Below are 115,343 nucleotides of genomic sequence, written 5' to 3' on the forward strand. Positions count from 1 at the left end.
GCGTTACTCGCTGCTGTCAACACCTCTTTTTCACCGCTTTCGACCGAGAAGATCGAACCGTCCATCAAGCGACAACTGGCTGCTTGACCGACTCCTTCCAGGCTTCGATGACCTGAAGCAGGCCGCTGTCGAAAACCGCGTAACTCGTTGTTTACCAAGGAGTTTTCCGTTTCGACTGCGCCGGAAGTGGGGCGAATTATAGACGTCCAGAATCTGCCGTCAACCCCTAATTCAGGATTTCTATCAGGAGTTTCAAAAACACCGCTTATATATAGACGCGCCCACCCGGAATGCGCAGTATATTGCTCAAACTACAATCCGCTTCTGTTTTCTGCCTTGGACGATGCCCTTTAATGAAAGACCAACCCCGCAGCCCTGCCTCTACCCTCTTCCCGGTTGCCCTGTTGTTGATTGCCATGGCGTCGATCCAGTCCGGCGCGTCCCTGGCCAAGAGCATGTTCCCGGTCGTCGGCGCCCAGGGCACCACGACGTTGCGGTTGATCTTTGCCAGCGTGATCATGCTCCTGTTGCTGCGACCCTGGCGTGCGAAGCTCACCGCCAAATCTCTGCGTACCGTGATCGTCTACGGGATCGCATTGGGTGGAATGAACCTCCTCTTCTATATGTCCCTGCGCACGGTGCCGCTGGGCATCGCGGTTGCCCTGGAGTTCACCGGCCCGCTGGCGGTCGCCATCTATGCTTCGCGCCGCGCGATCGACTTCCTTTGGGTCGCTCTCGCCGCTGCCGGTCTGATGCTGCTCATCCCAACCGGCACAACGACTTCCGGCATCGATCCTCTCGGTGCAGCTTATGCCTTGGGTGCTGGCGTCTGCTGGGCTCTCTACATCCTCTTCGGCCAGAAGGCCGGTGCCGACAATGGTGTGCAGACTGCCGCGCTGGGCGTCATGATCGCGGCATTGTTCGTCACGCCATTCGGTATTGCCCATGCTGGCGCGACGTTGCTGACGTTATCGGTGATCCCTGTGGCGATCGGTGTTGCCCTGCTGTCCACCGCCCTGCCCTATACACTGGAAATGGTTGCCCTCACGCGGATGCCGACCCGTACATTCGGCACGCTCATGAGTATCGAGCCCGCGTTTGGCGCGCTGTCAGGCCTGCTGTTCCTGCAGGAGTTCCTCACATTGTCACAATGGCTGGCCATCCTGTGCATCATTCTGGCGTCCGTGGGCGCTACCTTGACCATGGGCAGTACGGCCAAGCCAGCCATCGCGGCCGACTGACACGGGTTTGACGAAACTCTGGCATTTACCGCTCATTTAGGCCATGTTTAGCCCGCACTTAATTCAAGACATGGACTTTTCAGGACAGGGATAGCAGAGAGGCTTCAGCGAAAGCGAATACTGCCAGACCCGGGCACCAAGATCCGGGACGCGTTAAGGACAGCAATGAAACGAATTTTGATATTGATCGCCGTATTTGCAGTTGCGGGCTGCGCGGCGACATCTGAAACCCACGTCAAACGCGGCAAGAAAGGTCTGCACATCAACTGCTCCGGGCTATCGTCGTCGTGGGACAAGTGTTACACCAGCGCCGCCAACTCCTGCGCGCCCAAGGGTTACAAGGTCATCGCCAAGTCGGGGGACGGCGTTGAAGAGCCCGGTGATTATCCATTCGGTCTCAATCCCGCCGGCTACACCAGTCGCAGCATGATCGTGATCTGCAAATAGATTGATGCCGTCTCTCCACGCGGAACCGACGGCCAACCCCATCACCGGCGGAATTCGGCAGCCCCTGCTGAATTCACAGCCTGCGCGCGCCGGGTGAAACATTGCCCCACCTGCCCCTCCCCTTCTTGACGCCCTTCCAATCCCCGGCATAACGTCCGTTCACTCAACGATCGTTCAGCAAGGGACCTCACCATGAATAACAAGAAGGTCGTATTGGTGGTCGGCGCAGGCGACGCAACCGGCGGCGCAATCGCCAGGCGTTTTGCACAGGAAGGCTTCGTCGCCTGCGTGACCCGGCGCAGTGCCGACAAACTCCAGCCTCTGGTGGACGCCATCAATGGCGCTGGCGGAGAAGCCCACGGCTTTGCCTGCGATGCGCGCAAGGAAGAGGATGTGATTGCGCTGATCGAGCAGATAGAAAGCCAGGTAGGCGCCATCGAAGCATTCGTCTTCAACATCGGCGCCAATGTGCCCTGCAGTATCCTCGAGGAAACCGCGCGCAAGTATTTCAAGATCTGGGAGATGGCCTGTTTCTCCGGTTTCCTCAATGCTCGCGAAGTGGCCAGGCGCATGGTCAAGCGTCAACGGGGCACTATCCTGTTCACCGGGGCGACAGCGGGGCTGCGGGGTGCTGCTGGCTTCGCGGCATTCGCCGGAGCCAAGCAGGGCATCCGGGCATTGGCCCAAAGCATGGCCCGCGAGTTGGGACCGATGAATATTCATGTGGCCCATGTCGTGGTCGATGGCGCCATCGATACTGATTTCATTCGCGAGTCCTTTCCCGAGAAATACGCCACCAAGGATCAGGATGGCATTCTTGATCCCGAACACATTGCCGAGAACTACTGGTTCCTGCACAGCCAGCCCCGGGACGCCTGGACCTTCGAGCTGGATCTTCGACCCTGGAACGAACGCTGGTAAGCCTCCCTACAACAATAAAGAGCACACCGACCATGAGCAAAACCGTGGAGTTCTACTTCGACCTGGGCAGCCCGGCGACCTACCTGGCCTACACCCAGTTGCCGGGCATCTGTGCACAAACCGGCAGCCAGCTGATCTACATCCCGATATTGCTGGGTGGCGTGTTCAAAGCCACCGGCAACGCCTCCCCCGCGACCATCCCGGCCAAAGGCCGATACATGTTCCAGGACCTGGACCGCTATGCCAGGCGCTACGGCGTGACGCTGAAATACAATCCGAACTTCCCCATCAATACCCTCATGCTCATGCGCGCGGTCACCGGCATGCAGTTGCGCCACCCAAACCGCTACCAGGCGTTCATCGATTGCCTGTTTCACGCCCTCTGGGTCGAGGCACGCAGCCTCGATGACCCGGCGACCGTCGCCAGGGTTCTGGCGCAGCACGGTTTTGATCCCGATGAAGTACTGGCCTTGACCACGGATGAAGAGATCAAGGCCGTGCTCAAGGCCAACACCGAACAGGCAGTGGATCGTGGCGTGTTCGGCGCCCCGAGCATGTTCGTCGAGAATCAGCTGTTCTTCGGTCAGGATCGACTCGAATTCGTCCTCGAAGCCTTGCGCTAGATGTCCACGACCAACCGCCCCTGTGCCGCTCCCGAGACGAGCAACTCGTGGGCGGACTCGGCGGTCTCCAGCGTGAACGTGCGAGGGTCCATCAACGGCCTGAGCGAACCCGCCTCGATCAATCGCGTCGCCTCGCGAAGAATCTGCCCGTGATGCTCGCGCCCCACACCCGTGAGCAACGGCAACAGGGTGAACACGCCGGAATAGGTTGCTCCGCGAAACGAGAGCGGCGCCAGGCTGTGTTGCCCCCAGCCAAGGCAGCTCAACACGTGACCGTGGTAAACCCGCACCGCCTTGAATGAGGCATCCAGGACTTCGCCGCCCACCGTGTCGTAAACGATATCGAAGCCCTCCCCGGCGGTATGTTGCGCCACATACTCCTCGACCGGGTTCCTGCGATCGATGAAGGTCGCACCAAACCCTTCGATGATGGCCTGATGCCTCGCAGATCCCGTGGCAAAGACCTCGGCGCCGAATGCACGGGCGATCTGCACGGCAACATGCCCCACGCCGCCCGCCCCGCCGTGAATCAGCACTTTCTGGCCCGCACGCACCCGCGCCCGATCCACCAGCCCTTCCCATGCAGTGATCAGCACCAACGGCAATCCCGCCGCCTCGCGCATACTCAGGTTGTCGGGCTTGGGCGCCAGCAGCCGCGCATCGACCGCCGCAAATTCGGCCAACGAGCCTTGCGTACCGCCAATCCCCGTGGCCATGGCGTAGACTTCATCGCCTGGGCGCCATTCGCTCACGCCCTCCCCGACAGCCTCAACGATACCTGCCAGATCAATGCCCACCGTTGCCGGTAAAGGTTGCCGAGCATGGGCGGCCTGACCGGCACGGATTTTCCCGTCCAGCGGGTTGAGACCACTGGCCTTGATTCGGACCAGCACTTGTCCGGCTTGCGGCGTCGGCCGCAACATCGATACCAGACGCAGTGGTGCGTTAGCCGAATCGATCACTAAAGCGCGCATATCGAGTGAGTCAGTCATTTCGCAAATTCCCATCAGAGGTGGCTGTGGGATAGATCTTCTTCCTGCTGACTCATGCTGATAAGACGCTGGATAGCTATAGTAATCATGCCCATTTGGCATAAATGAGAATCTCCGTGGACAAACTCAATGCAATGGCGATCTTCGTCCGGGTCGTCGAGCGTGGCAGCTTCTCGGCGGTTGCCCGAGAGCTGAAAACCACCCAGCCAACCATCAGCAAAGTGCTGCGGGCCCTGGAATCCGAACTGGGTGGCAAGCTGATTGCCCGCAGCACCCGTCGGCTGTCCCTGACCGACGAAGGTCAGCGCTACTACGACGAGTGCAGAAACATCCTCGCCGCGGTCGAGGCCGCCGAACTGAGTTTCCAGTCAGGCCGGGAAAGCGTCGCGGGTCACCTGCGCATCGGCTCCTCAGTCAGTTTCGGGCGCTTGCAGATTGCCCCGCGCCTGGCAGCCTTTCTCGAACGCCATCCCGAACTCGATATCGACCTGCAATTGAGTGATCAGAACCAGGACCTGATCAGTGAAGGCCTGGATGTCACGTTCAGGATCGGCGAACTGAACGACAGTGGCTTGATCGCCCGGCATGTCGGCACCACTCATCGCGTGACCGTCGCGGCACCCGACTACCTGCGTCGACGGGGCCACCCGCAATCGCCGCAAGCGCTGAAAGAGCACAACTGCCTGCCGTTCAACCTGTTGAACAGTCATGACCTGTGGGTGTACGAAAACGATGGCCAACGACACGAAGTGCGGATCAACGGCAACGCACAGAGCAACAATTCGGAGGCGATTCGAGAGATGGTACTGGGCGGGCTGGGGATTGCACTGTCACCCGTATGGCTGTTCAGCGAAGACCTGAAAGCGGGGCGAGTCACGGCGATTCTGCCCGACTACGTTGCCCAGTCGCTGCCCATACACGCGGTGTCCCCGGCGAATCGTCGCCAATCCGCCCGGGTCAAAGCCTTTGTCGACTACATGAGCCAGGCGCTGCAGGCAGCGCCTGAACTCAAGCAGATCAGATAGCGACCGTGCGAGTGTTCAACCACTCCAGTGCCGCGCCATCCAGCAGAGGGCTCAAGCGCTCGCGCACTTCGGCGTGGTAGGCGTTGAACCATTGCTTTTCCTCGGTCGTCAGCAGCGACGGCGCCAGGCAACGGGTGTCGATCGGGCAAAGGGTCAGGGTTTCGAACTTGAGGAATTCACCGAACTCGCTCTTGCCCGCTTCGCGGTTCAAGGCCAGGTTCTCGATGCGCACGCCCCAGCGACCCGGACGGTAGGTCCCCGGTTCGATGGAGGTGATCATGCCCGGCTGCATCGCCGTCTGCGGCGCTGCCACGGCCTGGTAGGCAATCACTTGCGGCCCTTCGTGAACGTTGAGGAAATAACCGACGCCGTGGCCGGTGCCGTGACCGTAATCGACGTTTTCCGCCCAGATCGGCGCGCGCGCAATGGCGTCCAGCAGCGGCGAGAGGATGCCCCGGGGGAATTGCGCACGGGACAGCGCGATCACGCCTTTCAATACGCGGGTGCAATCGCGCTTTTGCTCCTCGGTTGGGGTGCCGACCGGCACCATCCGCGTGATGTCCGTGGTGCCACCCAGGTATTGGCCACCGGAATCGATCAGCAACAGGCCGTCACCTTCGATCACCGCGTGTTCTTCTTCGGTGGCGTGGTAGTGCGGCATGGCGCCATTGGCGTTGAACGCGGCAATGGTGTTGAAGCTCAGCGACACGTAATCCGGACGGCGCGCCCGCGCAGCGGTCAGGTGTTCATCGATGGTCAGTTCGGTGATGCGCTCGCGGCCCCAGGCCGATTCCAGCCAGGCAAAGAATTCGCACAGTGCCGCGCCGTCCTGTTCCATGGCTCGCCGGATGTGTTCGGCATCGGCCAGGCTTTTCTGCGATTTGGCCAGGGTGGTCGGGTTCAGGCCCTCGACCAGCTTCACACCGGTATTCAGGTTATCCAGCAGCCCTGCCGTCACGCGCGCCGGATCCACCTGCAGGCTGGCGCCGCTCGGCACGGCGCGCAAGGCGGCGGCCACTTCGCTGTAGTCGCGCAACGTGATGCCATCCTGCTCGAGCACCGCGCGCAGCTCGGCGGTGACTTTGCTCAAGGCCACGAACAGCGTCGCCTGTTGCTGGCTGATCAGTGCAAAGGACACGAACACCGGGTTGAACGAGACGTCACCACCGCGCAGGTTGAACAGCCAGGCGATGTCGTCGAGGGTGGCGATGAAATGCCAATCGGCGCCACGCTCTTTTAATGTGTCACGCAGGCTGGCCAGTTTTTCACCACGGCTGACGGTCGCCTGGGGCGGCAAGTGCTGGTAGATCGGTTCGTTCGGCAGCGCCGGGCGATCGCTCCAGACCTGGTCCAGCAGATCGATGTCGGTGCGCAGGCGTGCGCCGCGCTCTTCGAGCTTGCTGCCCAGGGTCCGCGCTGAAGCCACGGCCATGACCGCGCCATCCACCGCTACCACGCCACCTTCAGGGGTTTGCTCGGCCAGCCAGTCCAGCGGGCTCGGTTGACCCGGTTGCAGCTTGACCAGTTCGATGCCGCTGCCCTTGAGTTCCTTGGTCGCCTGTTCCCAGTAACGACTGTCGGCCCAGACGCCGGCGAAATCCGCCGTCACGATCAGGGTGCCGACCGAGCCATGAAAGCCCGACAACCACTGCCGTCCCTGCCAGTAACCGGGCAGGTATTCCGAGAGGTGCGGGTCCGCCGACGGCACCAGCAGGGCATGAATGCCCTCCCGGCTCATCAGCTCGCGGGTGTGCGCCAGGCGCTCGGGCACCGATCCGTTGATCGAAGGCTGCGTACTCATCATGTCTCCTGCTAACCACTCATCATTATTGTCGAGTGCCGATCGACGTCGGCACTTCAAGGTCACATCGCCCAGAATGCCGGAGCACTGGCGCAATTGCTTTTAATCAGTTGTACCGCCTGGTCGATGTCCTGCTCGGTGGTGAAACGACCCAGGCTCAAGCGCACGGTGCGACTCGCCGAACGGGCATCATGCCCCAGGGCCAGCAGCACGTGGGAAGGCGTATTGCTCGCGGAATTGCAGGCCGAGGTCGCGGAGAACGCGATGGAGGTGCTCAACGCCGCCGGATTGAACTCGCCTTCGCCGAACGTCAGGCTCAGGGTATGGGGAATGCGCTGGCTCGGACAGCCGTTGAGGCGAACCCCGGGCAGGCTCAGCAGCGAATCGAGCAAGCGCTCGCGCAGCCGCACGATGGTGGCTTTTTCCTCGTCGAACACCTGGGCCGCCAGTGCGAACGCCGCACCCATGGCGGCAATCTGATGGGTCGCCAGCGTGCCGGAGCGCAAGCCGCCTTCATGACCGCCACCGTGAATCTGCGCCTGCACATGTTGCCGCGCGCGAGGCCCGACATAGAGTGCGCCGATGCCCTTGGGGCCATAGAGCTTGTGCGCCGAGAAGGACATCAGGTCCACCGGCAACCGCGCCAGGTCGATGTTGACCTTGCCCGCGCCCTGCGCCGCATCGACATGGAACAGACTGTCACGGGCACGCACCACTTCACCAATGGCGGCGATGTCGTTGACCGTGCCCAGTTCGTTGTTGACCAGCATCAACGACACCAGAAAGGTGTCCTCGCGCATCGCTTCGCTGACGGCCTGCGCGGTGATCAAACCCTGCGCATCCGGCACCAGATAAGTCACGGCAACGCCGCTGTCCTGCAATTGCCTGGCCGTGTCGAGAATCGCCTTGTGCTCGATCTGGCTGGTGATGATATGGCCGCCGGACACCCTGCGCGCCTGTGCCACGCCCTTGAGCGCGAGGTTATTGGATTCGGTGGCGCCGGATGTCCAGACGATCTGCGACGCCTCGGCGCCGACCAGTTCGGCCACTTGCTGGCGCGCCCGCTCGACCGTTTGCCGGGCCTGCTGGCCGAATGCATGGGAGCTGGACGCCGGGTTGCCGAAATTGCCGGCAAACCCCAGACACTCGACCATCACCTGAATGACTCGCTCATCCACCGGCGTGGTGGCGGCGTAGTCGAAATACAACGGACGTTTATTCATAAAAGACTCGCAGAGCTTGTTCCGGGATCGAGTGCCGGAATTCGGTGCACCAGCAATACCCGATCGGATGCGTAAAGGAAGTACGACTTCATTCAAAAGTGCGTAGGAACGCTCCTGAAGGCGAGCTTAACAGGCATCGGGCAAGGGGTTGAAGCAATGCGTCAGCTAAAACTTTCCAGCAACAGCGGATACAGCGAAACCACCAGCAGCGCGGCCATGCCCCAGTTGAACAGGCGTAACCAGCGGCGATCCTTGAGCGCGTTGCGCAGCAGCGTGCCGCATGCCGCCCAGACACCGACACTCGGCAGGTTGATCACCGCGAAAACCGCAGCGATCACGATGACGTTGGTGAAATAGCCCTGCATCGGCGTGTAGGTGCTGATCGCACCGATGGCCATGATCCAGGCCTTGGGATTGACCCACTGGAACGCGGCAGCGCCCAGATAACCGAGGGGCTTGCCCTGGCCCGATTCGCTGTCGGCAACCGGTCCGGAATGGGCGATTTTCCACGCCAGGTACAGCAAATAGGCCGCGCCGACATAACGCAGCACGCTGTAGAGCAGCGGGTAGGTCTGGAACACCGCGCCCAGGCCGAAACCGACGGCCACCACCAGCGAAAAGAAACCGCAGGTAATGCCAAGCATGTGGGGGATGGTCCGGTTAAAGCCGAAGTTCACCCCGGATGCCAGCAACATGGTGTTGTTCGGGCCGGGCGTGATCGAGGTGACAAGTGCAAACAGGGCAAAGCCCAGCAGCAGGTCGAGCGAGAGCGTCATGGGTGGCAGTCCATCAGGGTCGATCAAATATCGACCCTAACGCACGCCTTCCGGGAAACCCATGGACAGTTGGGCAAAACTTCGAGCGGTACAGTCAATCAGCTCGGACGACCGTGCAGTTGAACGGCACGTTCGGCGCTCATCTCACCCTGCTTGTCAAAGCCGAAGGTTTTCTGCGGCTGACCGAGCAACTCGGCTTTTTTCGCGTGGTATTCGTCGAAAGACAAGCCACGACGGTTCAACGCCTCCAGCGCCAGCTCACGGGTTTCTTCAGCAGTGTAAGGGCGCAATTCAGGGGAAACGTGGCTGGCACATCCGGCAAGAACGGTGACCGCGAGCAGCAAGAAAGTGGCGAGTGCAGTTTTCATGATAAGGCGTCCTGGCATCTGGGTTCGGGGCAATGAACACAGGCTACTCGCGCCTCTGGACGGGCAGAAATCAACGCTTTCGATAGTGGCTATCGACTTTTCCTAATGCCATGGAATTCAACCGTCATATATTCACTAAAGATATATAAATATTTATTTATCGTATTTTGAGGAATAAGCACAAGGCTTTATAACAATCCCAACGCCTGAGCCAACTGTTGCCTACGCAACTGTTCGCCAGGCAACAGTCATTCAGCAAACAGTCCCGAAAATCCAACAGTGTGCAGGCGTCGATGCGCTGCAAATCCCGTGAAACCGGGGCCTGACGGATTGGTACAGCTCTTGCTCAAGCCCTGTGACTATTCACTGCTCCCAGAGCAACTGTTGAAAAGGAACTGATGATGTCGCGTCCATTGAAAGTCGTCGCCCTGTCCGGCGGAACCTGGCGTCCGTCCCGCACCCTGGTACTGACCCAAGCGTTGCTGGCGGAGCTGGCCGGGCAAGTGCCGATCGACAGCACGCTGATCGAACTGGGCGATATCGCTCGGCCCCTGGGTGCTGCCCTGTCCCGTCAGGAACTGGCGGCCGAGATCGAGGCGCAGCTGCAGGCCATCGAGACCGCCGACCTGCTGATCGTCGCGGCCCCGGTCTATCGCGGTTCCTACCCTGGCCTGCTCAAGCATCTGTTCGACCTGATCGACCTGAATGCACTGATCAATACCCCGGTGCTCCTCGCCGCCACCGGTGGCAGTGAACGCCATGCGCTGGTGCTCGATCATCAGTTGCGTCCGCTGTTCAGTTTCTTCCAGGCCCTGACCCTGCCCATCGGGGTCTACGCCACCGAAGCCGATTTCGCCAATTATCAAATAACCAGTGAGCCCTTGAAGGCCCGCATTCGTCTTGCTGCAGAACGCGCAGCGCCTTTGTTCGGCGCGCACCCCAACAATCTGCTGAAAATCGCTTAAGGATTTTTTCATGGATGTTTTCTGGTTCCTGCCAACCCACGGCGACGGCCATTACCTGGGCACCACCCAAGGCGCACGCCCGGTGACCCTCAACTATCTGAAACAGGTGGCGCAGGCCGCTGACAGCCTCGGCTACCACGGTGTGCTGATTCCCACCGGGCGCTCCTGCGAGGATTCGTGGGTCATCGCCTCGGCCCTGGTCCCCTTGACCGAGCGCTTGCGCTACCTGGTGGCGATCCGCCCCGGAATCATTTCGCCGACCGTCTCGGCGCGCATGGCCGCCACCCTGGATCGCCTGTCTGGCGGTCGCTTGCTGATCAACGTGGTGACCGGCGGTGACCCGGACGAAAACCGTGGTGACGGGATCTTCCTCGATCATGGAGAGCGCTACGAAGTCACCGACGAGTTCCTCAAGATCTGGCGCCGCGTGCTGCAGGGCGAAGCGGTGGATTTCGAAGGCAAGCATCTGCAGGTGCAGAACGCCAAGGCGCTGTATCCACCGGTGCAAAAACCCTATCCACCGCTGTACTTCGGCGGGTCGTCCGACGCCGCCCACGACCTCGCCGCCGAGCAGGTCGACGTCTACCTGACCTGGGGCGAACCACCGGCCGCCGTGGCGCAGAAGCTCGCCGATGTGCGCGAGCGCGCCGCGCGCCACGGGCGCACCGTGAAGTTCGGGATTCGTCTGCACGTGATCGTCCGCGAGACGGCCGAAGAGGCCTGGAAAGCCGCGGACAAGCTGATCGAACACATCAGTGACGAGACCATCGCGGCGGCACAGAAGTCGTTCTCGCGCTTCGACTCCGAAGGCCAGCGGCGCATGGCGGCGCTGCATGATGGCCGCCGCGACAACCTGGAAATTTCCCCCAACCTGTGGGCCGGCGTCGGCCTGGTGCGCGGCGGTGCCGGAACGGCGCTGGTGGGCGATCCGCAACAGGTGGCGGCACGCATCAAGGAATACGCGGACCTGGGGATCGAAAGCTTCATCTTCTCCGGCTACCCGCACCTCGAAGAAGCCTATCGCTTTGCCGAGCTGGTGTTCCCGCTGCTGCCCGAACCCTACGCGAGCCTGGCAGGACGGGGTGTTACCAACCTCACCGGGCCGTTCGGCGAAATGATCGCCAACGACGTGCTGCCCGCCAAAGCCACGGCCTGACCCACGCCAAACCCTGTCGGAGCTTGCTCGCTCCGACAGGGGATCGGCGCCAAATTCATTGAGGAACCCCGCGTGACTGCCAAGCCGCAAAGCGCCCTGATATCCCCCCTGCAAACCGCCCGCCGCCTGGCCGCCGAGTTTGCCCTGACGGCTGTCGAACGCGACGAGCGCGGCGGTACACCGAAAGCCGAACGTGACGCCTTGCGTGACAGCGGCCTGCTGGCCTTGAGCATTCCCACCCAGTACGGCGGCCTCGGCGCCAGTTGGAGTGACACCCTGAACATCGTGCGCGAGTTCGCCAAGGTCGACAGCTCGATAGCCCACGTCTTCGGCTTCCATCACCTGATGCTCGCCACCGTGCGCCTGTTCGCCCGACCCGAGCAATGGCAGCCCTGGTTCGAACAGACCGCACGCAAGAACTGGTTCTGGGGCAACGCCCTCAACCCGCTGGACACCCGCACCGTGGTCAAGGACCTGGGCGGCTGGCGCGAGTTTTCCGGCAAGAAGAGCTTCTGTTCCGGCGCCAGCGATTCGCAAATGCTGATCGCCTCGGCGGTCGACGAAAGCGCGGGCGGCAAGCTGCTGATTGCGGCTATCCCCAGCGGGCGCAGCGGCATCACCCTGCACAACGACTGGAACAACATGGGCCAGCGTCAGACAGACAGCGGCAGCGCCTCGTTCGAGCGGGTGCGAGTCGAGGAATCGGAACTGCTGCTCGATCCGGGTCCACTGAGCACGCCGTTTGCGTGCCTGCGGCCGTTGATCGCGCAGTTGACCTTCACCCATATGTTCCTCGGCATTGCCGAAGGGGCTTTCGAAGAAGCACGGCAATACACCCTCACCGAAACCCGCCCCTGGCACAAGTCCAACACCCAGGACGTGCGCCAGGACCCTTATGTGCTCGGTCATTACGGCGAATTCTGGGTCGCGCTCGAAGGCGTCCGGTTGCTGGTGGAACGCGCCGCCGAGCTGCTCGACAAGGCCTGGGCGAAAGGCCCCGGCCTCAGCGCCGAAGAGCGCGGCCACCTCGCCACGGCAATCGCTACCGCCAAGGTCGCCGCCACCCGCAACGGCCTGGAACTCTGTAGCCGGCTGTTCGAAGTGACCGGCGCGCGCTCGACTCACGCCTCGCTGCGCCTGGACCGCCACTGGCGCAACCTGCGCACGCAGACCCTGCACGACCCGGTGGATTACAAACTGCATGAACTGGGCGATTGGGCGCTGAACCAGTCCCTGCCGATTCCGACTTTCTATTCATAATTTGCCTACATGGAGCGTGCCCCCATGCAACTGCTGACCTTACCGCCCTCGCCCGCTCTGGCCACTTCGATCCGCGCCACGGCCCAAGTGTTCGAAGACCCCAAATCCCAGGCCTTGCTGGCGCACCTGCAACAAGTTGCGCCCAGTGAGGCTAGCGTGCTGATCATTGGCGAAACCGGCACGGGCAAGGAGTTGGTGGCCCGGCATATTCACAACCTCAGCGCCCGGCGTAACCGGCCGTTCGTGGCGGTGAACTGCGGCGCGTTCTCCGAATCTCTGGTCGAGGCCGAGCTGTTCGGCCACGAAAAAGGGGCTTTCACCGGCGCCTTGAGCGCCAAGGCCGGTTGGTTCGAAGAGGCTGACGGTGGCACCTTGTTCCTCGATGAAATCGGCGACTTGCCGATGGCAATCCAGGTCAAGCTGCTGCGGGTCCTGCAGGAACGCGAGGTGGTGCGGCTGGGCTCGCGCAAAAGTATTCCGATCAACGTACGGGTGCTGGCGGCGACCAACGTACAACTGGAAAAAGCCATCAACGCCGGGCATTTCCGCGAGGACCTGTACTATCGCCTGGACGTGGTCAGCCTGGAGTTGAGCCCGTTGCGCGACCGTCCCGGCGACATCCTGCCGCTGACCCGCCATTTCGTCGAGGCCTACAGCCAGCGTCTGGGTTACGGCACCATCACCATCAGCAAGGAAGCCGAGCTGAAACTGCGCAGCTACAGCTGGCCGGGCAACATCCGCGAACTGGAGAACGTCATTCACCATACCCTGCTGATCTGCCGCAACGGGGTGATCGAGCGCGACGACCTGCGCCTGTCGCACATGCGCATCGAACGTCAGGACGATGGCCACGGGCATCACCACGATTCACCGGAAGCCCTGCTCGACCGGGCTTTCCAGAAACTGTTCGAGGAACAGGCCGGCGCACTGCACGAAAAAGTCGAGGACGCCTTGCTGCGCGCGGCCTATCGATTCAGCCACTACAACCAGGTGCACACCGCTGCGCTGCTGGGTCTGAGCCGCAACGTCACGCGCACCCGTCTGATCAAGATCGGCGAGCTGGCGGTGAACAAGCGCCGCCCGACGGAAAACGTTCAGGGTGAGCGGTTGATGCAGCTGTCGATCTAATTCACCAGGTTGCAATGCAGCGCGTTGTCAGTGCTGCGTTCCAGGCTGTGCAATACCTGAAACGAGCCGAAGGTCACGGTCTTCGCCTGATGCGCGCGAATCAGTTGCCAGAAATCCAGCTCGCCGCTTTCGAAGCGCTGAAACGCCGCCTCCCCCGCCTCTCGCGACTGCCATTGCAGGTAATTGAGCACCCTTCGGCCATCGTCACTGGCCTGGATACTCGCACTCAGAAATCCGCTGTACCCCTGGGCCAGACGTTCGGTTTGCCGGGACAGGGCCGACACCAGGGCTGGCTGCTGGTGGGGTTCGATCTCGAACTCGATCAACTGAGTGAAACTGCGATTTTTCGCTGACGCTTGCATGAAAAGTCCCCACTGACGTGTAAGCCGAATCTTGCGATCCGAAGGCCTGCAGGGTAAAACCTCTAGTTAAGTAGAGGTCAAGAGGCATTTTCGATGATCACCCCGGAACAGGTGCAAAAAGAACTCACGGTCGGCCAGCTTGCCGCCCGCAGCGGCGTGGCCGTCACGGCACTGCACTTTTATGAATCCAGGGGCTTGATCAGGAGCAATCGCAATCAGGGCAATCAACGGCGTTATCCCCGGGAAGTGCTGCGCCGGGTGGCGCTGATCAAGGTGGCGCAACGGCTGGGCATCCCCTTGGCGGAAATTGGTGCGGCCCTCAAATCCCTGCCGGACAACCGGGCGCCGACAGCGGCGGATTGGCAGGTGCTGTCGGCGCAGTGGCGCCGGGAACTGGATGAGCGAATCCAACAGCTGACCTTGCTGCGGGACAAGCTCAATGGCTGCATTGGCTGCGGGTGCCTGTCGATGGAGGCGTGTCCGCTGCGCAATTTCGGCGATGTACTGGGCGAGCAAGGGGCCGGGGCACAGTTGCTGGAACCGGGGGGCTGATCCGAAATAGTGTGACGCCCTTCGCGAGCAAGCCCGCTCCCACCGGTATTGCTTCAATCCTTGTGGGAGCGAGCCTGCTCGCGATGGCGTCAAATGCAAATCAACGAAATTTCAGAACCCCGGCGCAATCTGACCTTTATAGCGGGTCAGAATGAACTGCCGCACCTCATCCGAATTCAGCGCCTTGGCCAGCTTCTGCAGACCCGGGTCATTGATGTTGTCCGGGCGGGCCACCAGGAATTCGATGTACAGACTCTTGCCCTTTTCGACGATCAACGCACTGTTGGTGTCGATGCCGGCTTCCAGCGCGTAGTTGGCGAACACGAACGCCAGATCGACCTGGCTGACCGAGCGCGCCAGCAAGGCGCCTTCCAGTTCACGGATCTTCAGGTGCTTGGGGTTTTCGATGATGTCGCGCTGGGTCGCCAGGGTGTTGCTCGGGTCCTTGAGCTTGATCAGCCCGGCCTCATGCAGCAGCACCAGCGCACGACCGGTGTTCACCGGGTCGTTGGGGATCGAGACGCTGGCACCGTCCTTGAGCTCGGCGATGTTCTTGATTTTGGTCGAATAGGCACCGAAGGGTTCGATGTGCACGCCCACCACCGGCACCAGGTCGGTGTGACGGGTCTTGTTGTAGTCATCGAGAAACGGCCGGTACTGGTAGTAATTGGCATCGAGGTTTTTCAGCGCCAGTTGCTGGTTGGGCTGGATGAAGTCGGTGAACACCTTGATGTTCAGGTCCACGCCTTCCTTGGCCAGGGTCGGTTTGACGAACTCGAGGATCTCGGCGTGCGGCACCGGTGTCGCACCGACCGTCAGTTTTTCGTTGGCGTGAACGCTCAACGACACAAGGGCGGCCAGAATGGCCAGGGTCTTTTTCATGTTGCGCTCCTAGGCAGATAAGGTGGCCGTCGTGGGGTGGACGTGGGGCCCGTTCGTTTTCGTTGCTTCTTTCAATCAGGGAATCGGATGTTCAGCGGCGGCTGTAGCGCGCCACCAGGCGGTCACCACTCATTTGCAGGGCCTGGACCAGGATCAACAGGAGCACCACGGTGACCACCATCACGTCGGTCTGGAAACGCTGATAGCCGTAGCGGATCGCCAAGTCGCCCAGGCCACCGCCGCCGATGACCCCGGCCATGGCCGTGTAGTCCACCAGCACGATTGCGGTCACCGTGACCGCTGCGAGCAACCCGCCCCGGGCTTCGGGCAACAGGGTGTGGCGGATGATCTGCCAGGTGGTGCCGCCCATGGCCTGGGTCGCTTCCACCACCCCGAGATCGACCTCGCGCAGTGCGGTTTCAACCAATCGGGCGAAGAACGGCGTGCAGCCGACCACCAGTGGTGGAATGGTTCCGGGGACACCCAAAGACGTGCCCACCAGCAGCGTGGTCAGGGGAATCAGCACAATCAGCAAAATGATGAAAGGCAGCGAGCGCAGCATGTTCACCAACACCGACAGCACCCGGTACACCCCGATGGCTTCGTGCAACTGGCGCTTGCCGGTGAGGAACAGCACCACGCCCAGGGGCAAGCCCAGCAGCACGGTAAAACCGAGGGCGGCGCCGAGCATGGCCAACGTGTCGAGACACGCCTGGCCGATGTCCGCCCAATAAATGTTCTTGAACAGTTCGCCCATGATCACGACCAGTCGTGGCGCGGCGGTTTCACGCCGTTGAGCAGCCAATTGCCGATCACGTGGTACTTCCAGCGCACCGGGTCGTGCAAGGTGTGGACCCGGGCGTTGCGCCAGTGGCGGTCGAAATTGTGCTTTTTCAAGGTCGAACGGGTGCCACCCAGTTCGAACAGCTTGTTGCTTGCCTCGATGGCGATTTCCGTGGTCAGCACCTTGGCCCTGGCAACCGCGAGGGACGCGTGGGCGACATTGTGTTCATCAGGTGCCGAACGTGCGGCATCCAGCGCCCAACCCGCGCGTTCGAGCAGCGCTTCGGCGGCCTCGAGGCGAATGTCCAGGGCGCCGACCTGAATGATGGTCAGCGGGTCTTCGCTGGCCTTGTCCACACCGGCATCGATCCATGGCCGCGCAAACTGGCGGACGAAGGCAATGGTGTCCCGTAACGCGGCGCGGGCGATGCCGGCGTCGATGGCGGCGGTGGTCAATTGCGCGAACGGGCCGGCCAGGGTCGGGCTTTCGTAGGAGCGATAGGTGGGGAACACGTTGAACGCCGGGACGTGCAGATCCTCGGCCAGCACCGTGCCGCTGGAGGTGGTGCGCTGACCGATGCTGTCCCAGTCGTCGACGATCACCAATCCCGGGGTGCCGCGCGGGACGAACGACAACTGGCCCTTCTGCTCCTCATCCAGTGCCAGCACCGCCAGCCAGTGGGCATACAGCGAGCCGGTGCAATAGCCCTTGCGTCCGTTGATGACGTGGCCATCGCCATAGGGGCGAATGGTCGCCTGGATGTCCTGCACGTTCTTGCCACCGGTTTCCGACAGGGCATTGGCAAAGCGATGCCCTTGCAGCGCCAGGCCAAAGAAGTGCGCCTGCTGCTCGGGAGTGCCTTGCAGACGAATGTCCTCCAGCAGGCAGTAGTGGTTCTGCGGGATCTGTCCCAGGGAGGGGTCGGCCGCCGAAATAATCGCGATCACCTGCGCCAGCACCGCGTACGACACCTGCGCCCCGCCGAACGCCTTCGGTACGCTGATCCCCCACAGGCCACTGTTGGAGTACAGGTCGACGATCTCCGCAGGCACCTGGCGCGTGCGATCGCGCTCGGCGTCCTGCTCCAGCAACGCGGCGGCGACACGCTCGGCCACGCGCAAGGCCTCGGCCTCATCGGCGATCCGATGGGCGGCGGGAGGATTGATCGGATAAACGGCAGATTCAGGCATACAGGTCTCTCGATACCAGTGTTTATCGAGGGTATTGCAGCTTCTGTGCCTGACCGGCAGAGCCCCGGTTTGCCGCCAGTTCAGAGCAATTCAGACCGCCTGGACAGGCATCCGCCGGACATTCTGTTGCTTCACTGTTGGTAGCTGAACAGTGGCGTTGCGCCCGGTCGGGCATTCGCCGGGGGCAAAGCGCCCTGTCCTATAGTGAATCAACAAGGCAACAGCCTTGACCACGACAAGAACAGGGAGACCGATCATGAGCGTCAAACCCATCCCCGAGGGGTATCCCGGCATCACCCCCTACCTGGGCATTCGCAAAGCCGCCGAAGCCATCGAGTTCTACAGGAAAGCCTTCGGCGCCATCGAAATCATGCGCCTGTCCATGCCGGATGGCGGCGTCGGACACGCCGAACTGCGCATCGGCGACAGTCCGATCATGCTGGGCACGCCGTGCGACCAGGGCCCGTTGAGCAATCCGGATACCGCACCGTCCGTGGGTCTGCATCTCTACGTCAACGATGTGGATGCGGCGTACAAACAGGCGATTGCCGCCGGGGGCACCGTGGTGTCCGAGGTCAAGGATCAGTTCTACGGCGACCGCTCTGGCACGCTCAAGGATCCCTTCGGGCATTTGTGGTTCCTCGCAACGCGCAAGGAAGATTTGACCCAGGCGCAGATCGAGCAGCGGGCCAAGGCGATGTTCGAGCAGGGCTGATGGTTCAGGCGGTGGCATTCCTGCGGGAGCGGCGGTGGCTGATATTCAGCCATCGCGAGCGGGCTCGCTCCCACAATGAGGGTCGTTCGGTGCCCGTCGTTTCAATCCGTTACATGAATGCGAAACATTTACTTTCAACTTTACTTCGGGATTTCGTAATCTCATCCGTCTTATATAGATGCAGTCGGTTCGCGTAGGCAAAAGCCACGGCCGTACTTTTCATGGACCTCGCGCTGGGAAGCCCGCAGCAGAGCTCCACTCATCCCATACAAGACCCCCGACATGTCGAAGAAATCCCGTTCAAAACTCTGGTTTCTGGTCCATAGCTGGCTGGCCCTGCCGATCTGGTTTTTTGTGCTGATCGTCTGCGTGACCGGCACGCTGGCGGTGGTCAGCCAGGAAATCGTCTGGCTGGCCAACCCCGAGATGCGCGCCAGCCAGCCTGACGATGATGCGCCGTTGCTGAACTACGACCAGATCATCGCCGAAATGAAGAAAGCCGAGCCCAACACCCTGGTCGAATCGATCAGCCGGCCGGACGAATCGCATTTCGCCCTCAACGCCCGCGTCAGCTACCCCGATGGACGTACCGTGACCGTCTACGTCAACCCCTATACCGGGGTCATTCAGGGGGTTGCTCCGCAATTCAACTTCCAGGCGTTCACCCGGGCGCTGCACGGCTGGTGGCTGGTGCCTTTCACCAACGGCTACAGCTGGGGCTGGTACCTGGTGTCGTTCCTCAGCCTGCCGATGCTGGCGTCGCTGGTCACCGGACTGGTGGTGTACAAGCGCTTCTGGAAGGGATTTTTGCGTCCGACCCTGCGCCTGCGCCACGGCGCGCGGATTTTCTGGGGTGACTTCCACCGCCTCAGCGGCATCTGGTCGATCTGGTTCATCGCCACTATTTCCGTCACCAGCACCTGGTTCCTGGCGGAAGCGTTCCTGTTCGACAACCAGATCTCGATTTCCACCGCCCCCGTGGCGCCGGTGGTGCCTCGCGAGACCGTACCGCTCACGGCTGACGGTTCGCCAGCCCCGATGATCAACCTGGAAGCAGCGATCAACCAGGTCAGGGAGCGTATTCCGGGTCTCGACGACAGCTTCGTCAGGCTGCCTGCCAACGCCTACAGCTTCCTCTCAGTGGGCGGCCGCAGCTGGTACCCGTTGATTTACCAGACCGCCGAGGTGAACCCCTACACGGGCGAGATTGCCGTGAGCCGCCTGCTGTCGGACCGTTCGGGTCTGGAGCTGGTGACCGAATCGATGCGCCCACTGCACACCGGTGACTTCGGTGGCCTGTGGATCAAGCTGATCTGGTTCTTCTTCGGCCTGCTGCTGAGCATGATGGTCTTGAGTGGCCTGCTGATCTGGACCAAGCGCACTGCGCTCGCGACAGCCAACGCACTCAAGCGCGAGAAAAAGCGCCCTCGGACCGCCGAGACCGCCCAGGTCACCCACCGCGACACCACGGAGGTCAGCCAATGAGCCTGTTCACCGCTGAAAAACCGGGTTCCGCACTGAGCCGCTTCTGGCACAAGTGGCGTTTCCATATCAATATTTTGCTGTTGCTGGTGCCGCTGGGTTTCATGCCCAAGTACTTCGCCGACGCCGCGTTGTTTCGGGGTGATACGGGGCTGGGTGAACGTGAAGTCGGGGACGTGCAGGTCGGTCCGTGGAGCATGCGTCTGGCGGAGTTTCGCAATGAAGCCCCACGCCCCGATCCGGCCGGCTACATGAAAAGCTTCAACGCCGCGCTGTGCGACAGCTGCCGCGACCAGGTCAAGGCCACGTACCTGCGCATCGGCAAGCCACGCAGCCTGCGCGCTGCCGGGGTGATTTTCTTCGGCACGCCGTACCGCATGGGGGCGATGCTGCCGATCCCTGAAAAGACCAAGGTCACCGATGAGCTCTGGATCACGATGGAAGGCTGGGACGGTTCGATGCATCAGGCATCCGTTCCCCTGAGTCAGGCATCCCCAGCCACTGTTGCGTGGCTGAACAAACAAGGAGGCAAACCATGATCAATGCATTTCGCCCGCTCCATGCCGTATTGCTGGCGCTGTGCGCCGGCTTCAGCGCCAGCGCCCTGGCGCACAACCCGATGTGCGAGTGCAAGGCCATCGACGCCGAGCAGATCGAATGCACCGGCGGTTTCTCCGACGGCAGCGGTGCACCGGGTGTGACCCTGGATGTGATCGGCTACGACGAAACCATCCTGGTGCCGGGCAAGCTCGGCGCGGATTCGAAGCTGACCTTCAAGAAACCCGGCGCCGAGTTCTACGTGCTGTTCGATGCCGGCCCCGGCCACGTCGTCGAGATCGACCAAGCGGACATCCAGGCCCCATGAGTACACCCACCACTCACGTCGTTCGCCCGGCCGGGGCCGGCCATGAAACCCTCTACGTGCTGCTGTTGTGCCTGTTGATCCTGGCGGTTGCCGGTACGGTGGTCGCCTGGCGCCACGAGTCCCAGGAAACCACTGCCATCACCAGCCATCAACTGGATGCCCGTCGCGACCTCAGCGCCTCCGAGCAAGGCATCTACGCCGACCTGCGGGTAACGCTGGACGAAATCCACCTGCTGCGCCAGGAACAGCAAACCCTGCCGACGCCTGAAACCCTCGCCGAAGAAGGTTTCGCGCCGTTTGCCCAGGACGCCAGCTCGGTCAGCCGTGGCGGCCATGCCTGGCAACTGATCGACGCCAAGGTGTATTTCGGTCACAGCCAGGCGCCCGCCGTGGCGGGCTCGTTCCTGATGCGCCTGAACGCGGACGACAACGCCCCCGACATCTGGCTCAACCGTGCCGCCGACCTCAAGGCGCCCGCCGACCTGACTGACGCCGCGCTGGAAAGCGCCGGCTGGCAGCAGATCGTTGCGCAATTCGACGCCGGCGTGACCCGCCAGCATCGGCACTGACCCCTCGCCTTCATTCGAGAGAAGACCGCTTTCCCATGCCCAATTCATCTCAACGCTCTTTCTGGCGCCTGCTGCTGGTCGGCCTGCTCGCCTGCCTGCTGACCCCCATGGCCAGCGCCGACGAAGCCAAGCGCCTGCGCATCGGCATCACCCTGCACCCTTATTACAGCTACGTGGCCAACATCGTCGGCGACAAGGCCGAAGTGGTGCCGCTGATTCCGGCCGGTTTCAACCCGCACGCCTACGAACCCCGCGCCGAGGACATCAAGCGCATCAGCGGGCTGGATGTGATCGTGCTCAACGGCGTAGGCCATGACGACTTCGCCGACCGCATGATCGCCGCCAGTGAAACGCCGAACGTCGCCGTGATCGAAGCCAACGAGAACGTGCCGCTGCTGGCCGCTACCGGGGTCGCCGCCCGTGGCGCCGGCAAGGTGGTGAACCCGCACACGTTCCTGTCGATCAGCGCCTCGATTGCCCAGGTCAACAACATCGCCCGCGAACTGGGCAAGCTCGACCCGGCCAATGCCAAGACTTACACGCAGAACGCCCGCGCCTACGGCAAACGCCTGCGGCAGATGCGCGCCGACGCCCTGGCGAAACTGACCCAGGCGCCAAACGCCGAACTGCGGGTGGCCACCGTGCATGCCGCTTACGACTACCTGCTGCGCGAATTCGGCCTGGAAGTCACCGCTGTGGTCGAGCCGGCTCACGGCATCGAGCCAAGCCCCAGCCAGTTGAAGAAAACCATCGATCAGTTGCGTGAACTGGACGTGAAGGTGATCTTCTCGGAGATGGATTTCCCGTCCACCTACGTCGACACCATCCAGCGTGAATCCGGGGTGAAGCTCTACCCGCTATCGCACATTTCCTACGGCGAATACAGCGCCGACAAGTATGAAAAGGAAATGACCGGCAACCTCAACACCGTGGTTCGGGCGATTCAGGAGTCAGGGGCATGACGGCCAAAGAAACCCTCATCAACTCCGAAGCCCCTGTGGGAGCGGGCTTGCTCGCGAAAGCGGACTATCAGTCGACTTCAACGTTGACTGATCCATCGGTTTCGCGAGCAGACCCGCTCCCACAAAGTGCCGGGCCGACCCTCGATTTTGCCGAAGTCAGCCTCACGCTGGGCCGCACGACCATCCTCGACAAGGTGACCTTCCAGGTACAGCCCGGCAGCGTGCATGCGCTGGTCGGCCCCAACGGCGGCGGCAAGAGTTCGCTGATCAAGACCCTGCTTGGACAGATGCCGCATCAGGGACGCCTGAGCCTGCAATGGCCCGGCGAGCCCGGCACCATTGGCTATGTACCGCAAGCGCTGGAATTCGATCGCGGCTTGCCGATGACGGTCGACGATTTCATGGCTGCGATGTGTCAGCGGCGCCCGGCCTTCCTCGGGCTGAGCAAGCACTACGCGGCCGCCATCGGCGACGCCCTGGAGCGGGTCGGCATGCAGGAAAAGCGCAAGCGGCGCATGGGCGCGCTGTCCGGTGGCGAGCGTCAGCGGGTATTGCTGGCACAGGGGCTGATTCCGGCCCCGCAGTTGCTGGTATTGGACGAACCGATGTCAGCCCTCGATGAGGCAGGCATTCAGGTGTTCGAACGGTTGCTGGGCGACTGGCGCCAGAGCGGCATCACCGTTCTATGGATCGAACATGACCTGGAAGCGGTCAAGCGCCTGGCCGATCGTGTCACCGGCCTCAATCGCCGGGTGCTGTTCGATGCCACGCCTGAACAGGCGTTGACCCCGGACACCTTGATGACCCTGTTCTCCACTCACCCACGGAGCGCTGCCTGATGAGTTATGAAGCCTTTCGCTTGATGGTCCAGGGCTGGGCGTCATCGGGTTACCTGCCGGAAGCGCTGGCCTATGGATTCGTGGTCAACGCCCTGCTCGCCGGTTTGCTGATCGGCCCGGTGCTGGGCGGCCTCGGCACGCTGGTGGTGGTCAAGCGCTTCGCGTTCTTCTCGGAAGCCGTGGGGCACGCGGCCTTGACCGGCGTAGCCATCGGCATTCTGCTCGGCGAACCCTACACCGGGCCATACGGCAGCCTGTTCGGCTACTGCCTGTTGTTCGGCATCCTGCTCAACTACCTGCGCAACCGCACAGGCCTGGCGCCGGATACGCTGATCGGGGTGTTCCTCTCCGTGTCGCTGGCACTGGGGGCGAGCCTGTTGCTGGTACTGGCCGGCAAGATCAACGTGCACATCCTGGAAAACGTGTTGTTCGGCTCGGTACTGACGGTCAACGGCAATGACCTGCTGGTGCTGGCCATCGTCGGCTCACTGGTCATGGCCCTGGCCTTGCCGCTGTACAACCGCATCATGCTCGCCAGTTTCAACCCGCAACTGGCCGCTGTACGCGGTGTGGCGGTCAAGTCCCTGGATTACCTGTTCGTGATTCTGGTGACGCTGATCACCGTTGCGGCGGTGAAAGTCATCGGCGCGATCCTGGTCGGTGCGCTGCTGGTGATCCCGGCCGCTGCGGCGCGCCTGCTCAGCCAGTCGCTGAAGGGCTTTTTCTGGTGTTCGGTGCTGATTGCCACGGTCAGCACCCTGTGCGGGATTCTTGCGCCGATCGTCTTCGACCTGCCGATCCCGTCCGGTGCCGCAATCATCTTGATGGCCGGTATCGCCTTCGCCCTGGCCGCCATCGCGCGCGGCGTCGTCCCCAGCCTGAAAGGGAATCTTGGATAAATGTCATTTTCTCTGCGTCAACTGACACTGGCCGTCGCCCTGTGCGGGCTGGCCAACACCACCTTTGCGGCAGACAGCGCCAAACCGCTGCACGTGCTGGCGTCCCTGCCGATCACCTACGGCCTGGGCGAGGTCTTGCTCAAGGGCACCCAGGTCAACCTTGAGCGCGCCGCCCCGGCGAACCTGCCCGGCAGCCGCCAGAGTTCCTACTTCACGGGCCGTGGCGCACCGGCGCTGGCCAAACTGGCGACCGACGCCGATGCGGTGATCGGCGTACGCTCGTTGTGGGCCGATGACTCGCTGTACCCGATTTCACGTCGCAGCAACATCCGCATCGTCGAAATCGATGCCGCGCGTCCGGTGGATGGCGCCCTGCCCGGCATCGCCGTGCAGCCGGACAACAAGGTTGACGGCCTGAACAGCCAGCCGTGGTTGTCCAGCAACAACATGGGACGCATGGCGGACGTGATGGCAGCAGACCTGGTGCGCCTGGCGCCCACCGCCAAGCCGACCATCGAAGCCAACCTGGCGGCGCTCAAGCAGCGTTTGCTCAAGTTCAGCGCCGACAGCGAAGCGCGGCTGGCCAGCGCCGACAACCTGAGCGTCATGAGCCTCAGCGAGCATTTTGGCTACCTGATCGGCAGCCTCAACCTGGAGCTGATCGGCGTCGATGCGCGCCCGGACACCGAATGGACGCCCGAGGCGCTGAAGCAATTGACGGCGACGCTCAAGGACAATGACGTGGCCGTGGTCATGCACCACCGCCAGCCGTCCGACGCGGTGAAGGCGGCCATTGCCGAGTCGGGTAGCCGATTGGTGGTGTTGAGTATCGACGCAGCCGACCCGGTGGCTGAGCTGGAGGGGAATGTGGATCTGGTGATCAAGGGGTTGAGTGGGGCTTGAGGTCCCGATCCTCGCAGGAGCGAGCTTACTCGCGAATGGACGACGCCGGCGGCCTGAATTTCCGCAGTGGCTGTACGTCCTTCGCGAGCAAGCTCGCTCCTACAGGCATGGTGTTGGCAATAACAAAAAGCCCGCTGGCCTTGTCGGTCCAGCGGGCTTTTTTGTGCCTCGATGTCAGTGAGCGATTGCCGCCTGCTCTTCCATCTTCTTGCGCAGGCTCAACGGGCGCATGTCTGTCCAGGTTTCCTCGATGTAGGACAGGCATTCCTTTTTCAGGCCGCTCTTGCCCACGGTGCGCCAGCCTTCGGGCACGGCTTTGTAGTCGGGCCAGATCGAGTACTGCTCTTCGTGGTTGACCACCACCTGGAAGAGGATGTCCTCGCGGTCGAATACTGAAGTCATGGTGTCTCTCCATCGCTGTTGGGTGGGCTGCGCCGTGTGCGCAGCCGTCATGTAGAAGGAACGTTCCGGGGCCCGGAAAATTTAGAGGCTGGCAGTGGCGGCGGCCATCGCCCGGCCGAAAATCTCCGCCACCTGATCGACCTCCGCTGCGGTGATGATCAATGGCGGCAGGAAACGCACCACGCCACCATGGCGCCCGCCCAGCTCAAGAATCAGCCCGCGCTTGAGGCACTCACGCTGCACCAGCGGCGCCAGGCGCCCGAACACCGGTGGGTGACCCAGCGCATCCGGCGTGCCCGCCGGGTCGACCAGTTCCACGCCAAGCATCAGGCCGCGACCGCGAATATCGCCCAGTTGCGGGAAGTCGCGTTGCAGGATGCGCAGGTGTTCGCTCAGGCGTTCACCCATGGCCGCTGCGTGCTCGCACACCTTGTGCTCGACCAGATAACGCATCACGGCGGAACCGGCGGCCATCGCCATCTGGTTGCCACGGAAGGTGCCGGCATGGGCGCCCGGCAACCAGGTATCGAGCCAGTCGCGGTAAACCACCACCGCCAGGGGCAGGCTGCCGCCGATGGCCTTGGACATCACCACCACGTCCGGAGTGATGCCGGCGTGCTCGAAGGCAAACATCTTGCCGGTGCGGGCGAAACCGCTCTGGATTTCATCGACGATCAACGCCACGCCGGCTTTTTCGGTGATGCGGCGCAAGCCGCGCAACCAGTCGAGGTCCGCCGGAATGACCCCGCCTTCGCCCTGCACCACTTCGACGATCACGGCGGCCGGCAGTTGTACGCCGGCCTCGGGGTCGTTCAGCAGGTTTTCCAGGTAATTGAGATTGGCCTGTACGCCTTGCGCGCCACCAAGGCCGAACGGGCAACGGTAATCATAGGGATAAGGCATGAACTGCACGCCACTGCCGAGCAGGGCCGCCAAGGGTTTTTTCGGCCCCAGACTGCCCATCAGGCTCAGCGCGCCCTGGCTCATGCCGTGATAACCGCCCTGGAATGACAGCACGGTGCTGCGTCCGGTGGCGGTGCGCACCAGTTTCAATGCCGCTTCCACCGCATCGGTGCCGGTCGGGCCGCAGAACTGAATTTTTGCCTGCGCAGCCAGTGCCGGTGGCAGCAAACCGAACAGGTCCTGGACGAACTGGTCCTTGACCGGCGTGGTCAGGTCGAGGGTGTGCAAGGGCAGCTCATCGGCCAGCACTTGCTGGATCGCCTCGATCACCACCGGGTGGTTGTGGCCCAGGGCCAACGTCCCCGCGCCCGCCAGGCAATCGATGAAACGGCGGCCTTCGACGTCCTCGACATGAATACCCTTGGCGCGCTTGAGCGCCAGGGGAATGCGTCGCGGGTAGCTGCGGGCGTTCGATTCCTGCTGGCTCTGGCGTGCCAGCAGCGGTGATTCGTTGAACTGATAAAGCGTCTCGGCAGGCGCCGGAGCGGTCCGGGCCGACTGATCTTCCATAAGGCTGGTAGCGACTGACATCTCTCGACCCTCAATAGGTTTTCCTGTTCTGGAAACGCATCAACCCGTCGAGGATTTAGACCCTTGATCGGCTTTCTCTGACAGAGGCGTGAGTGCCTTGTGCATGGGTATGGCGTGGAGCCCGGCGGCGGTGAAGGCTTCAGCGCAGGGTCGATAGCCGAGGTGACGGTAAAATGTTTCGCCCGTGCGGGTACTGTTGAGGCGAACTTCCATCAAGCCCTGCTCGATCAGCCAGCCTTCCACATCGTGCACCAGCGCCCGCCCGGCGCCACGGCGAAACCATTCTGGCAGCACGTAAAGGAGCGCCAGCCGGCCATCGAGGGTGGCCATCGCCGCGCCAACTGGTTTGTCCTTTAACAGGGCGAGATTCAGGTACAACCGGGGGTCGGCCAGCCACGGCTGGATGTGCGTGATGGATTTGTTGCGGGTCCAGGTGGCGACGGTCTGTGGGTCGTTACGATGGTCAAGCGCGCAGCCAATGCGGATCGAATGTTCGATGATGCGGCTGATGATGCCGGCGTCGGCGGCGGTTGCCTTGCGGATGTGCACGGGTGCTTCCATGGTGCCATTACCTCAATCCATTGAGAAAAAGCAGGTCGCGACAATAGCGCCGGTGGCGAGGGCAAGGCCAATGGAGAGACGTTACATTTGATGTGCAACATACAATCAGTGTGGGAGCGGGCTTGTGCGGATTTCAGATGGGCTGCAACGGCATCGTCAACTCGACCCGCAAGCCGTCGGGCCGGCTGTCGAAATGCAGCGTGCAGCCGCAGCGTTGAACGATTGCCTGGACAATCGCCAGGCCCAGGCCACAGCCGGTGCTCTGGCCGTTGCGCCAGAAGCGCTGGGTCAGGTGTTGCAGGTCGTCCGCAGCGATGCCCGGGCCATGGTCGCGCACCACGAACCGCACACGGTTGTCACGGGTTTCCAGGCTCAGCTCGACCGGGCCGTCGTTCGGCGTATGGCGCAGGGCGTTGTCCAGCAGGTTGCGCAAGGCGGCAATCGACAGCACGGCAGGCATCTGCACCGGCGCGTGGGACAGGCTCGCCGAGGGCTGGAAGGCGATGCGCTGGCGCTCACCGCTGGCGGCGTCCTGAATCGCCAGTTTCGCCACCTGTTCGGCGCTGCACTGCACGCCGTCGTCGAACGACAGGCTGCCTTCCACCCGCGCCAGCAACAGCAATTGCTCGAGGGTGCGGTGCATGCGGTCGGCCCCTTCCTCGGCGCGGGCCAGGGACTGGTCGCGGGCCGCGCCATCGGTCATGCGCGCCACTTGCAGGTGGGTCTTGATCGCCGTCAGCGGGCTGCGCAACTCGTGCGCCGCATCCCCGGTCAGTCGGCGTTCGCGCTCGATGGTCTTGCCGATGCGTTGCAACAGTTGGTTCTGGGTGTCCAGTAGCGGCTTCAGTTCACTGGGCAACGGCTGGATCTGCAAGGGTTCCAGGGAGTCGGCGCTGCGCCGCATCAAGGCATCGCGCATGCGGTTGAGCGGCGCCAGCCCCTGGCCGATCCCCAGCCACAGCAGGCACAGGCACCCGAGCAACGCCACGCCGACCGGCACCGAGGCGGCCAGCAGGATCGACATGTTCAGGGCTTCGCGCTCGATCTGCCGATCAGCGGTGGTGATGCGCAGATCGCCCCGGGCCAGGGTGAAGCTGCGCCACGGCGCGCCGTCGATGATCTGATCGTGGAAACCCATTTTCTCGGCTTCCAGGGTCTGTTGCGGGTCGGTGTGGCTGCGGGCAAGGATTTCACCGCGCAACGAGCTGACCTGGCAGGCCATGCCGCCGGGAATGTTCAGTTGTTCGGCGCTGAAATGGGCGCCCTCGCCCTTCGGCAGCGCCGGCAATTGTTCCATCAGGCCGGCCACCATGCGCGCCGACGCCACCAGGCGCTGGTCGAGGGAAAACATCATCTGGTTGCGCAGGTCGCTGAGCATCCAGGCCGCCGCCAGGGCCCAGATCAGGGCAAAGGCAGCGCCCAGGGTCAGGCTCAGACGCACACGCAGGCTCATCACTTCGATTCTTCTCCGCCATCGGCCGGCCCCAGGCGATAACCCAGGCCGCGCACCGTCTCGACGATGCCATTGCCGAGTTTGCGCCGCAGGTGATGGATATGCACGTTGAGGGCGTTGCTTTCCAGCTCGTCATTGAAGCCATAGACGCTGTCTTTCAACTGCTCGGTCGACAGCACCCGGCCACGGTTGTGCAGCAACGCCTGCAACAGCGACTGTTCGCGCCGGGACAGGTCCACCGGTTGGCCGCCGAGCAGGGTTTCACGGCTGCTCGGGTCGTACGTCAGCCGGCCGTGTTCGATCAGATTGACGCTGCGCCCCGCCACCCGCCGCAACAGGGTGTGCAGACGGGCGGCGAGCTCGCGCAGATCGAACGGCTTGAGCAGGTAATCGTCGGCACCGGCCTGCAGGCCATCGACCCGGTCGGTCACCGAATCCCGCGCGGTGAGGATCAGCACCGGGATCTCCAGGCCGCTGTGGCGCAGTTGCTGCAACAGCTTCAAACCGTCTTCATCGGGCAGGCCGAGGTCGAGCACCATCACGTCGAACTCCGCGACCTTGAGCATCGCGCGCGCCTTGGAAGCGGTGTTGACATGCTCCACGGTCAGGCCCTGCGCGGTCAGCCCGGCCACGATGCCGCTGGCGATCAGCTCATCGTCTTCGCAAACCAGTACGTGCATGGAACCTCCCGTGATGAAAACCCGAGTCAAACAGCTGCGGATTAAGCCGCAATTATGGCAAGCGACCGGGCTGACGAGAAGCACCGAGGTGTTTTACCCTGATGCTGGCAAAATCCAGCACATCCGGGCTCGACGCATGGACATTGACGGTTAATCATCGGTTAATCGCTACCCTCCACTGTGCACCCACTTGCACAGGAACAAGGCTTTTTCATGCGTCACTTCTTTCTACTGTTTGTTCTGCTGATTTCGGGGATGGCCCAGGCCGGGACCGATCCCTTCGCGTCAAAGCCAGACTTCCTGCCTGTCGACAAGGCCTTCGTCCTGACGTCCGAGCGCCTGGAATCCGGCGAAACCCAGCTGTTCTGGCAAATCGCCGAGGGTTACTACCTGTATCAGAAACGCCTGAAATTCGACGGGCTGGCCGCGCAAAACATGCCGACCCTGCCTGAAGGCGAATCCCACAGCGACGAATTCTTCGGCGAGCAACCGGTGTATCGCCAGGGGCTGGAGGTGAAGATTCCCGCAGCGGCCAGCGGTCCGATCAAGGTCACCTACCAGGGCTGCGCCGATGCCGGCCTGTGTTACCCGCCGCAAACCCGGGTGATCGACCTGGGTGGCGTCGCGAGCGCGTCCACCGGTGAACAGGCCCCGGATCAGGCCCTGGCCAGCAGCCTGCAACAACGGGCGCTGGGCTGGAGCCTGCTGGTGTTCTTCGGCCTGGGGCTGTTGCTGGCGTTCACTCCGTGTTCGTTGCCCATGTTGCCGATTCTGGCGGGTTTGATCGTGGGCAGCGGCGCGACGCCCAAACGCGGCTTTGCCCTGGCGACCAGCTACGTGGTGAGTATGGCGCTGGTGTACGCGGCGATGGGGGTCCTGGCGGCGCTGTTGGGCGCGAACTTGCAGGCGTTGCTGCAAAACCCCTGGCTGCTCGGCAGTTTCGCTGCCGTGTTCGTGCTGCTGGCGTTGCCGATGTTCGGCTTCTTCGAGCTGCAACTCCCGGTGGCCGTGCGTGATCGTCTGGAGAATGTTTCACGTAACCAGCGCGGTGGCAGCCTGCTGGGCGCCGGCGTGCTGGGCGCGTTGTCCGGCCTGCTGGTCGGCCCGTGCATGACCGCGCCGCTGGCCGGTGCCCTGCTCTACATCGCGCAAGGCGGCAATGCGCTGCACGGCGGGTTGATCCTGTTCGCCCTGGGGATTGGCATCGGCGTGCCGTTGTTGCTGGTGGTGACGGTGGGCAACCGCTTTATGCCCAAGCCTGGCGCCTGGATGAACCTGGTCAAGGGCGTGTTCGGTTTCCTGTTCCTGGCCACCGCACTGCTGATGCTCCGCCCGGTGTTGAATCCTTCGCTGTGGATCGGACTGTGCGGCGCACTGCTGCTGATCGCCGCCTACAGCGCCTGGAAACAATCCCAAGGTTTCGGCCGCGTGGCGCAGCTGTTCGGCGCCAGTTCGCTGCTGTTCGGTTTGTGGGGCAGCCTGCTGATCATCGGCGCGGCAGGCGGCAGCGATGACCTGCTCAAACCCTTGCAGGTCTACAGCGCCTCGAACAGCGGCACCGCCGCCCGCCCGGTCGGCCACGAGGCCTTCACCACCCTCGACGACCCGGCCGCGCTGCAACGCGAACTCGATGCGGCGCAGGCCCAGGGCCAGTGGGTGCTGCTGGATTACTACGCCGACTGGTGCGTGTCGTGCAAGGTCATGGAAAAGCAGGTGTTCGGCCAACCCCGGGTGCTGGATGCCCTGAGCGAGGTGCGTTTGCTGCGCCTGGACGTGACTGCCGACAATGCCGCCAGCCGCGAACTGCTCGGCCGTTACAAGGTGCCGGGCCCTCCGAGTTTCCTGTGGATCGGTGCCGACGGCGCAGAACGCCGCAGCCAGCGCATCACTGGCGAGGTCGATGCCGACACCTTCCTGCAACGCTGGATCAGCACCCGGGACGCTCGTTAATGCTGACCTTGACCCTCGGTACGTTTGCCATCGCGCTCAACCACCTGCTGCTGATCAGTGCCCTGGCGCTGGCGACGTTTGTCGGCTGGCGTACGGCCAAGCGCGGTGGCGAAAACCCTGAGTCAGTGCTGTTCAGCCTGTTTCTGCTGGGCATGCTTGCCGCCCGGATCAGTTTCGTGGCGCTGTACTGGGTGCACTATCGCAACGATCCCTGGCAGATGATCGACCTGCGCGACGGCGGCTTTCTCGCCCTGCCCGGGGTGATCGTGATGCTGCTCGCGGCGCTCTATCGCGGCTGGCGTCGTCCGGGCTTGCGTCGCCCGCTGGGTTTTGGCGTGGCCAGCGGTCTGGCCTTCTGGTTGCTGGCGACCTTCTCATTGGGCATCTACGAACAGGGTACGCGCCTGCCGGACATCGCCCTGCGCAATGCCGCCGGTGAAACCGTGCAACTGACCGATTATCAGGGCGGGCCACTGGTGATCAACCTCTGGGCCACCTGGTGTCCGCCGTGTCGCCGGGAAATGCCGGTGCTGGAAAACGCCCAGCAACACCGCCCGGACCTGACCTTCCTGTTCGTCAACCAGGCTGAAAGCATGCAAAGCGTCAGCACCTTCCTGGAAACCCAGGGCCTGAGCCTGTCCAACGTGCTGTTCGATGGCAGCGGTCGCCTGGGCCAGGCCGTCGGCTCCATGGCGCTGCCGACTACGCTGTTCTACAGCCCCGACGGTCGCCTGCTGGGCAGCCATCTGGGTGAATTGTCTGAAGCCAGCCTGGCCCGCGCCCTGGAATACTTCGAGACGCCGAATCCGGCCACACCGTCCACCTCGTCAAGGAAACTGCCATGCCTCGCCTCCGCCACCTGCTGACACTGACCCTCGGCGCTGCCCTGCTGCACCTGCCGGTGGCGCAGGCTGCCGAAGAATTGCCCGAGGCGATCAAGAAGATCGAAGCCAAGGGCGCAAAGATCGTCGGCCAGTTCGACGCGCCCGACGGTTTGCGCGGTTACGCCGCGCAGTACCAGAACCGTGGCATCGCGCTGTACCTGACGCCCGATGGCAAACATGTGCTGCTGGGCAACCTGTATGACGCCGACGGCAACGACCTGAGCAGCGCACCCTTGCAGAAGCTGGTCTACGGGCCGATGTCCAAGGAGGTCTGGGCCAAGTTCGAAGCCAGCCACTGGATTCAGGATGGCAACAAGGATGCGCCGCGCACGGTGTACCTGTTCAGCGACCCGAACTGCCCTTACTGCAACATGTTCTGGGAACAGGCACGACCGTGGGTCAAGGCCGGCAAGGTGCAACTGCGGCACATCATGGTCGGCATCATCCGCGAAGACAGCCCGGGCAAATCCGCAGCGCTACTGGCCGCAAAGGACCCGCAGAAAGCCCTGCAGGACCATGAATCGGCGGGCAAGGCCAGCGCACTCAAGGCCCTGAAAGAGGTACCGCCCGCCATCCAGGCGAAACTGGCGGCGAACATGCAGTTGATGGAAGACCTCGAATTGCAGGCGACCCCGGCGATTTTCTATATGGATGACAAGGGCGAACTGCAACAGCAACAAGGCGCGCCATCGCCGGAGAAGCTGGGCAAGATCCTCGGGCCGAAATAATTCGGCTCACCGACGCCATCGCGAGCAGGCTCGCTCCCACAGGAAACTGTATCCACTGTGGGAGCGAGCCTGCTCGCGATGGCTTTCTCAAGGCTGGCTAGTCACTTTCACTCAGGAACATCAACAACGCCTCGGTCACGAACGGGGCATTTTCCAGGTTGGAAATGTGCCCCGCGTCCGGCACCTCGGCGTACGGGCAGCCAATCAACTGCGCCATCTCCCGCGCCTCGGCGGGTGGGCGCGGCTGGTCCTGATCGCCACCCATCACCAAGGTGCCGTTTGCATTCAGCTCGCCCAGGCGCGACAGCAGGTCTTCGCGGCCAAAGGTGATACGCCCCATCGGCACGATGCTTTCACGCAGGCGCTCGGCGGGCAACGCCGCCAGTTTCGCGTAGAAATCCCGGTACAGCGCCGATTGCCGGTCGATGCCCGGGCGGAAGAAGATCGGCACGATGATGTCCAGCAACTGCGGCGTGATCTGGCCGCCGTCTTCGATCTGCTGGAGCAGCGAGAAATAATACTGGCGGGTCGGTTCGGGTTCGGCGCCGAGGTAGGTGTCCATCAACACCAGGCCGTTGAGCCGCTGCGGCGCCGACAACACCAGGCGAGCGCCCCACATGCCTCCCACTGAAAGGCCCACCAGCGTGAAGCGGTCGATGGCCAGGTAATCGAGCAGCATCAGGCCCTGACGGGCGATGTCATCCAGCGTCGTCGTGCCGTCAGGCAGAGGTCCGGATTCACCGTGGCCCCACAGGTCCAGGGCAATGACCCGGTAGCGCGCAGACAGCGCTGCAATCTGCGGCGCCCACATGGCGTGATCCCACAGGTAGCTGCCGGCCAGCAGAACGGCCGGGCCGGCGCCTTGGTCGATGTAGTGAAGGGGTTGTCCGTCAATCGTTACGAAGGGCATTGACTGGTTCCTCTGCCAGAAAGGGAGGAAGCAGACTGAGCCGCCGCCCTTTTGCAGTCAACGCGGAATGTGTGTCGAAATCGCAGCCCTTACCCTGTAGGAGCGAGCATGCTCGCAATGGAATCCCAGACACCGTTGGGCACCTGACACCCAGCGTCATCGTTGACGACCATCGCGAGCAAGCTCGCTCCTACAGAGAGCGGGTTACAACCCCTCCAGCTCCGCCATCAGGTCATTCAGGCGATCGGCCTTGTCCCCGGTGATCTCACTGGCGGCCAACCCGTCGATGTACTCGGCCAGTTCCTGCACCGTGCTGCATTCGAACATCGCCCGCAGCGGCACATCCCGTTGCAATGTCTTCTGCACCCGTGACGCAATCTGCGTGGCCAGCAACGAATGCCCGCCCAGTTCGAAGAAGTTGTCGCGAACGCCCACCTGATCGACCTTCAGCACTTGCGCCCAGATATCGGCCAGGGTCCGTTCCAGCTCATTGCGCGGCGCCAGGTAATCCTGGCTCTGCAACTGGCCGATCTCCAGCGCCGGCAAGGCCTTGCGGTCCAGTTTGCCGTTGGCGTTGAGCGGCATCCGCTCCAGCCACAGCCAGTGCAGCGGCACCATGTATTCCGGCAGCTCGGCGCGCAGGCGCTGTTTGATACGCTCCAGACGCTCGGTCGGATTCAAGGTGACGTCCGCCCCCACCAGGTAACCGACCAGGTGCTTGCCGTTCACCCCTTCCTGCACGCCGACCGCCGCTTCGCGCACTTCCGGTTGTTCATGCAGGCGCGCCTCGATTTCACCCAGCTCAATGCGGTAGCCGCGAATTTTCACCTGATGGTCGATGCGCCCGACGTACTCCAGCACGCCGTCGCTGCGACGCCGGGCCAGGTCGCCGGTGCGATACAGGCGCGCGCCCGGTTCGCCAAACGGATCGGGCACGAACACCTGCGCGGTGCGCAGCGGATCGCTGACATAACCGCGCCCGACGCCGGTGCCGGCGACGCACAACTCACCCACCGCACCCAGCGGCACCAGCTCCAGTGCGCCGTCAAGCAAGTACAGACGGTTGTTGTCGGTGGGCGTGCCAATCGGCAGGTAACTGCCACGGGTCGAGGCCCTGTCGACGCGGAAGAACGCCACGTCATCCGAACACTCCGCCGGGCCATAGGCATTCACCAGCCCGATGTCCGGGTAACGCAGCAACCACTGATGGGCCAGTTCCGGCGGCATCGCTTCACCGGTCGGCAACATCCAGCGCAGGCCGTCGAGGCTCATGCGCTCCTGGGCGAGCATGCCCTGGATCAGCGACGGCACGCTTTCCAGCACGGTAATGCCCTGTGTCGCCACATGCGCCAGCAGTCCCTGTGGATCATGGGCAAGGGTGTTCGGCACGATGTCCACCCGCGCACCGAACAACGGCGCGGCGAGGAACTGCCAGACCGAAATGTCGAAGCTTTGCGAGGCGGTCTGGGCGATCACGTCAGCCTCGCTCAGATTCAGGTACGGCACCTTGCTCAACTGGTTGTTGAGCATGCCACGCTGCTCGACCATGACGCCCTTGGGCAAACCGGTCGAACCGGAGGTGTAGATCACGTAGGCCAGGTTGTCCGTGCCGCTGTAGACCCCGGGGTTGGCCACCGAGCGATCGCTGGCCTGTACCTCCTCCCACACCAGTAACCGCGGGCGATGGGCACAGCCCGACTCCTCGAGCAACGCCAGCGCCTGGTCGCGCAAGGCCTGGGTGCAGACCAGCAAGGGCGTGCGGCTCAGGTCGATGATCCGGCTCAGGCGCTGGCTCGGCAGCCCTGGGTCCAGTGGCAGGTAACCCGCGCCCGCCTTGAAGCTGCCGATGATCATCCCCAGCAGATCGAGGCCGCGTTCGGCCAGCAACGCCACGGGTTGGTCCAGCCCGACTCCGGCGGCGATCAGCGCGTGGCCGAGACGGTTGCTGCACGCGTTGAGCTCGGCGTAACCGAGTTGGCGGTCAAGGCAACTGGCGGCGATGCGCTGCGGATGTGCGGCCACTTGCGCTTCAAACAACGCCACGTAGCTCTGCTCCAGCGGGTAATCATGGGTGCTCTGGTTGCAACCGTGGACCAGGAAATCTCGTTCCTCGGCGCCCAGCAGCGGCAAGTCGGCCATGTCGCCATGGAAACCTTCCACCAGCGCCAGCAACAGACGCTTGAACTCGCCGAGCATGCGCTCGACCGTCGATTCGTCGAAGTAACGCTGGTCGTAGGACAGGTGCAAGCCAAGGTCATCGCCCGGATAACACACGGCCGTCAGCGGGAAGTTGGTGTGGGTGCGGCCGGAGTCCGACGTCGCATTGAGGCTTTGCGCACGATCCAGCACCGACACCTCCACCGGGGCGTTCTCGAACACGAACAGGCTGTCGAACAGCGGCTGGCCCTTGGGCAGTTCGCTGTTTTCCTGAATGCTCACCAACGGCAGATATTCGTACTCGCGCAGTTGCATGTTGCTGTCGAGCAGTTGCGTCAGCCAATCGCGCACGCGGCAACGCTGATCGTCCCCGGGCATCTTCACCCGCAGCGCGATGCTGTTGATGAACAGGCCGACGGTGCGCTGCATCTGCGGCATCTCCACCGGCCGCCCGGCCACCGTCACGCCGAACAGCACGTCACGATCACCGCTCAAGCGCCGCAGCACCAGGGCCCAGGCCGCCTGGGCGAAGGTGTTGATGGTCAACTGATGGGCCTGCGCCAGCTCACGCAATCGCGCACCGTCGCGGGCGTCGAGCCTTGTGTAGCGGTCACCGACAATCATGCCGCCGCTGTCGCCGGCGTGTTCGCGCAGGAACGGACGGTCGCTGGGGATTGGCGTGGTCCGTTCGAAACCCTGCAGGTTGGATTTCCACCATTGCCGGGCCTCGGCCAGGCTTTGGTGTTGCAACCAGCCGATGTACTCGCGATAACGCGGCGCCGCCGTCAGTCGCGCTTCGCGACCTTCGCCCAGGGCCATGTAGATTTCGAAGAAATCGCTCATCAGCAGCGAGCGGCACCAGGCATCGATGAGGATGTGGTGGTTACTCATCATGAACCAATAGCGCGCTGCGCCGACGCGAATCAGGCGCAGATGGAATGGCGCCTGGTTGAGCAGGTCGAATCCGGCTTCGCGTTCGGTCCTGAGCAGGTGTTGCAGCTTCGGCTCCTGCTCGTCGTCAGCGATGTCACACCAGTCGAGGTATTCGATCGGCGTGCTGCCCGGCTTGTGGATGATTTGCAGCATGTCTTCGCCAACGTTCCAGCAGAACGACGCGCGCAAGGCTTCGTGACGGGCAATCACCGCTTGCCAGGCCTGGGCAAAACGCTGCGGGTCGAGTTCGCTGTTGATGCGATAGCGGTCCTGCATGTAGTAAAGCCCGGTGCCCGGCTCGAGCAAGGTGTGCAGCAGCATGCCTTCCTGCATCGGCGTCAGCGGGTAAACGTCTTCAATGGCCGCTGGCGCAATCGGCAAGGCATCGAGTTGCGCCTGGGTCAGTTTGGCCAGCGGGAAGTCCGACGGGGTCAGGCCCCCGGCCTCGTCGCGCAGGCAATGTTCGATCAGGCTTTGCAGCTCACCCAGGTAGGCATCCGCCAGTTCACGGATGGTCTGCGCGTCGAAGCGTTCGGCGCTGAAGGTCCAGCGCAGCACCAGTTCGCCGCCGTAGACCTGGCTGTCGACACTCAGCTCGTTGGGCAGCGGCGCCTGCGGGTCGTGGGCGGCACCGACCGCTTCGTCCAGCGGACGGAACAGCGCTTCGGCAGCGAAACTCTGGTCGAACTGCCCCAGGTAGTTGAAGGTGATCGGCGCGATGGGGAGCGCCGCCATGGCCTCGCGGCACGGCTGATCGGCCAGGTAATGCAGCACGCCATACCCCAGCCCCTTGTGGGGCACGGCGCGCAGTTGTTCCTTGATCGCCTTGATCGAGGCGCCCTGCCCGGCGGCTTCCTCGATGTTCACCGGGGTCAGGCGCAGCGGGTAAGCACTGGTGAACCAGCCAACCGTGCGGGTCAGGTCGATCTCATCGAACAGGCTTTCACGGCCGTGGCCCTCCAGTTGAATCAACGCCGAATCGTGGCCGCTCCAGCGGCACAGCACGCGGGCCAGGGCGGTGAGCAACAGGTCGTTGACCTGGGTGCGATACGCGCTTGGCGCTTGTTGCAGCAGTTGCCGGGTGGCGTCGGCATCAAGGCGCACGCTGACCGTTTCGCCATGGCGATGCTGCCGCCCGCCGTCCGGGTGGTCGCACGGTAGCCCGACATTCGGCCCGGCCAGCTGCGCCTGCCACCAGCCCAGTTCTTCACGCAGGGACTCGCTGCTGGCATAGGCCTGCAAACGCGCCGTCCAGTCCTTGAAAGCGCTGGTTTTCGCCGGCAGCTTGACCGATTGCCCGGCCTCGAGCTGGCGATACACGCTTTGCAGATCGTCGAGCAACACACGCCAGGACACACCATCCACCACCAGGTGGTGGATCGCCAGGAACAGCCGTTGCTGTCCCTCAGGGCCGTCGATCAGCAGCACCCGCATCAGCGGCCCCTGTTCGAGGTCGAGGCTGCGTTGCGCGTCGGCGAACAGCGCCGCGCATTTGTCCATGGACGTCACCCGGACCTGCCACAGCACCGGCAGGTCGGACACGTCCTGATGCACCGCCGCCCAGACGCCCGAAGTCTGGCTGAAGCGCAGCCGCAAGGCGTCATGCTGCTCGATCACTGCCAGCAGCGCCTGCTCCAGGCGATGGGGATCGAGCACCTCGGTCGGTTCCAGCAGCAACGCCTGGTTCCAGTGCTGGCGCTGGGCAATATCGGTGTCGAAGAACCAGTGCTGAATCGGCGTCAGGCGAGATTCGCCGCTGAGCAGGCCCTGCTCGGCAACGACCTGTTCGGCACGACTGGCCACGGCGGCCAGGGTCTGCACGGTCTGGTGCTGGAACAGGTCGCGCGGGCTGAAGTGAATGCCTTGCTGCCGCGCCCGACTGACCACCTGGATCGACAGGATCGAGTCACCGCCCAGTTCGAAGAAGTTGTCGTTGAGGCCGACCTGCGGGACGTTCAGCACGTCGCACCAGATCTGCGCCAGGGTCTGTTCCAGCAGGTTGCTCGGGGCCACATACTGCTGGCGATTGAGCTCCGGGTCCGGGGCCGGCAGCGCGCGGCGGTCGAGCTTGCCATTGGCGGTCAGTGGCATGCTCGCCAGCAGGATCAGGTGCGTGGGCACCATGTATTCCGGCAGTTGCGATTTCAGGTGGGTCTTGAGCGCTTCGCGCAGCTCGGCCTGTTGCGCTTCGTCTCCTTCGGCGACGTCGGTGGCCAGATAACCGACCAGTTGTTTACCGCTTGGCGCATCGAGCGCCAGCACCACCGCCTCACGAACGGAGACATGCTCCAGCAGGCGGTTTTCGATCTCGCCCAACTCGATGCGGAAACCGCGAATCTTCACCTGATGGTCGATACGCCCCAGGTACTCCACCAGGCCATCGGCGCGCTGGCGCACCAGATCGCCAGTGCGGTACATGCGCCCGCCGTCGGGGGCGAACGGGTCGGCAACGAAGCGCTCCGCCGTGATGCCCGCACGCTGGTGATAACCCTGGGCCAAGCCGGCCCCGCCGACATACAGCTCGCCGGTCGCGCCTTGGGGCACCAGCGCCAGGTCAGCGTCGAGAATGTACGCCACCCGGGCGCCGATCACGCTGCCGATCGGTACGCTGCCCAGCCCTTCTTCCAGCAGCGGCGGCGCCAGGCTGGCCAGCGGCATGACCACTGTCTCGGTCGGCCCATAAGCGTTGAAGAACAGGCTCGGATCGAACGCCGCACGAATGCGCTGCAGGTGTTCGCCGGTCAGGGCCTCACCGCCAGTGATGCAAATGCGCACCGGCAGCGTTTCGCCCTGGGTCGCCAGCCACTGTGCAAGCTGGCTGCCGTAGCTGGGGGTGAAGCCGAGGACGTTGATCTGATGGCGGCGGATCAGCCCGCAGATTTCTTCCGCGTCCCACTGGCTCTGGGCACGCAGAACCACTTGCGCGCCGCTCAACAGCGGCACCAGCAGACGCTCGGTCGCCGCATCGAAATTGATCGAGTAGAAGTGCAACTCGCAATCGTCCGGGCGCATGCCGAAGCGCTCGATGACCGCCTGGCAATGCATGGCGATTTCACCGTGGGACACCACCACGCCCTTGGGTTTGCCGGTGGAACCGGAGGTGTAGATCAGGTACGCCTGATGTTGCGGCAGGCTGATGAAAGGCAGTTCGGTGGCCGGGTAATCAGCCAGTTGCGCCGCGTCTTCTTCCAGGCACCAGCGGGCGATGGTCGACGGCAGCTCGCCCAACCCGGCAAACATCGCCGCATCACTGAGCAGCAAGCCGACGCCGCTGTCTTCGATCATGTAGTGCAGGCGGTCGAGCGGGTATTCCGGGTCCAGCGGCACGTAGGCGCCGCCGGCCTTGAGGATCGCCAGCAAGCCGATGACCATTTCCAGTGAACGCTCCAGCGCCAGGCCGACGCGCACCTGCGGGCCGACCCCGCGCTCACGCAGCATCCAGGCCAGGCGGTTGGCGCGGCTGTTGAGTTCGGCGTAGCTCAACGTCTGCCCGGCGAAAGTCAGCGCCGGTGCGTCCTGGCGCAGCCGTGCCTGCTCGGCGAACAGTTGATGCAGGCATTGGTCGAGGCGATGCTCGCCCGGTTCCACGCCCAGGCTGTCGAACAACTGTCGTTGCTCGGCGGCTTGCAGCAAGGGCAATTCGCTCAGGCGCTGCTGCGGGTCGGCAATCAGCGCTTCCAGCAGATTGCGCCAATGCCCGGCCATGCGCGCAATGCGCGGCTCGTCGAACAGGTCGGTGCTGTAGGTCAGGCAGCAGCCCAGGCGATGATCGAGGTCGGTGACTTCCAGGTTGAGGTCGAACTTGGTCGCCCGCGCATCGTTGGCCAGGTACTCGACCGTCATGCCGTCCAGCCGGCGGCTTTGCTGGAATTCCCAGCGCTGCACGTTGCACATCACCTGGAACAGCGGATTGTAGGCGGCGCTGCGCGGCGGCTGCAACGCCTCCACCAGGTGATCGAACGGCAGGTCCTGGTGGGACTGGCCTTCGATGACCGTGTGGCGCACCTGCTCCAGCAAGTCACCCACCAACATCTGCCCGTCGACCTGGCAACGCAGCACCTGGGTGTTGAGGAACGCACCGATCAGCCCTTCGCTTTCCGGGCGAATGCGGTTGGCCACCGGCGCGCCGATGCGCAGGTCGGTCTGGCCGCTGTAGCGGTAAAGCAGCACCGCCAGGGTGGCGGTCATGGTCATGAACAGGGTCAGGCCGTTGCGGGCATTGAAGGCCCGAACCCGCGCCGCGAGGTCGTCGCTCAGGTCGAAACGGAACAGCTCGCCCCGATGGCTTTGCACCGGTGGGCGCGGACGGTCGGCCGGCAGTTCCAGCAACGGATGTTCACGGCCCAGTTGCGCGATCCAGTAATCGAGCTGGCGCTGGCGCTCGCCGGATTCCAGCCACTGGCGCTGCCACACGCTGTAATCCAGGTATTGCACCGGCAAGGGCGCCAGCGGCGACTCGCGGTCATCGACAAAGGCTTCGTAGAGCGCGCTGAGTTCGCGGGCGAAAATATCCATCGCCCAGCCTTCGGTCACGATGTGGTGCAAGGTCAGCACCAGGTAGTGTTCCTGCTCGGCGGTCTTGGCCAGACAGGCACGCAGCAGTGGTCCGGTTTCCAGGTTGAAAGACCGGTGTGCTTCGCTGTCTGCCAGTGCCTGCACCCGTTGCTCACGCAGCTCGATGTCCAGCGCCGAGAAATCCTGCCAGTCCATGCGCACGCCGGTTTGCGGGTGGACCCGCTGCTGCGCCACGCCATCGACGCTCGGGAACGTGGTGCGCAGGGTTTCGTGACGCAGGATCAGCGCCTGCAACGCCGTCTCGAACCGCCCGACGTCCAGCACCCCGCGCAGGCGCGCCATGCCGCCGACGTTGTAGGCCGGGCTGTCCGGCTCCATCTGCCAGAGGAACCACATACGCTGCTGGGAGTAGGACAACGGCACCGGTTGGCTGCGGTCGACTTTCTCGATCGGCGGTTGCTGGTTGGTGCGGCCGCTGGCCTGGATCACTCGCACCTGCTCGGCGAATGCGCCCAACTCGCTGTGTTCGAACAAGGCGCGCAGCGGCAACTCGACGTCGCAGGCCTGACGGGTGCGCGAGATGATTTGCGTGGCCAGCAGCGAGTGGCCGCCGAGGGCAAAGAAGTCGTCACGCAGGCCGACCTGCGCCACGCTCAGGACTTCCCGCCAGATGGCGGCGATCCGTTGCTCCAGCGCCGTGACAGGCTCGACGTGTTCGCCACCCTGCCAGCTCGGTTCGGGCAAGGCACGACGGTCGAGCTTGCCGCTGGGGCTCAACGGCATTTCGGGCAGACGCATGAGCTGCGCCGGCACCATGTACTCCGGTAGCTCGGCGGCCAACGCGGTTTTCAGGCGGGCGCTTTGCGCCGCCTCGGTTTCATCGGTGGGTGCGGCGGTGTAGTAGCCGATCAACTGAGCACCGGCAGCGGTCTCGCGCACCAGCACCACGGCTTGTGCGACACCCTCCTGCCCCAGCAGGCGCGCCTGGATTTCTTCCGGCTCGACACGGAAACCGCGCAACTTGACCTGTTGATCGAGGCGGCCGAGGTATTCGATCACCCCGTCGGCTGTCCAGCGCGCCCGGTCGCCGGTGCGGTACAAACGGGCCCCCTGCTCACCCGCAGGGTCGACAACGAAGCGTTCAGCGGTCAGGCCCGGACGCCCCAGGTAGCCGCGCGCCAGCCCGATGCCGCTGATGCACAACTCACCCGGCACCCCGACCGGCAGCGGGTTGAGGTCGGCGTCGAGGATCCGGCAGATCACGTTGCCCAATGGCCGGCCAATCGGTGAGCGCTCGCCATCGAAGTTCGTGCAATGCCAGTGGGTGACGTTGATCGCGGTTTCGGTCGGGCCATAGCGGTTGTGCAGTTGCACCGCCGGCAGGTGTTCCAGCACTCGGCTGCGCAACTCGGCCGGCAAGGCTTCGCCGCCGGAGAACACTCGGCGCAGACTGGTGCATTCGGCGCTGAGCGGTTCATCGATGAACAACGCCAGCAGCGGCGGCACGAAGTGCAGCGTGGTCACGCCGAACGCCTGCACCAGTTGGGCGATGCGGTGCGGGTCGCGGTGCTCGCCCGGGCCTGCGATCAGCAGGCGTGCGCCGGTGATCAGCGGCCAGAAGCATTCCCAGACCGACACGTCGAAGCTGATCGGGGCCTTTTGCATCAACACGTCAGTGTCGTTGAGGCGATAAGTGTCCTGCATCCATTGCAGGCGTTCGGCCAGGGCGGCGTGGGTGTTGCCGACGCCTTTGGGCTGACCGGTGGAGCCGGAGGTATAGATCACATACGCCAGGTTGTCGCCGTGCAGATGCAGGCCCGGTGCCTGGCTCGGCCAGCTCTCCAGGTGCAGGGCGTCCATGGCGATCACGCAGACACCCTCGGCTGCCGGCAGGCGTTCCATCAGCGGGGTTTGCGTCAGCAGCAGCTCCACGCCGCTGTCGCGCAGCATGTAGGCCAGGCGTTCGGCGGGGTAATCCGGGTCCAGCGGCACATAGGCACCGCCGGCCTTGATGATTGCCAGCAGGCCGATCAACAGTTGCGGCGAACGCTCGGCGGCGATGGCAACGCACACGTCCGGCCCCACGCCTTTGTCGCGCAGGTAATGCGCCAGACGGTTGGCCTGGGCGTGCAGCCCGGCGAAATCCAGCTGGCCACCCTCCCAGATCAACGCCGTCTGTTGCGGGGTCCGGCGCGCCTGTTCGCAGAGCAGCTCCGGCAGCCATCGGCTGGCTGGATCGCACGGCGCAACGCTCCAGTGCGCTTGTTGCTCGAGCTCGTCCGGCGCCATCAACGGCAGGTCACCGACGGCGGTTGACGGTTGTGCACAGACCGCGCGCAGCAGGTGGCCGAAGTGCCCGGCCAGACGCTCGATGGTCGCAGCGTCGAACAGTTCGCTGGCGTAGTCGAAGGACAGGCTCAAGCGCCCGTGACGATCCTCCTCGCTATGCAGTTGCAGATCGAACTTGGCTTCGCGGCTGTGCCACGGCAGTTCTTCGGCAAGCAGGCCCGGCAGGCGCCGCAGGGCCCCGAGGTCCCGTTGCTGGTGATTGAACATCACCTGGAACAGGCCCTGCTCGCGGGCCTGGGGGAACGCTTCGAGCAGTTGTTCGAACGGCAGGTCCTGATGGGCCTGGGCGCCCAGGGTCGCGGCGCGGGTTTGCGCCAGCAGTTCAAGGAACGGCAGGCGCGAATCCACTTCGGCACGCAACACCTGGGTGTTGATGAAGAAACCGATCAGCCCCTGGGTTTCCAGGCGCGGGCGGTTGGCATTGGGCACGCCAATGCGGATATCGCGCTGGCCGCTGTAGCGGTGCAGCAGGCTCTGGAACGCCGCGAGCAAGAGCATGAACGGGGTGGATTCATGGGCCAGGGCGGTCCGGCGAATGGCCTCGCTGAGGCTCGCCTCCAACCGCATCGTGTGGCGGGCGGCGCTGCCCAGGTGTTGCGCCGAACGCGGGTGATCGGTGCTCAGGCTCAGGGTTGGATGCTCATCGCCCAACTGCGCCTTCCAGTAGGCCAGTTGCCGCTCACCCTCGCCCTGCGCCAGCCATTGGCGCTGCCAGCTGCCATAGTCGGCGTACTGGGTCGGCAGTGGCGCCAGCGTCACCGTCTGTCCTTGGGACGCCGCCGCGTACAGCCGCGAGAACTCGTCGATCAGCACATTCAGCGACCAGCCGTCGGCGATGATGTGGTGCAGTGTCACCAGCAACTGATGATCGTCATCATCGAGGCGCACCAGGGTCACGCCGAACAACGGGCCTTTTTCCAGATCGAACGGCCTGCGGGCTTCGTCATCACGGATCTGTTGCGCCCGGGCCTCGCGCTCGGCGACGGGCAGGTCACTGATGTCGATCCGTTGCAGGTTGAAGCCCCCGGCGGCATCGACCTGCTGCAGCGCCACGCCATCACGTTCGAAGAAGCGCGTACGCAGGGATTCGTGGCGTTCGATCAGGTGCTGGAAGCTGCCGGTCAGGGCCGCTTCATCCAGTTCGCCACGCAGGCGCAAGGCACCGGGGATGTTGTAGGCGCTGCTCTGCGGGTCCAGTTGCCAGGTAATCCACAAACGGTTTTGCGCCAGCGATTGGGGCAGCGCTTCGCTGCGCGACAGCACGCTGATGGCACCCTGCGCCAGCCCGCCATCCAGTTGTTGCTGCACGACGGCAGCGGTGAACGCGCCGAGGGTCGGCGCTTCGAACAACAGGCGCAGGTTGAGCTCCAGACCCAAGGCTTCGCGCAATCGCGCCACCACCTGAGTGGCGGCGATCGAGTTGCCGCCGAGCAGGAAGAAATGATCATCGGCGCCGACCTGCGGCACCTGCAGCTGTTCGGACCAGATCTGGCCAATCAGGGTTTGCAGTTCGCTACCGGCGTCGATTGGTGCCTGCTCGGCACTGACCGCCGAGGGGAACAGCGCGTAGCTGTCGAGGCTGCCATCGTCCAGGCGGCTGCGGCAGGCCGAGCGCTGCAATTTGCCACTGGAGGTTTTCGGCAAGGCTCCAGGGTTGAGCAGCACCACTACGCCTGGCGCTTCCTGATACGCCTCGGCAACGGCCTGGCGAATGGCTTTGATCAGGACCTCGGGCGGCAGGATCTTCTGCACGCTGCGGCTGATTTCAGCGGCAATACCGATGCCCTCCTGGCCCTCGACAGTCACCGCGAACGCGGCGACCCGGCCCTTGCGCACCACCTCCACTTCCCGCTCGATGGTCTGTTCGATGTCCTGCGGGTACAGGTTGTGGCCGCGTACGATCAGCATGTCTTTCAGGCGACCGGTAATGAACAGCTCACCCTTGTGCAGGAACCCCAGGTCACCGGTGCGCAGCCAGGTCTTGCCCTGATGCTGGACGAAGGTCCTGGCACTGGCCTCGGGGTTGCGCCAATAGCCGTGAGCGATGCTCGGCCCGCTCGTCCAGACTTCACCGACGGCCTGGCCGGGCAGCTCGACAAGCGCCACCGGGTCCATGACCCGCACCGCGTGATTCGGCTGACTGAGGCCGCAACTCATGACCGCGCTGCCCTCACCGACCTCGGCGCGGTTCTGCGCCAGCGACTGATCGTCCACCCGCAGGTGGCCGATGCCCCGGCCACGCGGTGTGCCGGCAACGAACAGCGTGGCTTCCGCCAGGCCATAGGACGCCATGAAGTTGTCCGGGGTAAAACCGGTCGCGGCGAATTTCTCGGCGAAACGCTCCAGGGTGTCGAGGCGAATCGGTTCGGACCCCGAGTAAGCGACACGCCAGCGGCTGAGATCGAGACGTTCCAGCGCCGACTCGCTGACCCGCTCGCTGCACAGGCGGTAGGCGAAATCCGGGCCGCCGCTGATGGTGCCGCCGTATTCGCTGATCGCTTCCAGCCAGCGCAAAGGCCGGCCGAGGAAGTACGCCGGCGACATCAACACGCAGGGCACGCCGCTGAAGATCGGCTGCAGCAGGCCGCCGATCAGGCCCATGTCGTGGTACAGCGGCAGCCAGCTGACGATCACATCGTCAGGGTTCACATCGATGCCGAAGCCGTGGCGGATCAGCAATTCGTTGGCCACCAGGTTGCCGTGGCTGACTTGCACGCCCTTGGGCAGTGCCGTCGAACCGGAGGTGTATTGCAGGAAAGCGATGTGATCGTGGGGCAGGTGCGGCTCGACCCAGCGTTCGGCCAGGACAGGATCGAGGGTGTCGACGCACAACAGCGGCGGCGCGCCGTCTATCTGTTGCAAGGCATCGCGCAGGCCGGCACTGGTCAGCAGCAATCGCGGTTCGGCATCGCCGATGATCGACAGCAGGCGCTCCTGGTGATGACGCTTGGCCGATTCCGGCGGGTAGGCCGGCACCGCGATCACGCCGGCATACAGGCAGCCGAAGAAGGCTGCAACGTAATCCGGACCACTGGGGAACAACAGCACCGCACGATCGCCGAACGCTGCCTCGGCCTGCAACGCGCCGGCAATCATGCGCGCCCGCCGATCCAGTTCGCGATAGCTGAGCACCACTGCCTGATCCACAGTTTCGGCGAGAAAACGCAAGGCCACCCGATCCGGCGTCAGGGCCGCGCGGCGCGCAAGGGCGTGGACCAGTGTGCTAGGGATTTCGAACGCGTCGGTCATGAGGTTTCCTGCCTGAATTCGGCTTGCAAGTGGTATCGATGAGCTGATGTCACGCCCATCAAGGGCATGCGGGACGTGGTCTTCGCCGACCACGCAAGGCATTGGCAATGCTGTTTTGACCGGGGCTCGCGCCCGCAGCCATTCACCAATGAGAACGGATGACGTCCTGAAATAATTAGTCGGCAGGCTGGATCGTCAATGGGTCGGGAGCGGCGAAAAATGCCGCAGGCGCGCACCACAAGCGGGCGCGTCAATGTGTCGCAATTCTCACTCTGCACCCTTGATATGCATTGTTTCTCTTTCTCATTTGACAATCATTATCATTAAGAATAATTTGTCGCTCGATATGTCGGACGGCCCCCCGCTTCAGCTTGCCGTCCCATGACCCCATTCGCAGCAAGGTGATTTCCATGACGGAACAAGTATCGACAAGCACGTGCGATTCACCGCTTCTTCAGGCATTCGTCGACAATCGAGTGATACTGGTCAAGATTGCCGCGCGCATCACCGGCTGCCGGTCGCGTGCCGAAGATGTGGTTCAGGATGCCTTCTTCCGCCTGCAATCGGCTCCCCAGATCACCTCCTCGATCAAGGCCCAGCTCAGTTACCTGTTTCAGATCGTGCGCAACCTGGCCATCGATCACTACCGCAAGCAGGCGCTGGAGCAGAAGTATTCCGGGCCGGAAGAGGAGGGATTGAATGTGGTGATTCAAGGCGCGTCACCCGAAACCTCGCACATCAATTTCTCGACCCTGGAAAACATCGCCGACGCGCTGACGGAGCTGCCGACCCGTACCCGCTACGCCTTCGAGATGTACCGCCTGCACGGGGTGCCGCAAAAGGACATCGCCAAGGAGCTCGGGGTTTCGCCGACCCTGGTGAACTTCATGATTCGCGATGCCCTGGTGCATTGCCGCAAGGTGTCGGGCAGCCGGGCGGCTGTTCGGCGGTAGGTATCGAAACCGCGTCGCCTCCATCGCGAGCAGGCTCGCTCCCACAGGTTGATCGGATGACCCTGTGGGAGCGAGCCTGCTCGCGATGACTGACTGAAAATCGCCGCCGGCCTTGAAGCCTTCCCCTCAAGCCAACCCACACCGCTCGAAAAACCGCTCCCGCCCCAACACCATCAATGCTGCACGCTTGTGCGGAAAATCGAACTCCTTCTCGCAATGAAAGCGCTGGTCCTGCATGTAGCCGATCATCTTCGCGTTGTCGGCACGCGGCTCGGCGACCACCCGCTGGGTGCGCGGATCGTCGAGAAACAGGTAATGGGTCAGCGCCGACAACCAGCTTGCCACCTTGTGCGGGCCGCGATGATGTTCTTCACCGACCAGCATGTGAATGCCACGGTCGTAAGCGTCCGCTTCATAGAACGGGGCGATGCGGTCTTCCTTGGCCCAGTAGGCTTCGAAATAGGCAAACGGCTCATCGTCGAAGCAACCAATCAGCGTCAGGGTGTGCGGATCGGCGGCGAGCTTGTCCAGGTATTCGCGATGCTGCTCCAGGCTGCCCTGCTCCTGCCAGAAGTTCGCCACCCGCGCGCTGTTCTGCCAGCGGTTGAACCGTGCAAGGTCCAGCTCGATGTCCAGGGTTCGCAGGGAAATCCACGCACCCAGCCGGGCGTCGAAACGCCGATAGACTTCACCACGCGCTTTCATCGGGCGCAACGGATGACGCTTGCCGCCGCTGATCACCCATTGCTGTGGGTAACTGGGGGTCAGCGCGCTGCCCAGCCAGGGTTGCGGCAACTGCCAGAACACTGTGCGCTGGCCGTGGTACTGGCCGGCGGTGTCGGTCGGCACCAGCAAGCCGCTGAGCAGGGCCTGGGCAGGGACTTCATCGAGCTGCCAGGTCAATTGCTGGCAGGCCGGATCGCGGGCGAACAGCCAATAACTGGCGGCCCACACGGACTGGGCGTCACAGTGCCCTTCGACGCGCAGCATCAGCCCGGGCTCACGACTCAGGCGCAGGCTTATCAGCGGCTGCGCGTCCAGGCTCAGGTTCAGACGGGTGTCACTTTCATCAGCGACAAGGCGCTGGCCCGTCGGCAGCGCCAGGGCAGTCAGGTCATTCAGATCGGGCATGGGTGGGGCTCACGTTAATCGTCGACAGTTCAACGAGGTGACGTCAGCCAAGGGGAAAAATTTAAGCGCTGGCGCTCAACCCTGCGTATTCAGTTGCCCGGCACGGGCACTACCGCGATCTTGTACGGATCGAAAATCTTCATCATCTGGCCGTTGTCGCGCAACCCTTGCAGCAACCGCGCGAAGGCCTCGCCGCTGATCGGTGCGGCAGGACGCAGAATGGCGTAGTGGTGATAGATCTGGTCGATGCGTTCGGACACCAGCAACTCGTTGCCGACCTTGTCGTTGCGCAACAGGTAATCGCTCAGGTAGGAGCGTGTCACCAGGGCGATGTCGGCGCGTCCACGCAGTACCATCAGCAGGTTGCTGTCATGGGAATACGTGAGCGTGGCGTTGTAGTGCTGCGCGAGGTATTTCGGGTCGGCGTTGAAGTTGGAAAACTCGTAGTGATAACCGCTGAACAACGCCAGACGCTTGCCGCCCAGTTCGGCGAAATAATCCTGCTGACGATTGGACAGGCGCTGGGCAACAAAAATCTCGGCGTCCTCCAGCCCCATGTCGACGCTGACGTGCGGGATGTCCTTCCAGCCCCATTGCGGGTTCTCGAAGATCGCCATGTCCACCCGGCCCTGCTTGAAGTCGCCAAAGCGTCGCGGAATGGAGGTGGGCACCAGGACAAACTGGTAGTCAGTCTGCGAAGCATTGAGCGCTTCCACCAACTGCGGTAGCAGGCCCGTGTCGGCGCCGGATTCCGGGCGCACGGTATAGGGCGGGAAATGCGCAGCACCGACACGCACCAGTTGGGCGGCCGGAGACGACAACACCCAGCCTGTCGCAAGCGCTGCCAGCAAAAGCCGCGAAGCCGTCCGAATTGGCGAAGACATCAAAACGCCCCACTCCCCGTCATACCCGTCAGTCCATTCTAGCCAAGGGGCTTTCGCCCACTTAGCCAGTTTCGGCAATCCTGTGCAAACTATTGTTTCTCGTCCAGCACCAGAATCAATGCTTCCTCGGCCAACTGATCGAGGCTCAGGCTGCCGCCGGGACGAAACCAGGTGGTGGTCCAGGACAATGCACCGGTGAGAAAGCGTCGCGTGATGAACACGTCGCCCCGAATGAATCCGGCGGCCTTGGCTTCCCCGAGCACCTGCAGCCACAGCTCCTCGTAGATATCGCGCAGCGCCAGCACCTGGGCCTGGCCGTCCTCGGACAGCGAACGCCATTCATAGACCAGCACCGCCATGGCTTCACCGCTGCCACCCATGATCGATTGCAACTCACAACGGATCAGCGCCAGCACCCGCTCACGCACGCTGCCCGCCTCGGCGATGGCCGCGCGCATCAAGGCCGTGTTGTAGCGAATGGTTTCTTCCATCACCGCCCGCAGGATTTCGTCCTTGCTCTTGAAGTGATGAAAGATGCTTCCCGACTGAATGCCCACGGCACCGGCCAGATCGCGCACGGTCGTGCGTTCGAAACCTTTGTTGCGAAACAGGTGGGCCGCCACTTGCAGCAGTTTGCCACGGGCGCTGTCCGGGTCGGTCAACTGGTTGCTGTCGACCAGTTCGCGCATGACCTTCAGGGCTTTTTGCTCATCCACCCGTTCTCTCCTACAGTCGAGTCCATCGCTAAAACAGCGGGATTGCGCCGGCAATTTAAGCGTGGCGCAGGCAACCAAGCAAGCGCTTGGGAAGAAGTAATTCAAGGCATTTACAAACCAAGCGCTTGCTTGGTAGTCTCGGTGCACGTTTGATGGAGGTGACTATGGAAAGGTCTGTGCCTGAAAGTGTTCGCATCGGTTGCGCCAGCGCGTTCTGGGGCGACACTTCGACAGCGGCTGCGCAATTGGTGGACGGCGGGCGCCTGGACTACCTGGTATTCGATTATCTGGCCGAAATCACCCTGTCGATCATGGCCGGTGCGCGGATGAAGGATCCCCAGGCCGGTTACGCCGGTGACTTCATCGAAGTCCTCAGCCCCTTGCTGGGAAAACTGGCCGAACAGAAGATCCGCGTCATCAGCAATGCCGGCGGCGTCAACCCGCAGGCCTGCGCCGCTGCCCTGCAGGCAGCCTGCGACAAGGCCGGCGTGCCGCTGAAGATTGCCGTGCTGCTGGGCGATGATTTGCAACCGCAGTTCAAGCAACTGGCCAGTCGCGGCCTCCAGGAAATGTTCAGCGGCGCGCCCTTGCCGGCGATGTGCGTTTCCACCAACGCCTACCTGGGCGCACCGGGCATCGTCGAAGCCCTGCGTCTGGGGGCCGACATCGTGATTACCGGCCGCGTGGTCGACAGCGCCGTGGTCAGCGCCGCACTGGTGCACGAATTCGGCTGGTCCTGGCACGACTACGACAAACTCGCCCAGGCCGCACTGGCGGGTCATATCATCGAATGCGGCGCCCAATGCACCGGCGGCAACTTCACCGACTGGCGCGACGTCCCCGACTACGAACACATCGGCTTTCCCATCGTCGAAGTTCGCGCCGACAGCCAGTTCACCGTCAGCAAGCCCGAAGGCTCCGGCGGGCTGATCACACCACTGACCGTCGGCGAACAGATGCTCTATGAAATCGGCAACCCGCAGGCGTATCTGCTGCCAGACGTGGTCTGTGATTTCACCCAGGTCAAACTGGTGCAACAGGGCAGGAACCTGGTTCACGTCCATGGCGCCAAAGGCCTGCCGCCTTCTGACCGGTACAAGGTCAGCGCAACGTACCCGGACGGCTTTCGTTGCACCGCCAGTTGCCTGATCGCCGGGATCGATGCCGTCGACAAAGCGCGACGGGTCAGCGAAGCGATCATCAACAAGACTTCCGATATCTTCCTTCAGCGCGGCTGGGCCCCCTACAGCGAGGTGAGCATCGAGCTGCTGGGCAGCGAGGCGACCTATGGCCCCCACGGCCAGCGCCACGACAGCCGCGAAGTGGTGATCAAGCTCGCGGTGCGCCATCCGGACAAACGGGCGCTGGTCACCTTCTCCCGCGAAATCGCCCAGGCGGCCACCGGCATGGCGCCAGGTTTGACCGGGATCGTCGGCGGTCGGCCGACGGTGTATCCGCTGATCCGGCTGTTTTCGTTCCTGATCGACAAAAGCGCCTGCACCCTGGAGATCGACCTGGCCGGCCAGCGTCACCCCTGTGCCCTGCCCGCCCCCGATACCCTCGCCAGCGCGGACCTGCCCCTGCCGGTCGCCCCGCCGCCCCCCACGGGCCGCGCCGATGCCAGCGTGGCGCTGGTCAAACTCGCCGTCGCGCGCTCCGGCGACAAGGGCAACCACAGCAACATCGGCGTCATCGCCCGCGAGCCCGAATACCTGCCGTGGATCGCCGAAGCCCTGACCCCGCCCGTGCTCGTCGACTGGATGAGCCAGGTGCTGGATCCGGTGCACGGGCGCGTCGAGCGCTGGTATCTGCCCGCGACCCACAGCCTCAACTTCCTGCTGGAAAACGCCCTGGGCGGGGGCGGCGTGGCCAGCCTGCGCATCGACCCGCAGGGCAAGGCGTTCGCCCAACAACTGCTGGAGATCCAGATTCCAGTGCCCGCGCACATCGCCGATCAGGTCAACTAGAGGACTGCCGCCATGGCCTACGATTCCGTTTTCAAAGCCGACCTGTTCGCCGACCAGACCATCATCGTCACCGGTGGTGGCAGCGGCATCGGTCGCTGCGCCGCCCATGAGCTGGCGGCCCTCGGCGCCCACGTGCTGCTGGTGGGGCGCAAGGCTGCCAAGCTGGAAGCGGTGGCGGCGGAAATTGTCGAGGATGGCGGTCGCGCCGATTGGCAGGCGTGCGACATCCGCGATGAAGAGGCGGTCAGGCAACTGGTCAGTGAGCTGATCCGCCAGCACGGCCCGATCCATGGGTTGGTCAACAACGCCGGCGGCCAGTTTCCGTCGACGCTGGCCGCGATCAACCAGAAGGGGTTCGAGACCGTGATGCGCACCAATCTGGTGGGCGGTTTCCTGATGGCCCGGGAAGTGTTCAACCAATCCATGAGCAAGCACGGCGGCGCCATCGTCAACATGCTGGCCGACATGTGGGGCGGCATGCCCGGCATGGGCCACTCCGGCGCGGCGCGCTCGGGCATGGATAACCTGACCAAGACCGCGGCGTTCGAATGGGGTTACGCCGGGGTGCGGGTCAATGCGGTGGCGCCGGGCTGGATTGCCTCCAGCGGCATGGACACCTACGAAGGTGCGTTCAAGGCAGTGATTCCGACCTTGCGCGAACACGTGCCGCTCAAGCGCATCGGCACCGAATCGGAAGTCAGCGCGGCGATCGTGTTCCTGCTCAGCCCCGCCGCCGCCTTCATCAGCGGCAGTACCTTGCGCATCGACGGTGCCGCCAGCCTCGGCGGACGGGCATGGCCGCTGCACAAGGCGACCCACAGCGAATCCTATAACGGCTTCCACCGCGCCTGTCTCCCAGACGTGCTTCAGGACAAGGACTAAGTCATGCCAGTGATCGAGTCACACATCGACCCGCTCAGCGAACAGTTTGCCCGCAACTGCACGGCCATGCTGGCCGCTGTCGAACAGATCCGTCAGCTGGAAAAGAACCTGCTGGACAAGGCCGCCGAAGCCAAGCCCAAATTCGACAAGCGCGGGCAACTGCTGCCCCGCGAACGCCTCAACCTGCTGCTCGACCCCGGCGCGCCGTTTCTCGAATTGGCGAGCCTGGCGGGCTACAAATTGCATGACGACAAGGACGGCAGCTCGGCCGGTGGTGGCTTGATCGCCGGCATTGGCTACGTGTCCGGCGCCCGGGTCCTGGTGATCGCCAACAACAGCGCGATCAAGGGCGGCACGATTTCCCCCAGTGGCTTGAAAAAGTCCCTGCGCCTGCAACAGATCGCCATGGAGAACAAACTGCCAGTGATCACCCTCGCCGAAAGCGGTGGTGCCAACCTCAATTATGCGACGGAGATTTTCGTCGAAGGCGCGCGCAGTTTTGCCAATCAGGCGCGGATGTCGGCCCTGGGGCTGCCGCAAATCACTGTCGTCCACGGCTCGGCCACGGCGGGTGGGGCCTATCAACCGGGGCTTTCGGATTACGTGGTGGTCGTGCGCGGCAAGGCCAAGCTGTTTCTCGCCGGGCCGCCGTTGCTCAAGGCCGCCACCGGTGAAGTGGCCACCGATGAGGAACTCGGTGGCGCCGAAATGCACGCGCAAACCGCTGGCACCGCCGAGTACCTGGCGGAAAACGATGCCGATGGCGTGCGCCAGGTGCGCGAGATTGTCGGGATGCTCGCCTGGAACGAGCAGTTGCCCTGGTTGCCCGAACGCCAGTGGCAGCCGCCGCGCTACCCGATCGAGGAACTGCTGGGGCTGATTCCCGACGACCCGAAAAAACCCTACGACGTGCGTGAAATCATCGCGCGGATCGCCGACGGTTCGAACTTCCTCGAGTTCAAGGGCGAGTTCGATCAACAGACCGTCTGCGGCCACTTGCAGATCGAGGGTCGCGCCTGCGGCTTCATCGGCAACAATGGCCCGATCACGCCCAAAGGCGCGAGCAAGGCCGCGCAGTTCATTCAACTCTGCGACCAGAGCCGCACACCGCTGCTGTTCTTCCACAACACCACCGGTTTCATGGTCGGCACCGAGTCCGAGCAACAGGGGGTGATCAAGCACGGCGCCAAGATGATCCAGGCGGTGGCCAATGCCCGGGTGCCGAAACTGACCATCGTGGTCGGCGGCTCCTACGGCGCCGGCAACTACGCGATGTGCGGTCGAGGCCTGGACCCACGCTTCATTTTTGCCTGGCCCAACAGCCGCACGGCGGTGATGGGCGGCGCCCAGGCCGGCAAGGTGCTGCGCATCGTCACCGAAGCCAAGCAACTCAAGGACGGGCTGACACCCGATCCGAAAATGCTCGACATGCTGGAGCAGGTCACTGCGCAGAAACTCGACAGTCAGTCCACCGCGCTGTACGGCAGCGCCAGCCTGTGGGACGACGGCCTGATCGACCCGCGAGACACCCGCACCCTGCTCGGTTACTTGCTGGACATCTGTCATGAGGCCGACGTGCGGCCACTGCACACCAACAGTTTTGGCGTAGCCCGGTTCTGAACCGGCCAGAGGAGAACAATAAAAATGATCTTCACCCAGGAACACGAAGCACTGCACCGTACCGTCCGCCAATTCGTCGATCACGAGATCAACCCGCACGTCGAGGAATGGGAAAAGGCCGGGCGTTTTCCCATTCACGAGGTCCTGCGCAAGGCCGGTGAACTCGGCTTGCTGGGGATTTCCAAACCGGAAAAATTCGGCGGCATGGGCCTCGACTACAGCTATTCGATCGTCGCCGCCGAAGAGTTCGGCACCATCCATTGCGGCGGAATCCCGATGTCCATCGGCGTGCAGACTGACATGTGCACCCCGGCGCTGGCGCGGTTCGGCTCCGATGAATTGCGCGAGCAGTTCCTGCGCCCGGCGATCAGCGGCGAGCAGGTCGGTTGCATCGGGGTGTCCGAGGTCGGTGCCGGTTCCGACGTTGCCGGTTTGAAGACCAGCGCCCGCAAGGACGGCGACGACTACGTGATCAACGGCAGCAAAATGTGGATCACCAACTCGCCAAGCGCCGATTTCATCTGCCTGCTGGCCAACACCTCGGATGACAAGCCGCACGTCAACAAGTCGCTGATCATGGTGCCGATGAACACCCCGGGCATCAGCCTCAGCTCGCATCTGGACAAGCTCGGCATGCGCAGTTCGGAAACCGCCCAGGTGTTTTTCGACAACGTGCGCGTCCCGCAACGCAACCGCATCGGTCATGAAGGCGCGGGGTTCATGATGCAGATGCTGCAATTCCAGGAAGAACGCCTGTTCGGCGCGGCCAACATGATCAAGGGCCTGGAATACTGCGTGGACAGCACCATCGAATACTGCAAGGAGCGCAGGACGTTCGGCAGCGCGCTGATCGACAACCAGGTCATTCACTTCCGCCTGGCCGAACTGCAAACGGAAATCGAATGCCTGCGCGCGCTGGTCTATCAGGCCACCGAGCAATACGTCAGAGGCCAGGACGTCACACGCCTGGCCTCCATGGCCAAGCTCAAGGCCGGGCGATTGGGCCGGGAAGTCACCGACAGCTGTCTGCAGTATTGGGGCGGCATGGGCTTCATGTGGGACAACCCGGTGGCCCGCGCGTACCGCGATGTGCGGCTGGTCTCCATCGGCGGCGGGGCCGACGAGATCATGCTGGGGATCATCTGCAAACTCATGGGCATCCTGCCGGGGAAAAAGAAATGAGCGCCCTGCCGGTTTGCCAGACGTTGTTGCTCGAGCTGCACAACGGCGTGCTGCACATCACCCTCAACCGTCCGCAGAGCCGCAATGCCATGAGCCTGCAAATGGTCGACGAGCTGCGGTCGGTGCTGGAGGCCACCGGTGATGACCGGGCGATCCGCGCCCTGGTGATTGGCGGCGCCGACGGGCATTTCTGCGCCGGCGGCGACATCAAGGACATGGCCGGTGCCCGTGCCCGGGGCGCGGGTGCTTACCGCGACTTGAACCGCGCATTCGGCTCGCTGCTGCAAGCGGTGCAACACGCACCTCAAGTGGTGGTGACGGTGCTGCAAGGGGCGGTGCTTGGAGGTGGATTCGGCCTGGCGTGCGTCAGTGACATCGCCATCGCCGATCATCAGGCGCAATTCGGCCTGCCGGAAACCAGCCTCGGCCTGCTGCCCGCACAGATCGCGCCTTTCGTGGTCCAGCGTATCGGCTTGACCCAGGCCCGCCGACTGGCCCTGACCGCCGCCCGATTCAATGGGACCGAGGCGCTGCGTCTGGGCCTGGTGCACTTCGTCGAACAGGACCCCCAGGCCCTGGCCGAACGCCTCGATGAAGTCCTGGCCCAAGTGCTGTGCTGCGCGCCGGGGGCGAATGCGGTGACCAAGCAGCTGCTGCTGGCCAGTGCGACGCAGCCGTCGGATGAGCTGCTGGATCAGGCGGCCCTGTGGTTCGCCGAGGCGGTGACCGGGGCGGAAGGGACCGAGGGGACCGTAGCCTTCATGCAGAAGCGCAAGCCGGGGTGGTCCTGTTGAAAGGCATCGCGAGCAGGCTCGCTCCCACACTTGAATGCGTTGCCACTGTGGGAGCGAGCCTGCTCGCGATGACGGCCTGACCGGCAACATCAACACTCGAGGAACAGCCCAATGCCCGGATTCACCAAAATCCTCATCGCCAATCGCGGTGAAATTGCCTGCCGCATCCAGCGTACGGCTCAGGCCCTCGGCTATCGCACCGTCGCGGTGTTCAGCGACGCCGATGCCGATGCCCTGCACGTCGAGATCGCCGACGAAGCCGTCAACATCGGCCCGGCGCCGGTGCAACAATCCTATCTGAACACGGCGGCGATCCTCGAGGCCGCCCGCCGCAGCGGCGCCGACGCGATCCACCCCGGTTACGGTTTTCTCTCGGAAAACGCCGGCTTCGCTCGCGCCTGCCAGCAGGCCGGCCTCACCTTCATCGGCCCGAGCCCCGACGCCATCGAGCTGATGGGCAGCAAACGCCTGTCGAAACTGGCCATGCTCGACGCCGGTGTCCCCTGCATCAAGGGCTATCAGGGCGCCGAGCAGGACGACGCGACGCTCAGCCGCGAAGCCGAACGCATCGGCTTTCCGCTGATGATCAAGGCCAGCGCCGGCGGTGGCGGGCGCGGCATGCGCCTGGTGCACGATGCCGCGGACCTGCTGGCACAGGTTCGCACCGCGCGCTCGGAAGCCTTGAATGGGTTCGGCAGCGATGAACTGATCCTCGAACAAGCCCTGATCGATCCGCGCCACGTCGAAGTCCAGCTGTTCGGCGATCAGCACGGCAACCTGATCTACCTCGGTGAGCGCGACTGTTCGATCCAGCGTCGTCACCAGAAAGTCATCGAGGAAGCGCCCTGCCCGGTGATGACCGCCGAACTGCGCGAGGCCATGGGCGAAGCGGCGCTCAAGGCCGGGCGAGCAGTGAACTACGTGGGCGCCGGCACCGTGGAGTTTCTGCTGGACGCGCGCGGGCAGTTCTACTTTCTGGAGATGAACACCCGGTTGCAGGTGGAGCATCCTGTCACCGAACTGATCACCGGCCTGGACCTGGTGGCCTGGCAACTGCACATCGCTCAGGGGCAGCCGCTGCCGTTGCGCCAGGAGCAGGTGCAACTCAGCGGCCACGCCATGGAAGTGCGCCTGTATGCCGAAGACCCGACCCAGGGATTCCTGCCGCAGACCGGACGCGTCGTCACCTGGCAGCCGGCCCTGCAAAACGGCGTGCGCATCGATCATGGCCTGGTCGAAGGACAGCACGTCAGCCCGTTCTATGACCCGATGCTGGGCAAGCTCATTGCCCATGGCGCGACCCGGGAAGAGGCCCGGCGCAAGTTGCTGCGGGCGGTGCAGGACAGCGTGCTGCTGGGCCTGCCGAGCAATCAGCGCCTGCTCGCCAGCCTGCTGGACCACCCGCAGTTCATCAGCGGGAACTTCAGCACCGGTTTCATTGCGACCTATTTCGCCGACCATCCGTGCCTGCACCCTCATGTTCCCGGCGCCGAAGAACTGGCGACGGCGGCGGCGCTGTTCCATCACACCTCGGCCCAGGCTCATTCCGGCGCCCGGGCCGGTTGGCGCAACAACGCCAGCGTGCCGCTGCAGTACCGCATCGGTGTCGAGGATCAGGACTGGCCGGTGCAGCTCAACGCGGTGGCGGGTGAACCTTATCGTGTCGAGGTCGGCACGCGGGTGCTCGCCCTGAGTGTGATTCACTGCGACGGGCACTGGGCCACCCTGGAAATCGATGGCCTGCGCCAGCGCCATGCCTATCGCCTCGAAGACGGACAACTCTGGCTGTTTTCCCGCCCCGGCAGCCTGCGCCTGGTGGACCGCACGCAGGTGCAGGTCAGCCGTCAGGCCAGCGCCAGCTCCGGCACGCTCAAGGCGCCGATGGACGGGGCGATCGTCGATGTGCTGGTGACAGAAGGCAGTCAGGTGAGCAAAGGCCAATTGCTGGTGGTGCTCGAAGCCATGAAGATGGAGCATCCGCTGAAATCCGGCATTGATGGCGTGCTCAAGCGCTTGCAGGTCAGGGTGGGCGACCAGGTGAAAAACCGGCAGATTTTACTGGAGGTCGAATAACCCGCTAGGCGGATGCGTCGGCTTTGGCTACGCTCAAGCGCATCAGCACGCGGATATCAGGAACCCTGCAATGCCTCATTGGCTGGTCATTGACCTGGAAGCCACCACCGATGAAGGCGGTTGGCCGGTCACGGAAATGGAAATCATCGAAATCGGCGCCACGCTGGTGGATCGCCAGGGGCGCGAGCAGGACCATTTCCAGCGATTCGTGCGCCCGCTGCGGCGGCCGCTGCTCACGGCGTTTTGCCGGGAGCTGACCCACATCACCCAGGCCAACATCGACAGCGCGCAACCCTTGACAGAGGTCTGGCCATCGTTCGAACGCTGGCTCGGCCAACATCACGCACGGCTTGAAGGCTGGGCCAGTTGGGGCGACTACGACCGCAAGCAACTGGTTCAGGAATGGCAGCGCCTGCAACTCGACAGCCAGCTGAGCCGCGTACCCCACATCAACCTCAAGCAGCGGTTTGCCAAGGCCAGAAGGCTGGACCGCCCGCTGGGCCTCAACGGCGCGTTGCAACTGGCGGGACTGCAGTTCAACGGCCAGCAGCACCGAGCGCTGGAAGATGCGCGCAATACAGCACGTCTGTTACCGCTGATTCTGCCCCTCTAGAGAGGTGACGCGGCCAGGGGCCTTGTGCATACTGGCCGGCCTTTTTCAGCCCTTTTCGAGGAATCGCCCATGTTCAAAGTCAACGAATACTTCGACGGCACCGTCAAGTCGATCGCGTTCGGCACCGCTGAAGGTCCGGCGACCATCGGCGTCATGGCACCGGGCGAATACGAATTCGGCACCAGCCAACGGGAAATCATGCACGTGGTCAGCGGCGCCCTCACCGTCAAGCTGCCAGACAGCAGCGACTGGGAAACCTTCGACGCCGGCAGCCAGTTCAACGTGCCCGCCAACAGCAAGTTCCAGTTGAAAGTGGCCGTCGATACCGCTTACCTGTGCGAATACCGCGGCTGACCCTGCGATTTCAAGCGCATACAAAAATGCCCGTGTCCCAGGACACGGGCATTTTTCATTCAGGCGCATTTACTCCAGCACGGTCACCGGCATGCCGACTTCGAGTTGACCGTCACCGTCGTTGACCAGGTTCTGGCCGAACATCGCCCCTTCTTCACGGGCACGGTATTTCTGCAAGGTCGCGAAGGGTTCACGGTCGTCGCTGCGCACGCCGGTCTGTGGATCGATTGTGGTCAGGATGCAACGCGAACATGGCTTGACCACGCGGAACTCGACATCGCCAATGCGGATCCGCTTCCAGTTGTCCTCAGCGAACGCCTCGGCGCCCTCGATGACCAGATTCGGCCGGAAGCGCAGCATCTCCATCGGGCGCCCCACCTGCTGCGACAGGTCGTCCAGCGATGCCTGGCCGATCAGCAACAACGGGAAACCATCGGCGAAGGCCACTTGATCATCGTCCTTGCCGAAGCCTGCCTGCGTGGTGCGTGCGCGGTCCAGCGGCATCTGCACCAGGCGAGTCGGTTTGCCGATGAACTGGCTGACCCAGGCTGCCGCCTCGTCACCGGCATCGGGTACGCGCAAGGTGTCGCGCCAGATGGTCACGCCCCGCATCTGCGCGTCATCTGCCGGCAGGGCGACATCGATCGCCGGGTGGCCCGGCGCGCTGAGGATCAAGCCGCCCCGGGCATTCCACAACGCCGACAACTGACTCATCTGCGCCACCGCACGCTGGGTCAGGAAACGCCCGCTGGCCTCGTCCACCAGCATCCAGCGTCGATCCCCGTCCAGCCCCAGCTTGTCGAGGCTGACCTGATTGAGGATCTCGCCCTTGCCGGACTTCAACGGAAAACGATAAAGCGCGCTCAGACGCAGCATGTCCAGCTCCCCAGATGGTCAAAAGCGCCACCCTATACGAGCTGGCGGCTTGAATCAAAGGCTGCGCATGCACATCAAATCTGTGCGCAGCCCTTGCCTCCTTCTCAGGCGGGCACGGCGTCGAGCATCAGGCGCTGGCGCACCACGTCGACCAGTTTGTCCGGCTGGAATTTGGAGAGGAAGTTGTCGCAGCCGACCTTCTTCACCATCGAGTCGTTGAAACTGCCCGACAACGATGTGTGCAGCACCACGTAGAGGCCGCGCAGACGGGGGTCGTTGCGGATCTCGGTGGTCAGGCGATAGCCGTCCATTTCCGGCATCTCGGCGTCGGTAAAGACCATCAACAGCTTGTCGGTCATGTTGACGCCGGTATCGGCCCAGCCCTTGAGCATGTTCAACGCCTTCAGGCCATCGCTGGCGATGTGCATCTTCACCCCCAACTGGCCGAGGGTGTCGCGCAACTGCGAAAGGGCCACATTGGAGTCGTCCACCAGCAACACTTCGCGGCCACGGGCGCGCTCCAGGACCGGATCCTCGAGTTTGTCGCGCGACACCTTGGCGTTGTACGGGACGATTTCAGCCAATACTTTTTCGACGTCGATGATTTCCACCAGTTGATCGTCGACCTTGCTGATCGCGGTCAGGTAATGCTGGCGGCCAGCGCTGCTCGGTGGCGGCAGAATGGCTTCCCAGTTCATGTTGACGATGCGGTCCACGCCACCGACCAGGAATGCCTGCACTGAACGGTTGTACTCGGTAACGATGATCGTACTGGTCGGGCTGGGCACCAACGGACGCATGCCGATGGCCTGGGACAGGTCAATCACCGGCAGGGTCTGGCCACGCAGGTTGACCACACCACAGACGAAGGGGTGACGCTGTGGCATCAGGGTCAGCTTCGGCAGTTGCAACACTTCCTGGACCTTGAACACGTTGATGGCGAACAGTTGCCGTCCCGCCAGTCGGAACATGAGAATTTCCAGGCGATTCTCACCCACCAGTTGCGTGCGTTGGTCTACCGTGTCGAGAATGCCGGCCATCAATGACTCCTGGGCTTGTTCTGATGAATTCACTAAAGAGGGTTATCGGCTGTTTTTACCGGAGCTTGACCCCCGAACAAAATGCTACCAGGCGCATTGATATCACATTAACATCATGGTTTACTAAGACCCTCAATTCATCCGCTGCAATCCCCGTCGCGCGACCACAGTTCGCACGTTAGGTTCCCCTGCGTAAGGGAATCCCTGAGTAACAATCAGGCCTAACCTGATATTCGCAATATCCAATAGCCATTAATGTGACGCCATTCTCATTGCATGAATGGAGTCAGGCTTTTGTGTGCGATCGCAGCTCAGTGGCCTTCCACCCTCTCGAGTTTCCCTGCCTGCATTCACGTCGGCGGGAACCTGCGCTCACACCAGACCGACATCGGCTCCGGACATTCCCCGTCAATACACACGACACGCCCTCACTTGACATGAAGTTGTGGAGATAAGCATGCCGAACGACCGTAAAGAGTGGGCCCAGCGGCTCCCGGAATTTCTCGTCGAGGCAGAAACCCTCCTGGCCAAATCCGAGGAGTGCCTGAGTCACTTGCAATTGATCAGCAACGACAAGGATGCCATCGAATGCATGATGAGCACCCTGCTGAAACTGGCCAGCAAGGCGGATGCGCTTGCCCTGGTCGCCGTTTCGGAATTCTCGTTGCATATCCACGGCCTGCTCAATCATGCCCAGCAACGCATGGACCTGCATGCTCAGGCGCTGGTAGCGTTGAAAGACTGCTTCACGCTGATGGCCTGGCAACTGGAACTGATCGATCAGAGGACCGGGCAACTTTGTCTGGATGATAGCGAACAGACTTCACTCATAGAAGCTTTTGCCTTTCAGGTCGGACAAAGCCAGTTCCATCCGCCCGCTCACGCAAAACCGCTCAGGCTTATTTCTTCTTTTTCATAACGCCGAGTTTGCATTTTCTGCCAACTACGCAGTGGCCAGTATTCTTTTGCCAGGATCACTGCCGGCTACTTGAATGCACTTGCACACTTCGCTTGCCTGTTGCGTCTACGAACATTCGATACAAAAAACCCATCTGCAAGACACTATTCCCCTTTGTGGAACTAACGTCCTACCTGGCTATTTCCTGACTGTTCGGACATATTTTCCAAACGCGACCAACGGTATCTTAAGTGGTATTATGCCGGCCATTAATTGAAGTCGATTAATGGCAAAAAGTGACCCAGACAGAGACTCGTCGACAACTCGACCTGTCTGCCCGCAGCGAACATCCATTGGCTCCATCCGTTATGTACGCCAGCCTCAAGTCAATTATCTCTTGGCCTCTCTCCGGAAAAAACGCACGCCGGTTCACCCTGTTGCTGTGCGCCTGCTCGACCCTTGGAAACCTGGCTGTCTTTTGCCTGTCCACCCACCTGCCGCTCAGTCTGCTCTTGCTCAACATGGCGGCTCTTACTGCCGTGCTGGTGCAATATCGTGTTTCGCGCAAGTCGATAAAATTCGAACCCCAGGAGTTGGCTGACCGGCTGTTGAAGGTTCAGGAAAATGAGCGTCACCGACTGAGTCGCGAGCTGCATGACGATATCGGCCAATTGCTCACAGCCGCGAAACTTCAAGGCCAGTGGCTCAAGCGCCGAATGCCTGAAGAACTGCAGGAACAGTGTGCCGTGCTGTGCGATACCCTGGACGAAACCCTGAACAAAGTCCGGGATGTATCGGCCATTCTCAACCCCAGGCAGTTGACCAGCCTGGGACTGGAAGCCAGCCTGCGTGCGCACCTGCTCAAGACCCTGGCCAATACGCCGGTGAACTGGAGCCTGGAATGCCACTCGCGCCTGACCGGGATCCCGGAAGAAATGGCCCTGGCGGCGTTCAGGATCACTCAGGAAGCGGTCACCAACATCCTGCGTCATGCCGAGGCGAAGAATCTTCTGGTTCGCGTGCAGCGCCAGCCTCAGGGGCTGATGCTGTCGATCAGCGATGATGGCCTGGGGTTCGCCCCTGCATCAGACCCGGGACGCGAAGGACAGCGCGGGATGGCCGGAATGTCGGAACGGATCGACCAATTGGGAGGCACGCTGCGTGTGACCAGCGAGCCAGGCAAAGGCACTCAAATCGAAGCTCTCTTCCCCTGGGCGCCACGCGCGCTGGAACGGGCCAGTACCCATAAGGTTATGCATTGACTTGTAATTTACTTCTGGTGGATGACCACTCGCTGATCAGGGCTGGCGTGCGCGCCCTGGTGCTGGATATTCCTGGCTACGCGGTAATCGGTGAAGCCAACGACGGCTCGCAGTTGCTGGAGATGTTCGAGCAACTGACCCCGGACATCGTACTGCTGGACATTTCGATGAAGCAGACGGGCGGCCTGGAAGCCTTGCAGCGGCTCAAGCGTCTGCATCCGCAAAGCAAAGTGCTGATCCTGTCGATGCACACCGACCCGGCGCTGATCATGCAGGCGCTGGAATCCGGCGCCCATGGTTACCTGCTCAAGGACACCACGGCCACCGAGCTCGAACATGCACTGACGGCCCTGCGCAGCAACGAACGCTACCTCAGCCCGGCCATCGCCCATACCGTCATCAACCAGGCGCTGACCCGAAACCAGAAGCAGCAGCCCGAACCCGCCGATTCCCACAACCTGACGGCGCGCCAGTTGGAGATCCTGCGGTTGATCGTGCGCGGTAAATCCACCCGGGAAATCGCCAACGGTCTGGGTCTGAGCATCAAGACCGTTGAAACCCATCGCTCGCAAGTCATGAAACGCCTGCAGATCTACGACGTGGCCGGCCTGGTGCTGTTCGCTGTGCGCGAGCAGATCATCAGCCTGGATGACTGATCGCCGGCGACTGACCGAGTAACGGCGAGTCCTCCGGCAAATGCACCCGCAGTGCCGCCGGACGGGCCGAGAAGCGCAGGCTGTCGCCCTCCAGAGGCTCGCCATCGAGGTTGATGTACAGACCCTCCGCCACCTTGATTTCGACCCATGGCAAGCGCGCACGGACAAACAGACTGTCCATGCCGAAGCCATCGGCGAGCAGGCTTTTCAACGTACCCACCACTTCCTGGGGGGCCGGCAGGATGCTGATATCCAGCAGACCGTCGTCCGCCAGCGCCTGCGGACACAGCTCATGCCCGCCACCCGCCTGACGACCATTGCCAATGCCCAGGGCCAGCAATTCCCCACTCCAGTGAAAATCCGGGCCACTGAGTTCGCCATAGGCCGCATGCAGTTCACTGAAGCGTGTCAGTCCGGTGAACAGGTACGCCGCCCCGCCCAGCACTTTCTTCAAATCCTCGGAGGTGTTCGCGGTCACCTGGCTGCCAAAGCCACCCGTGGCCATGTTGAGGAACACCTGCCCGCCCACCTCGCCAAGATCGATGGCACGCGGTTCGGCATCCAGAAGGTCCAGGGCCTGGGCCGGCTCGAGCGGCACACCGGCGGCGCGAGCGAAGTCGTTGGCGGTTCCGAGTGGCATCAGCACCAGGCTGGCCTGAGTCGAATGCGCGGCCATGGCCTCGGCAATGTCGCGCAATGTCCCGTCGCCACCGCCGGCAATGATCCGCTCGTAGCCTGCCGCCAGCGCTTCATCCACACAGCGCTGGGCGTCGCCGGCCTCCCAGGTCAGGCGCACAGCCAGCTCCCAGCCCTGTGCACGCCGGTCCTCGACCGCCGCCCGGACCTCCTCGTTGAGCGCCTGTTTGCCGTGCAGAATCAACAGTGCCTTGCGTTCGCCCATCGTGCTCGCTCCCATCAGTGAAATACGTATGGAAATGTGACCGCACCGCACGGCATAAAAGTCGCAAAAAAATGAATTATTTCAAGACGAACGCTGGGGAGGTCCTACAAGGCGGGATTTTTTCTTACAAAACGTGAGGAATCGGCTTAATTGACCCGCCCAGTTGATTGGTACACCTTGGCAATCAAGTTGAATCGTCATCACCCGCACTACAAGGACGTACCATGCAAAGTCTTGACACCCTTGCGCCGGCCACTCCGGTCTCACCGCTCGCAGAAAGACGAGCCAATTATCAAACCGAACGCAAAACCGCAGCCCAACCCACTGGAGAAGTCGATATGGACCCTCGTGTCGTCGAGCTGGAAACGCACCTTGAATACATCCGCAGAGACATGGAGGAAGTCCGGTGCGACGTCAGGTCCATCAAGCACAGGCTCGCCTATTCCGCCGGCGGAACAGCCGTGGTGCTCGGCCTGCTCGGATGGATCGCCAACAGCCGCTTCGATCAACTGGTTGCCCTGGTCGTTCATTGAGTGGCAACCCGGCAAGGCAAACCCGGTTCGATTAACCGGGTTTGCATACGACAGGCGTCAGCCCAGCATTTCACTCAGCGGAATGAAGCCAACGCTGTCACCTTCCACCAGCGTGCGCCCCTCCAGCACCTCCACAAGTCCATCAGCCCATGCGGCGCTGCGCAAAACGCCCGAGCTCTGGTTTGTGTAGATGATTGCCCGACCGTTCTCCAGACGCCCGCGCAGATATTCGCGTCGCTGGCCGGCCTTGGGCCAGGCAAACCCTGCTGGCACCTGAAACTTCAAGGGTTCTAGCGCGGTAACACCTTGGCGGCGCAAGAGATAGGGCCTCGCCAACAGCGCAAAGGTAACCAGGGTCGAGGCCGGATTACCGGGCAAGCCGATCACCGGCACGCCGCGAAAATGCCCGAAGGTCAGCGGTTTGCCCGGCTTGATCGCGAGTTTCCACAGGGTGAGCTCGCCCTCTTCCCGCAGGACGATGCCCAGGAAATCCGCCTCCCCCACCGATACGCCACCGGTCGACAGAATCAGGTCGACATCCTTGAGCTCACCCAGACGGGCACGCGTCGTCTCAAGGTTGTCGGGGAGAATGCCGGCGTCGATCACCTCACAACCCAAACGCTGCAACCAGCTGCAAAGCAGCACTCGATTGCTGTTGTAGATCTGCCCGGGGCCCAGGGCCTGCCCCGGCTCGATCAACTCATCGCCCGTGGACAGCACCGCAACGCGAACCTTGCGAATCACCTCCAGTTCCGCACAGCCCAGAGACGCCGCCAGCCCCTGCTCGATCGACCCCAGGCGTGTGCCCGCCGCCAGAATCAGCTCGCCGGCCGTGGCTTCCTGGCCCTGTGGACGAATGTTTTGCCCCGGCGCCAATGCCTCGGTGAACCGGACACGGTCATCGGCCAGCACCTCGGCGTTTTCCTGCATCTCGACACAGTCGGCGCCTGCCGGGACAGGAGCGCCCGTGAAGATTCGCGCGCAAGTGCCTGGGATCAGGGGCTGCGGAGCATTCCCCGCGAAAATCTTCTGGCTGACCGGCAGCGGCTCTCCCTTCCAGTCCGCCGCGCGCAAGGCGTAACCATCCATTGCACTGTTGGGCCATGGCGGCAGATCGAGCGTCGAGAGCAGGTCATCGGCCAGCACGCGCCCCTGCACCTGGGCCAGTGGCAAGCATTCACGCTCGATGATCAGGGAGGACGCAGCCATGTCCAGCAAGCGCGCCTGTGCCACTTCGAGCGCCATCAGACTGCCGGTCTTGCCTGGCTTACCCACGGGATTCACAAGGCGCCGCCTGTTTCAGATGAGGCACGAAATTGCACGGACGGTGCCGGGAATCCAGTTGCTCGGCAAGAATGCCGTCCCACCCGGTGCGCACCGCATTGGTCGAACCCGGCAGGCAGCACACCAGCGTGCCGTTGGCGAGACCGGCCAGGGCCCGGGATTGAACGGTGGAAGTGCCGATGTCCGCTACCGATATCTGGCGGAACAGTTCACCAAAACCATCAACCTGCTTGTCCAGCAGGCAACTGACGGCCTCGGGCGTGCTGTCGCGTCCGGTGAAGCCGGTGCCACCGGTGATCAGCACCACCTGAACAACATCGTCGGCAATCCAGTTGGCAACTTGCGCACGAATTTTGTAGAGGTCATCTTTGAGCAGAACCCGGGCGGCCAGGTTGTGCCCGGCAGCGCTCAAGCGATCGACGAAAACCTGGCCCGAGGTATCGGTTTCCAGGGTGCGAGTGTCGCTGACCGTCAACACCGCGATATTGAGCGGCGCAAAAGGTACTTCAGCCTTGGCTTTCATAGGCTCATCCAGTTGTAGGAGAAACAGCCCGGTGTTATATCACAGCGCCCTCTTTTTTTGCCGCTCCCATGGAGACCTGCCATGAGCTCGAATACACCGTTACCGCCCTGCTCCATTCTGCTGCTGGCAGGCGGACGCGGCCAACGCATGGGCGGTCGCGACAAGGGCTTGATCGAGTGGCAAGGCGAACCCTTGATCGCCCACCTTCAACGCAAGACCCGGCCGCTGACCGATGACCTGATCATCTCCTGCAACAGGAATCTGGATAAGTACGCGCCCTATGCCGACCGGTTGGTTCATGATGACGAGAGCGAATTTCCCGGGCCATTGGCCGGCATTCGTGCCGGTTTGCAGGTCGCTCACCATCGCTTCCTGATGGTCTTGCCCTGCGACGTGCCACGCGTTGACACCGCACTGTTGCGCAACATGCTTGAAACCGCTAGCCAGCACCCTGAGCAACCCTTGATGCTGCGCCACGGGGAACATTGGGAACCCTTGCTCAGCGTGATTCCGGTGGCACTGCGCGACACGTTCGAAAGTGCCTGGCAGGACGGTGAGCGCAGCCCCGGACGCATCATGCGCAAACTGGGCGCAACCGCCTTGCAGTGCCCGGACAACGATCCGCGCCTGGCCAACCTCAATACGCCGCAGTTGCTCGATGTCCCGATCAATGCGTCGGAGTGGCACTAGCCAAGGAACTTGCGCGCGTTGTATACGTCTCACCCACAGTACCCAGAAGAATTCCCATCGGAGATACACTCATGACTCAACGGACCCTCGCCACTTGCATGCTCGCACTGGGCCTCGCGACTCTGGCCGGTTGCGCATCGCCTACTGTGATCACCTTGAATGACGGTCGCGAAATCCAGGCCGTCGACACCCCGAAGTATGACGACGAAGCCGGTTTCTACGAGTTCGAACAACTGGACGGCAAGCAGACCCGCGTCAACAAGGATCAGGTTCGTACCGTCAAAGAGCTGTAAGAGCCCGATACGCAAAAGCCCGCTTCACGCGGGCTTTTTCATGCCTGAAAAAAAACGCGGCTCACCATGACAGGGTCAGCGTGCTTTCAAAATCCCGTTGCTCGCCGGTCACCGGGTCCGTAAACCGCAGGCCCTGGGCGAGCAGCTTCAGGGGGTTGGCATAGTCGTCCGGGGCATCCGTGAGCACGTGCGGATAGAACGGGTCATTGCAGATACTGGCTCCCAGGGCCGTCATGTGCACACGCAACTGATGTTTTTTGCCCGTCACCGGGTACAGGGCATAACGCCAGAGGTCACCGTTCCTCTCCCGAACTTCGACAGCCGTCTCGCTGTTGCAGGCGCCGGGGCCCTCCTGCATGCGGAAAAAAGGTTCGCCATCGACCAGCCGGCTTTTGTGAGTCAGGGGGAAACTCAATTCCGGCAACGCCCGGGCAATGGCCTCGTAGCGCTTTTCGATCTGTCGGGTGGGAAACAACGATTGGTAGGCGGAACGGCTCCCGGGGTTGGCGGAAAACAACACCAGCCCCGCCGTATGCCGGTCGATGCGATGCAGAGGCACGAGGTGCGGATTATCCAGGCGACGGATCAGTCGCCGCAGCAGTGTCTGCTCCACGTACTCGCCCGCCGGGGTTACGGGCAGGAAATGCGGTTTGTCGGCGACCACCAGATGCTCGTCGGCATACAGGATCGACTCGACCACCGGGATGGGCTTCTCGTCCGGCACTTCGCGAAAATAATGGATCCGCAAACCTTCCCGGTAGGCCAGGTCAAGGGCAATAGGCACGCCATTGCCGTCAAGGACGCGCCCTCGGGCAATCCTGTCCAGCCATTGCTCGCGACCGATGGCGCTGAAATGCTCACACAGGCAATCGAGTACGGTCTGCCACGACCCGGGCGGCAGATAAAGGGTACTGGCCTGGTTGTGGGCGGCGGAAAATGCTGAAGTGGACATACAGGCGCTCTGACTCTCAATGCAGGCGTGCATTATCCAGCAGTGCCCGATTCGAGCCTAGAAGAGAATCCTCAGGCCGGGATCGAGTGGCTGCTGGCAGCGGCTTCGGTGTACTCCTTGAGCCAGCGCAGCACATCCACCGCTTCCCAGCGCACCGGGTCATAAAGTGCATACAACAACCCCTGATACCCCACGACGTCCAGTTGGCGGTGATAGCCCGCTCGCTGGAACAGCGCTTCGATCTCGGCAAAACAGGTGTTGAAATGCAATTTGTTGAACGGTGTCTTGCCTTCGGTAACCAGGCCGTCCAGGCGCAATTCGCTGACGGCCTCACGCACGACGTCCACCGACATCAGGTTAACGCTGTTCTTCAGTTGTTCGACATTGACCAAGGTGCATCCTCTGACTTGCGCGATTGCCTGTCCAGAACCGCAAGGTCATGAACAGGACAGGCGATCCGGTTAACTGTATGAACATACAGTAACCGAATAACCCGAGCTTCGCCAATGCTGGCGCACCTGCAGAGCAACAGCCGGTCAGCGCAGGAACGCGACCACCTGTTCGGCATCGAACGGCCAATCGAGTTCGGCGCCGGTATCCAGGCGTCGAAGCACCGGAATACGCAGGCCGTAGTCTTCCACCCAGTCCTCGTTTTCCGCGATATCGACCAGTTCCACCAGCAAGCCGTGCTCGACCAGCGGCATCAGTTCTTCTTCGGCAAGCTCGCAAAGGTGACACCCCAGGGTGCCGAACAGCTGACATTCAGGAGGCATGAGTGAAGGACCCGGCAAAATAGGCACTTATTCTAGGCCCGGGATCGGCAGCAGTCGAGTCACTGCCCGGCCCGGTGGCCACGCCAAATTCGAAAAGATTCGGTCAACGGCTGACACACATCACCCGCCCCTGTTATCAATTGCATCATCCTCGCGGCTTTTGCCTCTACGCTGGAGTGACCAGCGTTCATACCCGGAGTTACCGTGTTTGCCAACCTGCTGATCATTCTCGCCTCATCCCTGGTGGTGATTGCCCTGTTCCAGCGGCTGCGCCTGCCGCCGGTGCTGGGCTATCTGTGTGTCGGGCTGATGATCGGGCCTACCGCGTTCAACTGGGTCGATGAAAGTGAACACTTGCCCGACGTTGCCGAGCTCGGGGTGGTGTTCCTGCTGTTTTCTCTGGGACTGGAATTTTCCCTGTCGAAAATGCTCGCGTTGCGCAAGGTGGTGTTCCGGTTGGGCAGCCAGCAAGTGCTGCTCACCGCGCTACTGCTGGGCGGTTTGCTGATGCTGCTGGGCCTGTCGGCGACGCCTGCGCTGCTGCTGGGCGCGGGCCTGTCGCTGTCGTCGACGGCCATTGTCAGCAAGGAGCTGGGCAGTCTTGGGGAGATTTTCAGCAGCCACGGCCAGAACGCGATTGCAGTGCTGCTGTTCCAGGACGTCGTGGCCGTATTGCTGTTGACCCTGGTGCCGGTATTTGCCGGCAGCAGCGATCAGGCCTGGTATTGGGCACTGCCGATGACCCTGGGCAAGACCGTGGTGCTGTTCTTCGGCCTGCTACTGGCCAGTCGCTGGCTATTGCCGCGCCTGTTCCATGAAGTGGCGGCCGCCCGCTCCCCGGAACTGTTCGTGCTGCTGGCATTGGTGATCGTGTTGCTGACTGCCTGGCTCACTCATTTGCTCGGACTGTCCCCGGCGCTGGGAGCGTTTCTCGCCGGCATGTTGCTTGGAGAAAGCCACTACCGCCATCAGATCGAGGCCGACATCCGGCCATTCCGCGACATCCTGCTCGGGGTGTTCTTCGTCAGTATCGGCATGCTCATCGACTTGCAGCTGTTCGCCAGCCACGGCCTGCTGATCCTTGGCCTCACCTTGGGTCTGATGGTGATCAAGGGCTGCGTGGTCGCGCTGCTGGTCAGATGGCGTGGCAGTGACGCGGAAACTTCCTGGCGCAGCGGTGTGGCCCTGGCCCAGGGCGGCGAGTTCTGCTTTGCACTGATGGCCCTGATGCAACAGAACCAACTGATGCCTGCCGAGATCGGTGGCTTGTTGCTGGCCGCGACCTTCTGCTCGATGCTGCTGACGCCCCTGTTACTGCGGGCCGCGCCGCGCATCGCCTTGCGCCTGCATCGCAAACCCAACGAGGAGGCCAAGCTCGAGGAAATCAGCGCGCTCAATGCCGGCTTGCACAACCATGTGGTGATTTGTGGCTACGGTCGCGTGGGTCAATCCATTGGCCGCTTCCTGCGGCACGCTGAGCAACCCTATATCGCACTGGACAATGACCCGGTGCGCGTCCAGGAAGCCGGCGTGAGCGAGACCTGCGTGCATTATGGCGACTCCCGTCGTGGCGAACTGCTGGTTGCCGTCGGGCTGGAGCGTGCGCGGCTGCTGGTGATCGCCGTCGACCAGGCCGACATTGCCCTGTTGATTCTCAAGGAGGCACGGCGGTTCAATGACCTTGTGCCAATCCTTGTACGCACGCGGGACGACAGCCAGTTGACCGAGTTGAAAGCAGCGGGCGCCAGCGAAGTGGTGCCCGAACTGCTCGAGTCCAGCCTGATGCTCGCCTCCCATGCGCTGATCCTGCTGGGCCTGCCCGGTCAGCAGGTCCAGGATCGCGTCGATCAGGTGCGGCGTGATCGGTATCGCCTGTTGCACGACTTCTACCCCGGCGCCGAGGACGCGGAGGATTGATTCAATCCTGGCTGACAGCGCCGATCTTGTGCACCGACAGGTCGGCACCGTAATACTCTTCTTCCTGGCTCAGGCGCAGGCCGTGCAGTGCCTTGATCAAACCGTACACCGCAAAGCCACCCGCCAGCGCAACGACCACCCCCAGCGTGGTGCCGATCAACTGGCTGATCAGGCTGACACCGCCCAGGCCTCCCAGTGCGCTCTGGCCGAAGATCCCGCAGGCGATCCCGCCCCACACACCGCACAGGCCATGCAACGGCCAGACGCCCAGCACATCATCGATGCGCCATTTACCTTGGGCAGCGGTAAAGCACCAGACGAACAGGGCGCCGGCAATGGCCCCCGTCACCAGCGCCCCCACCGGGTGCATCAGATCGGAACCGGCACAGATCGCCACCAGCCCGGCCAACGGACCGTTATGCAGAAAACCCGGGTCGTTGCGCCCGACAATCAACGCCGCCACGGTGCCGCCGACCATGGCCATCAGCGAGTTGACCGCCACCAGGCCACTGATCCCCTGCAAGGTCTGCGCGCTCATCACGTTGAAACCGAACCAGCCTACGATCAGGATCCACGAGCCCAGTGCCAGAAACGGAATGCTCGACGGCGCAAAGGCCACCAGTTTTCCGTCGCGATAGCGTCCCTGCCTCGGCCCGAGCAACAACACTGCCGCCAGTGCCAGCCAGCCGCCCATGGCGTGGACCACTACCGAGCCTGCGAAATCATGGAAGCCGGCGCCGAACTGCGCCTGCAACCAGGCTTGCAGGCCATAGTTGCCGTTCCAGATCATGCCTTCGAAGAAGGGATAGATGAACGCCACGATCAACGCCGTGGCGCACAACTGCGGCACGAACCGCGCGCGCTCGGCGATGCCGCCGGAAATGATGGCAGGTATCGCCGCCGCAAACGTCAGCAGAAAGAAGAACTTCACCAGGCCGTAACCATGATCGGCATTGATCACGGCGGCCGGTTGCAGGAATGTCACGCCGTAGGAAATCCAGTAGCCTATAAAGAAGTAGGCCAAAGTCGAAATCGCGAAGTCGCTGAGGATCTTCGACAAGGCGTTGACCTGGTTCTTCTGTCGAACGGTGCCGACTTCGAGAAAGGCAAAACCGGCGTGCATGGCCAGGACCATGACCGCACCGATCAGGATGAACAGCGTGTTGGAGCTGTGGACCAGTGTGTCCACAGCGCTTTGCAGATTTTCCATGGATGGGCAGACCTGAAGGCTAGAAAAAGCACCAAAGCAGTTCGCGCTGAAACTTCACGCACCAAATTGAAACCATCCAGAATCAGCAGGTTGATCCAGATGAACCGCTTTGGCGCACAAGGTCGAAACTTCGCGCGGGTTTTCATTATCGAGATGAGGTTTTGCTCGATTCACGCCCAGCAAAAGCGCAGGCAAGCGGGCTGACGCACCAGGACAAAGCAAAAGACGTACCACCGATTTGTACTGAACCTTCACGCAAGGCTCATACTCGAACGCAACAGAAGCCACTTATGGAGATTCACCATGGCCAGCCTCAAGGCAAAGACTGCTCAAGAAATCCTGATGAACGACTTTCAGACGCTCGTCAGCGACACCGAACGCTTGCTGGAACACACAGCGACTCTGGCAGGCGATCAGGCTGACGAGTTGCGCGGACAAATCCACGACAGTCTGCTGCGCGCGCGCGAAACCCTGAAACTGACCGAGGATTCTTTGCGTGAACGCGGGCAGGCCGCCGTCACCGCCACCGAAGACTACGTTCAGGCAAACCCGTGGCAATCGGTCGGCATCGCCGCGGGCGTGGGTTTCCTGATCGGTCTGCTGGCAACTCGGCGCTGATTATGGCGATCGGTGAATCCGGCCCCTCCGCAACGGGCCCAGGCTCCTCATCGCGGCGTCTCGGCGCCGCATTCCTTGGATTGCTGCACAGCCACGTCGAATTGTTCGGCATCGAATTGCAGGAGCAGAAAGCGCGCACCGTCAGCCTGCTGCTGTTCGCCGGCCTGGCGCTGGTGTTCGCCTTGCTGTTGCTGGTGGGCCTGTCGACGCTGGTCCTGATCCTGTTCTGGGACACCTATCGCCTGCCTGCCATTATCGGGCTCTGCGTGTTCTACACCCTGGCCTGCGTGTTCTGCGGCGTGCGTCTCAGAGCAGCGATTTTCGATGAATCCTCGCCCTTCCACGGTACACTGGAAGAACTGGCCAATGACCGGGAGCGCCTGCTGCCATGAGCCTTCCTGAACTGCCTCGCAACAGCTCACGCACGGAAATGCGCAAGGCGCTGATCCGCCTGCGCATGGAAATGCATCGTCAGGAAATCCGCCAGGAGTCCTCGCAACTGCTGCAACCGCTGCACCGCGTGCGCGGGCTGACGCAAAACCTGCACGGCGGTCTGGGCATCAAGCACGCCCCGCTCTGGGGCATGGCCGCCGTCACCCTGCTGGGCTTCCTCACGGGCAAGGGCGCCAGGAGCGGTGGCACCAGTGGCCTGACCCGACTGGTGCGGCTGACTACCACCTTGGGACCGTTGATCAAACTGGTCATGAACTCCTCCCCCAAACGCTGAAGCCACTTTCTGGCTGCATTCTTGCAATGTCTGCGCGATGAACCTCTTTCACGAGAGGTTCAAGCCTGCGCGCCTGATGGCCATCAGGTGCTATCCAACAACAAGATCGACCAAGGAGGCTTCGTGATCGACGGGCAACCGCTTGCCTGCTTTCAACCATTCATCGATACCGCCACCGGCCGTATCGCAGGCGTCGAGGCCCTGGGGAGGCTGCGCCAGGATGATGGTCGACTGGCCTCTGTAGGACCACTGTTTGCCGACCCGCGAACACCGGCCATCGCTCTGCGCCGGCTCGATCGCCAGATCCGCGATAACGCCTTGAGTCGCCTGCATGAAGCACCCAATGACTGGTTTCTCAGCCTGAACATTTCGCCGCGCTGGATCAATCGCTTGCGTGCGGGCCAGGCGCTGCCGAGTCTCAGGCAATTGAGCCGGCATTATGTCGATCCCCGGCGCATCGTTTTCGAGATCACCGAACTGGGTGGCGACATCCAGCGCCTGGCAGAAGTGGTGACGCGCTATCGCCAGACAGGTGCGCGCATCGCCATCGATGATTTTGGTGCGGGTTACTCGCAACTCGATCGCGTGCTGGCCCTGCAACCGGACATTCTCAAGCTGGACATGCGCCTGTTCCAGGCCGCCGCTTTGGGTGGCCCGAGCAGCGATGTGGTCAAGGCGCTGGCGCAGATGGCGGAGAAGACCGGTTGCTGGATCATTGCCGAAGGGGTGGAAACCGAAGCGCAACTGAATTTCGCCCTGGAGTGTGGCTCACGCTACGTGCAGGGCTATCTGTTTGCCAAGGCGCAGACGGACTTCTTCGCCACGGACGCCTTCGTCGAGCGCTTCGCCCAGTTGCGCGAGCGTTATGTCCAGCAAAAACTGGCGGAACGCGGCCGGTTGATGCTCATGCGCCAGCAACTCTGCGAACTGATGGCCATCCTGCAGACCTGGGCCCAGGCCCGTGCCCCGCTCAGCGCCCTGCCACAGCCGGATGCCTTCCCCTGGTTGTTGCGGTTTTATCAATGCGACCGGCATGGCACGCAACTGACGCCGAACATGGAGTGGCGCAATCAAAGCTGGGAGGCGGACGATCGCTACCTGGGGCACAACTGGTCATGGCGCCCCTACTTCTATCAACTGCTGGCCGAAGGCTGGGACGAGCGCCGGCTGACGCTTTCCAGCACTTACCGCGATGCCACCAGCAATCAGTACTGCCTCACGGCCGGACAGTTCTTCAACAATGGCGAGCGCTTGCTGCTCATCGATATCGATGCGGCCGGCCTCTAGTTCCGCTTGCAGGCACCGGCGCGAAACGGGAAGCTAGGGGCTCAGTCACCTGACGGAGAGAACCAGCCTTGGATTGGCATACCCTGCTTACCCGCGAACGCCTCGGAAAACCTCTGCACAGCTCGGAAGAACTCGGCCGCAGCCCTTTCCACAAAGACCACGACCGCATCATCTTCTCGGGCGCCTTTCGCCGCCTCGGGCGCAAGACCCAGGTCCATCCGGTCACCAGCAACGATCACATCCACACACGCCTGACCCACTCGCTGGAAGTCAGTTGTGTCGGCCGTTCGCTGGGCATGCGCGTCGGCGAAACCATCCGCGGCGCCCTGCCCGACTGGTGCGACCCAAGCGACCTGGGCATGGTCGTGCAATCGGCTTGCCTGGCTCACGACATCGGCAACCCGCCCTTTGGTCATTCCGGTGAAGACGCGATCCGCCACTGGTTTCAACAAGCGGCAGGCCGAGGCTGGCTGGACGCGATGAGCGAAGTGGAACGCCATGACTTCCTCAATTTCGAGGGCAATGCCCAGGGCTTCCGGGTGCTCACCCAACTGGAATATCACCAGTTCGACGGCGGTACCCGGCTGACCTACGCGACGCTTGGCGCCTACCTGAAATACCCCTGGACGGCCAGGCACGCCGACTCCCTGGGCTACAAGAAACACAAGTTCGGCTGTTATCAGAGCGAGCTGCCGTTGCTCGAGCAGATCGCCCACAAGCTCGGCCTGCCGCAACTCGAGGATCAACGCTGGGCACGCCATCCGCTGGTGTACCTGATGGAAGCTGCGGATGACATCTGCTACGCGCTGATCGATCTCGAGGATGGCCTGGAAATGGAGTTGCTGGAGTACGCCGAAGTCGAGTCCCTGCTGCTCGACCTGGTGGGCGACGATCTGCCGGAAACCTATCGCCAACTCGGTGCGTCGGACTCGCGTCGACGCAAACTGGCGATCCTGCGGGGCAAGGCCATCGAGCACCTGACCAATGCCGCCGCCCGCGCCTTCGTCGAGCAGCAGGACGCCTTGCTGGCCGGCACGCTGCCTGGCGACCTGGTGGAGCACATGCACGGTCCCGCCAAGCGCTGTGTACTGAATGCCAAAGACATGGCGCGCAAGAAGATCTTTCAGGACAAGCGCAAGACCCTGCACGAAATCGGCGCCTACACGACGCTGGAAATCCTGCTTGATGCCTTCTGCGGCGCAGCCCTGGAACAGCACAACGGTCGCACGCCCTCCTTCAAGAGTCGCCGGGTGCTCGACCTGCTGGGCAACAGCGCACCCAACCCCCATGGATCGCTGCACGCTTCATTCCTGCGCATGATCGACTTCATCGCAGGGATGACCGACAGCTACGCCAGCGAAATGGCACTGGAGATGACCGGCCGTTCGAGCCATTGACATAAACAGGTCGATCGGTCATTCACTGAACTGAAAAGGCCGATTGCCCCCTTCCCATCCAGCTGCACTCAGCGATCTGCGAATCGCCCTACAACTCGCGCCGAGCAAACTGATCGAATGCCCGCCGTTCTTGCGAAACAATGAGGCGCCCCGCTGTGTGAGAGATGAAGCGTGAGTAACCCCGGGTCAAAAGACAATTTACGCATCCTGCTGGTGGAAGATCATCCCTTCCAACTCATGGCGACTCAGTACCTGCTTGAAAGTTACGGCTTCACTCAATTGACAACTTGCGACAGTGCTCAAGGGGCACTGCAACAAATGCTGATGGCTGGAAGACCCTTTGACATTCTGCTGTGCGATCAATGCTTGCCTGATCTCCCCGGGCTTGAACTGGTCGAACTCGCCAGCCATCGAGGAATGATCCGGCAGGCGATACTGCTAAGCAGCCTCACACGCACAGAACTTGACCGACTTGAAAAAACCGCGAACGCTCATGGATTACCTTTACTGGGTTATTTGATAAAACCATTGAAACAATTCGAATTCAGAAAACTGTTGAACTCAATTAATCTCTAGAAACCATCTGTCAAAATACAACCTGATATATACACTTGCACACTTCTCTCTGACACCAGCTTACACACCCTTATTCTCCCGTCCTGATTCAAAATCTATTTCTTCCGTAGTCCCATTCCTTTTCGATTGTAGGAAGCTTCCTATATTGCAGCTTCCGCCCCGTCAGTTCATGCGTGCCATCAACCATCTGAGCTAAGGTGCGCGCTTTATCTGAGCTCGCATGGGATTTGATTATGAACTCCGTTTTTATTGTCGACGATCACCCTGTCATCCGACTTGCCGTCAGAATGCTGTTGGAACACGAAGGTTATAAAGTGGTGGGTGAATCCGATAACGGCGTCGATGCCATGCAGATGGTTCGCGAATGCATGCCTGACCTCGTCATTCTCGATATCAGTATTCCCAAACTCGACGGGCTCGAAGTCCTGGCGCGCTTTAACGCCATGAGTACCCCGCTGAAAACCCTGGTATTGACCGCACAATGCCCGACGCTGTTCGGTATCCGCTGCATGCAATCCGGTGCCTCGGGTTATGTGTGCAAACAGGAAGACCTGAGTGAACTGGTCAGTGCTATCAAAGCAGTATTATCGGGCTACAATTATTTCCCCAGCCAGGCCCTGAATCCGGTCCGTGGCGACGACATTCGCTACGCCGAACTTGAACTGTTCAAGTCAGTCAACGACAGGGAACTGATGGTATTGCAACTTTTTGCACAGGGTCGTACCAACAAGGAAATTGCCAAAGGCATGTTCCTGAGCAACAAGACCGTCAGCACCTATAAAAAACGACTCATGCAAAAACTCAAGGCCAAATCCCTGGTTGAACTCATCGAGATGGCAAAACGTAACGCGTTAGTGTGAGCTGCAGGATGACCGGTCGTATAAAGGATTATTTGACAATCATGGTTGCAGGCTTCTGCCTGAGCACGGCAGTGAATGCGGCGCATATTGCAAGCGAAGACTTCACGCTGCTCAGCCGCTCGACGGTCAGTCCTCTGGACGTCCAGCTGGACCCCACGCAACAACAATGGATTGCCGGCAAGCGCGAACTGGTCCTCGGCACATCGGCGCCCGATTACCCTCCCTTCGACCTGACCATCAGCGGCAAGGACTACGAAGGTTTCACCGCCGATTATGCGGGCATCCTTGGCAAGACCCTCGGCCTGCCGGTCAGGGTTCAACGCTTCGCATCCCGGGGTGCGGCCATCAAGGCACTTGAGAAGGGCGAGGTCGACCTGCTCGGCACGGCCAATGGATTTGAAGCTCACAACGCCGACATCTTGCTCTCCGCACCCTACGCCGTCGACCAACCGGTACTGGTCACCCGCGAAGGCGAAACCCGCTCTCTGACCAACGGCCTTGCCGGCTTGCGCCTGAGCATGGTGTATCACTATCTGCCCCTGGAGGAAGTCAGGAACCTGTATCCCAAGGCGATCATCACGTCCTACCCGTCCTACCAGAATGCGATCAATGCCGTGGCCTTCGATCAGGCCGACGTCTTCCTGGGTGACACCATCTCGACCCACTACATGATCAACAAGGGTTACCTGAACAACATCCGCATGGCCAACTTCGGCAAGCACGAAGCCCATGGATTCAGTTTCGCCGTGCACAAGGACAACCCGCAACTGCTCGGGATGATCAACACGATGCTCATGGCCATCCCGGCCAACGAACGACAGAACATCGCCGAGCGCTGGAGTGCCGGCAGCGACATTCTGCTCACGGATCAGAAACTGCAACTCACCGATGCCGAAGAACAGTGGCTGACGCAACACCCGGTGGTACGCGTGGTGGTCAACGAGGCCTTCGCACCCCTGACTTTTTTCGACAGCGACGGCAATTTTCGCGGGGTTACCGCCGACCTGCTCGAACTGATCAGACTGCGCACCGGGCTGCGCTTCGAGATCCAGCGCAGCCGCAGCGATGACGAGATGATCGAACAGATCAGAGAGGGCAAGGCCGACATGCTTGCCGCCCTGCTCCCCAGTGCCGAGCGTGAAACCCTGCTGAATTTCACCCGGCCCTACCTGCAAAACTCGTTCGTATTGCTGACCCGCAAGGCTGATGACAGCCCGGCCAACCTGCAACAGTTGGAGGGCAAACGCCTGGCCATCGCCCAAGGCCATCCACTGCTGGATTACCTGCGCAGCGAATTCCCGCAGATCAGGCTGGTACAAGCGCCGGATTCATTCAGTGCCGTGGAGCTGCTCGCCGAGGGCAAGGCAGAAGGCGCGGTGAACTCCCTGGTCATCGCCAACTATTTCATTTCATCGCGATTCTTTGAACGCACATTGCAGATCCGCACCACCATCGGTACCCGCCAGGCCGCGTTTTCACTGGCGACGGGGCGTGATGCCCGGGAGCTCAACGCCATTCTCGACAAGGCACTGCTGAGCATCGCCCCGGAGGAACTGGGCATCATCAACAGTCGCTGGCGTGGCTATTCGGCCTCCTCGCAAAGCACCTGGCGCAACTACCAGCGCCTGTTCTATCAGATCGTGATCGGCGCTGGTGCCTTGCTGCTGCTCTCGGCGGCCTGGAATGCCTGGATGCGTCGCCAGATCAAGCAACGCCAGGCGGCCGAACGCGCGCTGAACGACCAATTGGCCGAACGCCGCCAACTGGTCGAACAACTGCGTGACGCGAAAGAGCGTGCCGATGAAGCCAACCGCGCCAAGAGCACCTTTCTGGCGACCATGAGTCACGAGATCCGCACGCCGATGAATGCCGTCATCGGCATGCTCGAACTGACGCTCAAGCGCATCGAGAGCGACCATGCCGACCGTCCGGCGATCGACGTGGCGTACAACTCGGCCAAGGATCTGTTGGAACTGATCGGTGACATTCTCGATATCGCGCGCATCGAATCCGGGCGCCTGAGCCTGAGTCCGGAGCGGGTCAATCCGACCGAAATCGTCGGCTCGGTGGTGCGCATCTTCGAGGGCCTGGCCCGCCAGAAAAATCTGGAAATGCAGGTGGAGTTCAATCCGGCCAATCCGGCGACCGATGTCCTGCTCGATCCGATGCGTTTCAAGCAGGTCCTGTCGAATCTGGTCAGCAACGCCATCAAATTCACCGAACACGGCCATGTCCGCATCACCGTCGAGTTGCTGGACACCGGGCAACCCGAGCACGTGCGGATGCTCTTGCAGGTCGAGGACAGCGGCATTGGCATCAGCGAACGGGACCAACGCCGTTTGTTCGAACCGTTCGCCCAGGCCGAAGCCGCCGGGCTGCCAGGTCGGGGCGGCGCAGGGCTGGGCCTGGTGATCAGTCGGAGCCTGTGCGAAATGATGGGCGGTACGCTCAAGCTCGACAGCCAGCCAGGGGTGGGGACTCAGGTCCAGATCTCGCTGCTGTTGCCCACGCTGCCCCTCGAGCAGCGACCACCTGCCCCGGACCCTATCATCCACACCAGCACCACGGCGTTGAACATTCTGGTGGTCGACGATCACCCGGCCAATCGCTTGTTGATGTGCCAGCAACTGGAGTTCCTGGGCCACCGCTTCAGTGTTGCCGAAGACGGTGAGGCGGGCCTGCAGGCATGGAAAGCCGAGCCATTCGATCTGGTGATCGTCGATTGCAACATGCCGATCATGAATGGGTACGAACTCGCCCGCGCCATTCGCGATGAAGAACAGCGATCGCAACGCCCGCGATGCACCCTCCTTGGGTTCACCGCCAATGCCCAGCCGGAAGAGTTGGAACGCTGCAAACAGGCCGGCATGGACGACTGCCTGTTCAAGCCCCTGACGCTCACTGCGCTGAGTCAATGGGTTGCCGGCGTCGTGCCGAGCGACCGCGATCCAGCCTTCAGCGTGAACGGCTTGCACGTGTTGACCGGCGGCAACCCGGCCATGAACCTGCGTCTGCTGAGCGAACTGCTCACCAGCAACAGGGCGGACCGACAAGTCCTGCTGGCCTTGTCCGGGTCTGACGAGCCGCAACCGTTTCTCGACATTGCGCACAAGATCAAGGGGGCTGCGCGGATCGTTCAGGCCCGCCGCCTGATCGAGTCCTGCGAAGCGCTCGAGCGGGCCTGTCATGCCAGCTTCCAACCCCTTGAAGTGGCCCGGTGCAGCGCAGCAATGGAGCACGCGATCCTTGAACTGGAGCAAGCATTGCAGCAACAAATTGCGCAAATCGACAAAAGCAGGATGATGGAGCGTTAACTATGCTAGATCGCTGAGCAGTGTGTTCACCCTCATGGAGAGAAGCCGCAATGCCCAACCCACTGCGTTCGGATCAACGGCGGTTTCCCCTGCACGTGCACATCAGCGTGATGTTCACCCTGCTGCTGTCACTGACCGGTGTAGTCCTGGGGCTTTTCAACTATCAGCAAACCACGCAGATCATTCTGTCCAGCAGTGAAAAACTGTTCCAGCGCATCGAGCAGGACGTCCGTCTGGACCTGCAGGCCACCTATGAACCTATCCGCCACCTGCTGAGCCTGCTGGTACTCGACCCGGCGACACAGGCTTCCAGCCTGGAACAACGCCTGGCATTGCTCCTGCCTTTCAGCCAGTCGCTCAAGGACAACCCCGATCTGGCGTCGTTGTACGTGGGTTACGACAGCGGTGATTTCTTCATGGTCCGGCCGCTGCGAACACCCGCCCTGAAAACCCTGCTCAAGGCTCCGCCGGCAGCGGCCTATCAGGTCTGGAGCATCGAACGCCTCGACGGCGAACGGGAGCACTCGCAAACCCTGTTTTTCGATCAGGACCTGAACCCCATCAGCCGTCAGGACAACCCCGATGACCACTTCGATCCTCGCACCCGCGCCTGGTTTTCCAGTGCCCGCCGTGGCAGCGACCAGATCACCACCGAACCCTACGTGTTTTTCTCCACCCATAACGTCGGCACCACCCTGGCCCGTCGCAGCGGCGCACACGCCGTCATGGGGGCCGACCTGACGTTGGCCGAACTGTCCGCAACCCTGGCCAAGCATGTCGTCACCCCTGGCACCGAGATCGTGCTGCTGGATGCCGAGGGCAACGCCATCGCTTACCCCGACAGCAGCAAGCTGATCGTTGACGACCAGACTGCCCGCCTGAACAAGGCCGCCGACCTGAGCCCCGGACTCGCTGCATTGCTCGGCAGCCCTGCCAGCGGCCAACGGTTGATCGCCGCTGGCCGTCAATGGATCGTTGCTCGCAGTCACATGGAGGAAGGCGGACCTCAAGGGTTGCAACTGGCGCTGCTGGTGCCGGAAGACGAATTGCTCGCCGATGCCTATCGCATGCGCTGGCAAGGTGCGTTGATCACACTGGCTACGCTGCTGTTGTGCCTGCCGCTGGGATGGCTGACCTCGAGGATTCTGGTCAAGCCCTTGAGCACGCTGGTGCAGGAAGCCGATGCCATCCGCAGTTTCAATTTCCACTTCCCCATATCCCGCCGTTCTCTGGTCCTTGAAGTCGATCAACTCAGCGTGTCGATGGCCCGCATGAAGGACACCCTGGCCAGCTTTTTCCAGATCACCGACAGCCTGAGCGCCGAAACCCGGTTCGCTCCTTTGCTCGAACGGGTGTTGTTCGAAACCGTGAAAATCGGCCAGGCCCAGGCGGGCCTGATCTACCTGAGGGAAAACGACGGCGATCGCATGGAACCCCAGGGACTGGTCATCGATGGTCGCTCGGAGGCATTGCCAGCGTTCGGCATTCGCGGCCACGACAGCCAGGACCCGCACAGCCCGTCATGGCTGCAGCAGTTGTCGAGTGCCAACAATGTGGTCACCAGCCTCGGCTTCGAACAGGCGGGAGATTTGCAGAAGGTGCTGCTGGCAATGGACAGCCCGAGGGTGCACCTGATCGGTATCCGTCTGCACAATCGCCACAACGAAACAGTGGGCCTGCTGATCCTGCTGTTGGCCGACAGCGGCGATCAAAGTGATCTGGAGAAGCTGCGCCCGGATCGTATCGCCTTCCTCCAGGCGGTCTCCGGGGCCGCGGCCGTGAGCATCGAAAGCCAGCGCCTGCAAGCCAGGCAGAAGCAGTTGCTGGACGCCTTCATCCAGTTGCTCGCGGGAGCGATCGATGCCAAGAGCCCCTACACCGGCGGACACTGCCAGCGGGTGCCGGCACTCACCCTGATGCTCGCCGAAGCTGCCGCAGCCAGCCAGGAACCGCCCTTCAATGACTATCAACCCACCGAGGACGAGTGGGAAGCGCTGCACATCGCGGCGTGGCTGCATGATTGCGGCAAGGTCACCACTCCCGAATACGTCGTCGACAAGGCCACCAAGCTCGAAACCCTGAACGACCGAATCCACGAAATCCGCACGCGTTTCGAAGTGCTCAAGCGCGACGCCTGGATCGCCTACTGGCAGGCGCTGGCCGAGGGAGGCAACGAGCAGCAACTGGCGGGGCAGCGTGATGCCAGCCTCGCGGCGCTGGACGATGACTTCGCCTTCGTGGCTCGCTGCAACCTGGGTGGCGAGGCGATGGCCGAGTCGGATCTGCAACGCCTGCGCAGCCTGGCCCAACGTACCTGGACCCGCACCCTGGATGATCGACTGGGGGTGTCATGGGAGGAGAACCGGCGCCAGGCGCTGACACCGGCGCCACAGCTGCCTGTCAGCGAACCGCTGCTGGCGGACAAACCCGAGCACCTGTTCGAACGCAGCGAAGCCGAACTGATACCGCAAGACAATCCCTGGGGCTTCAAGCTCGACGTGCCCCACTACAAATACAACCGTGGCGAGCTCTACAACCTGAGCATTGCCCGGGGCACGCTGACACGCGAGGAGCGTTACATCATCAACCACCACATGGTGCAGACGATCCGGATGCTCAGCCACCTGCCCTTCCCGGACCACCTGGGCAACGTTGCGGAAATTGCCGGCGGCCATCACGAAAAAATGGACGGCACCGGTTATCCCAAACGGCTGAAACGCGAGGACATGAGCCTGCCTGCACGGATGATGGCGATTGCCGATATTTTTGAAGCGCTGACGGCGGCCGACCGCCCGTACAAGAAAGCCAAGTCATTGAGCGAAGCGCTGGGCATCATGGCCACCATGTGCCGTGACGCCCACATCGACCCCGAGTTGTTCGCACTGTTCATCAATGCCGGCATCTATCGCCAGTACGCCGAGCAATTTCTCGATCCTCAACAGATCGATGCGGTGGACCCAACCGCCTTGCTGAGCAAGGCGGGTCTGGCATGATCAGCAGTCGGTCAGGCGCAGGAAAATCGCCGCCAGTCGTTCGATGCCGGCCTGATCCTCTGCGGTGAACCGCGCGAGTTTCGGGCTGTCGAGGTCCAATACGCCGATCAGGCGACCGTCCTTGACCAGCGGCACCACCAGCTCGCTGTTCGACGCGCTGTCGCAGGCGATATGCCCGGGAAACGCATGGACGTCTTCGACCAACTGGGTCTGCAAGGTCGCGGCCGCCGTCCCGCACACCCCGCGCCCGAAGGGAATTCGCACACAGGCGATCTGCCCCTGAAACGGGCCCAGCACCAGCTCGTCGTTGCGATTGAGGTAGAACCCGGCCCAGTTCAGGTCATCGAGCTGGTTGAACAGAAACGCCGAGAATTGCGCGGCGTTGGCAATGAAATCACGCTCGTCCGCCAGCAGGGACTCCAACTGAGCATGGAGCATGCCGTAGCCTTCCAGCCCCTGGCCACTTTGTTGTAAATCGATCATGCCTTGTGCTCCAACAGCTTCAGCCCAACCCAGTAGCGGGCAAATTGATAGGCGCATCGTCCATTGCGATTACCCCGTCCGGTGGCCCAGCGCACCGCCAGGATGTCCAGTTCTTCGTCTCGTTGCCACGCCAGCCCGGCCTTGTCGGCCAGTTGGCCGATCCAGTGCTCGACCACGTTGAGAAAATGTTCCTGGGTGAACGGATAGAACGACAGCCACAGGCCGAAACGGTCCGACAGGGCGATCTTGTCTTCCACGGCCTCGCTGGGATGCAGTTCGCCGTCGACCCGCTTCCAGTTTTCGTTATCGCTCTCCTTTTCCGGCACCAGATGACGGCGGTTGGAGGTGGCGTAGAGCAACACGTTATCCGGCGCCTGCTCCAGGGAACCGTCGAGCACGCTCTTGAGCACGCGATAGTCGCCTTCCCCCGCCTCGAACGACAGGTCATCGCAGAACAGCACGAAACGCTGAGGCAACTTGGCGATCTGTTCGACCACGCGCGGCAAGTCCGCCAGATGATCGCGCTCGATCTCGATCAACCGCAGGCCGGCCTTGGCGTGCTCGGCGAGCAATGCGCGCACCAGCGAGGACTTGCCGGTGCCACGCGAGCCCCAGAGCAAGGCGTGGTTGGCGGGCATGCCGTCGATGAACTGCTGGGTATTGCGCCCCAGTTGTTCCAACTGGCGCTCTACCCCGATCAGGTCGGACAAGCGCATGTCGAGGCTGACCTGCAGCGGCAGCAGAAAACCGCTGCGCCCCTCGCGTTGCCAGCGTGCTGCCAGGCATTGCGTCCAGTCGATGGCTTGACGGGGCGCAGGCAGCAGGGGTTCGATACGGGCCAGGACGGCATCGGCGCGTTCAAGAAAAGCATTCAATCGGGAATCCACGTCTTCTCCTCGGGCACGTTCACGGTAATGATGGCACTGCAGCGGCGAAGAAAGCTTCCCGGTGCCGGTTTACCCTTGTTGAACAAGGGCTCGCGCGAACATCGGAAGCCATGCATGATCGACTATGCTTGAGCAGCGAAGGGAAACGGAAGTGGTTCGACACCCAATGGATATCAAGTTCACCAACCGGCTGTCCTACAAACAGGCCCGGCTGACCGTACTGGTCGGTTTTATTCTGGGCACGCTGCTCAGCCTGCTGCAAATAGGCATCGATTATGCCAGCGAAGACGCCTCCATCAACCGGGAAATACAGTCCCTGCTGGAAATCAGCCACAACCCCGCCTCGCGCATTGCCTACAACATCGACGCCGAACTGGCCCAGGAGCTGACCCTGGGTCTGTTGCGCTCACCCGCAATCATCGGCGCGCAACTGACCGACAACAACGGTTCGGTGCTGGCCAACGTCCGGCGCCCCGGCGCGCAGAGCGGCTATCGGGTGATCAGCGACTTCCTGTTCGGCGCCGACCGTGCGTTTGAAGACCGCCTGTACCTGGACCACCTGCCGAGCGAATCCCTTGGCACCCTGCGCCTGGACGTCGATACCTATGCCTTCGGCAGCCGGTTCCTCAAGCGGGCCGAGGTCACCTTGCTCAATGGTTTCGCCCGCAGCCTGCTGCTGACCGGCATCCTGCTGGCGCTGTTCTACGTGATGTTGACCAAACCCCTGGTGCGGGTCATTCGCGAACTCAGCAGCCGCGATTCGCGCAGCGTCAAACCCACCTGGCTGGAATGCCCGGGCGGCCATGAAAACGACGAGATCGGGGTGCTGGTCAAAGTCGCGAACCAGCAGTTCGAAAACATCGCCACCGAAATTCAGCAGCGGCGCAATGCTGAAAACCGCCTGACCGACTACCTTGGGCAACTGGAAAACATCGTGTCGGCGCGCACCACCGAACTCAAGGCCATCAACTCCCGGCTCAGCCAGTCCAATCAGGAACTGGAAATCGCCCGCAGCACGGCCCTGGACATGGCCGAGGCGCGCTCGGTCTTCCTCGCCAACATGAGCCACGAGATCCGCACGCCTCTCAATGGTTTGCTGGGCATGATCGCCCTGTCCCTGGACGGCCCGCTCAACGCCGAACAACAGCAGCAGCTGTCGATTGCCCATGACTCGGGCAAAGTGCTGGTTGAACTGCTCAACGATATTCTCGACCTGTCGAAATTCGATGCTGGTCAGCTTGAGCTCGAACACATTCCCTTCGACCTTGGCGCACTGATCGAAGACACCGCCAACCTGCTGTCGCAGAACGCCGCGCCCAGCGTCGAACTGACCTGCCTGATCGAACCGGCATTTCCGGCCCTGGTGCTTGGCGACCCGACGCGCGTGCGGCAGATCGTCAGCAACCTGCTGTCCAACGCCCTCAAGTTCACCCGTTTCGGTCGCGTCGACGTGCGTCTGTCGACGACCGAGGAAGGCGTCCGGATCGAAGTCTGCGACACCGGCATCGGCATTGCCCAGGACGCGCAAGTCAGGATTTTCAAGCCCTTCACCCAGGCCGGTGCCGGTATCACCCGGCAATTCGGTGGCACCGGTTTGGGGCTGGCACTGACCTATAACCTCTGCGAAGCCATGCAGGGACGGCTCACCATCAGTTCCGAAGCAGGCTTCGGCAGCCAGTTCTGTGCCGACCTGCCGCTGGCTTGCCACACGCGCGCCCTGCCCCCGGCCTCGTTGCGCGGCCACGTCGTCGCGATCACGGCGGCCAGCAGCGGCCTGGCTGAGCTGCTGCAGAGCCTGCTGCCGGGCTGGGGGCTCGATTACCAGCAGCGTTCGATCGACGATCCGATGACAGGCCTGACTCCCGACATGGTCATCACCGACTGCCCGCAATGCCTGTTCAGTATTCGCCCCCACTGCCCGGCACCGATCCTGTTGGTCACCGCCTACGGCAGTTTCCTGCCCACTGAAGAAGCCAGCGCTCTCGCGCCCCTGCAACAACAGGCGCGTCCCCTGGCGCGTAATGCGCTGTACCAAACCTTGCGCCGCATCCTGCAACCGGAAATCAACACCCTCGCCGATGCCCGGCTGGAAACCCTTTCACCCCAGCGGCGCGGGCGGGTGCTGCTGGTCGAGGACAACCCGGTCAATCAACTGGTGGCCAAGGGCATGCTGGGAAAACTCGGCTGCGAGGTGATCGTTGCCGCCCATGGTGGCGAGGCGCTGGATCAGTTGGAGCACAGCGAGTTCGACCTGGTGCTGATGGACTGCAACATGCCCGTGATGGACGGCTACGAAGCCAGCCGGCAAATCCGTCGCAGCGGGCGCTGGCCACAATTGCCCATCGTCGCCCTGACCGCCAACGCCATGTCCGAAGAACGCGAACGTTGCCGCGCTGCCGGCATGAGCGATTACCTGGCCAAACCGTTCCGACGCGAAGAACTGGCCGCACTGCTCGATACCTGGGTGCCGGCTACGACAGCGCCTTGATCTGTCCCAGCAGGTGATCCAGGCCGGTGCGCAGATCATTGAGCTGATCCAGATCGACCCCGCTGTCGCACAACAGGCGGGCCTTGAGCGGCCCGACCTGCTCGCGCAAGGCCTGGCCGACAGGCGACAGGCTCAGGTGCACCTCCCGCTCATCCCGCGCCGAACGCTGGCGCTGCACCAGCTGCAGTTGCTCAAGGCGCTTGAGCAACGGCGTCAAGGTCCCGGAATCCAGCGCCAGGCGCTCACCCAGGGCCTTGACCGTCGGTTGCTCGGGCGCCACGTCCTGCCATTCCCACAGCACCAGCATCGCCAGGTACTGCGGATAGGTCAGGCCGAGTTCGTCGAGCATCGGCTTGTAGGCACGGATCACCGCCCGCGAGGCCGCGTACAGCTTGAAGCAGAGCTGGTTATCGAGTTTCAGGGAATCGACGGACAAGCTGTTCATTTGAGCAGGGCTTCGATCTCGCGGCTCAGATCCTGCGGTTTGGTGGCGGGCGCGAAACGCTTGACCAACTGGCCATCCTTGCTGATCAGGAACTTGGTGAAGTTCCACTTGATGCCTTGGGAGCCCAGCACGCCCGGTGCGCGTTTTTTCAACTGCACGAACAGCGGATGGGCACCGGCACCGTTGACCTCGATTTTCTTGAACAACGGGAAGCTGACGCCGTAGTTCAGCTCGCAGAACTCCGAAATCGCCCCCTCGTTACCCGGCTCCTGCTTGCCGAACTGATTGCAGGGGAAACCGAGCACAACCAGCCCCTGGTCCTTGTAGGTCTGCCACAACGCCTCCAGACCTTTGTACTGGGGAGTAAAACCGCATTTGCTCGCGGTGTTGACCACCAGCACCGCTTTGCCGGCGAAATCCGCCAGGGTCTTTTGCTCTCCCTTGATGGTGGTGCAAGGAATGCTCAGCAAATTGTCGCTCATGGTATGCGCTCTTGTAGGGAGTTGGACGAGGTAAAAATAGCGAGCAATTGAATTGTGTGCAATTTAAATATCGAAGAAGCGATCCGTCGACCGCTTCCCCAGGCTCAGCCGCGCGGCACCAGGTCCAGGCACACCGAGTTGATGCAATAGCGCAGGCCGGTCGGCGGCGGACCGTCCGGGAAAACGTGCCCCAGGTGCGCATCGCACTTGGCGCAGACCACTTCCGTGCGGATCATGCCGTGGCTGACGTCACGGATTTCGACCATGGCGCTGTCGGCGATCGGTTCGTAGAAACTGGGCCAGCCGCAGCCGGAGTCGAATTTGGTTTTCGAGTCGAACAGCGGCTCGTTACAGCAGATGCAGTGGTAGACACCATCGACCTTGCTGTCGTTGTATTTGCCGGAGAACGGCCGTTCGGTGCCCTTGAGGCGGCAAACGTTGTACTGCTCCGGATCGAGCATTGCCCGCCATTCTTCCAGGGTTTTTTCCAACTTTTCCATCATCACACCTCAGCAGCTGAAAAAGCCCGATCTGTACCTTTTCCACGGATCGGGCGGCACGTATGATTGCGCCTCGTCAAACACCAGTCTGGCAGCCAGTCCACGCGCATTCAAACGGATTTATGGGTGCCGCCTCTCAAGGCGCCAGGCCTGCGTGCTTACGCAGGATTCCCAGTACGGTAGGTCAAATGCCGCCTGGATCGTTCATTTTCGGGAACACATCGCCATGCAGGTCAGCAAATCGAACAAGCTCGCCAACGTCTGCTACGACATTCGCGGCCCGGTGCTCAAGCACGCCAAACGCCTGGAAGAGGAAGGCCATCGCATCCTCAAGCTGAACATCGGCAACCCGGCGCCCTTTGGTTTCGAAGCGCCGGACGAAATTCTCCAGGACGTTATCCGCAACCTGCCGACTGCCCAGGGCTACAGTGACTCCAAAGGCCTGTTCAGCGCCCGCAAGGCGGTCATGCAGTACTACCAGCAAAAGCAGGTGGAAGGTGTCGGCATTGAAGACATCTACCTGGGCAACGGCGTCTCCGAGCTGATCGTGATGTCGATGCAGGCACTGCTCAACAACGGCGACGAAGTGCTGGTGCCGGCCCCCGACTATCCGCTGTGGACCGCCGCGGTGAGCCTGTCGGGCGGCAATCCGGTGCACTACCTGTGCGACGAGCAGGCCAACTGGTGGCCGGACCTGGCCGACATCAAGGCCAAGATCACCCCCAATACCAAAGCGCTGGTGATCATCAACCCGAACAACCCGACCGGCGCGGTGTATTCGAAGGAAGTGCTGCTGGGCATGCTGGAACTGGCTCGCCAGCACAACCTCGTGGTGTTTTCCGACGAGATCTACGACAAGATCCTGTACGACGATGCCGTACACATCTGCACCGCGTCGCTGGCGCCCGACTTGCTCTGCCTGACCTTCAACGGTCTGTCCAAGTCCTATCGCGTGGCCGGTTTCCGTTCCGGCTGGATCGCCATTTCCGGGCCCAAGCACCACGCGCAGAGCTACATCGAAGGCATCGACATGCTGGCCAACATGCGCCTGTGCGCCAACGTACCGAGCCAGCACGCGATCCAGACCGCACTGGGCGGCTATCAGAGCATCAATGACCTGGTGCTGCCGCCCGGCCGCCTGCTGGAGCAACGCAACCGGACCTGGGAACTGCTCAACGACATTCCCGGCGTCAGCTGCGTCAAGCCGATGGGGGCGTTGTATGCATTCCCGCGCATCGACCCGAAAGTCTGCCCGATCCACAACGACGAGAAGTTCGTCCTCGACCTGCTGCTCTCGGAAAAGCTGCTGGTGGTGCAAGGCACGGCCTTCAACTGGCCCTGGCCAGACCACTTCCGCGTCGTGACCCTGCCACGCGTCGACGACCTGGACATGGCCATCGGACGCATCGGCAACTTCCTCAAGTCCTATCGTCAGTAACGGTCTGGGCGGTTGCGGCTTTCCCGGGAAAGTCGCAGCCGGATTAATTCAGCAACACATCTGTGCAACCACCCTCCGGTTGCGACGTTTCTGGCTGCCCGACAGCCCGCCGAGTGCTCGCGTCCAACGTTGACGGGAGCTGCGACGGCATTTGCCTGACAAACCCTTCACCTGCCGCCGTCGGAAATACCCTGCAACCGACTAGACTCTGGCTGTAGGACACAGTTTGAAATAGTCACCCAGTTGAATAGGCGGGAGCAGCACCTTATATACCCCGCAGTACGCTACATCTTTAGTAAAAGGAGATTTCTACAACCATGATGCGCATCCTGCTGTTTTTGGCCACTAACCTGGCGGTCGTGCTGATTGCCAGCATTACCCTGAGCCTTTTCGGCTTCAACGGGTTCATGGCGGCCAACGGGGTTGATCTCAACCTCAGTCAGCTGCTGATTTTCTGTGCGGTCTTTGGTTTCGCCGGCTCGCTGTTCTCGCTGTTCATCTCCAAGTGGATGGCGAAGATGAGCACCAGCACCCAGATCATCACCCAGCCGCGCACCCGCCATGAACAATGGCTGCTGCAAACGGTCGAGCAACTGTCCCGCGAAGCCGGGATCAAGATGCCCGAAGTGGGGATTTTCCCGGCCTACGAGGCGAACGCCTTCGCCACCGGCTGGAACAAGAACGACGCACTGGTCGCGGTCAGCCAGGGCTTGCTCGAGCGATTCTCGCCGGACGAAGTGAAAGCCGTGCTGGCCCACGAAATCGGGCACGTGGCCAATGGTGACATGGTCACCCTGGCCCTGATCCAGGGCGTGGTGAACACCTTCGTCATGTTCTTCGCGCGGATCATCGGCAATTTCGTCGACAAGGTGATCTTCAAGAACGAAGAAGGCCAGGGGATCGCTTATTACGTGGCGACCATCTTTGCCGAGCTGGTCCTGGGCATCCTCGCCAGCGCCATCGTCATGTGGTTCTCCCGTAAACGCGAGTTCCGCGCCGACGAAGCCGGTGCACGCCTGGCCGGCACCGGTGCAATGATCGGCGCCCTGCAACGCCTGCGGGCCGAACAAGGCTTGCCAGTGCACATGCCGGACACCCTGAATGCATTCGGCATCAACGGTGGCATCAAACAGGGCCTGGCCCGCATGTTCATGAGCCACCCGCCGCTGGAAGAGCGTATCAACGCACTGCATCGTCGCGGTTGATCGAGAGGCAGCAAAACAAAAAGGCCCGCAGAGATGCGGGCCTTTTTTGGTCTCACCGGACGGGGTCAGCTGCGAAGGCGGTAGACCCGCTCTTCCAACCGCGTTACGCCACTTTCGGCAAACTTGCCGTTCTCCTCCAGTACATCCTGATCCTCGAGGATCTTCAGCGACCACGCCGAACCGAACATTCGTTGCACCTCATCGTCCAGCACGGCAAACGGTGGTCCGTCCTTTTGCGTCTGGTCGTAATCCAGGGTGATCAACAATCCCAGTGCGTCCCTGGGCAGGATGCGCTTGAGATGGGCGGCGTAGCGCTCACGCATGGCCGACGGCAGGGCGATCAACGCTGCGCGGTCGTACAGCCCCGCACAATCGGCGACATCGCCGGGCGTCAATTCGAAGAAATCCCCACTCCAGAGCTCGATCGACCCTGCCCGGTAGACCTTGAAAGGCCCCTGCTCACTGACGTGCGGGTCGAATCCATGCTCCTCGAAGAAATCCTCGATCGCCTTTTCCGACAGCTCGATTCCGAGAACTTCATGCCCCTGGTGCGCCAGCCACAGCAAATCCAGACTCTTCCCACACAGTGGCACCAGTACCCGAGCGCCCTCCTCCAGCCCCAGTTGCGGCCAGAAACGCTGCAGATGAGGGTTCACTTGCGGCAGGTGGAAGCCGATCTGATTCGACTGCCAGCGCTTGTGCCAAAACTCCGGCTGCATATCTATCTCCGAGAAATTCGATCAAAACACCCTAAAACTTATATTAGATTTAGATCAATGATCTGATTGAAGATGGGTCATCTTACTCTCTGGAGCTCGTTCATGTTCCCCAGCCTGTACATATCTCACGGCTCCCCGATGCTGGCCCTGGATCCCGGCGCCAGTGGCACTGCGCTGGCGCGAATTGCAGCCGAACTGCCGAAACCCAGGGCGATCGTGATTGTTTCCGCCCACTGGGAGAGCGATGAACTGCTGGTCAGCGCCAACCCCCATCCGGAAACCTGGCACGACTTCGGCGGCTTTCCCAAGGCGCTGTTCGAAGTGCAATACCCGGCGCCCGGCGAGCCGCAACTGGCGGCGACGGTGGTCGAGTTGCTGGCGAGCAGCGGCTTACCTTCGCGCATCGACACCACACGGCCCTTCGACCATGGCGTCTGGGTGCCACTGTCGTTGATGTACCCACAGGCCGATATTCCGGTGGTGCAGGTTTCGCTGCCCACACGCCACGGCCCTGCCCTGCAGACCCGCGTCGGGCATGCATTGAACAGCCTGCGCCAGCAGGGCGTGCTGTTGATCGGCTCCGGCAGCATCACCCATAACCTTCGCGAGCTGGACTGGCACGCCGGCCCGGAAAGCGTTGAGCCGTGGGCCAAGGTGTTTCGCGACTGGATGATCGACCAGCTCGAGGCCGACGACGAAGCCGCACTGCACGACTACCGCCGGCAGGCGCCAAACGCCATACGCAACCACCCAAGCGATGAGCACTTGTTGCCGCTGTACTTTGCACGCGGCGCCGGGGGCAGGTTCAGCATCAGCCACCAGGGTTTCACCATGGGCGCGCTGGGCATGGATATTTATCGCTTCGGCTGATGAAACCCGGGTCAGGCTCACACGACATCCACGCCCACGTGAATCGCATCGTGGCGCCAGAACTCCAGGTCGCAATCGATCAATCGCTCGTGCTGATCGTAGTTGACCCGGGCGATGCGCAACCCCGGACTCCCGACCGACACCCGCAGCGCCGCTGCGGCGTCGACCGACAACGCGGTCGGGACGATTTCAAAGCGCACCCGCCCGTAATGCAGGTCGTAGTGCCGCGCATACAACTCGGTCATCGACTGATTCAGATCGAGCGCCAGGATCTCCGGGAAATACTGCGGATTGAGGTAGTGCTCGACGTACAGCACCAGCCGTTCATCGATCCGGCGTGCCCGGCAGATCTGGATCACGCTCGACAGCGCCGGTAACTGCAACCAGGCACACACCGCCGCCGACGCCGGCTGCAAGCGCGCCGAAATCACTTCGGTGGACGGCACGCGGCCCTGGGCGCTGACCATGGCGTGGAAGTGACTGCGCTGCATCAGGTTGTAGGCCAGGCGAGGTGGCGACACGAACCAGCCCCTGCGCTCCTCGCGATAGATCTGCCCTTGCGCCTCCAATTGCAACAAGGCTTCACGCACAGTGATACGCGTCGTTCCGAACAATTCACTGAGCTTGCGCTCGGCCGGCAACTTGCTGCCCGGCGCCAGCAACCCGTGAACAATCTGCTCCTGAAGAACCTGCCCGATGGCTGTCACCGCTTTGGTTGCCTCAATACGCATCAACGTTACCTATCTGGACTAGACCAGCACTGTTTCGGGGCAAGAGCCCGGGATTGATTCGGCTGCATCAACTGCAAGCAAGCCTAGGCACTGCTGATGACTGGTAGATGACAAAAGCACCGAACGGTCGCGTCGTTTCTCTGCAATTTAGTGGCCAGGGCCCGCAATTTCGGTGCGTTGGCCATGGTCTACGCTTATCTCCAACCCTGAGCATTGCGCCTTCAAAAAAACAGGTTGGGCCACGGACGACATCAAAATGTCATCCAGCCCCCCTAGATTGGCTCAGGTATTGCTGACCTAGACCAACACCACCGCAATCGCAGCGTTGAAAACGCCCAAAGGAGCTTCGGAATGAAAAAGCTTTTCCTGGCATCACTGTTAGGCTCGACCATTGCCCTGTGTACCGCCGCCATGGCCGCTGATGATCTGAAAACCCTGGAAGCCGCTGCGAAAGCGGAAGGCGCAGTCAACAGTGTCGGCATGCCCGATGACTGGGCCAACTGGAAAGGCACCTGGGAAGACCTGGCCAAGCAATACGGCCTGAAGCACATCGACACCGACATGAGCTCGGCGCAGGAAATCGCCAAGTTCGCAGCAGAAAAGACCAACGCCAGCGCCGACATTGGCGACGTCGGTGCCGCGTTCGGCCCGATCGCGGTCAAGCAAGGCGTGGTGCAACCCTACAAGCCAAGCACCTGGGACCAGATTCCTGACTGGGCCAAGGACAAGGACGGCAACTGGGCCCTGGCCTACACCGGGACCATCGCCTTCATCATCAACAACAAGTTGCTGCACGGCTCGCCGGCGCCGACCAAATGGGCGGACCTCAAGAACGGCAAGTACAAGGTCTCGATTGGCGACGTGAGCACCGCCGCCCAGGCCGCCAATGGCGTACTGGCCGCCGCGCTGGCCAACGGTGGCGACGAGAAGAACCTGCAACCGGCGCTGCTGCTGTTCGCGGACATCGCCAAGCAGGGTCGCCTGTCCATGGCCAACCCGACCATCGCCACGATGGAAAAGGGTGAAATCGAAGTCGGCGTGGTCTGGGATTTCAACGGCCTGAGCTACAAGGCCAAGATGGCCAATCCGGATGACTACACCGTATTGATTCCTTCCGACGGTTCGGTGATTTCCGGCTACACCACCATCATCAACAAATACGCGAAAAACCCCAACGCTGCCAAGCTGACCCGCGAGTACATCTTCAGCGACGCCGGCCAGATCAACCTGGCCAAGGGCAACGCCCGTCCGATCCGTGCCGAGCACATCACCCTGCCGGCTGACGTCAAGTCCAAGCTGCTGCCGAACGAGCAGTACAAAGGCGTGACGCCGATCAAGGACGCGGACGCGTGGGAAAAGACCTCGAAGGCATTGCCACAGAAGTGGAACGAAGAAGTCATTGTCGAGATGAAGTAAGGCGCTTTCCCCCACATTGGGATCTGTCGAAGATCCCAATGTGGGAGCGGGCTTGCTCGCGAAAGCGGTGTGTCAGCCAATGCACCCTTGTCTGATACACCGCTTTCGCGAGCAAGCCCGCTCCCACAGGGGGGCTGAGTCAATTTCCGAATTCGTGCTCGCGGAGTTTTCGCCCCTATGAAACACAACGTCATCCTGGTGGTGCTCGACGGTCTCAATCACGAGGTTGCGCGACACGCCATGGGGCACCTGCAGGCGTATGTCGGCGCAGGACGCGCGGCACTCTACAAGCTGGAGTGCGAACTGCCCGCCCTGTCCCGTCCGCTGTACGAATGCATCCTGACCGGCGTGGCGCCGATCGACAGCGGCATCGTGCACAACAACGTCTCGCGCCTGTCCAATCAGCAGAGCGTCTATCACTACGCCAGGGCTGCAGGGCTCACGACTGCGGCGGCGGCCTATCACTGGGTCAGCGAGCTGTATAACCGCTCGCCCTTCGTTGCGGCTCGAGATCGTCATACCGACGATCCGCAACTGCCGATCCAGCACGGGCATTTCTACTGGAACGACCATTACCCGGATTCGCACCTGTTCGCCGACGCCGAACACCTGCGCCTGCGCCACACGCCGAACTTCCTGCTGGTGCACCCCATGAACATCGACGACGCCGGGCACAAGCACGGCCTCGACACGGCGCAATACCGCAACAGCGCTCGCTCGGCCGACATCATCCTGGCCGACTACCTGCAAGGCTGGCTCGACGCCGGCTACCAGGTGCTGGTGACCGCCGACCACGGCATGAACAACGATCGCTCGCACAACGGCCTGCTGCCGGAGGAGCGCGAAGTGCCCCTGTTCGTCCTCGGCGACGCCTTCAGCCTCAACGCGGGCGCCGCACCGAAACAGACCGACATCTGCGGCACGGTCTGCGAACTGCTGGGCGTGGCCCACGACAAACCTGTCTGCCGGGAGTTGCTCAAGTGAATGCCATGACTCGCGGCAAATGGTGGGCGGCCTTGTGTCTGGTGCCGTTCACCCTGTTCTTTATCGTGTTCGAGATCGCCCCGCTCGTCTGGGTGATGATCAACAGCCTGCAATCGGAAGAGTCCGGCTGGGGCCTGGCCAACTTCAGCAAGATCTTCGGCTCGAAGTTCTATCGCCAGGCGATCCAGTACAGCCTCGAGATCAGCTTCTGGTCGAGCGTGTTCGGCATCATCATTGCCGTCCTCGGCGCCTACTCCCTGCGCCGGGTCGATTCGAAGCTGCGCAACTTCGTCAACGCCTTCGCCAACATGACCAGCAACTTCGCCGGCGTGCCCCTGGCCTTTGCGTTCATCATCCTGCTGGGGTTCAACGGCAGCTTCACGATCATGCTCAAGCAGGCCGGCATCATCCAGGACTTCAACCTGTACTCGAAAACCGGCCTGATCATTCTCTACACCTACTTCCAGATCCCCCTCGGCGTGCTGCTGCTCTACCCGGCCTTCGATGCGTTGCGCGAAGACTGGCGCGAGTCCGCCGAACTGCTGGGTGCCAGTGGCTGGCAGTTCTGGCGCCACATCGGCTTGCCGGTGCTGACCCCGGCGCTGCTCGGCACCTTCGTGATCCTGCTGGCCAACGCCCTCGGCGCCTACGCCACGGTGTATGCCTTGACTACCGGCAACTTCAACGTGCTGCCGATCCGTATCGCGGCGATGGTGTCCGGCGACATATCCCTCGACCCGAACCTGGCCAGCGCACTGGCCGTGGTGCTGGTGGCGTTGATGACCCTGGTGACCGTCGTGCATCAGTTGCTGTTGAAGAGGAGCTACCATGTCTCGCGCTGAACTGGGCCCCGTCGGCATCTACCACCGGGTCGTGGTGTATCTGCTGTTCGCCATCCTGCTGCTGCCACTGGCCGGAACACTGGTGTATTCCATCGCCAGCAGTTGGTCGGCGACCATCCTGCCCAGCGGTTTCACCCTCAAATGGTACATCGCGCTGTGGAGCGACCCGCGTTTCCTCCACGCCTTCGGCCAATCGCTGCTGGTCTGTGTCGGCGCGCTGATCCTGTCGGTGGTGCTGATTCTGCCGCTGCTGTTCGTGGTGCATTACCACTTCCCGAAACTCGATGCGCTGATGAACATCCTGATCCTCCTGCCCTTCGCGGTGCCGCCGGTGGTGTCGTCCGTGGGTCTGCTGCAACTGTACGGTTCCGGGCCGTTTGCGATGGTGGGTACGCCGTGGATCCTGATCGGCTGCTACTTCACGGTCGCCCTGCCGTTCATGTACCGGGCGATCACCAACAACCTGCAAGCCATCAACCTGCGCGACCTGATGGACGCCGCGCAATTGCTCGGCGCCAGCACCTGGCAAGCGGCTTTTCTGGTGGTGCTGCCCAACCTGCGCAAGGGCTTGATGGTGGCATTGCTGCTGTCGTTCTCGTTCCTGTTCGGCGAGTTCGTCTTCGCCAACATTCTCGTCGGCACCCGTTACGAAACCCTGCAGGTCTACCTCAACAACATGCGTAACAGCAGCGGCCACTTCACCAGTGCGCTGGTGATTTCCTACTTCTTCTTCGTACTGGTCCTGACCTGGGCGGCCAACATCTTGAACAGGGACAAAAGCGAATGAGCTATGTCAGCGTCCAACACCTTCAGAAAAATTACGCCGGCACCACGGTGTTCAGCGACATCAACTGCGAAATCAACAAGGGTGAGTTCGTCACCCTGCTCGGTCCGTCCGGCTGCGGTAAATCCACCCTGCTGCGCTGTATCGCCGGGCTGACCCCGGTCGACGGCGGCAAGATCCTGCTCGACGGAGTCGATATCGTGCCGCTGAGCCCGCAAAAACGCGGGATCGGCATGGTGTTCCAGAGCTATGCGCTGTTCCCGAACATGACCGTCGAACAGAACGTCGCGTTTGGTTTGCGCATGCAGAAGGTCAACAGCGATGACACGCAAAAGCGCGTCGCCGAGGTGTTGAAACTGGTGGAGCTCAGCGACTTCGCCTCGCGCTATCCGCACCAGTTGTCCGGCGGTCAATGCCAGCGCGTCGCCCTCGCCCGCTCACTGGTGACAAGGCCACGGCTGTTGTTGCTCGACGAGCCGCTCTCGGCACTGGATGCACGGATTCGCAAACACTTGCGCGAACAGATCCGTCAGATCCAGCGTGAACTGGGCCTGACCACCATCTTCGTGACTCACGATCAGGAAGAAGCGCTGACGATGTCTGACCGGATTTTCCTGATGAACCAGGGAAAGATCGTACAGAGCGGCGACGCCGAAACCCTCTACACCGCACCCGTGGACGTATTCGCCGCCGGCTTCATCGGCAATTACAACCTGCTGGACCCCGACAGCGCGAGCAAACTGCTGCAACGGCCGATCAGCCATCGCATTGCCATTCGCCCGGAAGCCATCGAACTGAGCCTCGACGGCGAACTGGACGCACAGGTGCGTAGCCACAGCCTGCTGGGCAACGTGATTCGCTACCGGATCGAAGCCCGGGGCGTGGAACTGGTGGTGGACGTGCTCAATCGTTCGGCAAGCGATCTGCATCCCGACGGTCAGCGCCTGGCACTTTCCATCGATCCGACGGCGCTGTGTGAGGTAGCCTGATGCCTTTGTTGATGCTCAAGAGAGAACTGCACTGATGGCCCTGGCAATTTTTGATCTGGACGAAACCCTGATCCACGGCGACTGCGCCACCCTCTGGGCCGAGCAAATGGGACGCCTGGGCTGGGTCGATCCCGAGTCGTTCATGCGTCGCAACAATGAACTGATGGACGCCTACAGCCACGGCAAGCTGCGCATGGAGGACTACATGGCCTTCAGCCTCGAGCCGATGATCGGGCGCACACCGGCCGAAATCGACCATCTGGTCGGCCCCTGGGTGGAGGACTTCATCGAACCGATCATCTTCAGCGACGCTACCCGGACCCTCGCCGCCCACCGCAAGGCCGAGGACCGGATTCTGGTGATCTCGGCCTCGGGCACCCATCTGGTCCGGCCGATTGCCGAACGACTGGGCATCGACGAGATTCTCGGCATCGAGCTGGAAGTGGCGCATGGCGTTTACACCGGCAACACCACCGGCGTCCTGACCTACCGCGAAGGCAAGACTACGCGACTGCTGGAATGGCTGGATGCGGAAGAGGAAAACCTTGAAGGCGCAAGCTTCTACTCGGATTCACGGAACGACTTGCCGCTGTTGCTGAAAGTCGATTTCCCCCATGTGGTGAACCCCGACCCGGTCTTGCATGAACACGCGGAAAAGGCCGGCTGGCCGATCCATCTCTGGAAGTGACCCTGTGGGAGCGGGCTTGCTCGCTCCCACCGTTACGGTGCTGTCAGCTCAGGCTGTCGTCGATCACCAGCACCACCTTCCCCGCCACCTGATTGCTCGCCAGTTCCGCAAACGCCGCTTCGGCATCCTTGATCGGGAAGGTCCTGGCCAATTGCGGATTCAGGCGCCCTTCGGCGAACAGCGGCCACACGTGCTGGCTCAGCTCGCTGAACAGATCTGCCTTGAACTGATCGTCGCGGCTGCGCAGGGTCGAGCCCAGCAGCTGCACGCGCTTGGCCAGCACCTGTGCCAGATCCAGTTGCGCCTCGCGGCCACCCATCAAGCCAATCAGCACCCAACGGCCATCACTGGCCAGCAGTTTCAGGTTGAGGGCCGCGTATTGGCCGCCGACCGGGTCAAGGATGACGTCGAACGGCCCCAGGTCCCGCAGGCTGTCCAGATCGGTGCTGCGCACCACGCCACCCTGGGCGCCCAGCGCTTCGCAGTACGCCAGGCGCTCGGCAGAACCGACACTGACCCAGCACGGGTTGCCGAACGCCTTGCACAGCTGAATGGCAGCTGAACCGATTCCACTTGCGCCGGCGTGCAGAAGAACTTTCTCACCGGGTTTGAGCGCAGCCAATTGAAACAAATTCAGCCACACCGTGGCATAGACCTCGGGCAAAGCTGCCGCCTCGATCAGCGACAATCCGTCGGGCACCGGCAGCACATGCCGTCCGTCGACAACCACCTCTTCGGCCATTCCGCCCCCGGCCAGCAAGGCGCAGACACGGTCACCGACCTGCCAGGACGAGCCCGGACCGACCTCGCTGATCACCCCGGAGCACTCCAGACCCAGCACCTGGCTGGCCCCGGGCGGCGGCGGATAAAGGCCGGCTTTTTGTAATAAATCGGCGCGATTAAGGCCTGCAGCCGACACTCGAATGCGAACTTGCCCTACATCACATGTAGGACTGGGCTCTTCAACCCACGCCACTTGACCTTCCACGCCTTGCAATGCTTTCACAGTGCCTCCATAGTGAGTCTGGACTGAGCCCGAAGCTGTATCGCCGGGCTTTTTGCATTATGCGACCGGCCCTCGTGGAACCGGCGACTTCAAAGACGGCCTAATATGCGTTATCAATTGTCCCTGCGTCGAATCGGCATGAAGCACCTGTTCCCCAGCACCGCCCTCGCCCTGTTTATCGGTATCGGCCTGATGCCGATGTCGAGCAATACGTTCGCAGCCAATAGCTGGGACAAGCTTCAGCCTGATCGTGACGAAGTGATCGCCAGCCTGAACGTCGTCGAGTTGCTCAAACGTCACCACTACAGCAAGCCGCCGCTCGATGATGCGCGCTCGGTGATCATCTACGACAGCTACATCAAGCTGCTGGATCCGTCGCGCAGCTACTTCATGGCCAGCGACATCGCCGAATTCGACAAATGGAAGACGCAGTTCGACGACTTCCTCAAGAGCGGCGACCTGAACGCCGGGTTCACCATTTACAAGCGCTATCTGGACCGCGTCAAGGCGCGCCTGGACTTCGCCCTTGCCGAGTTGAACAAGGGCGTCGACAAGATCGACTTCAACACCAAGGAAACCTTGCTGATCGACCGCAAGGACGCCCCTTGGCTCAAGTCCACCGCCGAACTGGACGACCTGTGGCGCAAGCGCGTCAAGGACGAAGTGCTGCGCCAGAAGATCGCGGGCAAGGACCCCAAGCAGATTCAGGAAACCCTGACCAAGCGCTACAAGAATCAACTGGCGCGCCTGGACCAGACCCGCGCCGAGGACATCTTCCAGGCGTACATCAACACCTTCGCCATGTCCTACGATCCGCACACCAACTATCTGTCACCGGATAACGCGGAAAACTTCGACATCAACATGAGCCTGTCCCTCGAAGGCATTGGCGCCGTGTTGCAGAGCGACAACGATCAGGTGAAAGTCGTGCGCCTGGTGCCAGCCGGCCCGGCAGACAAGACCAAGCAGGTCGCTCCGGCGGACAAGATCATCGGCGTTGCCCAGGGCAACAAGGAAATGGTCGACGTCGTGGGCTGGCGCCTTGACGAAGTGGTCAAGCTGATCCGGGGTCCGAAGGGCACCGTGGTGCGCCTGGAAGTCATCCCGGCCAGCAATGCGCCGAACGACCAGACCAGCAAGATCGTGCCGATCACCCGTGAAGCGGTGAAGCTTGAAGACCAGGCGGTGAAAAAGTCGGTCCTCAACCTGAAACAGGACGGCAAGGACTACAAGCTCGGCGTCATCGAAATCCCGGCCTTCTACCTGGACTTCAAGGCTTTCCGTGCCGGTGATCCGGACTACAAGAGCACCACTCGCGACGTCAAGAAACTGCTGACCGAGTTGCAGAAAGAGAAAGTCGACGGCGTGGTCATCGACCTGCGCAACAACGGCGGCGGCTCCTTGCAGGAAGCCACCGAGCTGACCAGCCTGTTCATCGACAAGGGGCCGACCGTGCTCGTGCGTAACGCCGATGGCCGCGTCGACGTACTCGAAGATGAAAACCCGGGCGCCTTCTACAAAGGCCCGATGGCGTTGCTGGTCAACCGCCTGTCTGCCTCGGCTTCGGAGATTTTTGCCGGCGCCATGCAGGACTACCACCGCGCGCTGATCATCGGCGGCCAGACCTTCGGCAAAGGCACCGTGCAGACCATCCAGCCGCTGAACCATGGCGAACTGAAACTGACCCTGGCCAAGTTCTACCGGGTTTCCGGCCAGAGCACCCAGCATCAGGGCGTCCTGCCGGACATCGATTACCCGTCGATCATCGACACCAAGGAAATCGGCGAAAGCGCCCTGCCCGAAGCCATGCCATGGGACACCATCCGCGCGGCCATCAAGCCTGCGGTCGATCCGTTCAAGCCGTTCCTCACCCAGCTCAAATCCGAGCATGACGTGCGCACGGCCAGGGATGCGGAGTTCGTGTTCATTCGCGACAAGCTGGCCCTGGCGCAGAAACTGATGGCGGAAAAAACCGTCAGCCTCAATGAAGCCGATCGTCGTGCCCAGCACGCCGATATCGAAGCCAAGCAATTGGCGATGGAGAACATCCGTCGCAAGGCCAAGGGCGAAGAGCCGCTCAAAGAGCTGAAGAAAGAAGACGAAGACGCCGCCGCAGCCGAACCGGACAAACTCAAACCGGAAGACGACGCCTACCTGAGCGAGACCGGGCGCATTCTGTTGGACTACCTGAAACTCAACACGGCGGTGGCCAAGCACTAAGATGATGGCTTTTTAATGCTGATGCCCTCGAGGCGTCATCAAACAGTCATCATTCTGTCGTGAAATACGGGGCTGGGACTTCTCATGCACAAGAGAGCTCCCGGTCCTTTTTTTTAGCCCGAGATCGCCATGACCACGACCGAACAGCTGAGTGCCTTGAGTTCAATCCTGACTCAAAGCGGTTTGCACAGCCTGTTCCAGCCGATCATTTCGCTCTCCGAACGGCGGATCGTGGGCTTCGAAGCCCTCAGTCGCGGCCCTTCCAACAGCCCGCTGCACTCGCCCATCACGCTGTTCGCCGTCGCCCGCCAGGCCGGCCGCTTGAACGAACTGGAAATCGCTTGCCGCGAGAGCGCCTGCCGGCGTTTCCACGAACAGCAACTGCCCGGCAAACTGTTCCTCAACGTGTCGCCCGAATCCCTGCTCGAAGCCGCCCACCAACCGGGCCGGACCCTGCAATTGCTGAAGGATTTCGGCATTCCTCCGAGTCAGGTGGTCATCGAGCTGACCGAACAGACGCCGATCGACGACTTTCAACTGCTGCAAAATGCGCTCAATCACTACCGGACCATGGGTTTCTCCATTGCCCTGGATGACCTCGGGGCCGGCTACTCCAGCCTGCGACTGTGGTCCGAGCTGCGACCCGATTACGTGAAGATCGACCGGCACTTCATCGACGGCATCCATCAGGATGCCCTCAAGCGCGAGTTTGTCGGTTCGATCATGCAGATCGCCAAGGCCTCCCGGGCCCAGGTGATTGCCGAGGGCATCGAACTGCCGGAAGAACTCGCGGTGCTGACCGACATGGGTGTCGACCTGGTGCAGGGTTACCTGCTCTGCCGGCCGCAGGAACAGCCGCCGAGGGATGCGCGCAACCTGATGCCCAAGCAGGACAGTGCTGCGGTGGCGTTGAACGACGAAGGCAGCGACCTCAGCGCCCTGCTCAACGATCAACCCGCAGTCGCCCGGGAAACACCGACGGCGACGGTGCTCGAAGCCTTCCGCCGCCAGGCCAACCTGAACTCGCTGGCGGTGCTCGACGAACACGGGCACCCTTGCGGCATCGTCCATCGGCATTCGCTGTCGGACGCCCTGCTCAAGCCGTTCGCCACCGATCTGTTCGCCCGCAAACCCATCAGCCGGCTGATGAGTGACGATTTCCTCGCCGTGGAAATGAGCCAGTCGCTGCAGCAAGTCAGTCGCCTGATCACCAGCCGCGCCCGACAACGCATCGAAGAAGATTTCATCATTACCTTGAACGGCGGCTACCTGGGGCTGGGCCGGGTCATCGATGTGCTGAAGCTGATTACCGAACTGAAGATCCAGCAAGCCCGCTACGCCAACCCGCTGACTCTGCTGCCGGGTAACGTGCCGATCCAGCAATGCCTGACCCGCTTGCTGCAACAGCAGCGCGAGTCGGTCATCTGCTACGTCGACATCGACAGCTTCAAACCCTTCAACGACATCTACGGCTACGGTCGCGGCGACGAAGTGCTGCTGTGCCTGGCGCAATGCCTGAACGACCGCGTCGACCCATCCCGCGACTTCGTCGGCCATATCGGCGGCGACGACTTCCTGCTGGTGCTCGGGCCGGACGACTGGCGCAAACGCCTGAACCAGTTGCTGGACGACTTCCAGAGCCAGTGCCGACGCTTCTATCGCGCCGAACACCTGGAAGCCGGCTGCTTCACCGCCCCCAACCGCCAGGGCGTGCGCCAGGAATTCGCACTGCTGTCGCTGTCGATCGGCGTGGTGCACTTGCATGCACAGGCCTGCGCCCAACTCGACGCGAGCCAATTGGCGGAAATGGCCTCCCAGGCCAAGCACCACGCGAAGAACATGCCGGGGTACAGCATCCATGTGATTGATAGCCTGGCGGCGGCAGAACCTGAGGTGCAATGCTGATCGCTCCCACACCACACTTGTGGGAGCGAACCCGCTCGCGAAAAACGCCCGGATAACGCGAGCATCCAGGCACCCCGCGTCATCGTTAACGACCTTCGCGAGCAAGTTCGCTCGACTATCGATACGACCCGTTTGCACCAGTTCATGGAAATCGCTACACCTGAGGGAAAGCTCGAAGACCTTACCCAGGCACTTCGCCGTTCCTATACAAACGACACATCAATTCTATCGACGCTGATTTCTATGTATTTTTGATTCAAGGCGGGATATTGGTAATGAATTTCCAGATCTATAAAGTCAATGACCGATCGAAGAATCGGGCCATCCAAATAACCATGAACCACACAAGAGAACCCATTTTGGGAGCTATCCACTTTTCTCTCCCCATCCTTTGCCAGCATTACGCAATCGGGCTCAGACAAGATCAGATTGAACTCCACCGTATAGTGCTTTCCAACTTCAATAAAATAGGGACAATAGCTCGTGAAGCACTTGATCGCTGTGCCTCCGACGAGCAACACAACCTCCTCCTCAACAATTTCGTCGATTCCAAGAACTAATGCGTCGTATTTTTTAATCATTTACAGGTCTCACAGTCTTATCCCGCGAGTCACCACTTATAGTTCTCCAGAAGCCCTGACAACGCGGGTATCCAGCCCCCCCCCGCGTCATCGTTAACGACCATCGCGAGCAAGCTCGCTCCTGCAGGGTTAGTCTGCCCGGGCTCGCAACCGCTGACCGATCTCTTTCAGCAAATCACAGCCATCGCGCAACGGGACGGCGCAGAGCAAGGCGAAATCGCTGAGGATGAACGACTCACACTCAATCGACCCGCGCATACCCAGGTTTTCCAGCACCTGGGTGACCGTCTCGATTCGAAAGACGGCCGCGTTGTTCAGGACATACAGGGGCGCCTGGGTGTCGAAGAACAGCGTAGGCATGTCGTCGCAGTTGCTAGTGAGGGGTTTGAAGCGGTTTTCGGGATATGGGGTGGGTTTTTGGTAGGGGGGATCGGGATGAAGATTTTTCATTTTTCAACCTCTGGTATTTGATGAAGCTACCATCGGCCTTCCTACAGGCTTGGGTGGCAGCCATACGCGGGGTAGGAATATCGAGACCAGAGCACTCGACCACGCCGAAGCGTGCCCGCGCAGAGCCGCCGCAACTGATATTACGGACGTCCATTAACGGCCGCAATTGAGGTGGACGTCGAAGCGCCGCTCTAGTCTTGAAGGGTTCCTACACCCCAATCACTGAGTTATCAGTGATCACCAGAGACTATCCACTGAACACGTTTCGCACCAGTTCATGAAAACCGCTACAACTTGAGGGAAACTCCGAAGATCTTGCTCAGAGATTTCGCGTTTTTCATCGAGAGATTAAACACCAGTTGAAACCAAGGTGATCAAACCTACCTGCCAAATCAATCAAAATTTGTGGCCCAACTTGCTTGCGATATGACGCAACCATACCTCGCCTGACTCCCACTCATTCCAGTAGCAGTAATAGCAGCTCAGTTCCCTCAACAAGTAACTTCTCAGCTCCATCTCACTCTTTCGCAGCTTGAGCAAAGACCCAAGCTCCTGCAGCACGAGGGTCAGATCCGCAGGGTCGGAGTGACTTGAAAAGTACTCAATTACTTGTTCAGCCGTATCATGTTCAACCGTCCAATCCTGATGAAAGTACGCACCAAAAAATTCATGCAGCTCGGGATACTCTTGATTCATAATTCGGGAAATCCTGTGAGTAAAAAATAGCCCTCAGATCGTCTGACATCCTTCACCAAAACTAAAAACACCTTCGATGCAGGAACAGGATTTTTATGGCCATTGGGTAAGCTGTTACCTACCGGGTACGGGAAAGTATGGGTGACTATCGTTTTTTCTTTCTTTCCTTGTAGGAATTTTTCTATTTTCTTCCTGTTTGCATCTAACGCCTTCGAAGAAGCCCTTTCGGCAGTAGCTCGATCCGGAAATGTTGATGCTGCGGGGATATTTGGCTCGGCTTTTAACCTTTTAGCCAACTGACTATCCGTTCTCCCCACATGTTTTCTAATGAGATGCCCTCCTTGAGCCTCGTGCGCAGCTAGACCTCCGCCAGGAACAATCTCACTGTACGGACCATCAGCAACCTCACCCGGACATTCGCAGGACAACCCCAACGGATCAACCCACCCCGTCGGGTTCACCGCATACCGATACGAATTCAACCCGCCCGCCAACTTCACCGGGTCCTGCGTCAGATACCGTCCGACATCCGGGTCGTAATACCGATGCCGGTTGTAGTGCAGCCCACTCTCGGCGTCGAAGTATTGGCCCTGGAACCGCAGTGGTTGCTCGATTTTTTCCCCGCTGCCATGGGACAAGTGGGTAACTTTTCCGTAGGCGTTGTACTTCGCCGACCAGACGAGTTCGCCGCTGTAGTCGGTCAGTTCCTGCGGCGTGCCGAGGTGGTCGAGTTGGTAGTAGAACGGGCAGGCCTTGCTCGGGCCCTTGCCGTCGAGCAGAGCCAGGGGGCGGAAGGTGCCGGGTTCGTAGAGGTAGCTGCGGTAGTGGTTGGGGCTGCTTTCGGCGACGAGTCGGTCGCCCTGCCAGAAGAACTCGGTGGTGTGACCGTCGACGGTTTTGGCGATGCGGCGGCCGAAGGCGTCGTAGCGGTAGGACGATTGCCCACCGTCCGGGCGGGTGATGCCGATCAGGCGGTGCTGGCAGTCGTAGCGGTACTCGGTGACGAGTGTTTGCCCGGTGCCGCGACGTTCGCGGATGAGGTTGCCGAAGGCGTCGTAGTCGAAATGCCGGTCGCCTTGCATCAACAGACGATTGCCGGCGACCTTCGCCATGCCCGGGCGATCCTGCATCAGCAGGTTGCCGGCGGGGTCGTGGGCGAAATTTTCCGGTGGGTCGTCGCGGGTGTGACGTACGCGGGTCAGGCGGTTGAGCGCGTCATAGTAGTAGCTGCGCTGGCCGTGGCGGCTGTCGGCGAGGGTGGCGAGGTTGCCGTTGACCGCGTAGCCGTAGTGGCGCATGTACAGCGGTCGGTTGTGCTGGTGGATGACGTGGGCTTGCAGGCGGCCCTGTTCGTCGTGGTGGTAGTGGCTGGTGAGTTGCCCCTGTTGCCGTTGCAACTCGCGACCGAAGGCAAACTGATGGGTGGTGAGCCGTGCGCCGTTGAGGTCGATGGCGCTCAGCGCGCCGCCCTTTTCCAGGTGGTAGTCGAGCACGCTGCCGTCGGGCAGACGCAGGCGTTTGAGCTGACCGCAGGCGTCATAGGCGTAACGCAGGGTGCCCCAGCCCTGGTGCTCGGTGATCAGTCGGTTCTGCAGGTCGTACTCGAACTCCAGCGGATGATCCTGGCCGTCATCGACACCGATCAACCGCCCCAAGCCGTCGTAGCGATACTCGACCTTGATGCCATCGGGCAGCGTCTTGCACAGCAGTCGCCCGACCGCATCCCGCTCATAGGCGGTGACCTGCTGCGAGCCGTCCGTACCGAACTCGGTTTTTTCCAGCAGGTGGCCATTCAGGTCGTAGGCGTATGCCGTGCGCAGGCCGTCGAATCCACGCTCCTGACGGATCAATCCGCCCGGCGTGTAGTCCAGTTGATACTTCTCGCCGGCTTCGTTTTCGATTTCCGTGAGCAGCAGTTGCGCGTTGTCATAGCGATAACGCAGCTGGGTGCCGTCGTGGTTGATCCGCCGGCTGACCAGGTGCAGGTCATCGAAGTATTCGTAGCGCGTGACGTGGCCAAGTTCATCGTCCTCGGTGACGAGCTTGCCGTAGGCGTTGTACTGGAACGAGCGCGTGGCGCCCGTCGGCAACGTGGTCTGGATCAACCGGCCAACCGCGTCCCACGTGTAGCGGGTGACGGCGTGGTGTTCGTCCTGTCGGCTGATCACCCGCCCCTGCACATCGTAGGAAAACCGCCGCACACCACCATCCGGCAGGGTCTCTTCGACCAATTGCCCGAGGGCATTGCGGACAAAGACATGCCGGCTGTCGTCCGGGTAACGGATCGACAGCAGTTGCCCCTGCTGATCGTAGAAATGGTGAGTGACCTGCCCATCAGGATCGGTGGCGGCGGTGATGTCGCCCTGTGCATTGCGCTGATAGCGCCACACGGCCTTGCCGCGTGAGCGGGCATGCAGGAAACCGTTGCGGTATTCACAGGCCGTCGGCTCATCCTCTGGCGGGATCAACGCCACCAGCCGTCCTGCTTCGTCGTAGCGGTATTCGGTGATGGCGCCCAGCGGGTCCTGTTCGGCGATCAACCGCCCCTGGTCGTCATAGGCCTTGCGGTGTTCGCCGCCGTCGAGCCCGATCTGGCGCACCAGGCGTGCGCGCTCGTCGTGCTGGTAAACCTCCTGGCTGCCATCGATGTTATGGACAGTGACAAGACCCGGCTCATCCCAGACATAACGCGCGTCCATCTGGGTAAACGATGCCCAATGCCGGATGCATCGCGCCGCCTTGCCCGACCGCTCCCACTCCCAGTAGAAACTTGCCCCGCCCGCCAGTTGCCGCTGGAGAATGACGTGCTGGTCATCGTAGTCGTAGCGTTCGCTTTCACCGGCGGCGTTGCGGGCTTCGATCAGTTGCCCGCGCTCGTTGTAGCGGTAGCTGACCAGCGTCTGCTCGGTCACCCAGGACTGGTCAAGGGTCTGGGCCGGCACAAAGACCTGGTAGTCGACGGCGACCAAGTGCCGGTGTTCATAGCGTAGCAGCAAGGCGCGGCCGGCGCCGTTTTCCAGGCGTTGCAGACGACCCAGGCGGTCACGCACCAGGCGCAGACGATTGCCGTAACCGTCGCTGATGGCGGTCAATTGCCCATTGATGAAGTGATGGAAGCGCACCGCGTCGCCCGCTTGGGCGAGGATCAGTTCCTCAGGCTCGTCGCCTCGGTAAATCGCTGCGCAGGAAAGGCTGTTGTGGATCGCCGGGCGTTCGATGGTGGGCAGCGGGAAGGCGGTTCGGCGGTTCTCATGGTCGATCCAGAGAACCTCGGCGCCATCGATTTCCAGCCGATGCGCCAGGCTATGGCTCCAGCCGTAGCCCAGGCCGCTATCGATCTCGGCCGCGCTGGTGCGATAAAGCCGGGTAAACTCGAACGCCAGAATGCCGTTCAATACACCGTCGGTGAGGGTCAGCAACTCTTCGCCGGTGACCATCGACACCGGGCACTTGTTGGTGACGGTGTTATCGACCGCCTGGGCGCTGTCGCCGTTGGGGTTGGTGGCCTGCTTCGGTGCATCCTCCTGATGCTGGTCTTGCTTGAGCCGGGTGTTGCGCCTGGCGTCCCAGCGCAACTGCAGCCCACCGTTTTTCACCCCTGCCGCCGTGCCCCTGGCGGCGAGCGGTTTGTAACGCTCGACGTAGCCCAGAAAGGTGTCGACGATCGCAACCATCGACTTCACGAACGCCATGGCGGCGTTGAACAGCTGTGCGCCGTACCGGGCCAGGCGCGCGGTCAACCAGGCGACGCCCACGCCGACCACGCTCAACACCAGACCGATCAACAGGTCGATGACCAACCCGACGATCACCTTGGCAATGGCCTCGGCCGACGCTCCGGCCAACTGCGACGGCGGCAGCATCTCCAGCCACAAGGTGGCGGCGCGCATCAGCAGGCACAGGGCGGCTTCGTCACTGGCCAGCAGCATGGCTTTTTCCATCTGCTCGGGCGCGCTTTTGGCGAGCCCGGCCAGCTCCCCGGCGCTTTCACCGAGCTTTTCGGCGAAGGCCAACGGGTCTTTCAGAATCTCCGAAAGTTCGCCAATCCCGTCCCAGCCCCCCTCGATCGCCGCCCAGCTTCCAGCGGCCAGACCGTTCCCCACCGCCGTCAGCGAGGCGGATGTCGAGGCGGCCGACCACTGCGGCCTGAACCCTCGCCACTGGTCGCGCAGCCAACGTTCCAGCTCACCGGCCAGGCTCTCATAGGATGCGAATAGTTGATGGATCTGTTCCGGCGTCACCTGGCTGTGGACATGAACGCGATAGGACTGGCCGGCTACCCCCTTGAACGTCCCCCTGCCGTGCTGGTCCAGGGTGATCGGGGTCTTTTCACCACCCTGCACCGCAATCACATCGACCTGGATGTTCCCCAGTGGAATGTCATGCACCGATTCGAAGCGGCTTTCGATCTGCAGCAAGCCGTTGCGTGGGCATTGCGCCACACTGGAGAGAAAGTCGTCATCGCCAGCGCTGACCGACGTGCTGGTCGAGCCCAGCTTGATCTGCCGCTCCATGCCCAACAGCGATGGCATGTCCGTGGCGTGGCTGACCTGGTCTGTCGTGCGGGTCAAAAAACCCTGCAATTGCTGGCGATAAAGGCTGAGTGTGTCGCAGAAACCGTCGAGCTCTTGCTCGATCCTGGCAATGTGAGCCATCAGCACACCGCGACGCGAGCAGTGCAGTCAGAAAAACGGTCGATCATGAGCAATCCCTCGCGAAAATGAACAGGCGAGACAATGCGCAGGATCAACAGAGAAAGAAGTCAGGCAAGTAAGAGGCGAATGTAGGGTGATTCCCTAATTAGTGCCTTGCAGAATCAAGCAGACAAAAACGCAGACGTGGCGACAGGTCGCCACGTCTGTTGTCATCTGCGGAGAAAGTTAGCGGGCGGTGTCGTGATCGGCCAATTGCGCGAGCTTGATCTCGGCCAGCGGGTGCCCGGCCTTTACTGCCAGGTTCCAGAACCGGGCGGCTTCCACCGGGTCCGGGGCCTTGCTCGCGCTCCCGGCCAGGCTGATCACACCCACTTGATACGCCGCCTTGCCATCCCCCGCCAGCGCCGCCAGGCGCAGCAAGCGCACGCCCTCTTCACGGGCGCCGATGCCCACGCCACGGAAGGTCAGAATGTGGCCGTAGAAGCTTTGCGCGCCGACGTCGCCCAGGTTGGCCATGCGCGAGAACTGACTCTCCATCCAGCCCCATATCCTGGGCTGGCGAACGGCCCAGGCCCAGTGGAAAAGCCGACGAGCCAGCCAGTACCCCGTTCGCGCCTTGATGCGTAACAACATTCAGGCCTCCGCCGACTCGGGGTATTCGTACTCGAACACCCGCACCACTTCCGATGCATGCCAGGACGCCGCCGCGACGCCATCGGAAGGGCCGGAGAAACGCCCCAGGCGTTCGACACACTCGAAAAAACCTGTGCGCGGCAGGCGGCTGGCGCCCTGGCTGATCACCAGCGAACTGCGCAGCGGCTGTTCGGCCTTGGCGTCCAGCGCAGCCAGATGCTCCAGTGCCGCGGTCAAGGTTTGCATGGCCGGCGTCGGCAGTTGCAGACGCTCCAGCAACGCGCGATAGGTCAGCAGGTGTCGCTGACGGCGGGCCTGATCCAGCTCGCCGAGCAAACCGTCCCAATGTTGACGACTGATGCGTACGCTCACGATTCATCCCTCCACCCTGGCACCGTCAACTCCCAGGCCAGACTGCGGCGAATCGCGGCGTCGGGCAGACGCTCGCCACTTTCGATCATGGCCAGATAAGACGGGCTGATGCCTACCGTGCGGGCGAGCGCCTCGATGGCGATGCCCTTTGCTTCGCGCAAACTGCGTAGTTGATCCAGGCCCGGAAGAATCGGCTCTGGTGCGGCCGCCGGACGCTCCGGAGCGGCCAGCGGCGCTGGCTGGTCAACGCCTGCTGCTTTGAGTAAAGCCTGATACTGAGCCCACGGCAGAACCGCATACTCGGGCTCGCCTTCACGTGTGATTATCTGAATATCCATGACTTCCCCGTAGGACAACGACACTAAGCGAGTCGGTGCTTTTCCTTGGAAGTGTAATCCTAACAGCGGCCAAGGTCGCGGGGTATGGATATGGGAACGATCCTTAACAAAATCAGGCTTTTTTCGGGCCCTGAAGCTGAAGTTGCTCGGGGGTGTCGGGCAGGCGCTCGACCACCACCAGCTTCTCCGGGACCTGGCGCTTGCGCCAGGCACGGAAGGCATTGAGCTCGTCGTCGAGCACTTTCATCAGCCAGGCGAGCACGGCAATGTCGTCGAGCATGCCGAACATCGGGATGAAATCCGGAATCGCGTCCACCGGGCTGAGGAAATACATCAGGCCGGCGACGACCGACAACAGGGCCTTGGGGCTGATGGCACGGTACTCGCCGCGCCAGTAGGCCAGGCACAAGGCCTGCAACAGACGCAGATCGTCCTTGAGCTTGCCCAGGCGATTGCCCTGGCTGGCACTTTTGCTGGCCACGGCAAACAGCAGCGTCGGCAATCTTCCACGGGCCAGCAGGCGTCCGGCCAGTGGCAGGAAACGAGCGAAATTCCACGGAGCTTTCATCATTCCTCCCACTGCAAGGTTATC

The 115,343-nt window shown here is 62.0% G+C and carries 104 protein-coding genes; 59 read left to right on the forward strand and 45 right to left on the reverse strand.

Going from position 1 to position 115,343, the window contains the following annotated elements; translation table 11 throughout:
* Positions 1 to 353 precede the first annotated feature (353 nt).
* The 4 genes from rhtA (at position 354) to QIW53_RS20185 (ending at position 3,232) form a co-directional block, all read left to right on the forward strand.
* Entirely contained in the window at positions 354 to 1,241 is an 888-nt protein-coding gene (gene rhtA, locus QIW53_RS20170) for a threonine/homoserine exporter RhtA (RefSeq protein ID WP_371051393.1), read from the forward strand.
* A 165-nt stretch (positions 1,242 to 1,406) separates the two neighbouring features.
* Entirely contained in the window at positions 1,407 to 1,688 is a 282-nt protein-coding gene (locus QIW53_RS20175) for a hypothetical protein (protein ID WP_371051394.1), read from the forward strand.
* A gap of 192 nt (positions 1,689 to 1,880) precedes the next feature.
* The gene (locus QIW53_RS20180; RefSeq protein WP_371051395.1) at positions 1,881 to 2,609 is read left to right on the forward strand and encodes an SDR family oxidoreductase; all 729 of its coding nucleotides are present in this window, start codon (positions 1,881 to 1,883) and stop codon (positions 2,607 to 2,609) included.
* Positions 2,610 to 2,641: 32 nt separating this feature from the next.
* Entirely contained in the window at positions 2,642 to 3,232 is a 591-nt protein-coding gene (locus tag QIW53_RS20185) for a 2-hydroxychromene-2-carboxylate isomerase (RefSeq protein ID WP_371051396.1), read from the forward strand.
* Here QIW53_RS20185 and QIW53_RS20190 read toward each other — a convergent pair.
* A complete protein-coding gene (locus QIW53_RS20190) occupies positions 3,229 to 4,224 on the reverse strand; it encodes a zinc-dependent alcohol dehydrogenase family protein (RefSeq protein WP_371051397.1) in 996 nt (331 codons plus the stop codon). The genes QIW53_RS20185 and QIW53_RS20190 overlap by 4 nt on opposite strands.
* 104 nt (positions 4,225 to 4,328) lie before the next feature.
* Between QIW53_RS20190 and QIW53_RS20195 the strand changes: the two genes are divergently transcribed.
* Positions 4,329 to 5,249: a LysR family transcriptional regulator gene (locus tag QIW53_RS20195; protein ID WP_371051398.1), complete on the forward strand. Its 921-nt coding sequence runs from the start codon at positions 4,329 to 4,331 to the stop codon at positions 5,247 to 5,249.
* Here QIW53_RS20195 and QIW53_RS20200 read toward each other — a convergent pair.
* The 4 genes from QIW53_RS20200 to QIW53_RS20215 all read right to left on the reverse strand — a co-directional run bounded on the left by QIW53_RS20200 (position 5,242) and on the right by QIW53_RS20215 (position 9,417).
* Positions 5,242 to 7,050, reverse strand: coding sequence for an aminopeptidase P family protein (locus QIW53_RS20200; protein ID WP_371051399.1), 1,809 nt, complete (start codon positions 7,048 to 7,050; stop codon positions 5,242 to 5,244). The genes QIW53_RS20195 and QIW53_RS20200 overlap by 8 nt on opposite strands.
* 62 nt (positions 7,051 to 7,112) lie before the next feature.
* Positions 7,113 to 8,273: a cysteine desulfurase family protein gene (locus QIW53_RS20205; RefSeq protein ID WP_371051400.1), complete on the reverse strand. Its 1,161-nt coding sequence runs from the start codon at positions 8,271 to 8,273 to the stop codon at positions 7,113 to 7,115.
* 161 nt (positions 8,274 to 8,434) lie between these two features.
* Complete coding sequence (locus tag QIW53_RS20210) at positions 8,435 to 9,049, reverse strand: LysE family translocator (RefSeq protein WP_371051401.1); 615 nt, start codon at positions 9,047 to 9,049, stop codon at positions 8,435 to 8,437.
* A gap of 98 nt (positions 9,050 to 9,147) precedes the next feature.
* Positions 9,148 to 9,417 (reverse strand): hypothetical protein, encoded by a 270-nt coding sequence (locus QIW53_RS20215; RefSeq protein WP_371051402.1) that lies wholly within the window; start codon positions 9,415 to 9,417, stop codon positions 9,148 to 9,150.
* A gap of 401 nt (positions 9,418 to 9,818) precedes the next feature.
* On the opposite strand from QIW53_RS20215, the gene msuE reads away from it, so the two are divergent.
* The 4 genes from msuE (at position 9,819) to QIW53_RS20235 (ending at position 13,926) form a co-directional block, all read left to right on the forward strand.
* Complete coding sequence (gene msuE, locus QIW53_RS20220; protein WP_371051403.1) at positions 9,819 to 10,382, forward strand: FMN reductase; 564 nt, start codon at positions 9,819 to 9,821, stop codon at positions 10,380 to 10,382.
* Positions 10,383 to 10,392: 10 nt separating this feature from the next.
* Positions 10,393 to 11,538, forward strand: coding sequence for an FMNH2-dependent alkanesulfonate monooxygenase (ssuD, locus tag QIW53_RS20225; RefSeq protein WP_371051404.1), 1,146 nt, complete (start codon positions 10,393 to 10,395; stop codon positions 11,536 to 11,538).
* A gap of 72 nt (positions 11,539 to 11,610) precedes the next feature.
* Positions 11,611 to 12,798, forward strand: coding sequence for an acyl-CoA dehydrogenase family protein (locus QIW53_RS20230; protein ID WP_192306345.1), 1,188 nt, complete (start codon positions 11,611 to 11,613; stop codon positions 12,796 to 12,798).
* A 24-nt stretch (positions 12,799 to 12,822) separates the two neighbouring features.
* A complete protein-coding gene (locus QIW53_RS20235) occupies positions 12,823 to 13,926 on the forward strand; it encodes a sigma-54 interaction domain-containing protein (RefSeq protein ID WP_371051405.1) in 1,104 nt (367 codons plus the stop codon).
* Here the strand turns inward: QIW53_RS20235 and QIW53_RS20240 are convergent.
* Complete coding sequence (locus QIW53_RS20240; protein WP_371051406.1) at positions 13,923 to 14,288, reverse strand: antibiotic biosynthesis monooxygenase; 366 nt, start codon at positions 14,286 to 14,288, stop codon at positions 13,923 to 13,925. The genes QIW53_RS20235 and QIW53_RS20240 overlap by 4 nt on opposite strands.
* 93 nt (positions 14,289 to 14,381) lie before the next feature.
* Between QIW53_RS20240 and soxR the strand changes: the two genes are divergently transcribed.
* Positions 14,382 to 14,840, forward strand: coding sequence for a redox-sensitive transcriptional activator SoxR (gene soxR / locus QIW53_RS20245; protein WP_371051407.1), 459 nt, complete (start codon positions 14,382 to 14,384; stop codon positions 14,838 to 14,840).
* 111 nt (positions 14,841 to 14,951) lie between these two features.
* Here soxR and QIW53_RS20250 read toward each other — a convergent pair whose 3' ends face one another.
* From QIW53_RS20250 to QIW53_RS20260, 3 genes are all read right to left on the reverse strand, one after another.
* Complete coding sequence (locus tag QIW53_RS20250) at positions 14,952 to 15,722, reverse strand: MetQ/NlpA family ABC transporter substrate-binding protein (RefSeq protein WP_371051408.1); 771 nt, start codon at positions 15,720 to 15,722, stop codon at positions 14,952 to 14,954.
* A gap of 91 nt (positions 15,723 to 15,813) precedes the next feature.
* Positions 15,814 to 16,479 carry a methionine ABC transporter permease gene (locus tag QIW53_RS20255; RefSeq protein ID WP_371051485.1) on the reverse strand — a complete coding sequence of 222 codons (666 nt, stop codon included), beginning with the start codon at positions 16,477 to 16,479 and terminating at the stop codon, positions 15,814 to 15,816.
* 2 nt (positions 16,480 to 16,481) lie between these two features.
* Positions 16,482 to 17,696 carry an SfnB family sulfur acquisition oxidoreductase gene (locus tag QIW53_RS20260; RefSeq protein ID WP_371051409.1) on the reverse strand — a complete coding sequence of 405 codons (1,215 nt, stop codon included), beginning with the start codon at positions 17,694 to 17,696 and terminating at the stop codon, positions 16,482 to 16,484.
* 256 nt (positions 17,697 to 17,952) lie between these two features.
* Here QIW53_RS20260 and QIW53_RS20265 point away from each other — a divergent pair, with 256 nt between their 5' ends.
* From QIW53_RS20265 to QIW53_RS20305, 9 genes are all read left to right on the forward strand, one after another.
* Complete coding sequence (locus QIW53_RS20265; protein ID WP_371051410.1) at positions 17,953 to 18,411, forward strand: VOC family protein; 459 nt, start codon at positions 17,953 to 17,955, stop codon at positions 18,409 to 18,411.
* A 282-nt stretch (positions 18,412 to 18,693) separates the two neighbouring features.
* The gene (locus QIW53_RS20270; protein ID WP_371051411.1) at positions 18,694 to 19,896 is read left to right on the forward strand and encodes a PepSY-associated TM helix domain-containing protein; all 1,203 of its coding nucleotides are present in this window, start codon (positions 18,694 to 18,696) and stop codon (positions 19,894 to 19,896) included.
* Positions 19,893 to 20,432, forward strand: a complete 540-nt coding sequence (locus QIW53_RS20275) for a thiamine pyrophosphate-binding protein (protein ID WP_371051412.1) — start codon at positions 19,893 to 19,895, stop codon at positions 20,430 to 20,432. The genes QIW53_RS20270 and QIW53_RS20275 overlap by 4 nt, the downstream gene beginning before the upstream one ends.
* Positions 20,429 to 20,758 (forward strand): hypothetical protein, encoded by a 330-nt coding sequence (locus QIW53_RS20280; protein ID WP_371051413.1) that lies wholly within the window; start codon positions 20,429 to 20,431, stop codon positions 20,756 to 20,758. Before QIW53_RS20275 ends, QIW53_RS20280 begins: the two co-directional genes overlap by 4 nt.
* Positions 20,755 to 21,327 (forward strand): DUF6162 family protein, encoded by a 573-nt coding sequence (locus QIW53_RS20285; RefSeq protein ID WP_371051414.1) that lies wholly within the window; start codon positions 20,755 to 20,757, stop codon positions 21,325 to 21,327. Before QIW53_RS20280 ends, QIW53_RS20285 begins: the two co-directional genes overlap by 4 nt.
* A 35-nt stretch (positions 21,328 to 21,362) precedes the next feature.
* Positions 21,363 to 22,289, forward strand: coding sequence for a metal ABC transporter substrate-binding protein (locus tag QIW53_RS20290; protein WP_371051415.1), 927 nt, complete (start codon positions 21,363 to 21,365; stop codon positions 22,287 to 22,289).
* Positions 22,286 to 23,128 (forward strand): metal ABC transporter ATP-binding protein, encoded by an 843-nt coding sequence (locus QIW53_RS20295; protein ID WP_371051416.1) that lies wholly within the window; start codon positions 22,286 to 22,288, stop codon positions 23,126 to 23,128. Before QIW53_RS20290 ends, QIW53_RS20295 begins: the two co-directional genes overlap by 4 nt.
* Positions 23,128 to 24,027: a metal ABC transporter permease gene (locus QIW53_RS20300; RefSeq protein ID WP_371051417.1), complete on the forward strand. Its 900-nt coding sequence runs from the start codon at positions 23,128 to 23,130 to the stop codon at positions 24,025 to 24,027. Before QIW53_RS20295 ends, QIW53_RS20300 begins: the two co-directional genes overlap by 1 nt.
* The gene (locus QIW53_RS20305; protein ID WP_371051418.1) at positions 24,028 to 24,930 is read left to right on the forward strand and encodes a metal ABC transporter substrate-binding protein; all 903 of its coding nucleotides are present in this window, start codon (positions 24,028 to 24,030) and stop codon (positions 24,928 to 24,930) included.
* Positions 24,931 to 25,104: 174 nt separating this feature from the next.
* Here QIW53_RS20305 and QIW53_RS20310 read toward each other — a convergent pair whose 3' ends face one another.
* The 5 genes from QIW53_RS20310 to QIW53_RS20330 all read right to left on the reverse strand — a co-directional run bounded on the left by QIW53_RS20310 (position 25,105) and on the right by QIW53_RS20330 (position 29,520).
* The gene (locus QIW53_RS20310) at positions 25,105 to 25,332 is read right to left on the reverse strand and encodes an MbtH family protein (protein ID WP_371051419.1); all 228 of its coding nucleotides are present in this window, start codon (positions 25,330 to 25,332) and stop codon (positions 25,105 to 25,107) included.
* An 81-nt stretch (positions 25,333 to 25,413) separates the two neighbouring features.
* Entirely contained in the window at positions 25,414 to 26,826 is a 1,413-nt protein-coding gene (locus tag QIW53_RS20315; protein ID WP_371051420.1) for an aspartate aminotransferase family protein, read from the reverse strand.
* Positions 26,827 to 26,865: 39 nt separating this feature from the next.
* Positions 26,866 to 27,387 carry a GNAT family N-acetyltransferase gene (locus tag QIW53_RS20320; RefSeq protein WP_371051421.1) on the reverse strand — a complete coding sequence of 174 codons (522 nt, stop codon included), beginning with the start codon at positions 27,385 to 27,387 and terminating at the stop codon, positions 26,866 to 26,868.
* 133 nt (positions 27,388 to 27,520) lie between these two features.
* Complete coding sequence (locus QIW53_RS20325; protein ID WP_371051422.1) at positions 27,521 to 28,843, reverse strand: ATP-binding protein; 1,323 nt, start codon at positions 28,841 to 28,843, stop codon at positions 27,521 to 27,523.
* Complete coding sequence (locus QIW53_RS20330; RefSeq protein WP_192306311.1) at positions 28,840 to 29,520, reverse strand: response regulator; 681 nt, start codon at positions 29,518 to 29,520, stop codon at positions 28,840 to 28,842. The genes QIW53_RS20325 and QIW53_RS20330 overlap by 4 nt, the downstream gene beginning before the upstream one ends.
* A gap of 213 nt (positions 29,521 to 29,733) precedes the next feature.
* Between QIW53_RS20330 and dsbD the strand changes: the two genes are divergently transcribed.
* The 3 genes from dsbD to dsbG are packed head-to-tail and all read left to right on the forward strand — an operon-like array spanning position 29,734 to position 33,082.
* Positions 29,734 to 31,470 (forward strand): protein-disulfide reductase DsbD, encoded by a 1,737-nt coding sequence (gene dsbD / locus QIW53_RS20335; RefSeq protein WP_371051423.1) that lies wholly within the window; start codon positions 29,734 to 29,736, stop codon positions 31,468 to 31,470.
* Positions 31,470 to 32,336, forward strand: coding sequence for a prolipoprotein diacylglyceryl transferase family protein (locus QIW53_RS20340; protein WP_371051424.1), 867 nt, complete (start codon positions 31,470 to 31,472; stop codon positions 32,334 to 32,336). The genes dsbD and QIW53_RS20340 overlap by 1 nt, the downstream gene beginning before the upstream one ends.
* The gene (gene dsbG / locus QIW53_RS20345) at positions 32,312 to 33,082 is read left to right on the forward strand and encodes a thiol:disulfide interchange protein DsbG (protein ID WP_371051425.1); all 771 of its coding nucleotides are present in this window, start codon (positions 32,312 to 32,314) and stop codon (positions 33,080 to 33,082) included. Before QIW53_RS20340 ends, dsbG begins: the two co-directional genes overlap by 25 nt.
* 97 nt (positions 33,083 to 33,179) lie before the next feature.
* On the opposite strand, the gene QIW53_RS20350 is transcribed toward dsbG, so the two are convergent.
* A complete protein-coding gene (locus tag QIW53_RS20350; protein WP_371051426.1) occupies positions 33,180 to 33,992 on the reverse strand; it encodes an alpha/beta fold hydrolase in 813 nt (270 codons plus the stop codon).
* A 204-nt stretch (positions 33,993 to 34,196) separates the two neighbouring features.
* Positions 34,197 to 47,195 (reverse strand): non-ribosomal peptide synthetase, encoded by a 12,999-nt coding sequence (locus QIW53_RS20355; protein WP_371051427.1) that lies wholly within the window; start codon positions 47,193 to 47,195, stop codon positions 34,197 to 34,199.
* 410 nt (positions 47,196 to 47,605) lie between these two features.
* Here QIW53_RS20355 and QIW53_RS20360 point away from each other — a divergent pair, with 410 nt between their 5' ends.
* The gene (locus QIW53_RS20360; RefSeq protein WP_371051428.1) at positions 47,606 to 48,148 is read left to right on the forward strand and encodes an RNA polymerase factor sigma-70; all 543 of its coding nucleotides are present in this window, start codon (positions 47,606 to 47,608) and stop codon (positions 48,146 to 48,148) included.
* 126 nt (positions 48,149 to 48,274) lie between these two features.
* Here QIW53_RS20360 and QIW53_RS20365 read toward each other — a convergent pair whose 3' ends face one another.
* The 3 genes from QIW53_RS20365 to QIW53_RS20375 form a co-directional block, all read right to left on the reverse strand.
* The gene (locus QIW53_RS20365; protein ID WP_371051429.1) at positions 48,275 to 49,279 is read right to left on the reverse strand and encodes a GNAT family N-acetyltransferase; all 1,005 of its coding nucleotides are present in this window, start codon (positions 49,277 to 49,279) and stop codon (positions 48,275 to 48,277) included.
* 89 nt (positions 49,280 to 49,368) lie between these two features.
* Entirely contained in the window at positions 49,369 to 50,163 is a 795-nt protein-coding gene (locus QIW53_RS20370) for a substrate-binding periplasmic protein (RefSeq protein ID WP_371051430.1), read from the reverse strand.
* Between the two features lie 89 nt (positions 50,164 to 50,252).
* Positions 50,253 to 50,879, reverse strand: coding sequence for a TetR/AcrR family transcriptional regulator (locus tag QIW53_RS20375; protein ID WP_371051431.1), 627 nt, complete (start codon positions 50,877 to 50,879; stop codon positions 50,253 to 50,255).
* 176 nt (positions 50,880 to 51,055) lie between these two features.
* On the opposite strand from QIW53_RS20375, the gene QIW53_RS20380 reads away from it, so the two are divergent.
* The 8 genes from QIW53_RS20380 to ppnP all read left to right on the forward strand — a co-directional run bounded on the left by QIW53_RS20380 (position 51,056) and on the right by ppnP (position 60,364).
* The gene (locus tag QIW53_RS20380) at positions 51,056 to 52,846 is read left to right on the forward strand and encodes an acyclic terpene utilization AtuA family protein (protein ID WP_371051432.1); all 1,791 of its coding nucleotides are present in this window, start codon (positions 51,056 to 51,058) and stop codon (positions 52,844 to 52,846) included.
* A gap of 12 nt (positions 52,847 to 52,858) precedes the next feature.
* On the forward strand, positions 52,859 to 53,728 hold the full coding sequence (locus QIW53_RS20385; protein ID WP_371051433.1) for an SDR family oxidoreductase: 870 nt from the start codon (positions 52,859 to 52,861) through the stop codon (positions 53,726 to 53,728).
* Positions 53,729 to 53,731: 3 nt separating this feature from the next.
* Entirely contained in the window at positions 53,732 to 55,348 is a 1,617-nt protein-coding gene (atuC, locus tag QIW53_RS20390; RefSeq protein WP_371051434.1) for a geranyl-CoA carboxylase subunit beta, read from the forward strand.
* A gap of 24 nt (positions 55,349 to 55,372) precedes the next feature.
* Positions 55,373 to 56,530, forward strand: coding sequence for a citronellyl-CoA dehydrogenase (gene atuD / locus QIW53_RS20395; RefSeq protein WP_371051435.1), 1,158 nt, complete (start codon positions 55,373 to 55,375; stop codon positions 56,528 to 56,530).
* A complete protein-coding gene (locus tag QIW53_RS20400; protein WP_371051436.1) occupies positions 56,527 to 57,324 on the forward strand; it encodes an enoyl-CoA hydratase/isomerase family protein in 798 nt (265 codons plus the stop codon). The genes atuD and QIW53_RS20400 overlap by 4 nt, the downstream gene beginning before the upstream one ends.
* A 111-nt stretch (positions 57,325 to 57,435) precedes the next feature.
* Positions 57,436 to 59,397 (forward strand): acetyl/propionyl/methylcrotonyl-CoA carboxylase subunit alpha, encoded by a 1,962-nt coding sequence (locus QIW53_RS20405; RefSeq protein ID WP_371051437.1) that lies wholly within the window; start codon positions 57,436 to 57,438, stop codon positions 59,395 to 59,397.
* A 70-nt stretch (positions 59,398 to 59,467) separates the two neighbouring features.
* Positions 59,468 to 60,010, forward strand: coding sequence for an exonuclease domain-containing protein (locus QIW53_RS20410; RefSeq protein WP_371051438.1), 543 nt, complete (start codon positions 59,468 to 59,470; stop codon positions 60,008 to 60,010).
* Positions 60,011 to 60,079: 69 nt separating this feature from the next.
* Positions 60,080 to 60,364: a pyrimidine/purine nucleoside phosphorylase gene (gene ppnP / locus QIW53_RS20415; RefSeq protein ID WP_192306278.1), complete on the forward strand. Its 285-nt coding sequence runs from the start codon at positions 60,080 to 60,082 to the stop codon at positions 60,362 to 60,364.
* Positions 60,365 to 60,433: 69 nt separating this feature from the next.
* Here ppnP and QIW53_RS20420 read toward each other — a convergent pair whose 3' ends face one another.
* Both QIW53_RS20420 and QIW53_RS20425 read right to left on the reverse strand, forming a co-directional pair.
* The gene (locus QIW53_RS20420; protein WP_371051439.1) at positions 60,434 to 61,240 is read right to left on the reverse strand and encodes an MOSC domain-containing protein; all 807 of its coding nucleotides are present in this window, start codon (positions 61,238 to 61,240) and stop codon (positions 60,434 to 60,436) included.
* 104 nt (positions 61,241 to 61,344) lie between these two features.
* A complete protein-coding gene (locus tag QIW53_RS20425; RefSeq protein WP_371051440.1) occupies positions 61,345 to 62,280 on the reverse strand; it encodes a chemotaxis protein CheV in 936 nt (311 codons plus the stop codon).
* Positions 62,281 to 62,737: 457 nt separating this feature from the next.
* On the opposite strand from QIW53_RS20425, the gene QIW53_RS20430 reads away from it, so the two are divergent.
* From QIW53_RS20430 to QIW53_RS20440, 3 genes are all read left to right on the forward strand, one after another.
* Positions 62,738 to 63,199 carry a hypothetical protein gene (locus QIW53_RS20430; RefSeq protein WP_371051441.1) on the forward strand — a complete coding sequence of 154 codons (462 nt, stop codon included), beginning with the start codon at positions 62,738 to 62,740 and terminating at the stop codon, positions 63,197 to 63,199.
* Positions 63,200 to 63,546: 347 nt separating this feature from the next.
* Positions 63,547 to 64,440, forward strand: coding sequence for a sensor histidine kinase (locus tag QIW53_RS20435; RefSeq protein ID WP_371051486.1), 894 nt, complete (start codon positions 63,547 to 63,549; stop codon positions 64,438 to 64,440).
* Positions 64,437 to 65,096, forward strand: coding sequence for a response regulator (locus QIW53_RS20440; protein ID WP_371051442.1), 660 nt, complete (start codon positions 64,437 to 64,439; stop codon positions 65,094 to 65,096). Before QIW53_RS20435 ends, QIW53_RS20440 begins: the two co-directional genes overlap by 4 nt.
* Here the strand turns inward: QIW53_RS20440 and yegS are convergent.
* A complete protein-coding gene (gene yegS, locus QIW53_RS20445) occupies positions 65,080 to 65,997 on the reverse strand; it encodes a lipid kinase YegS (RefSeq protein WP_371051443.1) in 918 nt (305 codons plus the stop codon). The genes QIW53_RS20440 and yegS overlap by 17 nt on opposite strands.
* A 224-nt stretch (positions 65,998 to 66,221) precedes the next feature.
* Here yegS and QIW53_RS20450 point away from each other — a divergent pair, with 224 nt between their 5' ends.
* Complete coding sequence (locus tag QIW53_RS20450) at positions 66,222 to 66,530, forward strand: hypothetical protein (RefSeq protein WP_371051444.1); 309 nt, start codon at positions 66,222 to 66,224, stop codon at positions 66,528 to 66,530.
* 57 nt (positions 66,531 to 66,587) lie between these two features.
* Here the strand turns inward: QIW53_RS20450 and QIW53_RS20455 are convergent, their stop codons facing one another.
* Together QIW53_RS20455 and moaB are read right to left on the reverse strand one after the other, a co-directional pair.
* On the reverse strand, positions 66,588 to 67,775 hold the full coding sequence (locus QIW53_RS20455) for a molybdopterin molybdotransferase MoeA (protein WP_371051487.1): 1,188 nt from the start codon (positions 67,773 to 67,775) through the stop codon (positions 66,588 to 66,590).
* A gap of 22 nt (positions 67,776 to 67,797) precedes the next feature.
* On the reverse strand, positions 67,798 to 68,337 hold the full coding sequence (moaB, locus tag QIW53_RS20460; RefSeq protein ID WP_371051445.1) for a molybdenum cofactor biosynthesis protein B: 540 nt from the start codon (positions 68,335 to 68,337) through the stop codon (positions 67,798 to 67,800).
* Positions 68,338 to 68,418: 81 nt separating this feature from the next.
* On the opposite strand from moaB, the gene mobA reads away from it, so the two are divergent.
* A complete protein-coding gene (gene mobA / locus QIW53_RS20465) occupies positions 68,419 to 69,027 on the forward strand; it encodes a molybdenum cofactor guanylyltransferase MobA (protein ID WP_371051446.1) in 609 nt (202 codons plus the stop codon).
* 71 nt (positions 69,028 to 69,098) lie between these two features.
* The gene (locus QIW53_RS20470; protein ID WP_192306261.1) at positions 69,099 to 69,320 is read left to right on the forward strand and encodes a YgdI/YgdR family lipoprotein; all 222 of its coding nucleotides are present in this window, start codon (positions 69,099 to 69,101) and stop codon (positions 69,318 to 69,320) included.
* A gap of 61 nt (positions 69,321 to 69,381) precedes the next feature.
* On the opposite strand, the gene QIW53_RS20475 is transcribed toward QIW53_RS20470, so the two are convergent.
* The 3 genes from QIW53_RS20475 to QIW53_RS20485 form a co-directional block, all read right to left on the reverse strand.
* Positions 69,382 to 70,272: a pseudouridine synthase gene (locus QIW53_RS20475; protein ID WP_371051447.1), complete on the reverse strand. Its 891-nt coding sequence runs from the start codon at positions 70,270 to 70,272 to the stop codon at positions 69,382 to 69,384.
* A gap of 71 nt (positions 70,273 to 70,343) precedes the next feature.
* The gene (locus QIW53_RS20480) at positions 70,344 to 70,664 is read right to left on the reverse strand and encodes a transcriptional regulator (RefSeq protein ID WP_371051448.1); all 321 of its coding nucleotides are present in this window, start codon (positions 70,662 to 70,664) and stop codon (positions 70,344 to 70,346) included.
* A 144-nt stretch (positions 70,665 to 70,808) separates the two neighbouring features.
* The gene (locus tag QIW53_RS20485) at positions 70,809 to 71,045 is read right to left on the reverse strand and encodes a glutaredoxin family protein (RefSeq protein ID WP_192306256.1); all 237 of its coding nucleotides are present in this window, start codon (positions 71,043 to 71,045) and stop codon (positions 70,809 to 70,811) included.
* Positions 71,046 to 71,249: 204 nt separating this feature from the next.
* Between QIW53_RS20485 and QIW53_RS20490 the strand changes: the two genes are divergently transcribed.
* On the forward strand, positions 71,250 to 72,962 hold the full coding sequence (locus tag QIW53_RS20490) for a cation:proton antiporter (RefSeq protein WP_371051449.1): 1,713 nt from the start codon (positions 71,250 to 71,252) through the stop codon (positions 72,960 to 72,962).
* A gap of 1 nt (position 72,963) precedes the next feature.
* Here QIW53_RS20490 and QIW53_RS20495 read toward each other — a convergent pair whose 3' ends face one another.
* Together QIW53_RS20495 and QIW53_RS20500 are read right to left on the reverse strand one after the other, a co-directional pair.
* Entirely contained in the window at positions 72,964 to 74,172 is a 1,209-nt protein-coding gene (locus QIW53_RS20495; protein WP_371051450.1) for an ammonium transporter, read from the reverse strand.
* Between the two features lie 54 nt (positions 74,173 to 74,226).
* On the reverse strand, positions 74,227 to 74,427 hold the full coding sequence (locus tag QIW53_RS20500; protein ID WP_371051451.1) for a hypothetical protein: 201 nt from the start codon (positions 74,425 to 74,427) through the stop codon (positions 74,227 to 74,229).
* A gap of 48 nt (positions 74,428 to 74,475) precedes the next feature.
* Between QIW53_RS20500 and QIW53_RS20505 the strand changes: the two genes are divergently transcribed.
* From QIW53_RS20505 to QIW53_RS20545, 9 genes are all read left to right on the forward strand, one after another.
* A complete protein-coding gene (locus QIW53_RS20505) occupies positions 74,476 to 74,790 on the forward strand; it encodes a DUF883 family protein (protein ID WP_371051452.1) in 315 nt (104 codons plus the stop codon).
* 2 nt (positions 74,791 to 74,792) lie between these two features.
* The gene (locus QIW53_RS20510; RefSeq protein WP_371051453.1) at positions 74,793 to 75,182 is read left to right on the forward strand and encodes a phage holin family protein; all 390 of its coding nucleotides are present in this window, start codon (positions 74,793 to 74,795) and stop codon (positions 75,180 to 75,182) included.
* On the forward strand, positions 75,179 to 75,517 hold the full coding sequence (locus QIW53_RS20515) for a hypothetical protein (protein ID WP_371051454.1): 339 nt from the start codon (positions 75,179 to 75,181) through the stop codon (positions 75,515 to 75,517). The genes QIW53_RS20510 and QIW53_RS20515 overlap by 4 nt, the downstream gene beginning before the upstream one ends.
* Positions 75,518 to 75,640: 123 nt before the next feature.
* A complete protein-coding gene (locus tag QIW53_RS20520) occupies positions 75,641 to 76,804 on the forward strand; it encodes an EAL domain-containing protein (protein WP_371051455.1) in 1,164 nt (387 codons plus the stop codon).
* A 68-nt stretch (positions 76,805 to 76,872) separates the two neighbouring features.
* The gene (locus QIW53_RS20525) at positions 76,873 to 78,201 is read left to right on the forward strand and encodes a deoxyguanosinetriphosphate triphosphohydrolase (protein WP_371051456.1); all 1,329 of its coding nucleotides are present in this window, start codon (positions 76,873 to 76,875) and stop codon (positions 78,199 to 78,201) included.
* A gap of 237 nt (positions 78,202 to 78,438) precedes the next feature.
* Positions 78,439 to 78,777, forward strand: coding sequence for a response regulator (locus tag QIW53_RS20530; protein ID WP_371051488.1), 339 nt, complete (start codon positions 78,439 to 78,441; stop codon positions 78,775 to 78,777).
* A 233-nt stretch (positions 78,778 to 79,010) separates the two neighbouring features.
* On the forward strand, positions 79,011 to 79,637 hold the full coding sequence (locus QIW53_RS20535) for a response regulator transcription factor (RefSeq protein WP_192306221.1): 627 nt from the start codon (positions 79,011 to 79,013) through the stop codon (positions 79,635 to 79,637).
* An 8-nt stretch (positions 79,638 to 79,645) separates the two neighbouring features.
* Positions 79,646 to 82,951, forward strand: coding sequence for a transporter substrate-binding domain-containing protein (locus QIW53_RS20540; RefSeq protein WP_371051457.1), 3,306 nt, complete (start codon positions 79,646 to 79,648; stop codon positions 82,949 to 82,951).
* Positions 82,952 to 83,001: 50 nt separating this feature from the next.
* Positions 83,002 to 85,944, forward strand: a complete 2,943-nt coding sequence (locus QIW53_RS20545; RefSeq protein ID WP_371051458.1) for an HD domain-containing phosphohydrolase — start codon at positions 83,002 to 83,004, stop codon at positions 85,942 to 85,944.
* On the opposite strand, the gene QIW53_RS20550 is transcribed toward QIW53_RS20545, so the two are convergent.
* Together QIW53_RS20550 and QIW53_RS20555 are read right to left on the reverse strand one after the other, a co-directional pair.
* On the reverse strand, positions 85,945 to 86,427 hold the full coding sequence (locus QIW53_RS20550) for a GAF domain-containing protein (protein WP_371051459.1): 483 nt from the start codon (positions 86,425 to 86,427) through the stop codon (positions 85,945 to 85,947).
* Complete coding sequence (locus tag QIW53_RS20555; RefSeq protein ID WP_371051460.1) at positions 86,424 to 87,314, reverse strand: ATP-binding protein; 891 nt, start codon at positions 87,312 to 87,314, stop codon at positions 86,424 to 86,426. Before QIW53_RS20555 ends, QIW53_RS20550 begins: the two co-directional genes overlap by 4 nt.
* A gap of 166 nt (positions 87,315 to 87,480) precedes the next feature.
* Between QIW53_RS20555 and QIW53_RS20560 the strand changes: the two genes are divergently transcribed.
* Entirely contained in the window at positions 87,481 to 89,802 is a 2,322-nt protein-coding gene (locus QIW53_RS20560) for a hybrid sensor histidine kinase/response regulator (protein ID WP_371051461.1), read from the forward strand.
* Here the strand turns inward: QIW53_RS20560 and QIW53_RS20565 are convergent.
* From QIW53_RS20565 to msrB, 3 genes are all read right to left on the reverse strand, one after another.
* Positions 89,786 to 90,247, reverse strand: coding sequence for a MarR family winged helix-turn-helix transcriptional regulator (locus tag QIW53_RS20565; protein ID WP_371051462.1), 462 nt, complete (start codon positions 90,245 to 90,247; stop codon positions 89,786 to 89,788). The two genes, QIW53_RS20560 and QIW53_RS20565, sit on opposite strands and share 17 nt — an antisense overlap.
* Entirely contained in the window at positions 90,244 to 90,729 is a 486-nt protein-coding gene (locus QIW53_RS20570) for a glutathione peroxidase (protein ID WP_371051463.1), read from the reverse strand. Before QIW53_RS20570 ends, QIW53_RS20565 begins: the two co-directional genes overlap by 4 nt.
* A 104-nt stretch (positions 90,730 to 90,833) precedes the next feature.
* The gene (gene msrB, locus QIW53_RS20575) at positions 90,834 to 91,229 is read right to left on the reverse strand and encodes a peptide-methionine (R)-S-oxide reductase MsrB (RefSeq protein WP_192306204.1); all 396 of its coding nucleotides are present in this window, start codon (positions 91,227 to 91,229) and stop codon (positions 90,834 to 90,836) included.
* A gap of 226 nt (positions 91,230 to 91,455) precedes the next feature.
* Between msrB and QIW53_RS20580 the strand changes: the two genes are divergently transcribed.
* A complete protein-coding gene (locus QIW53_RS20580; protein ID WP_007983502.1) occupies positions 91,456 to 92,667 on the forward strand; it encodes a pyridoxal phosphate-dependent aminotransferase in 1,212 nt (403 codons plus the stop codon).
* A 317-nt stretch (positions 92,668 to 92,984) separates the two neighbouring features.
* On the forward strand, positions 92,985 to 93,872 hold the full coding sequence (gene htpX / locus QIW53_RS20585; protein WP_371051464.1) for a protease HtpX: 888 nt from the start codon (positions 92,985 to 92,987) through the stop codon (positions 93,870 to 93,872).
* A 65-nt stretch (positions 93,873 to 93,937) separates the two neighbouring features.
* On the opposite strand, the gene QIW53_RS20590 is transcribed toward htpX, so the two are convergent.
* Entirely contained in the window at positions 93,938 to 94,591 is a 654-nt protein-coding gene (locus tag QIW53_RS20590) for a thiopurine S-methyltransferase (protein WP_371051465.1), read from the reverse strand.
* 102 nt (positions 94,592 to 94,693) lie between these two features.
* Here QIW53_RS20590 and QIW53_RS20595 point away from each other — a divergent pair, with 102 nt between their 5' ends.
* Complete coding sequence (locus QIW53_RS20595; RefSeq protein WP_371051466.1) at positions 94,694 to 95,461, forward strand: DODA-type extradiol aromatic ring-opening family dioxygenase; 768 nt, start codon at positions 94,694 to 94,696, stop codon at positions 95,459 to 95,461.
* 17 nt (positions 95,462 to 95,478) lie between these two features.
* Here the strand turns inward: QIW53_RS20595 and QIW53_RS20600 are convergent, their stop codons facing one another.
* Complete coding sequence (locus QIW53_RS20600; protein WP_371051467.1) at positions 95,479 to 96,192, reverse strand: UTRA domain-containing protein; 714 nt, start codon at positions 96,190 to 96,192, stop codon at positions 95,479 to 95,481.
* Between the two features lie 351 nt (positions 96,193 to 96,543).
* On the opposite strand from QIW53_RS20600, the gene QIW53_RS20605 reads away from it, so the two are divergent.
* The 6 genes from QIW53_RS20605 (at position 96,544) to QIW53_RS20630 (ending at position 101,895) form a co-directional block, all read left to right on the forward strand.
* Entirely contained in the window at positions 96,544 to 97,608 is a 1,065-nt protein-coding gene (locus QIW53_RS20605) for an ABC transporter substrate-binding protein (protein WP_371051468.1), read from the forward strand.
* A gap of 177 nt (positions 97,609 to 97,785) precedes the next feature.
* Entirely contained in the window at positions 97,786 to 98,592 is an 807-nt protein-coding gene (locus QIW53_RS20610) for an alkaline phosphatase family protein (RefSeq protein ID WP_371051469.1), read from the forward strand.
* Positions 98,593 to 98,597: 5 nt separating this feature from the next.
* Positions 98,598 to 99,434, forward strand: a complete 837-nt coding sequence (locus QIW53_RS20615) for an ABC transporter permease (RefSeq protein WP_371051489.1) — start codon at positions 98,598 to 98,600, stop codon at positions 99,432 to 99,434.
* Positions 99,421 to 100,221, forward strand: a complete 801-nt coding sequence (locus QIW53_RS20620) for an ABC transporter permease (protein ID WP_371051470.1) — start codon at positions 99,421 to 99,423, stop codon at positions 100,219 to 100,221. Before QIW53_RS20615 ends, QIW53_RS20620 begins: the two co-directional genes overlap by 14 nt.
* A complete protein-coding gene (locus tag QIW53_RS20625; RefSeq protein WP_371051471.1) occupies positions 100,218 to 101,207 on the forward strand; it encodes an ABC transporter ATP-binding protein in 990 nt (329 codons plus the stop codon). The genes QIW53_RS20620 and QIW53_RS20625 overlap by 4 nt, the downstream gene beginning before the upstream one ends.
* A gap of 34 nt (positions 101,208 to 101,241) precedes the next feature.
* A complete protein-coding gene (locus QIW53_RS20630; RefSeq protein WP_371051472.1) occupies positions 101,242 to 101,895 on the forward strand; it encodes an HAD family hydrolase in 654 nt (217 codons plus the stop codon).
* Positions 101,896 to 101,938: 43 nt separating this feature from the next.
* Here the strand turns inward: QIW53_RS20630 and QIW53_RS20635 are convergent, their stop codons facing one another.
* Entirely contained in the window at positions 101,939 to 102,901 is a 963-nt protein-coding gene (locus QIW53_RS20635; protein ID WP_371051473.1) for a zinc-binding dehydrogenase, read from the reverse strand.
* A gap of 138 nt (positions 102,902 to 103,039) precedes the next feature.
* On the opposite strand from QIW53_RS20635, the gene QIW53_RS20640 reads away from it, so the two are divergent.
* Complete coding sequence (locus tag QIW53_RS20640; protein WP_371051490.1) at positions 103,040 to 105,121, forward strand: carboxy terminal-processing peptidase; 2,082 nt, start codon at positions 103,040 to 103,042, stop codon at positions 105,119 to 105,121.
* Between the two features lie 129 nt (positions 105,122 to 105,250).
* Positions 105,251 to 107,026 (forward strand): bifunctional diguanylate cyclase/phosphodiesterase, encoded by a 1,776-nt coding sequence (locus tag QIW53_RS20645; protein WP_371051474.1) that lies wholly within the window; start codon positions 105,251 to 105,253, stop codon positions 107,024 to 107,026.
* A 203-nt stretch (positions 107,027 to 107,229) separates the two neighbouring features.
* Here QIW53_RS20645 and QIW53_RS20650 read toward each other — a convergent pair whose 3' ends face one another.
* From QIW53_RS20650 to QIW53_RS20685, 8 genes are all read right to left on the reverse strand, one after another.
* Positions 107,230 to 107,607: a hypothetical protein gene (locus QIW53_RS20650; protein ID WP_371051475.1), complete on the reverse strand. Its 378-nt coding sequence runs from the start codon at positions 107,605 to 107,607 to the stop codon at positions 107,230 to 107,232.
* 129 nt (positions 107,608 to 107,736) lie between these two features.
* Positions 107,737 to 108,057: a hypothetical protein gene (locus QIW53_RS20655; RefSeq protein WP_371051476.1), complete on the reverse strand. Its 321-nt coding sequence runs from the start codon at positions 108,055 to 108,057 to the stop codon at positions 107,737 to 107,739.
* Between the two features lie 396 nt (positions 108,058 to 108,453).
* Positions 108,454 to 108,753: a contact-dependent growth inhibition system immunity protein gene (locus QIW53_RS20660; RefSeq protein ID WP_371051477.1), complete on the reverse strand. Its 300-nt coding sequence runs from the start codon at positions 108,751 to 108,753 to the stop codon at positions 108,454 to 108,456.
* Positions 108,750 to 113,408 carry an RNase A-like domain-containing protein gene (locus QIW53_RS20665; protein ID WP_371051478.1) on the reverse strand — a complete coding sequence of 1,553 codons (4,659 nt, stop codon included), beginning with the start codon at positions 113,406 to 113,408 and terminating at the stop codon, positions 108,750 to 108,752. Before QIW53_RS20665 ends, QIW53_RS20660 begins: the two co-directional genes overlap by 4 nt.
* 225 nt (positions 113,409 to 113,633) lie before the next feature.
* Positions 113,634 to 114,041, reverse strand: a complete 408-nt coding sequence (locus QIW53_RS20670; RefSeq protein WP_371051479.1) for a sel1 repeat family protein — start codon at positions 114,039 to 114,041, stop codon at positions 113,634 to 113,636.
* Positions 114,042 to 114,413, reverse strand: coding sequence for a hypothetical protein (locus QIW53_RS20675; protein WP_003223109.1), 372 nt, complete (start codon positions 114,411 to 114,413; stop codon positions 114,042 to 114,044).
* A complete protein-coding gene (locus tag QIW53_RS20680) occupies positions 114,410 to 114,751 on the reverse strand; it encodes a helix-turn-helix domain-containing protein (protein ID WP_371051480.1) in 342 nt (113 codons plus the stop codon). Before QIW53_RS20680 ends, QIW53_RS20675 begins: the two co-directional genes overlap by 4 nt.
* Before the next feature lie 112 nt (positions 114,752 to 114,863).
* The gene (locus tag QIW53_RS20685) at positions 114,864 to 115,319 is read right to left on the reverse strand and encodes a YkvA family protein (protein WP_371051481.1); all 456 of its coding nucleotides are present in this window, start codon (positions 115,317 to 115,319) and stop codon (positions 114,864 to 114,866) included.
* Positions 115,320 to 115,343: the final 24 nt, after the last annotated feature.

The organism is Pseudomonas fluorescens, assembly GCF_041354075.1.
Lineage (GTDB): Bacteria > Pseudomonadota > Gammaproteobacteria > Pseudomonadales > Pseudomonadaceae > Aquipseudomonas > Aquipseudomonas fluorescens_CE.

Coding starts and splice junctions, on each gene's coding strand:
- rhtA (WP_371051393.1), top strand. CDS start 354: ATGAAAGACCAACCCCGCAGCCCTGCCTCTACCCTCTTCCCGGTTGCC.
- QIW53_RS20175 (WP_371051394.1), top strand. CDS start 1,407: ATGAAACGAATTTTGATATTGATCGCCGTATTTGCAGTTGCGGGCTGC.
- QIW53_RS20180 (WP_371051395.1), top strand. CDS start 1,881: ATGAATAACAAGAAGGTCGTATTGGTGGTCGGCGCAGGCGACGCAACC.
- QIW53_RS20185 (WP_371051396.1), top strand. CDS start 2,642: ATGAGCAAAACCGTGGAGTTCTACTTCGACCTGGGCAGCCCGGCGACC.
- QIW53_RS20190 (WP_371051397.1), bottom strand. CDS start 4,224: ATGACTGACTCACTCGATATGCGCGCTTTAGTGATCGATTCGGCTAAC.
- QIW53_RS20195 (WP_371051398.1), top strand. CDS start 4,329: ATGAGAATCTCCGTGGACAAACTCAATGCAATGGCGATCTTCGTCCGG.
- QIW53_RS20200 (WP_371051399.1), bottom strand. CDS start 7,050: ATGAGTACGCAGCCTTCGATCAACGGATCGGTGCCCGAGCGCCTGGCG.
- QIW53_RS20205 (WP_371051400.1), bottom strand. CDS start 8,273: ATGAATAAACGTCCGTTGTATTTCGACTACGCCGCCACCACGCCGGTG.
- QIW53_RS20210 (WP_371051401.1), bottom strand. CDS start 9,049: ATGACGCTCTCGCTCGACCTGCTGCTGGGCTTTGCCCTGTTTGCACTT.
- QIW53_RS20215 (WP_371051402.1), bottom strand. CDS start 9,417: ATGAAAACTGCACTCGCCACTTTCTTGCTGCTCGCGGTCACCGTTCTT.
- msuE (WP_371051403.1), top strand. CDS start 9,819: ATGTCGCGTCCATTGAAAGTCGTCGCCCTGTCCGGCGGAACCTGGCGT.
- ssuD (WP_371051404.1), top strand. CDS start 10,393: ATGGATGTTTTCTGGTTCCTGCCAACCCACGGCGACGGCCATTACCTG.
- QIW53_RS20235 (WP_371051405.1), top strand. CDS start 12,823: ATGCAACTGCTGACCTTACCGCCCTCGCCCGCTCTGGCCACTTCGATC.
- QIW53_RS20240 (WP_371051406.1), bottom strand. CDS start 14,288: ATGCAAGCGTCAGCGAAAAATCGCAGTTTCACTCAGTTGATCGAGTTC.
- soxR (WP_371051407.1), top strand. CDS start 14,382: ATGATCACCCCGGAACAGGTGCAAAAAGAACTCACGGTCGGCCAGCTT.
- QIW53_RS20250 (WP_371051408.1), bottom strand. CDS start 15,722: ATGAAAAAGACCCTGGCCATTCTGGCCGCCCTTGTGTCGTTGAGCGTT.
- QIW53_RS20255 (WP_371051485.1), bottom strand. CDS start 16,479: ATGGGCGAACTGTTCAAGAACATTTATTGGGCGGACATCGGCCAGGCG.
- QIW53_RS20260 (WP_371051409.1), bottom strand. CDS start 17,696: ATGCCTGAATCTGCCGTTTATCCGATCAATCCTCCCGCCGCCCATCGG.
- QIW53_RS20265 (WP_371051410.1), top strand. CDS start 17,953: ATGAGCGTCAAACCCATCCCCGAGGGGTATCCCGGCATCACCCCCTAC.
- QIW53_RS20270 (WP_371051411.1), top strand. CDS start 18,694: ATGTCGAAGAAATCCCGTTCAAAACTCTGGTTTCTGGTCCATAGCTGG.
- QIW53_RS20275 (WP_371051412.1), top strand. CDS start 19,893: ATGAGCCTGTTCACCGCTGAAAAACCGGGTTCCGCACTGAGCCGCTTC.
- QIW53_RS20280 (WP_371051413.1), top strand. CDS start 20,429: ATGATCAATGCATTTCGCCCGCTCCATGCCGTATTGCTGGCGCTGTGC.
- QIW53_RS20285 (WP_371051414.1), top strand. CDS start 20,755: ATGAGTACACCCACCACTCACGTCGTTCGCCCGGCCGGGGCCGGCCAT.
- QIW53_RS20290 (WP_371051415.1), top strand. CDS start 21,363: ATGCCCAATTCATCTCAACGCTCTTTCTGGCGCCTGCTGCTGGTCGGC.
- QIW53_RS20295 (WP_371051416.1), top strand. CDS start 22,286: ATGACGGCCAAAGAAACCCTCATCAACTCCGAAGCCCCTGTGGGAGCG.
- QIW53_RS20300 (WP_371051417.1), top strand. CDS start 23,128: ATGAGTTATGAAGCCTTTCGCTTGATGGTCCAGGGCTGGGCGTCATCG.
- QIW53_RS20305 (WP_371051418.1), top strand. CDS start 24,028: ATGTCATTTTCTCTGCGTCAACTGACACTGGCCGTCGCCCTGTGCGGG.
- QIW53_RS20310 (WP_371051419.1), bottom strand. CDS start 25,332: ATGACTTCAGTATTCGACCGCGAGGACATCCTCTTCCAGGTGGTGGTC.
- QIW53_RS20315 (WP_371051420.1), bottom strand. CDS start 26,826: ATGTCAGTCGCTACCAGCCTTATGGAAGATCAGTCGGCCCGGACCGCT.
- QIW53_RS20320 (WP_371051421.1), bottom strand. CDS start 27,387: ATGGAAGCACCCGTGCACATCCGCAAGGCAACCGCCGCCGACGCCGGC.
- QIW53_RS20330 (WP_192306311.1), bottom strand. CDS start 29,520: ATGCACGTACTGGTTTGCGAAGACGATGAGCTGATCGCCAGCGGCATC.
- dsbD (WP_371051423.1), top strand. CDS start 29,734: ATGCGTCACTTCTTTCTACTGTTTGTTCTGCTGATTTCGGGGATGGCC.
- QIW53_RS20340 (WP_371051424.1), top strand. CDS start 31,470: ATGCTGACCTTGACCCTCGGTACGTTTGCCATCGCGCTCAACCACCTG.
- dsbG (WP_371051425.1), top strand. CDS start 32,312: ATGCCTCGCCTCCGCCACCTGCTGACACTGACCCTCGGCGCTGCCCTG.
- QIW53_RS20350 (WP_371051426.1), bottom strand. CDS start 33,992: ATGCCCTTCGTAACGATTGACGGACAACCCCTTCACTACATCGACCAA.
- QIW53_RS20355 (WP_371051427.1), bottom strand. CDS start 47,195: ATGACCGACGCGTTCGAAATCCCTAGCACACTGGTCCACGCCCTTGCG.
- QIW53_RS20360 (WP_371051428.1), top strand. CDS start 47,606: ATGACGGAACAAGTATCGACAAGCACGTGCGATTCACCGCTTCTTCAG.
- QIW53_RS20365 (WP_371051429.1), bottom strand. CDS start 49,279: ATGCCCGATCTGAATGACCTGACTGCCCTGGCGCTGCCGACGGGCCAG.
- QIW53_RS20370 (WP_371051430.1), bottom strand. CDS start 50,163: ATGTCTTCGCCAATTCGGACGGCTTCGCGGCTTTTGCTGGCAGCGCTT.
- QIW53_RS20385 (WP_371051433.1), top strand. CDS start 52,859: ATGGCCTACGATTCCGTTTTCAAAGCCGACCTGTTCGCCGACCAGACC.
- atuC (WP_371051434.1), top strand. CDS start 53,732: ATGCCAGTGATCGAGTCACACATCGACCCGCTCAGCGAACAGTTTGCC.
- atuD (WP_371051435.1), top strand. CDS start 55,373: ATGATCTTCACCCAGGAACACGAAGCACTGCACCGTACCGTCCGCCAA.
- QIW53_RS20400 (WP_371051436.1), top strand. CDS start 56,527: ATGAGCGCCCTGCCGGTTTGCCAGACGTTGTTGCTCGAGCTGCACAAC.
- QIW53_RS20405 (WP_371051437.1), top strand. CDS start 57,436: ATGCCCGGATTCACCAAAATCCTCATCGCCAATCGCGGTGAAATTGCC.
- QIW53_RS20410 (WP_371051438.1), top strand. CDS start 59,468: ATGCCTCATTGGCTGGTCATTGACCTGGAAGCCACCACCGATGAAGGC.
- ppnP (WP_192306278.1), top strand. CDS start 60,080: ATGTTCAAAGTCAACGAATACTTCGACGGCACCGTCAAGTCGATCGCG.
- QIW53_RS20420 (WP_371051439.1), bottom strand. CDS start 61,240: ATGCTGCGTCTGAGCGCGCTTTATCGTTTTCCGTTGAAGTCCGGCAAG.
- QIW53_RS20425 (WP_371051440.1), bottom strand. CDS start 62,280: ATGGCCGGCATTCTCGACACGGTAGACCAACGCACGCAACTGGTGGGT.
- QIW53_RS20430 (WP_371051441.1), top strand. CDS start 62,738: ATGCCGAACGACCGTAAAGAGTGGGCCCAGCGGCTCCCGGAATTTCTC.
- QIW53_RS20435 (WP_371051486.1), top strand. CDS start 63,547: ATGTACGCCAGCCTCAAGTCAATTATCTCTTGGCCTCTCTCCGGAAAA.
- yegS (WP_371051443.1), bottom strand. CDS start 65,997: ATGGGCGAACGCAAGGCACTGTTGATTCTGCACGGCAAACAGGCGCTC.
- QIW53_RS20450 (WP_371051444.1), top strand. CDS start 66,222: ATGCAAAGTCTTGACACCCTTGCGCCGGCCACTCCGGTCTCACCGCTC.
- QIW53_RS20455 (WP_371051487.1), bottom strand. CDS start 67,775: ATGGCGCTCGAAGTGGCACAGGCGCGCTTGCTGGACATGGCTGCGTCC.
- moaB (WP_371051445.1), bottom strand. CDS start 68,337: ATGAAAGCCAAGGCTGAAGTACCTTTTGCGCCGCTCAATATCGCGGTG.
- mobA (WP_371051446.1), top strand. CDS start 68,419: ATGAGCTCGAATACACCGTTACCGCCCTGCTCCATTCTGCTGCTGGCA.
- QIW53_RS20470 (WP_192306261.1), top strand. CDS start 69,099: ATGACTCAACGGACCCTCGCCACTTGCATGCTCGCACTGGGCCTCGCG.
- QIW53_RS20475 (WP_371051447.1), bottom strand. CDS start 70,272: ATGTCCACTTCAGCATTTTCCGCCGCCCACAACCAGGCCAGTACCCTT.
- QIW53_RS20485 (WP_192306256.1), bottom strand. CDS start 71,045: ATGCCTCCTGAATGTCAGCTGTTCGGCACCCTGGGGTGTCACCTTTGC.
- QIW53_RS20495 (WP_371051450.1), bottom strand. CDS start 74,172: ATGGAAAATCTGCAAAGCGCTGTGGACACACTGGTCCACAGCTCCAAC.
- QIW53_RS20505 (WP_371051452.1), top strand. CDS start 74,476: ATGGCCAGCCTCAAGGCAAAGACTGCTCAAGAAATCCTGATGAACGAC.
- QIW53_RS20510 (WP_371051453.1), top strand. CDS start 74,793: ATGGCGATCGGTGAATCCGGCCCCTCCGCAACGGGCCCAGGCTCCTCA.
- QIW53_RS20515 (WP_371051454.1), top strand. CDS start 75,179: ATGAGCCTTCCTGAACTGCCTCGCAACAGCTCACGCACGGAAATGCGC.
- QIW53_RS20530 (WP_371051488.1), top strand. CDS start 78,439: ATGGCGACTCAGTACCTGCTTGAAAGTTACGGCTTCACTCAATTGACA.
- QIW53_RS20535 (WP_192306221.1), top strand. CDS start 79,011: ATGAACTCCGTTTTTATTGTCGACGATCACCCTGTCATCCGACTTGCC.
- QIW53_RS20540 (WP_371051457.1), top strand. CDS start 79,646: ATGACCGGTCGTATAAAGGATTATTTGACAATCATGGTTGCAGGCTTC.
- QIW53_RS20545 (WP_371051458.1), top strand. CDS start 83,002: ATGCCCAACCCACTGCGTTCGGATCAACGGCGGTTTCCCCTGCACGTG.
- QIW53_RS20550 (WP_371051459.1), bottom strand. CDS start 86,427: ATGATCGATTTACAACAAAGTGGCCAGGGGCTGGAAGGCTACGGCATG.
- QIW53_RS20560 (WP_371051461.1), top strand. CDS start 87,481: ATGGATATCAAGTTCACCAACCGGCTGTCCTACAAACAGGCCCGGCTG.
- QIW53_RS20565 (WP_371051462.1), bottom strand. CDS start 90,247: ATGAACAGCTTGTCCGTCGATTCCCTGAAACTCGATAACCAGCTCTGC.
- QIW53_RS20570 (WP_371051463.1), bottom strand. CDS start 90,729: ATGAGCGACAATTTGCTGAGCATTCCTTGCACCACCATCAAGGGAGAG.
- msrB (WP_192306204.1), bottom strand. CDS start 91,229: ATGGAAAAGTTGGAAAAAACCCTGGAAGAATGGCGGGCAATGCTCGAT.
- QIW53_RS20580 (WP_007983502.1), top strand. CDS start 91,456: ATGCAGGTCAGCAAATCGAACAAGCTCGCCAACGTCTGCTACGACATT.
- htpX (WP_371051464.1), top strand. CDS start 92,985: ATGATGCGCATCCTGCTGTTTTTGGCCACTAACCTGGCGGTCGTGCTG.
- QIW53_RS20590 (WP_371051465.1), bottom strand. CDS start 94,591: ATGCAGCCGGAGTTTTGGCACAAGCGCTGGCAGTCGAATCAGATCGGC.
- QIW53_RS20595 (WP_371051466.1), top strand. CDS start 94,694: ATGTTCCCCAGCCTGTACATATCTCACGGCTCCCCGATGCTGGCCCTG.
- QIW53_RS20600 (WP_371051467.1), bottom strand. CDS start 96,192: ATGCGTATTGAGGCAACCAAAGCGGTGACAGCCATCGGGCAGGTTCTT.
- QIW53_RS20605 (WP_371051468.1), top strand. CDS start 96,544: ATGAAAAAGCTTTTCCTGGCATCACTGTTAGGCTCGACCATTGCCCTG.
- QIW53_RS20610 (WP_371051469.1), top strand. CDS start 97,786: ATGAAACACAACGTCATCCTGGTGGTGCTCGACGGTCTCAATCACGAG.
- QIW53_RS20615 (WP_371051489.1), top strand. CDS start 98,598: ATGACTCGCGGCAAATGGTGGGCGGCCTTGTGTCTGGTGCCGTTCACC.
- QIW53_RS20620 (WP_371051470.1), top strand. CDS start 99,421: ATGTCTCGCGCTGAACTGGGCCCCGTCGGCATCTACCACCGGGTCGTG.
- QIW53_RS20625 (WP_371051471.1), top strand. CDS start 100,218: ATGAGCTATGTCAGCGTCCAACACCTTCAGAAAAATTACGCCGGCACC.
- QIW53_RS20630 (WP_371051472.1), top strand. CDS start 101,242: ATGGCCCTGGCAATTTTTGATCTGGACGAAACCCTGATCCACGGCGAC.
- QIW53_RS20640 (WP_371051490.1), top strand. CDS start 103,040: ATGAAGCACCTGTTCCCCAGCACCGCCCTCGCCCTGTTTATCGGTATC.
- QIW53_RS20645 (WP_371051474.1), top strand. CDS start 105,251: ATGACCACGACCGAACAGCTGAGTGCCTTGAGTTCAATCCTGACTCAA.
- QIW53_RS20650 (WP_371051475.1), bottom strand. CDS start 107,607: ATGATTAAAAAATACGACGCATTAGTTCTTGGAATCGACGAAATTGTT.
- QIW53_RS20655 (WP_371051476.1), bottom strand. CDS start 108,057: ATGAAAAATCTTCATCCCGATCCCCCCTACCAAAAACCCACCCCATAT.
- QIW53_RS20660 (WP_371051477.1), bottom strand. CDS start 108,753: ATGAATCAAGAGTATCCCGAGCTGCATGAATTTTTTGGTGCGTACTTT.
- QIW53_RS20665 (WP_371051478.1), bottom strand. CDS start 113,408: ATGGCTCACATTGCCAGGATCGAGCAAGAGCTCGACGGTTTCTGCGAC.
- QIW53_RS20670 (WP_371051479.1), bottom strand. CDS start 114,041: ATGTTGTTACGCATCAAGGCGCGAACGGGGTACTGGCTGGCTCGTCGG.
- QIW53_RS20680 (WP_371051480.1), bottom strand. CDS start 114,751: ATGGATATTCAGATAATCACACGTGAAGGCGAGCCCGAGTATGCGGTT.
- QIW53_RS20685 (WP_371051481.1), bottom strand. CDS start 115,319: ATGAAAGCTCCGTGGAATTTCGCTCGTTTCCTGCCACTGGCCGGACGC.